Annotated in this window: 119 protein-coding genes, 1 tRNA gene, 1 other RNA gene and 1 pseudogene (2 of these 122 running past the window's edge); 65 read left to right on the forward strand and 57 right to left on the reverse strand. The window is 64.3% G+C overall.

Annotated elements, in window-relative coordinates; all coding sequences use genetic code 11:
• The 5 genes from MLB1_RS14750 to MLB1_RS14770 all read left to right on the forward strand — a co-directional run.
• Window positions 1-455, forward strand: partial view of an anthranilate synthase family protein gene (locus tag MLB1_RS14750; protein ID WP_180750582.1) — the end only. Its footprint begins 1402 nt before the window's first position; 455 of the gene's 1857 nt are visible here — the last part of the coding sequence; its start codon lies beyond the left edge, outside the window; the stop codon is at window positions 453-455.
• A gap of 5 nt (window positions 456-460) precedes the next feature.
• Window positions 461-1408 carry an amidohydrolase family protein gene (locus tag MLB1_RS14755; RefSeq protein ID WP_180750838.1) on the forward strand — a complete coding sequence of 316 codons (948 nt, stop codon included), beginning with the start codon at window positions 461-463 and terminating at the stop codon, window positions 1406-1408.
• A 54-nt stretch (window positions 1409-1462) separates the two neighbouring features.
• Complete coding sequence (locus MLB1_RS14760; RefSeq protein WP_180750583.1) at window positions 1463-2788, forward strand: HNH endonuclease signature motif containing protein; 1326 nt, start codon at window positions 1463-1465, stop codon at window positions 2786-2788.
• 7 nt (window positions 2789-2795) lie between these two features.
• An RNA gene (gene ffs, locus MLB1_RS14765) (signal recognition particle sRNA small type) lies at window positions 2796-2890 on the forward strand.
• Between the two features lie 48 nt (window positions 2891-2938).
• Entirely contained in the window at window positions 2939-4222 is a 1284-nt protein-coding gene (locus MLB1_RS14770) for an aminotransferase class I/II-fold pyridoxal phosphate-dependent enzyme (RefSeq protein WP_180750584.1), read from the forward strand.
• Here MLB1_RS14770 and MLB1_RS24085 read toward each other — a convergent pair.
• Window positions 4221-4874, reverse strand: a pseudogene (locus MLB1_RS24085) (hypothetical protein); the annotation flags it as partial. The gene MLB1_RS14770 and the pseudogene MLB1_RS24085 overlap by 2 nt on opposite strands.
• Before the next feature lie 42 nt (window positions 4875-4916).
• Window positions 4917-5642, reverse strand: coding sequence for a hypothetical protein (locus tag MLB1_RS14780; RefSeq protein WP_180750586.1), 726 nt, complete (start codon window positions 5640-5642; stop codon window positions 4917-4919).
• A gap of 108 nt (window positions 5643-5750) precedes the next feature.
• On the opposite strand from MLB1_RS14780, the gene MLB1_RS14785 reads away from it, so the two are divergent.
• A complete protein-coding gene (locus tag MLB1_RS14785) occupies window positions 5751-7769 on the forward strand; it encodes a DNA polymerase III subunits gamma/tau (protein WP_180750587.1) in 2019 nt (672 codons plus the stop codon).
• Here MLB1_RS14785 and MLB1_RS14790 read toward each other — a convergent pair.
• From MLB1_RS14790 to MLB1_RS14810, 5 genes are all read right to left on the reverse strand, one after another.
• A complete protein-coding gene (locus tag MLB1_RS14790; RefSeq protein WP_180750588.1) occupies window positions 7766-9079 on the reverse strand; it encodes a class I SAM-dependent methyltransferase in 1314 nt (437 codons plus the stop codon). The genes MLB1_RS14785 and MLB1_RS14790 overlap by 4 nt on opposite strands.
• Window positions 9076-10455, reverse strand: a complete 1380-nt coding sequence (locus tag MLB1_RS14795) for an FAD-binding oxidoreductase (protein WP_180750589.1) — start codon at window positions 10453-10455, stop codon at window positions 9076-9078. The genes MLB1_RS14790 and MLB1_RS14795 overlap by 4 nt, the downstream gene beginning before the upstream one ends.
• A 77-nt stretch (window positions 10456-10532) precedes the next feature.
• Window positions 10533-11807, reverse strand: a complete 1275-nt coding sequence (locus MLB1_RS14800) for a phosphopyruvate hydratase (protein WP_180750590.1) — start codon at window positions 11805-11807, stop codon at window positions 10533-10535.
• Window positions 11804-12787 (reverse strand): phosphotransferase, encoded by a 984-nt coding sequence (locus tag MLB1_RS14805; RefSeq protein ID WP_180750591.1) that lies wholly within the window; start codon window positions 12785-12787, stop codon window positions 11804-11806. The genes MLB1_RS14800 and MLB1_RS14805 overlap by 4 nt, the downstream gene beginning before the upstream one ends.
• Window positions 12774-13445: a TetR/AcrR family transcriptional regulator gene (locus tag MLB1_RS14810; RefSeq protein WP_180750592.1), complete on the reverse strand. Its 672-nt coding sequence runs from the start codon at window positions 13443-13445 to the stop codon at window positions 12774-12776. The genes MLB1_RS14805 and MLB1_RS14810 overlap by 14 nt, the downstream gene beginning before the upstream one ends.
• Window positions 13446-13535: 90 nt before the next feature.
• On the opposite strand from MLB1_RS14810, the gene MLB1_RS14815 reads away from it, so the two are divergent.
• From MLB1_RS14815 to MLB1_RS14825, 3 genes are all read left to right on the forward strand, one after another.
• Window positions 13536-14720: an acyl-CoA dehydrogenase family protein gene (locus MLB1_RS14815; RefSeq protein WP_180750593.1), complete on the forward strand. Its 1185-nt coding sequence runs from the start codon at window positions 13536-13538 to the stop codon at window positions 14718-14720.
• Window positions 14720-15541, forward strand: a complete 822-nt coding sequence (locus MLB1_RS14820) for an enoyl-CoA hydratase/isomerase family protein (protein ID WP_180750594.1) — start codon at window positions 14720-14722, stop codon at window positions 15539-15541. Before MLB1_RS14815 ends, MLB1_RS14820 begins: the two co-directional genes overlap by 1 nt.
• A gap of 63 nt (window positions 15542-15604) precedes the next feature.
• Window positions 15605-16045, forward strand: a complete 441-nt coding sequence (locus MLB1_RS14825) for an SRPBCC family protein (protein ID WP_180750595.1) — start codon at window positions 15605-15607, stop codon at window positions 16043-16045.
• A 15-nt stretch (window positions 16046-16060) separates the two neighbouring features.
• On the opposite strand, the gene MLB1_RS14830 is transcribed toward MLB1_RS14825, so the two are convergent.
• Window positions 16061-16804: an Rv3717 family N-acetylmuramoyl-L-alanine amidase gene (locus MLB1_RS14830; protein ID WP_180750839.1), complete on the reverse strand. Its 744-nt coding sequence runs from the start codon at window positions 16802-16804 to the stop codon at window positions 16061-16063.
• A 165-nt stretch (window positions 16805-16969) separates the two neighbouring features.
• Between MLB1_RS14830 and MLB1_RS14835 the strand changes: the two genes are divergently transcribed.
• Together MLB1_RS14835 and recR are read left to right on the forward strand one after the other, a co-directional pair.
• On the forward strand, window positions 16970-17314 hold the full coding sequence (locus MLB1_RS14835; RefSeq protein ID WP_180750596.1) for a YbaB/EbfC family nucleoid-associated protein: 345 nt from the start codon (window positions 16970-16972) through the stop codon (window positions 17312-17314).
• Window positions 17307-17915: a recombination mediator RecR gene (gene recR / locus MLB1_RS14840; RefSeq protein WP_180750597.1), complete on the forward strand. Its 609-nt coding sequence runs from the start codon at window positions 17307-17309 to the stop codon at window positions 17913-17915. Before MLB1_RS14835 ends, recR begins: the two co-directional genes overlap by 8 nt.
• 69 nt (window positions 17916-17984) lie before the next feature.
• Here recR and MLB1_RS14845 read toward each other — a convergent pair whose 3' ends face one another.
• From MLB1_RS14845 to MLB1_RS14865, 5 genes are all read right to left on the reverse strand, one after another.
• A complete protein-coding gene (locus tag MLB1_RS14845) occupies window positions 17985-18686 on the reverse strand; it encodes a hypothetical protein (protein ID WP_180750598.1) in 702 nt (233 codons plus the stop codon).
• Between the two features lie 18 nt (window positions 18687-18704).
• Window positions 18705-19379, reverse strand: a complete 675-nt coding sequence (locus MLB1_RS24090) for a hypothetical protein (protein WP_371750629.1) — start codon at window positions 19377-19379, stop codon at window positions 18705-18707.
• 196 nt (window positions 19380-19575) lie between these two features.
• A complete protein-coding gene (locus MLB1_RS14855) occupies window positions 19576-20289 on the reverse strand; it encodes a type 1 glutamine amidotransferase (RefSeq protein WP_180750599.1) in 714 nt (237 codons plus the stop codon).
• On the reverse strand, window positions 20286-21566 hold the full coding sequence (locus MLB1_RS14860) for a Mur ligase family protein (protein WP_180750600.1): 1281 nt from the start codon (window positions 21564-21566) through the stop codon (window positions 20286-20288). Before MLB1_RS14860 ends, MLB1_RS14855 begins: the two co-directional genes overlap by 4 nt.
• A 112-nt stretch (window positions 21567-21678) precedes the next feature.
• A complete protein-coding gene (locus tag MLB1_RS14865) occupies window positions 21679-22254 on the reverse strand; it encodes a hypothetical protein (RefSeq protein ID WP_180750601.1) in 576 nt (191 codons plus the stop codon).
• Between the two features lie 288 nt (window positions 22255-22542).
• Here MLB1_RS14865 and MLB1_RS14870 point away from each other — a divergent pair, with 288 nt between their 5' ends.
• From MLB1_RS14870 to MLB1_RS14890, 5 genes are read left to right on the forward strand one after another with little or no spacing between them, the layout of a single operon-like run.
• Window positions 22543-22989 (forward strand): MarR family transcriptional regulator, encoded by a 447-nt coding sequence (locus MLB1_RS14870; RefSeq protein WP_180750841.1) that lies wholly within the window; start codon window positions 22543-22545, stop codon window positions 22987-22989.
• A 50-nt stretch (window positions 22990-23039) separates the two neighbouring features.
• Entirely contained in the window at window positions 23040-24080 is a 1041-nt protein-coding gene (locus MLB1_RS14875; RefSeq protein ID WP_371750630.1) for a phosphotransferase family protein, read from the forward strand.
• A complete protein-coding gene (locus MLB1_RS14880; RefSeq protein ID WP_180750603.1) occupies window positions 24077-25258 on the forward strand; it encodes an acyl-CoA dehydrogenase family protein in 1182 nt (393 codons plus the stop codon). Before MLB1_RS14875 ends, MLB1_RS14880 begins: the two co-directional genes overlap by 4 nt.
• 34 nt (window positions 25259-25292) lie before the next feature.
• The gene (locus tag MLB1_RS14885) at window positions 25293-26276 is read left to right on the forward strand and encodes a DEDDh family exonuclease (protein WP_180750604.1); all 984 of its coding nucleotides are present in this window, start codon (window positions 25293-25295) and stop codon (window positions 26274-26276) included.
• Entirely contained in the window at window positions 26276-27427 is a 1152-nt protein-coding gene (locus MLB1_RS14890; RefSeq protein ID WP_180750605.1) for a serine hydrolase domain-containing protein, read from the forward strand. Before MLB1_RS14885 ends, MLB1_RS14890 begins: the two co-directional genes overlap by 1 nt.
• A 15-nt stretch (window positions 27428-27442) precedes the next feature.
• Here MLB1_RS14890 and rpsR read toward each other — a convergent pair whose 3' ends face one another.
• Genes rpsR through rpmB form a run of 4 tightly spaced genes read right to left on the reverse strand, consistent with a single transcriptional unit; the run spans window position 27443 to window position 28398 of the window.
• Window positions 27443-27691 carry a 30S ribosomal protein S18 gene (gene rpsR / locus MLB1_RS14895; protein WP_180750606.1) on the reverse strand — a complete coding sequence of 83 codons (249 nt, stop codon included), beginning with the start codon at window positions 27689-27691 and terminating at the stop codon, window positions 27443-27445.
• Window positions 27691-27996, reverse strand: a complete 306-nt coding sequence (gene rpsN, locus MLB1_RS14900; RefSeq protein WP_180750607.1) for a 30S ribosomal protein S14 — start codon at window positions 27994-27996, stop codon at window positions 27691-27693. The genes rpsR and rpsN overlap by 1 nt, the downstream gene beginning before the upstream one ends.
• 1 nt (window position 27997) lies before the next feature.
• The gene (rpmG, locus tag MLB1_RS14905; RefSeq protein ID WP_155941137.1) at window positions 27998-28162 is read right to left on the reverse strand and encodes a 50S ribosomal protein L33; all 165 of its coding nucleotides are present in this window, start codon (window positions 28160-28162) and stop codon (window positions 27998-28000) included.
• On the reverse strand, window positions 28162-28398 hold the full coding sequence (rpmB, locus tag MLB1_RS14910) for a 50S ribosomal protein L28 (protein ID WP_180750842.1): 237 nt from the start codon (window positions 28396-28398) through the stop codon (window positions 28162-28164). The genes rpmG and rpmB overlap by 1 nt, the downstream gene beginning before the upstream one ends.
• A gap of 123 nt (window positions 28399-28521) precedes the next feature.
• Here rpmB and mrf point away from each other — a divergent pair, with 123 nt between their 5' ends.
• Window positions 28522-29748 carry a ribosome hibernation factor-recruiting GTPase MRF gene (gene mrf / locus MLB1_RS14915; RefSeq protein WP_180750608.1) on the forward strand — a complete coding sequence of 409 codons (1227 nt, stop codon included), beginning with the start codon at window positions 28522-28524 and terminating at the stop codon, window positions 29746-29748.
• Window positions 29749-29757: 9 nt separating this feature from the next.
• On the forward strand, window positions 29758-30000 hold the full coding sequence (locus MLB1_RS14920; RefSeq protein WP_180750609.1) for a type B 50S ribosomal protein L31: 243 nt from the start codon (window positions 29758-29760) through the stop codon (window positions 29998-30000).
• On the opposite strand, the gene leuA is transcribed toward MLB1_RS14920, so the two are convergent.
• Entirely contained in the window at window positions 29997-31871 is a 1875-nt protein-coding gene (gene leuA / locus MLB1_RS14925; protein WP_255485956.1) for a 2-isopropylmalate synthase, read from the reverse strand. The two genes, MLB1_RS14920 and leuA, sit on opposite strands and share 4 nt — an antisense overlap.
• A 168-nt stretch (window positions 31872-32039) precedes the next feature.
• On the opposite strand from leuA, the gene MLB1_RS14930 reads away from it, so the two are divergent.
• The 3 genes from MLB1_RS14930 to MLB1_RS14940 all read left to right on the forward strand — a co-directional run bounded on the left by MLB1_RS14930 (window position 32040) and on the right by MLB1_RS14940 (window position 34784).
• A complete protein-coding gene (locus MLB1_RS14930) occupies window positions 32040-33098 on the forward strand; it encodes a hypothetical protein (RefSeq protein WP_180750610.1) in 1059 nt (352 codons plus the stop codon).
• Between the two features lie 152 nt (window positions 33099-33250).
• Window positions 33251-34132, forward strand: a complete 882-nt coding sequence (locus MLB1_RS14935) for a hypothetical protein (protein ID WP_180750844.1) — start codon at window positions 33251-33253, stop codon at window positions 34130-34132.
• 25 nt (window positions 34133-34157) lie between these two features.
• Window positions 34158-34784, forward strand: coding sequence for a maleylpyruvate isomerase family mycothiol-dependent enzyme (locus MLB1_RS14940; protein ID WP_358146877.1), 627 nt, complete (start codon window positions 34158-34160; stop codon window positions 34782-34784).
• Here the strand turns inward: MLB1_RS14940 and MLB1_RS14945 are convergent.
• Window positions 34781-35383, reverse strand: a complete 603-nt coding sequence (locus MLB1_RS14945; RefSeq protein WP_180750611.1) for a nitroreductase family protein — start codon at window positions 35381-35383, stop codon at window positions 34781-34783. The two genes, MLB1_RS14940 and MLB1_RS14945, sit on opposite strands and share 4 nt — an antisense overlap.
• Before the next feature lie 85 nt (window positions 35384-35468).
• Here MLB1_RS14945 and MLB1_RS14950 point away from each other — a divergent pair, with 85 nt between their 5' ends.
• From MLB1_RS14950 to MLB1_RS14980, 7 genes are all read left to right on the forward strand, one after another.
• A complete protein-coding gene (locus MLB1_RS14950; protein ID WP_180750612.1) occupies window positions 35469-36734 on the forward strand; it encodes an aspartate kinase in 1266 nt (421 codons plus the stop codon).
• Entirely contained in the window at window positions 36731-37768 is a 1038-nt protein-coding gene (locus MLB1_RS14955; protein ID WP_180750613.1) for an aspartate-semialdehyde dehydrogenase, read from the forward strand. The genes MLB1_RS14950 and MLB1_RS14955 overlap by 4 nt, the downstream gene beginning before the upstream one ends.
• 94 nt (window positions 37769-37862) lie before the next feature.
• The gene (locus MLB1_RS14960) at window positions 37863-38258 is read left to right on the forward strand and encodes a hypothetical protein (RefSeq protein ID WP_180750614.1); all 396 of its coding nucleotides are present in this window, start codon (window positions 37863-37865) and stop codon (window positions 38256-38258) included.
• Window positions 38259-38479: 221 nt separating this feature from the next.
• On the forward strand, window positions 38480-39493 hold the full coding sequence (locus MLB1_RS14965; protein WP_180750846.1) for a DUF4185 domain-containing protein: 1014 nt from the start codon (window positions 38480-38482) through the stop codon (window positions 39491-39493).
• A gap of 63 nt (window positions 39494-39556) precedes the next feature.
• Window positions 39557-40057: a tetratricopeptide repeat protein gene (locus tag MLB1_RS14970; protein ID WP_180750615.1), complete on the forward strand. Its 501-nt coding sequence runs from the start codon at window positions 39557-39559 to the stop codon at window positions 40055-40057.
• Between the two features lie 27 nt (window positions 40058-40084).
• The gene (locus tag MLB1_RS14975) at window positions 40085-41299 is read left to right on the forward strand and encodes an ATP-binding protein (RefSeq protein WP_180750616.1); all 1215 of its coding nucleotides are present in this window, start codon (window positions 40085-40087) and stop codon (window positions 41297-41299) included.
• A complete protein-coding gene (locus tag MLB1_RS14980) occupies window positions 41296-42351 on the forward strand; it encodes a tetratricopeptide repeat protein (protein WP_180750617.1) in 1056 nt (351 codons plus the stop codon). The genes MLB1_RS14975 and MLB1_RS14980 overlap by 4 nt, the downstream gene beginning before the upstream one ends.
• Here MLB1_RS14980 and MLB1_RS14985 read toward each other — a convergent pair.
• Window positions 42348-43181, reverse strand: coding sequence for an alpha/beta fold hydrolase (locus MLB1_RS14985; RefSeq protein ID WP_180750618.1), 834 nt, complete (start codon window positions 43179-43181; stop codon window positions 42348-42350). The two genes, MLB1_RS14980 and MLB1_RS14985, sit on opposite strands and share 4 nt — an antisense overlap.
• 56 nt (window positions 43182-43237) lie before the next feature.
• On the opposite strand from MLB1_RS14985, the gene MLB1_RS14990 reads away from it, so the two are divergent.
• The 3 genes from MLB1_RS14990 to MLB1_RS15000 are packed head-to-tail and all read left to right on the forward strand — an operon-like array spanning window position 43238 to window position 44705.
• Window positions 43238-43588, forward strand: coding sequence for a DMT family protein (locus tag MLB1_RS14990; RefSeq protein WP_180750619.1), 351 nt, complete (start codon window positions 43238-43240; stop codon window positions 43586-43588).
• Window positions 43589-43629: 41 nt separating this feature from the next.
• Window positions 43630-44058, forward strand: coding sequence for an organic hydroperoxide resistance protein (locus MLB1_RS14995; protein WP_180750620.1), 429 nt, complete (start codon window positions 43630-43632; stop codon window positions 44056-44058).
• Entirely contained in the window at window positions 44058-44705 is a 648-nt protein-coding gene (locus MLB1_RS15000) for a sensor domain-containing protein (protein ID WP_180750621.1), read from the forward strand. The genes MLB1_RS14995 and MLB1_RS15000 overlap by 1 nt, the downstream gene beginning before the upstream one ends.
• Window positions 44706-44729: 24 nt before the next feature.
• Here the strand turns inward: MLB1_RS15000 and MLB1_RS15005 are convergent, their stop codons facing one another.
• The gene (locus tag MLB1_RS15005) at window positions 44730-45860 is read right to left on the reverse strand and encodes a nitronate monooxygenase family protein (RefSeq protein WP_180750622.1); all 1131 of its coding nucleotides are present in this window, start codon (window positions 45858-45860) and stop codon (window positions 44730-44732) included.
• 171 nt (window positions 45861-46031) lie between these two features.
• Here MLB1_RS15005 and MLB1_RS15010 point away from each other — a divergent pair, with 171 nt between their 5' ends.
• Window positions 46032-47357: an ammonium transporter gene (locus MLB1_RS15010; protein ID WP_180750623.1), complete on the forward strand. Its 1326-nt coding sequence runs from the start codon at window positions 46032-46034 to the stop codon at window positions 47355-47357.
• On the opposite strand, the gene MLB1_RS15015 is transcribed toward MLB1_RS15010, so the two are convergent.
• Entirely contained in the window at window positions 47341-47955 is a 615-nt protein-coding gene (locus tag MLB1_RS15015; RefSeq protein ID WP_180750624.1) for an isoprenylcysteine carboxylmethyltransferase family protein, read from the reverse strand. The genes MLB1_RS15010 and MLB1_RS15015 overlap by 17 nt on opposite strands.
• A gap of 177 nt (window positions 47956-48132) precedes the next feature.
• Between MLB1_RS15015 and MLB1_RS15020 the strand changes: the two genes are divergently transcribed.
• Both MLB1_RS15020 and MLB1_RS15025 read left to right on the forward strand, forming a co-directional pair.
• Window positions 48133-49059, forward strand: a complete 927-nt coding sequence (locus MLB1_RS15020; RefSeq protein ID WP_180750625.1) for a carbohydrate kinase — start codon at window positions 48133-48135, stop codon at window positions 49057-49059.
• 40 nt (window positions 49060-49099) lie between these two features.
• The gene (locus MLB1_RS15025; RefSeq protein ID WP_180750626.1) at window positions 49100-49774 is read left to right on the forward strand and encodes a sensor domain-containing protein; all 675 of its coding nucleotides are present in this window, start codon (window positions 49100-49102) and stop codon (window positions 49772-49774) included.
• A 4-nt stretch (window positions 49775-49778) separates the two neighbouring features.
• Here MLB1_RS15025 and nagA read toward each other — a convergent pair whose 3' ends face one another.
• From nagA to MLB1_RS15045, 4 genes are read right to left on the reverse strand one after another with little or no spacing between them, the layout of a single operon-like run.
• Window positions 49779-50651 carry an N-acetylglucosamine-6-phosphate deacetylase gene (gene nagA / locus MLB1_RS15030; RefSeq protein WP_180750627.1) on the reverse strand — a complete coding sequence of 291 codons (873 nt, stop codon included), beginning with the start codon at window positions 50649-50651 and terminating at the stop codon, window positions 49779-49781.
• A 9-nt stretch (window positions 50652-50660) separates the two neighbouring features.
• Entirely contained in the window at window positions 50661-51674 is a 1014-nt protein-coding gene (locus tag MLB1_RS15035; RefSeq protein WP_180750847.1) for an SIS domain-containing protein, read from the reverse strand.
• A 14-nt stretch (window positions 51675-51688) separates the two neighbouring features.
• Window positions 51689-52603: a BadF/BadG/BcrA/BcrD ATPase family protein gene (locus MLB1_RS15040; RefSeq protein WP_180750628.1), complete on the reverse strand. Its 915-nt coding sequence runs from the start codon at window positions 52601-52603 to the stop codon at window positions 51689-51691.
• Window positions 52588-53982, reverse strand: a complete 1395-nt coding sequence (locus tag MLB1_RS15045) for a sugar porter family MFS transporter (protein WP_180750629.1) — start codon at window positions 53980-53982, stop codon at window positions 52588-52590. The genes MLB1_RS15040 and MLB1_RS15045 overlap by 16 nt, the downstream gene beginning before the upstream one ends.
• An 82-nt stretch (window positions 53983-54064) precedes the next feature.
• On the opposite strand from MLB1_RS15045, the gene MLB1_RS15050 reads away from it, so the two are divergent.
• Window positions 54065-54952: an LLM class F420-dependent oxidoreductase gene (locus MLB1_RS15050; protein WP_180750848.1), complete on the forward strand. Its 888-nt coding sequence runs from the start codon at window positions 54065-54067 to the stop codon at window positions 54950-54952.
• Here MLB1_RS15050 and MLB1_RS15055 read toward each other — a convergent pair.
• Window positions 54921-55361: a nuclear transport factor 2 family protein gene (locus MLB1_RS15055; protein WP_180750630.1), complete on the reverse strand. Its 441-nt coding sequence runs from the start codon at window positions 55359-55361 to the stop codon at window positions 54921-54923. The genes MLB1_RS15050 and MLB1_RS15055 overlap by 32 nt on opposite strands.
• A gap of 59 nt (window positions 55362-55420) precedes the next feature.
• Here MLB1_RS15055 and MLB1_RS15060 point away from each other — a divergent pair, with 59 nt between their 5' ends.
• From MLB1_RS15060 to egtE, 6 genes are all read left to right on the forward strand, one after another.
• Window positions 55421-56200: an SDR family NAD(P)-dependent oxidoreductase gene (locus MLB1_RS15060; protein WP_180750631.1), complete on the forward strand. Its 780-nt coding sequence runs from the start codon at window positions 55421-55423 to the stop codon at window positions 56198-56200.
• 177 nt (window positions 56201-56377) lie between these two features.
• Window positions 56378-57655 carry an ergothioneine biosynthesis glutamate--cysteine ligase EgtA gene (gene egtA, locus MLB1_RS15065; RefSeq protein WP_180750632.1) on the forward strand — a complete coding sequence of 426 codons (1278 nt, stop codon included), beginning with the start codon at window positions 56378-56380 and terminating at the stop codon, window positions 57653-57655.
• Entirely contained in the window at window positions 57652-58935 is a 1284-nt protein-coding gene (gene egtB, locus MLB1_RS15070; RefSeq protein ID WP_180750633.1) for an ergothioneine biosynthesis protein EgtB, read from the forward strand. The genes egtA and egtB overlap by 4 nt, the downstream gene beginning before the upstream one ends.
• A gap of 1 nt (window position 58936) precedes the next feature.
• The gene (egtC, locus tag MLB1_RS15075) at window positions 58937-59617 is read left to right on the forward strand and encodes an ergothioneine biosynthesis protein EgtC (RefSeq protein ID WP_180750634.1); all 681 of its coding nucleotides are present in this window, start codon (window positions 58937-58939) and stop codon (window positions 59615-59617) included.
• A gap of 13 nt (window positions 59618-59630) precedes the next feature.
• Entirely contained in the window at window positions 59631-60581 is a 951-nt protein-coding gene (gene egtD, locus MLB1_RS15080; RefSeq protein WP_180750849.1) for an L-histidine N(alpha)-methyltransferase, read from the forward strand.
• Entirely contained in the window at window positions 60578-61648 is a 1071-nt protein-coding gene (egtE, locus tag MLB1_RS15085) for an ergothioneine biosynthesis PLP-dependent enzyme EgtE (RefSeq protein WP_180750635.1), read from the forward strand. The genes egtD and egtE overlap by 4 nt, the downstream gene beginning before the upstream one ends.
• 155 nt (window positions 61649-61803) lie before the next feature.
• Here the strand turns inward: egtE and MLB1_RS15090 are convergent, their stop codons facing one another.
• Entirely contained in the window at window positions 61804-63282 is a 1479-nt protein-coding gene (locus MLB1_RS15090) for a glutamate-cysteine ligase family protein (protein ID WP_180750636.1), read from the reverse strand.
• A gap of 262 nt (window positions 63283-63544) precedes the next feature.
• Here MLB1_RS15090 and MLB1_RS15095 point away from each other — a divergent pair, with 262 nt between their 5' ends.
• The 6 genes from MLB1_RS15095 (at window position 63545) to MLB1_RS15120 (ending at window position 68823) form a co-directional block, all read left to right on the forward strand.
• Window positions 63545-63844, forward strand: coding sequence for a hypothetical protein (locus MLB1_RS15095; protein WP_180750637.1), 300 nt, complete (start codon window positions 63545-63547; stop codon window positions 63842-63844).
• The gene (locus tag MLB1_RS15100; RefSeq protein ID WP_180750638.1) at window positions 63841-64998 is read left to right on the forward strand and encodes a hypothetical protein; all 1158 of its coding nucleotides are present in this window, start codon (window positions 63841-63843) and stop codon (window positions 64996-64998) included. The genes MLB1_RS15095 and MLB1_RS15100 overlap by 4 nt, the downstream gene beginning before the upstream one ends.
• A 38-nt stretch (window positions 64999-65036) precedes the next feature.
• Entirely contained in the window at window positions 65037-65666 is a 630-nt protein-coding gene (locus MLB1_RS15105; RefSeq protein WP_180750639.1) for a TetR/AcrR family transcriptional regulator, read from the forward strand.
• A gap of 176 nt (window positions 65667-65842) precedes the next feature.
• Window positions 65843-67060, forward strand: coding sequence for a lipid-transfer protein (locus MLB1_RS15110; protein WP_180750640.1), 1218 nt, complete (start codon window positions 65843-65845; stop codon window positions 67058-67060).
• A 16-nt stretch (window positions 67061-67076) separates the two neighbouring features.
• Window positions 67077-67928, forward strand: coding sequence for a MaoC/PaaZ C-terminal domain-containing protein (locus MLB1_RS15115; protein ID WP_180750641.1), 852 nt, complete (start codon window positions 67077-67079; stop codon window positions 67926-67928).
• Window positions 67929-67944: 16 nt separating this feature from the next.
• Window positions 67945-68823 (forward strand): SDR family oxidoreductase, encoded by an 879-nt coding sequence (locus MLB1_RS15120; RefSeq protein ID WP_180750642.1) that lies wholly within the window; start codon window positions 67945-67947, stop codon window positions 68821-68823.
• Window positions 68824-68849: 26 nt separating this feature from the next.
• Here the strand turns inward: MLB1_RS15120 and MLB1_RS15125 are convergent, their stop codons facing one another.
• The 3 genes from MLB1_RS15125 to MLB1_RS15135 all read right to left on the reverse strand — a co-directional run bounded on the left by MLB1_RS15125 (window position 68850) and on the right by MLB1_RS15135 (window position 72212).
• The gene (locus MLB1_RS15125) at window positions 68850-69740 is read right to left on the reverse strand and encodes an aldo/keto reductase (protein WP_180750643.1); all 891 of its coding nucleotides are present in this window, start codon (window positions 69738-69740) and stop codon (window positions 68850-68852) included.
• Between the two features lie 211 nt (window positions 69741-69951).
• Entirely contained in the window at window positions 69952-71448 is a 1497-nt protein-coding gene (gene glpK / locus MLB1_RS15130) for a glycerol kinase GlpK (protein ID WP_180750644.1), read from the reverse strand.
• A complete protein-coding gene (locus tag MLB1_RS15135; protein ID WP_180750645.1) occupies window positions 71445-72212 on the reverse strand; it encodes an IclR family transcriptional regulator in 768 nt (255 codons plus the stop codon). Before MLB1_RS15135 ends, glpK (MLB1_RS15130) begins: the two co-directional genes overlap by 4 nt.
• 103 nt (window positions 72213-72315) lie before the next feature.
• Here MLB1_RS15135 and MLB1_RS15140 point away from each other — a divergent pair, with 103 nt between their 5' ends.
• From MLB1_RS15140 to MLB1_RS15150, 3 genes are read left to right on the forward strand one after another with little or no spacing between them, the layout of a single operon-like run.
• Window positions 72316-73122, forward strand: coding sequence for an MIP/aquaporin family protein (locus MLB1_RS15140; protein WP_180750850.1), 807 nt, complete (start codon window positions 72316-72318; stop codon window positions 73120-73122).
• The gene (gene glpK, locus MLB1_RS15145; RefSeq protein ID WP_180750646.1) at window positions 73115-74632 is read left to right on the forward strand and encodes a glycerol kinase GlpK; all 1518 of its coding nucleotides are present in this window, start codon (window positions 73115-73117) and stop codon (window positions 74630-74632) included. The genes MLB1_RS15140 and glpK (MLB1_RS15145) overlap by 8 nt, the downstream gene beginning before the upstream one ends.
• Window positions 74629-76356, forward strand: a complete 1728-nt coding sequence (locus tag MLB1_RS15150) for a glycerol-3-phosphate dehydrogenase/oxidase (RefSeq protein WP_180750647.1) — start codon at window positions 74629-74631, stop codon at window positions 76354-76356. Before glpK (MLB1_RS15145) ends, MLB1_RS15150 begins: the two co-directional genes overlap by 4 nt.
• 7 nt (window positions 76357-76363) lie before the next feature.
• On the opposite strand, the gene MLB1_RS15155 is transcribed toward MLB1_RS15150, so the two are convergent.
• Entirely contained in the window at window positions 76364-77104 is a 741-nt protein-coding gene (locus MLB1_RS15155; protein WP_180750648.1) for a PadR family transcriptional regulator, read from the reverse strand.
• A 147-nt stretch (window positions 77105-77251) separates the two neighbouring features.
• On the opposite strand from MLB1_RS15155, the gene MLB1_RS15160 reads away from it, so the two are divergent.
• Window positions 77252-77626, forward strand: coding sequence for a hypothetical protein (locus MLB1_RS15160; RefSeq protein ID WP_180750649.1), 375 nt, complete (start codon window positions 77252-77254; stop codon window positions 77624-77626).
• A 4-nt stretch (window positions 77627-77630) separates the two neighbouring features.
• Entirely contained in the window at window positions 77631-78884 is a 1254-nt protein-coding gene (locus MLB1_RS15165) for a cation:proton antiporter (protein WP_180750650.1), read from the forward strand.
• Here the strand turns inward: MLB1_RS15165 and MLB1_RS15170 are convergent.
• Window positions 78770-79624: an RDD family protein gene (locus MLB1_RS15170; protein WP_180750651.1), complete on the reverse strand. Its 855-nt coding sequence runs from the start codon at window positions 79622-79624 to the stop codon at window positions 78770-78772. The genes MLB1_RS15165 and MLB1_RS15170 overlap by 115 nt on opposite strands.
• A gap of 58 nt (window positions 79625-79682) precedes the next feature.
• On the opposite strand from MLB1_RS15170, the gene MLB1_RS15175 reads away from it, so the two are divergent.
• Window positions 79683-80675, forward strand: coding sequence for a stage II sporulation protein M (locus MLB1_RS15175; RefSeq protein WP_180750652.1), 993 nt, complete (start codon window positions 79683-79685; stop codon window positions 80673-80675).
• A 20-nt stretch (window positions 80676-80695) separates the two neighbouring features.
• Here the strand turns inward: MLB1_RS15175 and MLB1_RS15180 are convergent, their stop codons facing one another.
• The 5 genes from MLB1_RS15180 to MLB1_RS15200 are packed head-to-tail and all read right to left on the reverse strand — an operon-like array spanning window position 80696 to window position 85839.
• Window positions 80696-82045, reverse strand: coding sequence for a DUF58 domain-containing protein (locus MLB1_RS15180; protein ID WP_180750653.1), 1350 nt, complete (start codon window positions 82043-82045; stop codon window positions 80696-80698).
• On the reverse strand, window positions 82045-83019 hold the full coding sequence (locus MLB1_RS15185) for a MoxR family ATPase (protein ID WP_180750654.1): 975 nt from the start codon (window positions 83017-83019) through the stop codon (window positions 82045-82047). Before MLB1_RS15185 ends, MLB1_RS15180 begins: the two co-directional genes overlap by 1 nt.
• The gene (locus tag MLB1_RS15190; protein ID WP_180750655.1) at window positions 83016-84155 is read right to left on the reverse strand and encodes a DUF4350 domain-containing protein; all 1140 of its coding nucleotides are present in this window, start codon (window positions 84153-84155) and stop codon (window positions 83016-83018) included. Before MLB1_RS15190 ends, MLB1_RS15185 begins: the two co-directional genes overlap by 4 nt.
• Window positions 84152-84799: a DUF4129 domain-containing protein gene (locus MLB1_RS15195; RefSeq protein WP_180750656.1), complete on the reverse strand. Its 648-nt coding sequence runs from the start codon at window positions 84797-84799 to the stop codon at window positions 84152-84154. The genes MLB1_RS15190 and MLB1_RS15195 overlap by 4 nt, the downstream gene beginning before the upstream one ends.
• Complete coding sequence (locus MLB1_RS15200) at window positions 84799-85839, reverse strand: hypothetical protein (RefSeq protein WP_180750851.1); 1041 nt, start codon at window positions 85837-85839, stop codon at window positions 84799-84801. Before MLB1_RS15200 ends, MLB1_RS15195 begins: the two co-directional genes overlap by 1 nt.
• Window positions 85840-86102: 263 nt before the next feature.
• Between MLB1_RS15200 and MLB1_RS15205 the strand changes: the two genes are divergently transcribed.
• Entirely contained in the window at window positions 86103-86798 is a 696-nt protein-coding gene (locus MLB1_RS15205; RefSeq protein WP_180750657.1) for a class I SAM-dependent methyltransferase, read from the forward strand.
• Between the two features lie 14 nt (window positions 86799-86812).
• Here MLB1_RS15205 and MLB1_RS15210 read toward each other — a convergent pair whose 3' ends face one another.
• From MLB1_RS15210 to MLB1_RS15220, 3 genes are all read right to left on the reverse strand, one after another.
• Window positions 86813-88150, reverse strand: coding sequence for an HNH endonuclease signature motif containing protein (locus tag MLB1_RS15210; RefSeq protein ID WP_180750658.1), 1338 nt, complete (start codon window positions 88148-88150; stop codon window positions 86813-86815).
• Between the two features lie 92 nt (window positions 88151-88242).
• On the reverse strand, window positions 88243-89067 hold the full coding sequence (locus tag MLB1_RS15215; protein ID WP_180750659.1) for a 3-methyladenine DNA glycosylase: 825 nt from the start codon (window positions 89065-89067) through the stop codon (window positions 88243-88245).
• A 38-nt stretch (window positions 89068-89105) separates the two neighbouring features.
• The gene (locus MLB1_RS15220; protein ID WP_180750660.1) at window positions 89106-89693 is read right to left on the reverse strand and encodes a hypothetical protein; all 588 of its coding nucleotides are present in this window, start codon (window positions 89691-89693) and stop codon (window positions 89106-89108) included.
• Between the two features lie 271 nt (window positions 89694-89964).
• Here MLB1_RS15220 and MLB1_RS15225 point away from each other — a divergent pair, with 271 nt between their 5' ends.
• Window positions 89965-91191 carry an acyltransferase gene (locus tag MLB1_RS15225; RefSeq protein ID WP_180750661.1) on the forward strand — a complete coding sequence of 409 codons (1227 nt, stop codon included), beginning with the start codon at window positions 89965-89967 and terminating at the stop codon, window positions 91189-91191.
• Window positions 91192-91262: 71 nt separating this feature from the next.
• Window positions 91263-91955 carry a GDSL lipase gene (locus MLB1_RS15230; RefSeq protein ID WP_180750662.1) on the forward strand — a complete coding sequence of 231 codons (693 nt, stop codon included), beginning with the start codon at window positions 91263-91265 and terminating at the stop codon, window positions 91953-91955.
• On the opposite strand, the gene MLB1_RS15235 is transcribed toward MLB1_RS15230, so the two are convergent.
• From MLB1_RS15235 to ponA2, 10 genes are all read right to left on the reverse strand, one after another.
• Window positions 91952-92668 (reverse strand): GNAT family N-acetyltransferase, encoded by a 717-nt coding sequence (locus MLB1_RS15235; RefSeq protein WP_180750663.1) that lies wholly within the window; start codon window positions 92666-92668, stop codon window positions 91952-91954. The genes MLB1_RS15230 and MLB1_RS15235 overlap by 4 nt on opposite strands.
• A gap of 163 nt (window positions 92669-92831) precedes the next feature.
• Entirely contained in the window at window positions 92832-93416 is a 585-nt protein-coding gene (locus MLB1_RS15240) for a hypothetical protein (RefSeq protein WP_180750664.1), read from the reverse strand.
• A 69-nt stretch (window positions 93417-93485) separates the two neighbouring features.
• Window positions 93486-93629: a hypothetical protein gene (locus MLB1_RS15245; protein WP_180750665.1), complete on the reverse strand. Its 144-nt coding sequence runs from the start codon at window positions 93627-93629 to the stop codon at window positions 93486-93488.
• Between the two features lie 100 nt (window positions 93630-93729).
• A tRNA-Pro gene (locus MLB1_RS15250) sits at window positions 93730-93803 on the reverse strand.
• 85 nt (window positions 93804-93888) lie between these two features.
• The gene (locus tag MLB1_RS15255; protein ID WP_219603118.1) at window positions 93889-94152 is read right to left on the reverse strand and encodes an SHOCT domain-containing protein; all 264 of its coding nucleotides are present in this window, start codon (window positions 94150-94152) and stop codon (window positions 93889-93891) included.
• Between the two features lie 78 nt (window positions 94153-94230).
• Window positions 94231-94896, reverse strand: a complete 666-nt coding sequence (locus MLB1_RS15260) for a response regulator transcription factor (RefSeq protein ID WP_180750666.1) — start codon at window positions 94894-94896, stop codon at window positions 94231-94233.
• Entirely contained in the window at window positions 94893-96044 is a 1152-nt protein-coding gene (locus tag MLB1_RS15265) for a sensor histidine kinase (protein WP_180750667.1), read from the reverse strand. The genes MLB1_RS15260 and MLB1_RS15265 overlap by 4 nt, the downstream gene beginning before the upstream one ends.
• A 72-nt stretch (window positions 96045-96116) precedes the next feature.
• The gene (locus MLB1_RS15270) at window positions 96117-97187 is read right to left on the reverse strand and encodes a PLP-dependent cysteine synthase family protein (protein ID WP_180750668.1); all 1071 of its coding nucleotides are present in this window, start codon (window positions 97185-97187) and stop codon (window positions 96117-96119) included.
• Window position 97188: 1 nt separating this feature from the next.
• On the reverse strand, window positions 97189-98160 hold the full coding sequence (locus MLB1_RS15275; RefSeq protein ID WP_180750669.1) for a metallophosphoesterase: 972 nt from the start codon (window positions 98158-98160) through the stop codon (window positions 97189-97191).
• Window positions 98161-98255: 95 nt separating this feature from the next.
• On the reverse strand, window positions 98256-100682 hold the full coding sequence (gene ponA2, locus MLB1_RS15280; protein WP_180750670.1) for a transglycosylase/D,D-transpeptidase PonA2: 2427 nt from the start codon (window positions 100680-100682) through the stop codon (window positions 98256-98258).
• A gap of 237 nt (window positions 100683-100919) precedes the next feature.
• Here ponA2 and MLB1_RS15285 point away from each other — a divergent pair, with 237 nt between their 5' ends.
• Complete coding sequence (locus MLB1_RS15285) at window positions 100920-101267, forward strand: WhiB family transcriptional regulator (RefSeq protein WP_180750671.1); 348 nt, start codon at window positions 100920-100922, stop codon at window positions 101265-101267.
• Between the two features lie 74 nt (window positions 101268-101341).
• Here the strand turns inward: MLB1_RS15285 and MLB1_RS15290 are convergent, their stop codons facing one another.
• Complete coding sequence (locus tag MLB1_RS15290; protein ID WP_180750672.1) at window positions 101342-102463, reverse strand: ArsA family ATPase; 1122 nt, start codon at window positions 102461-102463, stop codon at window positions 101342-101344.
• Complete coding sequence (locus tag MLB1_RS15295) at window positions 102460-103491, reverse strand: ArsA family ATPase (protein ID WP_371750631.1); 1032 nt, start codon at window positions 103489-103491, stop codon at window positions 102460-102462. Before MLB1_RS15295 ends, MLB1_RS15290 begins: the two co-directional genes overlap by 4 nt.
• A 68-nt stretch (window positions 103492-103559) precedes the next feature.
• On the opposite strand from MLB1_RS15295, the gene MLB1_RS15300 reads away from it, so the two are divergent.
• Genes MLB1_RS15300 through MLB1_RS15315 form a run of 4 tightly spaced genes read left to right on the forward strand, consistent with a single transcriptional unit; the run spans window position 103560 to window position 105818 of the window.
• On the forward strand, window positions 103560-103721 hold the full coding sequence (locus MLB1_RS15300) for a DUF4177 domain-containing protein (RefSeq protein ID WP_180750673.1): 162 nt from the start codon (window positions 103560-103562) through the stop codon (window positions 103719-103721).
• Window positions 103718-104179, forward strand: coding sequence for a RidA family protein (locus MLB1_RS15305; protein ID WP_180750674.1), 462 nt, complete (start codon window positions 103718-103720; stop codon window positions 104177-104179). The genes MLB1_RS15300 and MLB1_RS15305 overlap by 4 nt, the downstream gene beginning before the upstream one ends.
• A 7-nt stretch (window positions 104180-104186) precedes the next feature.
• Entirely contained in the window at window positions 104187-104972 is a 786-nt protein-coding gene (locus tag MLB1_RS15310; RefSeq protein WP_180750675.1) for an MBL fold metallo-hydrolase, read from the forward strand.
• On the forward strand, window positions 104973-105818 hold the full coding sequence (locus tag MLB1_RS15315) for a DMT family transporter (RefSeq protein WP_180750676.1): 846 nt from the start codon (window positions 104973-104975) through the stop codon (window positions 105816-105818). It abuts the gene before it with no gap.
• A 31-nt stretch (window positions 105819-105849) separates the two neighbouring features.
• On the opposite strand, the gene crp is transcribed toward MLB1_RS15315, so the two are convergent.
• Window positions 105850-106524, reverse strand: a complete 675-nt coding sequence (gene crp / locus MLB1_RS15320) for a cAMP-activated global transcriptional regulator CRP (RefSeq protein ID WP_078311583.1) — start codon at window positions 106522-106524, stop codon at window positions 105850-105852.
• Between the two features lie 95 nt (window positions 106525-106619).
• Complete coding sequence (locus tag MLB1_RS15325; RefSeq protein WP_180750854.1) at window positions 106620-106958, reverse strand: hypothetical protein; 339 nt, start codon at window positions 106956-106958, stop codon at window positions 106620-106622.
• A gap of 134 nt (window positions 106959-107092) precedes the next feature.
• Between MLB1_RS15325 and nth the strand changes: the two genes are divergently transcribed.
• Genes nth through marP form a run of 4 tightly spaced genes read left to right on the forward strand, consistent with a single transcriptional unit; the run spans window position 107093 to window position 110590 of the window.
• On the forward strand, window positions 107093-107923 hold the full coding sequence (gene nth / locus MLB1_RS15330; RefSeq protein WP_180750677.1) for an endonuclease III: 831 nt from the start codon (window positions 107093-107095) through the stop codon (window positions 107921-107923).
• Between the two features lies 1 nt (window position 107924).
• Window positions 107925-108593: a TlpA disulfide reductase family protein gene (locus MLB1_RS15335; RefSeq protein WP_180750678.1), complete on the forward strand. Its 669-nt coding sequence runs from the start codon at window positions 107925-107927 to the stop codon at window positions 108591-108593.
• 45 nt (window positions 108594-108638) lie between these two features.
• A complete protein-coding gene (locus MLB1_RS15340) occupies window positions 108639-109328 on the forward strand; it encodes a CoA pyrophosphatase (protein WP_255485982.1) in 690 nt (229 codons plus the stop codon).
• Window positions 109325-110590, forward strand: a complete 1266-nt coding sequence (marP, locus tag MLB1_RS15345; protein ID WP_180750680.1) for an acid resistance serine protease MarP — start codon at window positions 109325-109327, stop codon at window positions 110588-110590. Before MLB1_RS15340 ends, marP begins: the two co-directional genes overlap by 4 nt.
• Here the strand turns inward: marP and MLB1_RS15350 are convergent.
• Together MLB1_RS15350 and MLB1_RS15355 are read right to left on the reverse strand one after the other, a co-directional pair.
• Window positions 110564-111535 carry an alpha/beta hydrolase gene (locus MLB1_RS15350; RefSeq protein WP_180750681.1) on the reverse strand — a complete coding sequence of 324 codons (972 nt, stop codon included), beginning with the start codon at window positions 111533-111535 and terminating at the stop codon, window positions 110564-110566. The two genes, marP and MLB1_RS15350, sit on opposite strands and share 27 nt — an antisense overlap.
• A gap of 31 nt (window positions 111536-111566) precedes the next feature.
• On the reverse strand, window positions 111567-111946 hold the 3' portion of the coding sequence (locus MLB1_RS15355; protein WP_180750682.1) for a phage holin family protein. Its footprint extends 142 nt past the window's final position; only the last 380 of its 522 coding nucleotides appear in the window; its start codon lies beyond the right edge, outside the window — the gene reads right to left on this strand; its stop codon occupies window positions 111567-111569.

A 111946-nucleotide genomic window follows, 5' to 3' on the forward strand; every position in this document is an offset into this window, starting at 1 on the left:
TGGTGCTCGGCCCCGGTCCGGGTGATCCGACGGCGATCGATGTTCCGAAGATTGCCACCCTGACCGCGTTGACGAAGACAGCTCTCATGCGGCGCATTCCGTTCCTGTCGATCTGCCTGAGCCATCAGGTGCTATGCCGTCAGCTCGGCCTGCCTGTTCAGCGCAGGCAGCAGCCGAATCAGGGAGTGCAGCGGCAGATCAACCTATTCGGAGTCGACCGGCATGTCGGGTTCTACAACACCTTTGCGGCGGTGACGGGCGGTGAGTGGACGGATACCCCGGCGGGCCGGGTGCAGATCAGCTCTGATCCGCTTACGGGTGAGGTTCATGCCTTGCGGGCCAAGCGTTTCGCATCCATTCAGTTCCACGCCGAGTCCATCCTCACTCGGGATGGTGTGGGGATCTTCAGTGAACTGCTGACTCCGTTGGCGACGGGGGTTCCGGTACTAGCATGACGAGTGTGCGCATCGACATTCACGCTCACCTGTGGTCGGACGATTACCTCTCGCTGCTCGACGGGTACGGGCGGTCCGGTACCGATGTCCATCGCGGTCTTGGGGCTGGGGCAGCGAGGGCTGACCTTGACGGCCGTTTCGCGTTGATGGATGAGGCAGGTGTCGACCTGCAGATCCTTTCCGCGACACCGGCATCACCGCACTTCGAGGACGAGTCCGTCGCTGTGGACAGCGCGCGGTTTGTCAACGACGAGTACGCGAAGCTCGCGAGTGAGTATCCGGGGCGGTTCAGGGCGTTTGCGTCGTTACCCCTGCCCCACGTTCCGGCCGCGGTGGAGGAGCTGGCCCGTGCGATCGACGATCTCGGCATGTACGGTGCGGCGATCACGACCTCGGTACTCGGGCGGTCCATCGCCGACCCGGTCTTTGATCCGTTGTATGAGGAGCTGAATCGCAGGGGAGCAATCCTTTTCGTGCATCCGGCGGGGTGCGGTGCGGGGTCCTCGCTGATCACCGACCACTCGCTCACCTGGTCCATCGGGGCGCCGATCGAGGACACCATTGCGATCATGCACCTAATCGTCGCGGGGATCCCATCGCGGTATCCGGATATGAAGATCGTGACGTGCCATTTGGGCGGGGCGTTACCCATGGTGTTGGAGCGTGCAAACCGACAGGTCACCGAGTGGGAGGCGACGCATTGTCCGGAAGCACCCAAGGACGCTGCCCGCCGGATCTGGTACGACACGGTGGGGCATGACCACACGCCCGCCTTGCAGGCGGCTGTTGCCTCACTGGGTGCGGACCGGTTGGTGTTCGGGTCAGACTTCCCGTACCAAGGCGGTGCCCGGTACGTCAGCTCCGCGACGTACATCCAGGAGGGCCTGTCGGCAGAGGATGCGTCGTTGATCCTGGATCGAAATGGGGCAGAGCTGTTGGGGCTGAACGGCTAACTGTTCGGGCCGGCGATGTGTTTGGTTGTCGGTGGGCGCCGTTACCATTCGAACATGAGTTCGATTGCAGTGTTGAAGGGGGCGGCCGCAGGGCTGGTCGCTGAGACCTTCGATGAGCTCAGCTGCGCCGATAAGCTGACGGCCTTGGCCGACCTGGAGATGATTCAACGTCAACTTCTGTCTGCCTCGCACATCCTGACCGCGGGAATCGTGACGTACGGCTCGCCGGTGGAATTGGGTGGTATGTCGTATTCGGAGGTGATTGCGCGACGGCTGCATATCGGCAGGGGTGCGGCCCGGCGCCGGATCGCCGACGCCCAACAGCTGGCCCCACGCCGCGCGCTGACCGGGGAGCGGCTGGAACCGGTGCTACCGAATGTGGCCGAGGCTTTCGGTCGGGGTGAGGTCGGCGAGGAACACGTCCGGATCGTGCGCGGCTTTTTTGATCGGCTGCCGGTGCTGGTCGACATGCCGACCCGCGAGGCCGCCGAGGTGCAGCTGGCCGTGTTGGCGGCCCGGTTCGGTCCCGAGCCGTTGCGGATCGCGACCGATCGCATGATGGCGTTGTTGAATCCCGACGGCGAGTTCTCCGATGTGGATCGCGCCCGGCGCCGCGGGGTGACGATCGGGCGACAGGGTTTCGATGGGATGTCGGCGATCTCGGGTCTGTTGGATCCGGAAACCCGCGCCTACCTCGATGCCGTGTTCTCCAAGCTCGCCGCACCCGGCATGTGCAACCCCACCGACCAATCACCCCTCGTGGACGGGGAGGTATCGCCCGAGGCTGCCGAACACGATCGGCGCACCAACGCCCAACGTGGCCACGACGCCCTGCGCGCGGTGCTGCGATCCACCCTCGCCTCCGGAGCACTCGGCTCCCACCACGGCTTACCGGTCACCGTCGTGGTGTCGACAACGCTGTCCGAGCTGGAGAACGCGTCAGGGGTGGCGATCACCGGTGGCGGCACCGTGCTGCCCATGCGGGACCTGATCCGCATGGCCGCTCACGCCCACCACTACCTGTCGATCGTCGACGACGACGGACGACCGTTGTATCTCGGACGCACCAAACGCATCGCATCGGCCGATCAGCGGATCGTGCTGCACGCCAAAGACCGCGGCTGCACCCACCCCGAATGCGCTGTCCCCGGATATCTGTGCCAGGTCCACCACATCAACGAATGGGCTGATGGTGGCCCCACCAACATCGACAACCTCACCTTCGCCTGCGCACCCCACCACCGACTCCTCAACAACGGCTGGACCACCCAAAAACAACGCGACGGCACCACCAAATGGACACCACCACCACACCTCCAATTCGGAGAGCCAACCACCAACACCCACCACCACCCAGGCTCACTGACGCCCGCCTACTAGACTGGTCGGCGGACCCCGCGCGGCGTCTATCCTGTGAACTCCCCCAGGGCTGGAAGGCAGCAAGGGTCAACGGGCTCTGTCGGGTGCGCGGGGTCCCCTAACGAATATCGCGCCCTCCAGATGCCCCGCAGGGGCGAATAGGGGAAAGCCGTGTCATTCCTGTCGCTCGGACCCGACGAACTCGCAGCTCAGCATCGGTTGCAGCAGGAGAACTACAGCCAGCTCAAGGCTAAGGGCCTGTCCTTGGACCTCACCCGCGGCAAGCCTGCGCCCGAGCAGCTCGACCTGTCCAACGGCCTCCTCGCCTTGCCCGGCGACGGCGACTATCGCGACGGCAATGGCACCGACACGCGCAACTACGGCGGCGGTAACGGACTGCCAGAACTGCGCGCCATTTTCGGTGAGCTGCTCGGCGTCCCGGCACCCAACCTGATCGCCGCCAACAACGCCAGCCTGTCGCTCATGCACGACGTCATCGTGTACTCACTGCTCCACGGAAACGTCGACTCACCCCGCCCTTGGACTGACGAGCCCTCACTGAAATTCCTGTGCCCGGCACCCGGATATGACCGGCATTTCGCGATCACCGAATCCTTCGGCATCGAGATGATTCCGGTACCGCTGCGCGAGGACGGACCCGACGTCGACCTCATCGAAGAACTCGTCGCCTCCGACCCGACCATCAAGGGCATGTGGAGTGTTCCCGTCTTCTCCAACCCGACCGGAACCGTCTACTCCTGGGAAGTCGTCCGTCGGCTGGCCCAGATGAACACGGCCGCACCGGATTTCCGCTTGTTCTGGGACAACGCCTACGCCGTACATACACTCACGCACGACTTCGTCCGGAACGTGGATCTGCTGGGGATCGCCGAAACCGCCGGGCACCCCAACCGTCCGTTGATCTTTGCCTCCACCTCGAAGATCACCTTCGCGGGCGCGGGTGTGAGCTTCATGGGCGGATCGCTCGCTAATATCGCGTGGTATCTCCAGCATGCCGGCAAGCGCAGCATCGGACCCGACAAGGTGAATCAGCTGCGGCACTTGCGGTTCTTCGGCGATGCCGAGGGTGTCAAGCTGCACATGCAGAAACATCAGCAGATCCTGGCGACCAAATTCCAACTGGCGCTTGAGATCCTGGATGAGCGTTTGGGCGAGAGTAAGATCGCCTCGTGGAGTGAGCCCAAGGGCGGATACTTCATCAGCCTCGACGTTCTCGACGGTACCGCCAAGCGCACGATCGCACTGGCGAAGGAGGCGGGGATCGCGCTCACTGAGGCGGGCGCGACGTTCCCGTACCGAAATGACCCGAACGACAAGAATATTCGACTGGCACCGTCGTTCCCGCCGCTGGAAACCATCGGCGCCGCCGTCGACGGCCTTGCGACGTGCGCGCTGCTGGCGGCAACCGAGAAGCTGTTGGAGCGTAACGACTAGGCGCCTTCTGTACCTTGGCGACCTGTTTGTTGAGCAGCGTCAGTGCCAGCGTGTCGTTCTCGGCAGTCCAGGGCTCCATGGCATGCAGGACCTTGACGGTCACCGTGGCCCCGTGAGGGTAAGCCGTCAGCGTTTTGATGGTGATTTCGACAGACTGCTCGCCGTCCATGCCGAGGTTGCCGGTGAAGACCGTCGCTGCCGCGTCGACGGTTGCACCAGTGACCTTCTCCATCTTGACGCTGCCGGTCCCGTCGATCCCGTCGAGATCCAGGGTGACGGACCCGCATCGCCCGGCCTTGTCTTCGATCGACTGGAAAGACTCGGTGATACCCAGGCCGACTACCACGTCCACCCTCAGCGGCCCGTCTTCGTACTGTGCGGACGCTTGGTTAAAGGGGACCGTGTCGTGGTTGACGAACCTGTTGCACTCGGTCGGGGACACCGTCGGACCGTCATCGTCCGGCTGCTCACGCTCCGTGAATGTGCCGGAATCCGGGAAATCTTCACGCGGCAGCAAGAGATTGGCGGGATCACCCTTGGGCGGTCGCGGCAAGCCGTCCGTTGTCGGTTCACCCGCGATGACATTGGTGCACGCCGTGGTGAGCAGTAACGAAAGCAATACTGTGCCGATCGACCGGCCGATCGACAGCATGCGAGCCATGGGACTTCCCCCATCCGTCATGTGCCGCCTCGCCTACGGTGCCTTCTGCACCTTGGCGATCTGCTTGTTGAGTAGATCCAGCACCAGGGCATCATCGCTGGCGGTCCATGGGTTCATAAACTGATCGACCTCAACCCGCACAGTGGTACCCCGCGGATGCGCGACGGCGAAGTGCGACACGACCGTAATCTGATCCCCCTCGGGTCCGAGCGTGCCGTCGATCTTCACCAACTTGGCCTCCACGGAGGCACCGGGAAGATCGGCGACGGTGACATTCGCCTTCATCTCCACCCCGTCACCCGCCATTTGAACCGAGGCGCATTCCTTGGCCCTCTTCTGAAGGTCGTCGAACGATTGCTTGACGCCGAGCCCGACGCTGCTCTCCGCCATCACGGTGTCCGAGTCGTACTTGGCTCGCGCCCTGTCGTAGTCGCCGTCGCTCTCAGATATGAACTCGTAGCATCCGGGCGGGATGACCGTCTGCGGCTTGGATTTCTCCGCCTTGTCCTTGTCGAGCTTGGCCTTGTCTGCGACGGAAAACGTCCCATTGCCGGCAGGGAAGTCTTCGCGCGTCAGCAACAGCCCAGTCGCCGGGCCTGCGGGCAACTTCTGGCTCGGCTCATCCGACTTTTGTGTACTCGCCTGAACAGCCTTCGGATCGTTCGGCGATTCCTTGGAACAAGCGGAGGTGAATGCGAGTGCGATGACACTCACGCCAACCGCCAACACAGTGCTCATATCAACGCGATGTGTCGTCATGAGCGGACTTTAGCGAACAAGATCACGTGATGTGGCCGTTGTGCGCAATGCGGCCCGATGAGACCGGCCGGGTAGGACCGTCCGGGGTCGCCGGTACCCTTGCTCTCCGTGGCCCTGTACCGCAAGTATCGCCCGGCGACCTTCGCGGAAGTTGTCGGCCAGGAGCATGTCACCGGACCGCTGAGTACCGCACTGGACGCCGGCCGGATCAACCACGCTTATCTGTTCTCGGGGCCCCGCGGCTGCGGCAAGACATCCTCCGCACGCATCCTGGCCCGCTCGCTGAACTGTGCGCAGGGACCCACCTCGACGCCCTGCGGAATCTGCGACTCATGTGTCGCGCTGGCCCCCAACGGTTCGGGGAACGTGGATGTCATCGAGCTGGACGCCGCCAGTCACGGCGGGGTCGACGACACCCGCGAGCTGCGTGACCGAGCCTTCTACGCACCCGCACAGTCGCGCTACCGCATCTTCATCATCGACGAAGCGCACATGGTCACCACAGCGGGGTTCAATGCGCTGCTCAAGATCGTCGAGGAGCCACCCGAGCACCTGATCTTCGTCTTCGCCACCACCGAACCGGAGAAGGTGCTGCCCACCATCCGGTCGCGCACCCATCACTATCCGTTCCGCTTGCTCGCGCCGAAGACGATGCGGACTCTCATCGAGGGCATCTGTGCGCAGGAGAGCGTCGCGGTGGACGACCCGGTGTATCCGCTCGTCATCCGCGCCGGCGCCGGTTCCCCTCGCGACTCGCTGTCGGTGCTCGATCAGCTGCTGGCCGGGGCCGACGAAGAACGAGTCACCTATCAGCGCGCCCTTTCGCTGCTGGGTGTCACCGATATCGCGTTGATCGATGATGCGGTTGACGCCCTTGCCGCCGGTGACGGCGCCGCCGTGTTCGGAGCGATTGAAGGCGTGATGGATGCGGGGCACGATCCGCGGCGGTTCGGCACCGATCTGCTGGAGCGCTTCCGCGATCTGATTGTCCTGCAAGCTGTTCCGGATGCTGCCGAGCGTGGCGTGGTCGATGCTCCGCAGGATGTGCTCGACCGGATGCGCGAACAAGCCGAACGGATCGGTCCAGCGACGTTGACCCGCTACGCCGAGGTGCTGCATGCCGGGCTGGGGGAGATGCGTGGGGCGACGGCCCCGCGATTACTGCTGGAGGTGGTGTGCGCCAGGTTGCTGCTGCCCTCGGCCACTGATGCCGAATCGGCTGTGCTGCAGCGGGTTGAGCGCATCGAGAAACGTCTCGACATGTCCGTGCCGGAGGCCGGCGGCGGTGACGCGGCGCGTTTTGTTCGCAAGTCGCAGGCACCCGCTGCTCCGGCCGAGGTGGCACCCGCCTCAGAGCCGGAGCCCCCAGCTCCAGCACCCACGCCGGAGCCCCCAGCTCCAGCCCCCATCCCAGCCCCCGCGCCGCCCGCACCAACGCCGGCCGCGGAACCCGAACCCGAACCTGAACCGATACCGGAACCGCAGCCCGAACCCGAACCGGAACCGACGCCCGAATCGGAACCCGAGACCTCCGCGGCACCGCCCGAACCTGAACCCGCGACCGAGCCTGAGCCTGAGCTCGCTGCGGCTCCGGCACCCGAGCCACGTCAGCCGGGCGCACTCGACACCACCGCCGTGCGCAATGCCTGGGTAGAGATTCGGTCCAAGGTCCGGGACCGCAGCCGTACCACCGAGGTGATGCTCTCCGGTGCCACCGTGCGAGCCATCGAGGGTAAGACCCTTGTGCTGTCCCATGATTCGCCGCCCTTGGCTAAGCGCATCACCGAGTCGCGGAACGCCGAGGTCATCCGGGATGCGCTGAAGGATGCGCTCGGAGTCGACTGGGAGATCCGCTGCGAGGTCGGCAGCGGAGAGGCTGCCGCATCCGCGCCCGCGGCGCGTGCGAACAAGCCCGCCCCGCGGGTAGTGACGCGGCCCAGTCGTCCGACACCCGACCCGGAGCCGGTTTCCGAGCCAGAGCCGGAACCGTCGAATCCGGTTGACGAGGAGGAGCAGATGCTCGCCGAGGCCGGGCAGGGCGAGGCGGGGCCGCGACGGGACCCCGAAGAGGTTGCGCTGGAACTACTTCAGAACGAGCTGGGTGCCCGCAAGATCGACCCGAGCTAGGCCTGCCACCACGGGCGCAGCGGTAGCGAGGACCCGCCGCGCTCATCCAACTTCGTGGCCAGTACCTGGTGTAGCTGAACGACATTGCGCTCGAAGCCCAGCCGGGAACCGGCCATGTACAGACCCCACACCTTCGCGGTGGCCTCGCCTACCTCGGCGACCGCCTCGTCCCAGTGCTCGACGAGGTTGGCGCACCACTCTTTCAGTGTCAGCGCGTAGTGGTGGCGCAGATTCTCCTCGTGTAGCACCTCAAGGCCGACGTTCTGCATTTCGGTGATGATCTTGCCCGACCCGGTCAGCTCGCCATCGGGAAACACGTAGCGGTCGATGAAATACCCTGCGACGGCTGAGGTTCGATTATCGGGCCGGGTGATGCAGTGGTTGAGCAGCAGACCGCCGGTCTTCAGCCTCGACTGTAGGAACCGGAAGTACGACGAATAGTTGGCAATGCCAATGTGCTCGGTGAGCCCGATCGACGACACCGCATCGAATTCTCTTTCCGCGGTGTCGCGGTAGTCGGCGTGGCGTACCTCGGCCAGGTCCGAGAGTCCCTCATCGGCAATGGCTTTCTGCGCCCAGGCGGCCTGCTCGGCCGACAACGTGACGCCGGTGGCCCGCACGCCGCGCCGTGCTGCATACCTGACCATCGACCCCCAGCCGCAGCCCACATCGAGCAGCCGGTCCCCGCGCTTGAGTGCCAGCTTCTCGAACACCAGCCGGTACTTGTTCTCCTGCGCTTCCTCCAGGGTGGCGTCGGCATTCGGATAGCAGGCGCACGTGTATGTCATGGACGGGCCAAGCACCCACTCGTAGAACGCATTCGATACGTCATAGTGATGGTGGATGGCCTCGGAGTCGCGCGTCTTGCTGTGCCGGAATCCCTCGACCACCCGACGCCAGCGGGGCAGCGCCTCTTGCGGCGGCGGCGCGATCGGCCGCAGATGCTCGAAGCCAATCGACCTGACGATATTGGCCAGCACCCGAGCGGGTGGGCGCTTGAAGTCCAGCCTGTCGGATAACGCCATCAGTAGGTCGTAGGGGTCACCCGGGTGCACCCCTTGCATTTCGATATCGCCGGAAACATACGCGCGTGCCAGCCCCAGGTCACCCGGTGCGGTCGCCAAATACGTTGTACCGCGGGGTGTCAGTAGATCGAGTCCTAGTTGGGCATTCTCGGGGCCGGCCTTACTGCCGTCGTACGCGCGAAAGCGTAGCGGCAGCTCGCCGGCCGCCACGATCTCCAGAATCTCGGCCAGTGAGAGCCTGCCGTTCTCGCTCCGTTCGGAATTCTTGGACTGGGTCGATGTCATTGTCGCCGCACCGCCTTCGTATAGAGATCCAGGAATCGGCCATCGGGGTCGTACGTCTTCTTCAAGGTCCGGTAGTGCTCCCCGCCGTACAGAGTCTCGAACTCTTCGCGCGGGTAGAAGGATTCGGAGTACAGCGATTTGTGCCCGCCCAGCTCGCTGACGGTGTGCTCGATGAGGCGGTTGGTGGCTCCTTCGGTCGCGCCGGCGGGCACCGAAGACCAGAAACCAATGTTGACGTAGGTCCGCCCGGGCCGGATCGGGTAGAGCGGCCATCCGCAGGCCTCCTCCGATTCGCGTAATCGCAACGGGCACAGCCATACCGGCTCAATCGGCACCTCGTCGAGGAACCACCGGAGGAATTCGGCGGTGTGATCGATCGGTACCTCGACATCCTGCACCACACGCTCGCGAGTGGGTCGGCCGTTGAAGCGTTCGATGCGATCGGCGATGTCGTAGCGTTGGTCGAGACCGATCATCTTCCAGTAAACGCTGCTGCGCCGGTACTTTCGGGGCCAAACCCTGCGGATGCGCGGATTCTGCGCGCCGAAGGCGCGGGAGCACCAGAACCAGTCGGTATCCCAACGCCATAGGTAATCGTGAATTGTGAGGCGGTCGTGGCTGGTTCCATCGGCATGCTGTATCGAGCGATAGTAGATCTGCTGGCCGGTGTAGTCGCTCACCGGGCCCGGAGAAGCCGTCTGGGTGCCCAGGCAAAGGTAGGACTCCTCGGCGCTGAACACCACCCCATCCAGATAGTCCACTCGTTCACCCTGGAAGGTCGCCGAGTCGACGATGGACTCCATGACGGTCACCAGCTCGTCGAGGCCGTGGAATCGGATGTGCCGCAGGGTAACGAATGGTTTGACGGGTTCGAGCTCGATGCGTAGCCGCACCGAATACCCCAACGTGCCGTACGAGTTGGGAAATCCCCGATACAGATCTACGTGCTGGTGCGGCGATGCGGTGATGACCTCGCCCGAGCCGGTGAGGATATCCATTTCGAGGACGGATTCATGGGGAAGCCCGTTGCGGAAGGATGCGGATTCGATCCCGAGTCCGGTTACCGCGCCACCCAGCGTGATCGTCTTGAGCTGCGGCACCACCAATGGTGATAGGCCATGTGGAAGTGTGGCTGCGACCAGGTCCTCGTAGGTGCACATGCCGGCCACATCGGCCGTTCTGTTCGTGGTGTCCACACCGATGACACCGGTGAGGCCCGAGGTGTCCAGGCCCGGTGCGGTCGACTTTGCCCTTGCGCGGAACAGATTTGACGTGGGCTTAGCCAAACGGACAGTCGCCGTCGTGGGTATGGCCCGGTAACTCTGCAGTAGCCGGTTCACTCCGTCGGCGTGCGCCGATCCCGATGTGATGGGCACAATGCCCACGCTAGTCCGGTTCCGGGTGAGGCGCGACCGGGATTAAGGGACGTGTTACTAACCGGGGCTATCGGAGACTAACCAAGGGTCAATCTTCCCAACCGAATCGGTGCTCCGCCCAGCTGTTCGTCGATGCGGAGCAGCTCATTCCATTTCGCGGTGCGTTCGGATCTGGTGATGGAACCGACCTTGAGTTGCTCGGCGCCCCAGCCGACTGCCAGGTGTGCGATGGTGACATCCTCGCTCTCACCGGATCGCGCGGACACGATGGTGTCCCATCCGCAGTCGTGAGCGGTGTTGTGCGCAGACCTGGCGGCACTGAGCGTTCCGGCCTGATTCGGCTTTACCAGCAAGCCGTTACACGCGCCGATCTCGGTTGCTCCGCGCACGCGGTCGGCATTGGTCACCGTGAAATCGTCTCCGACGACGAGCACGCGATGGCCAACCGCCTGGGTGAACGCGGTCAGACCCGCGGGATCGTCCTCGGCTAACGGATCCTCGATGGAGGCGATTGGATACTTATCGATCCAGCCGATCAGAACCTCCGACCACGCATCGGAGTCCAGCTCGGTGCCATCGAGTCCCAGACGGTAGCGACCACCGCTGCCGAACTCGCTCGACGCGATATCCAACGCGATCGTTACCTGCTGACCCGGCTGCAACCCGGCGCGCTCGATGGCGGTGACCAGCAGCTCCAACGCGTCCTCATTGGAATCCACCATCGGCCACCATCCGCCTTCATCGGCAACTCCGGCGAGCCGGCCGCGCTCGGAAAGTATTGTGCCGCAGGCACGGTGGATCTCGGCCACCCAGTTAAGTCCCTGTTCGATGCTGTCAGCGGCGGCGGGCACTACCATGAAATCCTGGACGTCGGTGCGCCGTGCGGCATGGGCGCCCCCGCCGATAACCTGAATCTCCGGCAGTGGCATTGCGGCCTTCGCATCACCGATCAGGTACCGCCACAATGGGATACCGTGTGAGGCGGCTGCGGCGTGTGCGGCAGCCATCGACATCGCTACCGCGGTATTTCCGCCGATGGCAGTGAACTGAGCCGAGCCGTCCGCCACCGCGAGCGCCGCGTCGACCGCGGTCTGGTCGGTGGCGTCGACTCCGACGAGGTGTTCCGCCAGCCCGTGGGCGGCCGCTATTGCCGCGGTCACGTCGTACCCGGCGAAAGATGCCCCACCGTCTCGCAAATCGGTCGCTTCACCGCTGCCGCGGGAGGCGCCGGCAGGGGCGATCGCCCGCCCGCTGCTGCCGTCGCGTAGTAGCAGCTCCGCCTCCACAGTCGGGCGTCCCCGCGAATCCCACACCCGCCGAGCGTGTACCCCGCTGATCTGTGTCCCGGTCATCTGACTGCGAGCTCCTCTATGTGATGTGTGATGGCCAACGGATCCGTGGCCGATTCGTCCAGGGCTTGCCCTGCCGACGTACGTAGTGAATCGCGTTGAGCAGCAGACAGATAGTCCACCGGTGACCGTCCGTCGATGCGGGCGAGCACCAGTGCGGGAAGGAGCCGCGCGGCGCGGGCTGCCACAGCATCAGGTGGTTCCCAGGAGACGCCTTGCAGGTACGTGGCGAGGAGGTTCGCACTCGTCTCCCGCAACAGATCGCGGTGCGTCGGCTTCCATATTCGTTTGAGTAGCAGGTGATTAAGGCAGAACGCCAGATCGAAGGCAGGGTCGCCATACCACGCGCATTCGGCGTCGGTCAGTACCGGTCCATCCTGGGTGACGATGACGTTCTTGGGGCTCACGTCGCCGTGTACCAGCGCGATATGCGTGGCCGCGAGATCGTCGGCCAGTTGCGACAGGACCGCCGCGTGTTCGGGGAGGCGCTGCGCGGTGTAGCGCAGGTATGGCTCTATTCGTAACGTCTCGAACAGGTCGTCGGATGCGAATTCGCTTGCTGCCGTGGCATCACCGGCTGTGCGGGCGTGAACTGTGGCGAGGCGTCCACCAAGTGCGGAACCGACAGACGGATCGATTCGTCCACTTGCCAGATCGTCCCGCCAGGACGGGAGCGGCCCCAGATCGGTCATCGCGAACGCGTGCAGATCCTCGTCGGCCACCACAACGCGTGGAGTGAAGGAGGGCACGATCCCCGCAGCGCGCGCGAGGTAGCGCGCCTCAAAGGTGTTGCGCTCGAGGGGGGCGACCCAATGCGCTTGTACGCGAAGCCGTTCGACGGCCCGCTTGACCACCACGGATTCCCCTGAACTCAGCCGCACGCGCCACACATCGGAGGACACCCCTCCGGTCAGCGGTTGCGCATCCAGCGGCATGAGCTCGGCGCGGGAAAGAAGCGCCACCACCCACTCAGGTGGTGCCATGCGCGCCTTCCGTCTTCCACCACAATGCGTTGAACCAGATACGGGATAACGTGTCGATGGCCTCCTCGTCGGTGACCGAGCTGCGTCCGGCCTCGCCCCCCTCGACCAACCAGACGTAACAGAAGTAGTCCAGCATTGCCCCGATCGCCGATGCGGTGATGTCGGGATCCATACCGGGGCAGTAGTCGTGTGCTTGTAGGCGCCGAATGTTGTTGGCGATCAACGTGCGCGCCGGGGCTCGCAGGTCGCGCCAGTAGTCGACGAATGCCGAGTCGATCTGTGCAGCCTGGAATACCCCTGAAAGAACCGGCGCGTGCTCGCGGTAAGTGGTCCAGTACACGGTGACGATGTCCCGGATCACTTCGTACGGTTCGCGATCGCCGGTCATGACGGTGTCACCGCGGGTATAGGCCTGGTCGCGGAACTCATCCACCATGGAGCGAAGGAGTTCGGCCTTGTCGGTGAAGTAGTTGTAGAAGACACCGACGGACTTGCCGGCCTCTGTGGTGATATCGACAACCCGTGCGTCGGCGTACCCAACTCTGGCGATGACCTCGCGTGCAGCATCCATCAAGGCGCGGCGGGTGCTGCGACCGCGTTGCGTCGAGGGTTGCTCGGCGGTCACGGGCCCGATCGCTGAATCGCTAGACATCGACACCTGCCAAGGTTACATTAAACCTGAATCCAGATTCAGGTTTAATCTGATCGCGTGTCATTCCCCAATGATTGCGCAGGTTGTGAGGTTTTGATGACAAGTTCGACAGCACTGCAGACCGATGCCGCTGCGCGCGCTCGTGCACTCGCGCCCGCCATCGCCGCACGGGCGCTGGAGGCAGAGCGGCTGCGCCGGATGCCTGACGAGACCATCGCCGAGCTGTCCCAGTCGGGTCTGTTCAGTCTGATGGCGCCGCGCCGTTACGGAGGCGACGAGGCCAGCCTGGAAACCTTGGTCGGCGCGGTCATCGAAGTGGGCAAGGTATGTGGATCCACCGCATGGACTCTGTGCATCTATGGAATTCACAACTGGCTAGCCGGATTGTTCCCCGAGAAGCTGCAGGATGAGATGTTCGGATCGGCATCTCCGCTGCTGTTCCCGGGCAGCTGGTCGCCATCGGGCGTCGCCACTCCGGTCGAGGGCGGCTACAAGATAAGTGGACGTTGGCAATTCGGCAGTGGCGTCTGGCATGCGTCGTGGGCCTCGGTGGCGGCGGTGGTTCAGCATGACGAGCCGCCGAAATACCCCGACCTACGCACCTTCATGATCCCCAGGGGCGATATCGAGGTCATCGACACCTGGTACACATCGGGCCTGCGGGGCACCGGAAGCATGGATATCGCGGTCAACGATGTCTTCGTTCCCGACCATCGGGTGCAGGAGTTCGGGCCCTTGGCGCGAGGACAGTCGCCGTCAGCGGACTTGCACGGGTCGTCGATCTACCGGATACCGCTGTTCTGCGCACTATCCAATGTCGCGGCCGCGCCTGCGGTGGGGATGGCACTGGGCACGGTCGAGCTCTTCACCGAAAAGATCAAGACCCGGGTGCTGCGTTATTCGATGGAGCAGCAGTCCAAGCTGGCCACTGCGCACCGTAGAATGGGACATGTTGCCGCGCAGACAGAGTCAGCTCGCACCCTGCTGTTAGCGACGGTGCGGGACGTGGAGGACAAGCTGCGTTCCAACGAGGGGCTGACGGTTGAAGACCGGGTGGCCGTTCGCCGCAACTGCGCCTACGTTGTCGAGCTGTGTAAACAAGCCATCAGCGAGGCAGTCGAGGCATGCGGGGCCTCCGCTCAATACGAGGATTCGCCGTTGCAACGCCATCTACGTGATGTCAATACGTTGTCCACACACGTTGTGTACGACACCGATTCGGCCTATGAGTTGTTCGGGCGGGTGCAACTCGGGCTGCCACCGGGATCCGTCGCGTTCTGATGGCCTGCCCCGATGTACCCGAGCTCACCGGGTTGCATTGTGAGCTCGACGATCGTGTGCTGACGGTCCGGATCGACCATGGGCCGCTCAATCTCCTTGACGGGCCACTCATGTCCAGTCTGTCCCGGCTGGCCCGTTGGCTCGCCGACCGTGAGGACGTGACGGTGGTGGTGTTCGGCAGCGCCAACCCCGACTTCTTCATCGCCCACCTGAACGTCGAAATCCTGCAAACGGAGTCGGCGCGTACGGCAGAGTCGGTCGAATCCTTCCAACGGCTGGTCGGGAGGTTTCGTGCGCTGCGTCAGGCCACCATCGCCCTCGTCGAGGGCCGCGTTGCCGGCGGGGGCAGCGAGTTTCTCCTCAATCTCGATATGCGTTTCGCGGTCCGCGGCAAGGCCACCTTCAATCAGGTGGAGACGGGTCTGGGCATCGTCCCGGCCGGGTCGGGCCCGCAACATCTGGTCCAAGGCATGGGTCGGGCGCGAGCACTCGAGGTGATTTTGGGTCATGACGATTTCGACGCCGACCTGGCGGAGCGATACGGCTGGGTGAACCGTGCCCTGGACCCCGCTGAGGGGTGGCGGTTCGTGGACCGGCTCGCCCGGCGTATCGCTGCCAATCCGCTGGCACTGATCGCCGGCGCCAAGAGCACCGTCGATGCGCTGGCCATCGATCTGGAGCCGGGATTGGCCGCGGAACGGGCGGCCATCGTTGCCGCATTCACCAACGAGCACAGTGTGTACAGGATCGCCGGATTCCTCGCACGCGGCGGCCAGACGGTGGATGGGGAGCGGCGCCTGGGGGATCTGGTGGGCGACTAGGGGCCCGATCGACGCGTCTAGACTTCGACTACACACAGTCGTAGACGTCCAGAAGGAGAACCGATGGGTCAGGTAAGCGCGTCCAGTTCGGTGTTGATCGATGCGGCGCCCGAGGCAGTGCTCGCCGCGGTTGCCGACTACCAGAACGTGCGCCCGAAGATCTTGTCCGGCCACTACCGCGATTACCAGGTACTCGAGGGCGGCCAAGGTGAGGGCACTGTCGCGTCCTGGAAGCTGCAGGCCACCGAGTCGCGTGTGCGGGACATCAAGTCCAGCGTCAGCGTGGCCGGGCACACCGTCATCGAGAAGGACGCCAACTCCACCCTGGTGACCAGCTGGACCGTCGCACCTGCCGGGGCCGGCTCGTCCGTCACCACCAAGACCGCATGGACGGGCGGCGGCGGTGTCAAGGGATTCTTCGAGAAGACCTTCGCACCGTTGGGGCTCAAGAAGATTCAGGCAGAGGTGTTGGCCAACCTGAAGAAGACGGTAGAGGCGCCGTAAAGAAGACCGAGCGGGCTAACCGCCGGGCGCCGGTGCCGCCGCGGGGTCTACCTCCGGCGCCGGCGCCGTACCGCTGAGATAGGCGACGATGCCCTGAACCACGGCCTGCGCGTACTTGGCGCGGCCCTCGGGGCTCGTCATCATCGCGGAGTCCTGCGGGTTCTTCATGTTGCCGAGTTCAACGAGCACCTTGGGGTGCTGAGCCAGGTTGAGGCCGGCAAGATCTGAGCGTCCGTACAGGCCGCCGGTGCCGATATAGGTCGCCGGTGTCAGTCCGGCCGCCTGCAGGCTGTCGCGCATGGTCTTGGCGAAGCGCAGCGTCGGCTCGCCCTGTACGGCGTTGACCGGAGGGCTTGAGTAGTTGACGTGGAAGCCGTGGCCGCCGGCGGGGCCACCATCGGCGTGGATGCTCACCACGGCGTCCGGGTTGAAGCCATTCTCGATTTCCGCGCGCTTGTCGATGCACGGTCCGAGCTTGTCGTCGTCCCCGCGGGTCATGGCCGTGCGCACGCCGAGCTGGGTCAACTGCTGACGAATGAGCAGCACGGTGTTCCACGCGAAGGTGTGTTCGGGGTACCCGCCATCGGTGACGGTGCCGCTGGTCTGGCAGCTCTTGGTGCCCCCGCGACCGTCGGGCACTTGATTGTTGATCGAGCCGTCGTTGGCTCCGTTATGTCCGGGATCCAGCACGACGATCCGTCCGGCGATACCGGGTGCTGCGCCGGCGGTGACGGGGGACGGCGTAACGATGGGCAGCACCGTGACCGATGCCGCCGTCAGTAGCGCCGTCCCGGCCAGACCCGCGGCGCGCCAGAAACTCACTCGCACCTGGCCACGGTAGCCCGGTCGACGGCTACCCTTGGTGGCGACCCGCCGAGGCCCGGCGAGCGTGACCAACTTGATACCGGCCCGTTAAGGAGACCCATGCAACCCGGAGGCGCCCCGGATATGTCAGCCCTGCTCGCGCAGGCACAGCAGATGCAGCAGCAGCTGATGGCTGCTCAGGCGCAGATCGCGGCCGCCGAGGTCACCGGGGAGTCCGGGGGCGGCCTGGTGCGGATCACCGCTAAGGGCAGCGGCGAAGTGACTGGTGTCCAGATCGACCCGAAGGTCGTCGACCCCGCGGATATCGAAACGCTGCAGGACCTGATCATCGGCGCGTTAGCCGACCTGACGTCGAAGACGCAGGAACTCGCAAGCCAGCGGCTGGGTCCGCTCGCGGGCGGTTTCGGCGATCTTGGTGGAGGGCTGGGATTGCCCGGTGTTTGAGGGCCCGGTCCAGGACCTCATCGACGAGCTGGGCAAGCTGCCCGGGGTAGGACCCAAGAGCGCACAGCGCATCGCCTTTCACCTACTGGGTGTCGAGGCCCCCGATATCGACCGACTGGCCGCCGCATTGGCGCGGGTGCGCGATGGTGTCCAGTTCTGCGAGGTCTGCGGGAACGTCTCCGATAAGGAACGCTGCCGTATCTGCTCGGACTCGCGACGCGATCTTTCCTTGGTATGCGTCGTCGAGGAACCCAAGGATGTACAGGCGGTCGAGCGCACGCGCGAGTTTCGCGGTCGCTATCACGTGCTCGGTGGAGCGCTGGACCCGCTCTCAGGCGTTGGACCCGATCAGCTGCGGATCCGGGAACTGTTGACGCGCATAGGAACTGACGAAGACGGGGTCTCCATCTCGGAGGTCATCATCGCCACCGATCCGAACACCGAGGGTGAGGCGACGGCCACCTATCTGGTGCGGATGCTGCGCGATTTTCCCGGGCTGTCCGTCACCCGGCTGGCCTCGGGTCTACCGATGGGCGGGGACCTGGAATTCGCCGACGAGCTGACTTTGGGCCGCGCCCTCTCCGGCCGTCGGCCCCTCTAACTTCCCCCGCGAGCATGCCCAAATGTACGGAATCTGGCTGCGAAACCGCACATTTGAGCATGCTTACGCTCAGGGGACGATGAGGAACTGCGCTTGACCAGGGTTGCCTTGCGCTCCCGACACCGTCACCGAAGTCCCCGGACCGCCAGGTGAGCCCGGATTAGGTTGAGGTCCTGGCCCGCTGCAGTCCGACGAGGACGAAAACACGCCGGTCGTCGCACCGTTAGCGCCCACCGATCCGCCAGGACCGCTACCGCCACCGATCCCGCCATTGCCACCAGTGCCCGCCGACACATCCATCGGATGAGTGCCTAGGGACAGGTCGTGTTGGCATTTGACGAGGATGACACCGCCATTGCCGCCGATGCCGGCGAAGTTTCCATCTCCGCCGCGACCCCCGGTGCCGCCATTGCCGCCGGTTCTACCGAATTCGCAGTCGTCTCCGTCGCCGCCTTTGCCTCCGGTGCCACCGGTTCCGCCGACTCCACCGTGCCCACCAGGCCCGCCGTGGCCGCCCTTGGCTTGAAGCGATACGCCGTCCATGAAGTTCTCTACCTCAAAGTCGATCACACCGCCGTGGCCACCGTGGCCACCTGGACCGCCAGCTCCACCGTTGCCGCCAGTCCCGCCGGTCCCGCCTCGGGTGGCGCAGTCGTCGTCGATCCAATTGCAGTTCGCCATGGTCCCTGTCGCGCCAGTGGGCCCTTGTGGACCCTGCGCCCCTGTCACTCCGGCATCGCCGTTTGGACCATTGCTGATGATGTTCGGCATGGTTACTACTCCTTCTGCTTATGCCAGGTTGCCGCGGACGGATGTCGCGCGGATCTTGATGTAGCTGGAGGTGACAACGAGTCGCCCCCCAGAATGAATGCGGATGTCGTTGGCCCACAGGCTCTTCGCCTTCGACCCCAATGTCAGCGTGGCGTTCTTGCCAATCTCGATGTCTTTCAACAGCACGACTACCAGCGGTATTCGGGTGACGTGTGCGGCGTACCGCTGGGCGAATGCATGGGTGATCTTCGCCTGCTGGCTGTCGGCCTCAAGAGGGACCCCGAGTGCGTCGCCAACTGCGCGTGACAGATGCGTATGCATTGCCGGGCGGATTTCCCGGTAGAGCTGACCGAGTCGTGCGGGGTAGCTCACTCTCCCGTCACTCTTGCTTGCACACGGTGTGCAGCACGAATCTTGGGTGTCAGCGTGTTCGGCGACAGTTTCGGCCATCCGGCGGGCGATCTCGCGTGCATCAATGTCGTCGGCCGCGATGGCTTGGCGTGCGACTTGCTCGTCCAAACGCTCCGGGACTAGGCGCAGCGCCTGAAGGTCGTCGAACCCGGCGATTTCCAGGCGATGAGTCACATCCGCCCATTCACGGTCGCCGGGATCGACGATCACCGACTTCTCGTCTGGCACAGTCAGACTGCGCCGCTCGGCCTTTAAGAACCGAGCAATAGATTCACTCGTCACAATCGCTCCTTGGGGTTTGGCATGGACCTTGAATTGCCCACGGAACGTATTGCGCGTACGGCCGGGCATACGTGAGTAATCGACTACTCGAATTCAAGCCCCGGCACGGGGCGCACTAGGAGGCCGAGCCGGCCGTAAAACCGCACATGCGAGTGTGCTCGCCGCTCAAGACCCGAGTCGTTCCTTGCACCCCGAACTACCGGGCGGACAAGCGCTCCCGGCGTAGCCGCTCAACCTCGTCCAGATCCAACGGAGTCAGCCCGTGCACATCCATGGCGCGAGCGAGCAAGAGGTCGGCCAGCTCGGGATTGCGCGCCAGGCATGGGCCGTGCATGTAGGTGGCGATCACGCTGCCCTGCACCACGCCATCGATGTTGTCTCCGGCGCGATTTCCCGCTCCGCGGGTCACCTTGGACAACGGTGCCGCTGCCGGCCCCAGAACCGTTCCGCCGCGGTGGTTCTCGAATCCGGTGAGGGTGGCCTCGAGCTCGGCCATGATGGGGACACCGGACAGTTCGCCGATGGTGCGTTTGGCCTGCGGGCTGGTGGTGACATCGAGCATTCCGACGCCCTCAACCCGTTCACCCGATGATGTTTCGTACCAATGCCCGAGAACCTGGATGGCCGCGCAGATCGCCAGCACCGGTGCGCCGCGTTCGGCCGCGCGTTGTAGTCCCGGGTGTGCGATGAGATGACGGGTGGCGAGCCGCTGCGCGTAGTCCTCGGCACCGCCGAGGGTGTACACGTCGAGGGAATCGGGGACAGGGTCGGCCAGGGTGATCTCGACGATTTCGGCGTCGATGCCGCGCATCCGCAGCCGTTGCCGCAACACCACGGCATTGCCGGAATCGCCGTAGGTGCCCATGACGTCGGGGAGTACCAGGCCTATACGGACGGTGGATTGGCTCATATCGCACCATCTTTGGCCAGAGCGCGGTTCAGGTTGAGGAACGCGGTGTAGTTGGCGATCACATCGACTTTGCCGGGCGGGCACGCTCGGATGGCCTGCACCGGGTCGTGATGCAGGGTGTGTGTGACGCTCGCGTAGGTCAGCCGGACCGCCAAGTCGGTGCCGCGTTCTCCGGAAGCGACGACAGGGGGCACGCTGGTAGGCGCGTCATTTGGACCGTTATCGCACGCGAAATGTTCGAAGTTGACATCCCACAGCCAGGACAGATCCTCCCCGTCGGGAACCTGCCCGTTGACCGCGATGACGAGCCCGTCCGCGTCGGTATCCACCATCGACAGCGCCTCTTGCCATCCGGCCGGATTCTTGGCCAGCAGTAGCCGCACCGTGTGGTCGCCGAGGTCAATGCTCCGGTATCGGCCGGCCACCTGATCGACGGCCGATACGGCGTCGACGGCGGGACCGGGGCGGGCGCCGAGCTCGACGGACGCCGCCACCGCTAGCGTGGCGTTCCCGCGGTTCGCGGTGCCGGGCAACGTCAGTGACATCGGCAGGCTGATTCCGCTGGGGCCGTAGATGCGGTCGTCGTCGAACCACCAGTTGGGATCGGGCCGCGAGAAGTCGGTTCCCGTGCTGTACCAATGGTTTCCGTCACGCATGATGAGTTCTCCGCTGCGCGGGCAGCTCACCGAATCTCCAGCCCAGCCGCCGCCGGCGGCTACCCAGACGACATTAGGATTGTCGTACGCGGCCGATGTCATGAGAACGTCATCGCAGTTCGCCACAATCACCGCATCGCGGTGCCGGGCCAGTCCCTTGCGCAGGGTGCGTTCGATGTTGTTGATCTCGCCGACGCGGTCCAGTTGATCGCGGCTGAGATTGAGTAGCACGATGACCGCGGGGCTGACCGCATCCGCGACATGCGGCACATGCATCTCGTCGACTTCGAGCACCGCGAGCTCGGCCTCGCGGGTGCCGGCCAGCGCCGCCACCAGACCCGCGTCCATGTTGGAGCCCTCGGTGTTGGTGGCAACCGGTCCCACGGTGGCGAGCGCGGCAGCGGTCATCCGGGTGGTGGTGGACTTGCCGTTGGTGCCGGTGATCACGACCGTGCGACGTCCGCGGCCCAACTGTGCCAGCACGGAGCTGTCCAACTTGAGCGCGATGAGCCCGCCGATCATGGAGCCCGCGCCGCGACCGCTGATCCGGGACGCCCAGCGTGCCGAACGTCCGGCGGCCAGCGCGATCCGGCCGCGCACCGAGAGGTGGTCGATGGGCATTCGCGCAGTTTATTGGAGGCGGTCGAGAGGGGACGATGTCACCGCCATCGAGCAAGCGTTCACTGCCCGTACGGCCGGAGGGGACAGCCGCACGGGCAGTGCTGAACTACTCCTAGGCGACAGCGCTCTGTAGCGATCGCTTGACGTCGTTGACCGTGGTCAGGAGGGTGGCGCCGGCCTCGGCCAGCTTCTCCTTCTGCTCGTCGGTGCCGGTCACGGCGATAACGCGCGCCAGGCCGGCGATCTCGGCCAGCCCCGAGCGGAGCTTGAGAACGTTGACGAGTTTCGGGAAGAGCTTGGCTCGCAGTGCCTGCGCGGTCTGGCTGGTGATGCCCCGCTTCGCGAGCAGCTTCAGGCCGAACTCGGTCAGGGTGGCCACGCCGTCATCGGTCTTAACGACGCCGCGGTGAGCTAGCCGTTCGAGAACTCGCGCGACCACAGGCTCGGGAAGGGTGATCTCACCCTCGGTGGTATCCGAGACACGCTGCACGATCTCTGCGGCACTAGCCGGCCCGTCAAGCAGCAATGAGGCGGTGACCGCGCGCTTGATTCGAAGACCGAAAGCACCGGGACCGAAAGCGCCGGGACCGAAACCCGGGCCGCCGAATCCGGGTCCGCCAAACCCGGGTCCGTCGAATCCGCCGAAACCGGAGCCGGGACCTTCGGAGCTCGTAAATGAATCAGACATCTAATTCTCCTTTTCTGATGATCAGGCAGCTGACCTGTCGTCGACTGAACCTGTATCAACCTCCTTGATACAGGCGTCGAATCAGACATGTCAATGTTCTTGATATGAGTCTCCTGAGAATTTTGCATAGGAGTGGTAATCCATTGCACTGCAATGGCTCGCCTGTTTGGCCGATGTTGAGCCCCCGCGTGAATCCGACAGCAGGCGCGAGTCGGTCGGTCCTATTGCCTGAGTTATGCCGAGCCAATGGGCATGAGTCTGCGTGCGTCCTGGAAGGTTCATGCCAGGATGCTTCCGATGAGTGAATCCGATGAGGTCGAGCCACTGGGTTACCTGATGTTTCGGGCCGGTGCCGTGATGCGTCCGCAGGTCCTTGCTGTGCTGCGGCCACTCGGGCTCGGGATGCCGGAGTTCATGTGCTTGCGGATGCTCAACGAAAACCCTGGGCGTACCAGTGCTGAGCTGGCGCGCGAGAACAATGTCTCGGCGCAGGCGATGAATCAGGTTCTTAATGGGTTGCAGAACGTCGCATTGGTGTCCCGGCCAACGGTGCCGGCCTCGGGGCGAGCGTTACCGGCCCGGGTCACCGTCAAGGGCAAGGCGTTACTCAATCGCGTGGAGTCGGCCATCTGGGCCGCAGAGGACGAGATGTTCGGCCGACTAGGTGCCGACGATCAACGTGAACTCAGGCGGATACTTGGACGGCTGATCGACGCTGCCAGCGAAAACGGGTGAGCGTCTCCCCAACCAACCAGCCGGTTGGGTGGGCGGCTAGGGTTACGCCTGTGTTCCGGGCCACAGCTGAGACCACGTCACAGGACTGGGCTGCGCTATCGGCATGGGTCACGAGACAGGGGCACGCCCTCGATGTCGAAGCGGTGCGACAGTTCTCCGGAGGCAAGGCCAATCTCAACTATCGGGTGTCTCTCGACGGCAAACCGGCCGTCTTCCGGCGTCCGCCGACAGGCCCGATTGCCGAGGGCGCCAACGATATGGCCCGCGAATGGCGGGTGCTCTCGCGGCTCAATGCAGGATTCCCACTGGCCCCGCAGGGCCTGCTGTACTGCGACGACCTCGATGTCCTGGGTACTCCCTTCCAGTTCGTCGAATACCGCGATGGGCTGGTGATCGGCGGCGAGCTGCCCGACTGCCTTCCCGGTGATGCCCCGACCCTTATCACCGCCACCCTGATCGAGGCCATGACTTCCCTGCACCGGGTGGCGCCCGAGGACGTGGGCCTCGGTGACCTCGGCAAGCCCGAGGGCTTCCTACAGCGTCAGCTCACCGGCTGGACACGCCGGGCCCACGCCGTCTGGCCCGACGGACTGCCGGGTGTCGTCACGAATCTGACCTCGCGGCTGGAACGGCAGATCCCCGAGCCCTCGGGAGTTTCGCTGCTGCACATGGATCTGAAGTTGGATAATATGCTCGTCGATCGGGAAACGTTGTCCCCCAACGCCATCATCGATTGGGATATGACCACCCGGGGCTGCCCCCTTTTCGACCTGGCGATTCTGGTGTCGTACTGGATGGAGCCCGGTGACCCGGAGTCGGTGCGTGCCGTCAATCAAATGCCCACCACCACAGCAGGTTTTGAAGGCCGGGCGGAGGTCATCGCCTCCTACTTCGCGGCGGCCGGAGCCGAAGCGCAGCCATTGCACTGGCATGCCGCCTGTGCACGGCTACGCCTGGCCGTTGCGTGGATGCAGTTGTATCGCAAATGGCAGGCCGGCGACCTCATCGGTACCGAGTACGCAGATTTCGAAAACATTGCCATGGCCGTACTTGATTGGGCGGCAACACAATTCACCGAGGGAGAAATATGATCGACTTCAGCGTTCCGGATGAGCTGACCGCGAAGGCGCAGCGGGTGCGCGAGTTCGTCACCGAGACCGTGATTCCGTACGAGCGCGACCCTCGGCTCACCGCGCACGGCCCCACCGACGACCTGCGTAACGAGCTTGTCGGTAAGGCCCGGGATGCCGGTCTGCTGACCGTACAGGCGCCGGAATCCTATGGTGGTTGGGGCCTCTCGCATATCGGCCAGGCGGTGATCTTCGAGGCTGCGGGCTGGTCAACCCTCGGCCCCATCGCCATGAACTGTGCCGCACCCGACGAGGGCAACATGTTCCTGCTCGGCAAGATCACCAATGAGGAACAGTCCGAGAAGTTCCTGCGCCCCGTCATCGAGGGACACCAGCGCTCGGCGTTCGCGATGACCGAACCCGACGGAGCCGGATCGGACCCGTCGCAGCTCAAGACCTCGGCCACCTTCGATGGCCAGAACTTCGTCATCAACGGGCGCAAGTGGCTCATCACCGGAGCGCGCGGCGCCAAGACGTGGATCATCATGGCCAACCTGGAGGCCAATGATCACCTGCCCGAGGGGCCCACGCTGTTCCTCTGTGACGGGGATACCGAAGGCATTGTGATCGAACGCATCATGAACACGATGGACCGCAACTACGCCGAGGGGCATGCGGTCGTGCGGTTCGACAATTTGACCCTGCCGCGTGAGGCGCTGCTCGGCGAGACCGGACAGGCCTTCCGGTACGCGCAGCTGCGTTTGGCTCCGGCCCGGCTGACGCACTGTATGCGGTGGCTCGGCGCTGCCGCCCGCGCTCAGGATATCGCGGTTGACTACGCGCGTACCCGGACCTCGTTCGGCAAGACCATCGGCGAGCACCAGGGGGTTTCCTTCATGCTCGCGGATAACGAGATCGCGCTGCACCAGTGTCGCCTCACCATCTGGCATGCCTGTTGGATGATGGACAACGGTGCCAAGGGCCGCCACGAGAGCTCGATGGCGAAGTCGTTTGTCTCCGAAGAGCTGTTCAAGGTCACCGACCGGTGCGTCCAGGTGCTCGGTGGAATCGGTATCAGCGATGAGACACCCGTGGAAATGATCTTCCGCGATATGCGCGCGTTCCGGCTGTACGACGGCCCCACCGAGGTGCACAAGTACGCCATCGGTCGGCAGGTGCTCAGGACCCCGCGCGCCTAGACCCGGTTGTCGGCACCCCATGCCATCCTGAGTCATGCCGATCTGGGGGCAGACGCCCGACCACAGCCCCAAGTGGGTCGTGGTCGATCTGGAGACTTCCGGCTTTCAGCCGGGTCGTGCGCGCGTCATCAGTCTCGCGGCGTTGGCGGTGGATGCTGACGGGACCATCACCGACAGTGTGGTGAGTCTGCTCAACCCGGGTGTTGATCCGGGCCCGACGCATGTTCATGGACTCACCCCGGAGATGCTGGAGGGACAGCCGGAGTTCGCCGATATCGTCCCCGATCTGCTCGCGCTGCTGCGGGGTCGGACGCTGGTTGCCCATAACGTCGGGTTCGACTACTCCTTCCTGACGGCTGAGGCGGAATTGGCCGGCGCCGAGCTGCCTACCGAGGCAGTGATGTGCACGGTCGAGCTGACCCGGCGCCTCGACCTGGACACACCGAACCTGCGCCTGGAAACTCTCGCTGCGCATTGGGGGGTCGAGCAGCTCAAGGCACATGACGCCTACGACGATGCCCGGGTGCTCGCCGAGGTGCTGCCGCAGGTGCTCGACAGGGCTCGGGAACGCGGTACCTGGCTGCCGATCCGCGAGACCGGCCGCAAGCGCTGGCCCAACGGTCGTGTCACGCACGACGAGCTGCGCCCACTTAAGACGCTGGCATCCCGTCAGCCGTGTGACTGGCTCAATCCCGGCCCGTACACGGCGGGGCAGCCGTTGGTGCAGGGCATGCGCGTTGCTCTGAGCGCCGAGGTTGCCCGCACGCATGAGGAGCTGATCGAACAGATCATGCATGCCGGCCTTGCGTATGCCGACGCGGTCGATGAGGACACTTCGATGGTGATTTGCAATCATCCAAACCCTGAGCAGGGTAAGGGGTTTCATGCTCGCTCGCTCGGTGTTCCGTTGCTGGACGACGCGACGTTCATGACGTTGGTCGGGCGTGTTGCCGGAGGCACCGATATCGAGCAGTTCACGGTTCGAAACCGCGCCGGAGCGCAGTACTCACTGTTCTGATGCGCCGAATCTTCTGTGTAGTTCTCGTCATTGCGATGTTCGTCGGCGGTTGTGGAACGCGTTCGGGCATCCGTACCGCAGATCTGGACGCCGCCACATCGGCCAAGCTCGACACCGCCATCAATGAGGTGCTGGCGAGCGCCGCGGTCCCGGGTGCGATCGTTGGTGTGTGGGGGCCCAAGGGCACGTACGTACGCACCTTCGGCGTCGCGAACACCACGACCCGCGAGCCGATGCGCCCCGACTTCTACCACCGAATCGGCAGTGTGACAAAGACATTCACTGTGACCGCGGTGTTGCAACTCGTCGACGAGGGCAAGCTCGGGCTCGATGAGCCGATTGCCAAATATGTGGCCGGGGTTCCGGGCGGAAACAAGATCACCCTGCGTGAGCTCGCCCGGATGCAGAGCGGCCTGTTCAACTATTCGATGTCTCTGGCGTTCAACCGCGACCTGGAGGCTGACCCTCGGCGCCACTACAGCCCCCAGCAGCTGCTCGACTACGCCTTCGCTCAGCCGTCCAATTTCCCGCCAGGGCAGGGCTATGAGTACAGCAATACCAATGCCGTGCTGCTGGGACAGGTCGTGGAGAAGGTCAGCGGAAAGACGCTGCCCGCATACGTACGCGAGCACATTGCCGTTCCACTCGGCTTGAGCCACACCAGCTTTCCGGAAACCAACACCATTCCCGATCCGCATGCACAGGGTTACACGCAGCTGACGCCGACCGGACCGCTCATCGACTCCACCGACTGGAGCCCGTCGTGGGCGTCGTGGGCGGGCGCGATGGTCTCCACGCTTGAAGATCTACGGATCTGGGTGCCTGCGTTGGCGACTGGGCAGCTTCTCAAGCCCGCTACCCAGGAGCAGCGGTTGCAGACCGCGGCTATGCCCCCGGTGCCCGACGATATCCGTTATGGCTTAGGGATTTTCGATGCTCGAGGGTGGATCGGTCACAATGGCAGCATCCCCGGTTACCAGACACTCGCCATCTACTCACCCGCCGAGCAGACCACGGTGGTGGCACTGCTCAATACCGATGTGGCCAAGCAACCCGCGCAGCCCAGCACCTTGTTCGGTACCGCGATCACCAAGGTGATCAGCCCCGACCACGTCTTCCTGTTGGAGAACGCGATTCCACAGCCGCGCTGACGCAGTGATGGGAGATTAGGCGTAGGGCAGCAGTGCCATCTCGCGTGCGTTCTTGATCGCAATGGCGACCTGGCGCTGCTGTTGCACCGTCAGACCCGTCACCCGCCGCGACCGGATCTTGCCGCGCTCGGACACGAACAGTCGCAGGGTGTTGGTGTCTTTGTAGTCGACCGCCGAAAGACCCAGCTTGGCAAAGAGATTCGGCTTGGCAGGCTTGGTGTCGTCGAGCTTGGCGCGACGATTGCGTGTGGTCTTGGCAGCCATCACCAGCTCGCTTTCCGGACGCCGGGTAGCGATCCATCGTGCACGAGCTCGCGAACTCGCACTCGGGACAGTCCAAACTTGCGCAGGTAGCCGCGTGGTCGGCCGTCCACCGCGTCGCGATTGCGCAGTCGTACCGCGCTGGCGTCGCGCGGCTGGCGGGCCAGCTCGGCCTGTGCGGCTACGCGTTGCTCCTGACTGCTCGACGGTTGGCGGATGATCTCCTTGAGTTCTGCGCGTCGCTCGGCATAGCGCTCGACGATGACGCGTCGCTGCTCGTTCTTGGCGATCTTGGACTTCTTGGCCATCTCAGCGCTCCTCTCGGAAATCCACGTGCTTGCGCACCACGGGGTCGTACTTGCGAAGCACCATCCGGTCCGGATCATTGCGCCGGTTCTTGCGGGTGACGTACGTGTATCCGGTGCCCGCGGTGGATCGCAGTTTCACGATGGGGCGGATCTCATTGCTCGCCATCAGAATTTCCGACCTTGTGCTCGTAGCCGTGCCACCACGGCCTCGATACCGTCGCGGTCGATCACCTTGATGCCCTTGGTGCTCACCCGGAGCTTGATGCGCCGGTCCTCCGAGGGCAGGTAATAGGTCTTGAGCTGGATATTGGGCGTCCAGCGGCGACGGGTGCGGCGGTGCGAATGCGATACCGCGTTACCGAAGCCCGGTGACCGTCCGGTCACCTCGCAATGCGCGGACAACGGACCTCCATTCGTACCCATATTGATAATGGGAATCGTTTTCGACAAGTGCTGTTTGGGACTGTACCGTGAACCTCGCAGTAATGAAAATCGTTTGCAATAAGGTCACAAAAGGGAGATGACATGCGGGACTTGCCGCTCTTCCCACACGTGCGTCATCGCACGCCGGTGGTACTCGTGGCAGGACAGGTCGATACCGATGCGGTCGTCAAGGTCTTGTCCGGCGACCCAGGGACGGTTGTCGTGACGCACCGGTTCGACGGGCACATCGTGAAGCGGTCCGTCACGGGTGGCGCAGGTGCTCGGGACCCACAAGTGACCGTTCTAGAGCTGGCCCATGGCTGTGTCTCGTGCACGGTCCGCGACGATCTACTTATTCTGCTGAGGAAGCTGCATCGGCGGGAGGACGTCGGGCGGATCGTTTTGCACCTGGAGCCATGGCTGGAAGCCGATCCGATCTGTTGGGCGATCAACAGCGTGCCCGTTCGGGTGGGGCCGGGATTTGTCGACGGGCCTGCGGCGCGCGATGTGGAGATCGCCGCATTGGTCTCGTGTATCGACACCGAGAACTGGCTGGAACAGGCGATCGGCGATGACGAGCTCGACGACGGCCGGACATTGGCGCAGGTGGTGATCGGCCAGGCCGAGTTCGCCGATGTCCTGGTGGCACGCAACCCAGAACCCGAGGTGCTCTCGGTGCTGCGACGTTTGGTGCCGCGGGCACGCATCACCGCGCGCATCGGTCGTGTCGAACAAGCCCTTGACCATCTGGAGAACGATGCGCGGCGCGGGCGGGCGGATGACCCACATGGCGCTCTGCTCGCGGGCCAGCCCTCTCTGGTGGTCGATGGTCGCGTCGGGCTGGTGGAATTCAACGCGCGCAGGCCCTTCCACCCGGAACGGTTGCATGCCGCGATCGACTTACTGCTCGACGGTGTGATCCGCACCCGGGGTCGGCTGTGGCTGGCAACCCAGGCCGAGCAAGCGATGTGGCTGGAATCGGCGGGTGGTGGGCTCAGAGTCTCGGCTGCCGGAAAATGGCTTGCGGCAATGGATTCAGTCGAGGTGGGGCAGGCCGATCCCGAACGACGGGCATTCGCCGACCTCATGTGGGACTACCGGTTCGGGGACCGGCATACCGCGATGACGGTGCTGGTATGCGGTGCCGACCGCGCCGAGGTGCTGGATGCGCTACGCGGCGCGCTGCTCACCAATGACGAAATGGCAAACCCCGCAAGGTGGGACGAGTTCTATGACCCATTTGGCGATTGGCATGAGGACCCGTGCGAGCACATGTCCGAGCTGAGCGTCGAGGCATTCCTCTACAACGGCGAATTCAACTGCGAATAGGAGTCAGCGATGAAAACAGGAATACACCCCGACTATCACCCCGTCGTCTTCCAGGACACCACCACCGGAAAGATGTTCCTGACCCGCTCGACGGCAACGAGCACCCGCACCGTCGAGTTCGAGGGTCAGGAGTATCCGCTGATCACCGCTGAGGTGACGGCGGACTCCCATCCGTTCTGGACGGGAGACCGCCGGATCGTCGACACCGCCGGTCAGGTCGAGAAGTTCCGCCGGAGGTACGGGACGCGCTAGCCGCGCGCGGCGCGGTTGACCGCCGACACCACTGCCCGCAAGGAGGCGGTGGTGATCGACGGCGCGATACCGACACCCCAAAATGTCTGTGCCTCACCGCCGTCGGGCCCAACTACCATGGCCTCCACATACGCGGCGGCCTGTGCGTCGTCGCCGGCGCTCATGGCGTGCTCGGAGTAGTCCAGCACGTTGACGGTGTAGCCCACAGCGGACAGTGCATCGACGAACGCGGCGAGTGGGCCGTTGCCGGCCCCGGTGATCTCGGTTTCCTTGCCGCTGATCTTCACCACGGCCGCAATGGAATCCGTACCACCGTCCTCTTCGGAGGCGGTTACCTTCTGGCGTATCCGCTCCAGCGGAGTGATCGGCGCCAGGTACTCCTCGGCGAAGACATCCCAGATGTCCTTGGGGTTCACCTCGCCGCCCTCGCCGTCGGTGATCTTCTGGATCGACTGCGCGAACTCGATCTGCAGACGGCGTGGCAGCACCAACCCGTGATCGGACTTCATGATGTAGGCGACGCCGCCCTTGCCGGATTGCGAGTTGACCCGGATCACGGCCTCGTAGTTGCGGCCGACGTCCTTGGGGTCGATCGGCAGGTACGGCACCTGCCACAGGATGTCGTCGACATCGGAGTCCGCGGCGTCCGCATCCACCTTCATCTGGTCCAGGCCCTTGTTGATGGCGTCCTGATGGCTGCCGGAGAACGCTGTGTAGACCAGATCGCCGCCATACGGATGCCGCTCGGGGACCTTCAGCTGGTTGCAGTATTCGACGGTGTGGCGGATCTCGTCGATATTCGAGAAGTCGATCTGCGGGTCGACGCCCCGGCTGAACAGGTTCAGGCCCAGGGTCACCAGGCATACGTTTCCGGTGCGTTCGCCGTTGCCAAACAGGCAGCCTTCGATGCGGTCGGCGCCGGCCTGGAAGCCCAATTCCGCTGCCGCGACAGCTGTTCCGCGGTCGTTATGCGGGTGCAGGCTCAGGATCACCGAGTCGCGACGCGCCAAGTTGCGGCTCATCCACTCGATGGAGTCGGCGTACACATTCGGGGTGGTCATCTCGACGGTGGCCGGCAGATTGAAGATGATCGGGTTCTCCGGAGTCGGTGCGATGATGTCGCCCACGGCGTTGCATACCTCCACCGCGTATGCCAGCTCTGTTCCGGTGTATGACTCGGGGGAGTACTGGAAACGCCAATGTGTGTCCGGGTATTTGGCCGCCTCCTCGACGGACTTGCGTGCACCGTCAGTGGCGATCTTCTTGATCGTCTCCCGGTCGCCCCGAAAAACCACGCGCCGCTGCAGGATTGACGTCGAGTTGTAGAAGTGCACGATCACCCGCGCCGCGCCTTCGCAGGCCAGGAACGTCCGCTCGATCAGCTCGGGACGGCACTGGGTCAGCACCTGGATGGTGACGTCCTCCGGGATTGCGTTCTCGGCGATCAGCTCGCGGACGAAGTCGAAATCGGTCTGGCTTGCCGAGGGGAACCCGACCTCGATTTCCTTGAAGCCCATGCGGATCTGTAGATCGAACATCCTCCGCTTGCGGGCGGGGCTCATCGGATCGATCAGCGCCTGGTTGCCGTCGCGCAGGTCGACGGCGCCCCACAGCGGCGCCCGGGTGATCACCTTGTCGGGCCAGGTGCGATCCGGCAGGTCGATCCTTTCCACCTCGTCGGTGAAGGAGCGGTACCGGTGCACCGGCATCGAACTGTTCTTCTGGGTGTTCCACACCGGCTGATCTGCCGGCGTGCGGCCATTGGGGGTGACGATGGTGCGAGGCGAGTAGGCGTACGCGTCTTTGGACAGATCAGAGAAGTTGGGCGACTCGCCCTCGTCGAAGGAGGGCGCTGCGGAAAAGCTGGTCATGGGATGGCTCCGGGAGTTTGAGGGATATCTCGACCGGCATACCAACAACCCGCGACAGGAGGCCGGTCTGGATCAGACCCTGTCGCGGCGTCGGAGGAGGAGCGTCCGCTGCATAGACGGGACTCTACCAGCCGCGGGAAGCCCGATCATCTGGCAAGCTCGCAGAGCATGTGGGTACGGCGGGGGGCGGCAGCGCTGGCGATTCTGCTGGTCTCCACCGGCTGCACGCGCACTGTCACCGGGCAGGCTCGGGGCGGTGAGCCGGCGCCCGGGGCGGACTCCCTCTTCGAGGGTGACCTGTCGGACTACGGCCAGAAAATCAATGAGCGCGAGAAGAGAACGCTGACCTATGCGCGGGCGCTGCGGCGCGTCGATCCGTGCGGATTCGTCGCCGGTCTCAAGGAGTTCGGTGACCCGGCTCAGCTCCTCGGAGACTTCCAGGCGTGTACGGCCACCATCAAGGTCGCAGGCGCACCGGGACTGACGGCAGTGGATTACCGATACTTCCTGCAGGACATGAGCGGATACGACGAGTCGTTCCGTGTCGGTGACATCCCCGTGTACGACCTCGAGGACGAGTGCGAGTACCAGCTGCCTCTGATGTTGGAACGCTTGCCCGGTGCGACCAAGGACCCCGAATTGCAGCCCATGCTTTCGGTGAGCCTGTACGACGAGACTTCGGAGAACGCACCCGACCCGGAATGTGGTCTTAGTAGGCAAGTCGTCACCGGAATCGCCAAGCGGCTCCCCTCGGGTCTGCAGCCCCGTTCGGCGTTGAGTGCCTATCCGATCAAGCTCGCCGAACGCGATCCGTGCGAGATCCTGCGCGAATATCCCGGGCAGGCGCACAAGGTCTCGGTGGACCTGCTGGGGGATCCGTTCGGCTGCGACTTCTCGCTCCATGACGCCGGTATCGATTACTCGCTGAACCTGCTGAGTAGCGGCGGCAACCTGCCTGAGGAGTATTACGAAGAGACCGAGCACAACGGTGTCAGGTACTTCCACAATGACGATCCGAACAGCGATGTGGGATGCCACGCGGTGGCGCTGATCGGAAATCCGTTGTACCCAAAGGATATCGGTGGTGGTGCGAGACAGGAAGACGAAGATCCGTACTATCCCGCGGTCACGGTCGGAGCCTTCAGCGGCGAGGAGCGGTCGGATTGTGGGCAGATGCGTGAGCTTCTGGACAAGGCGGTGCAGCTATTCGCGAACTCCGCTCGATAGCACTGTGTCTCGTTACCTTGCTGGCGATTGCGGGGTGCGCGCAAGTTGTTTCCGGCTCCGCGACAGGACGCCTGCCTGCGCCCACCGGCCAGGCGTTGTTCGCCGGTGATGTGCCCACGTACGGCCAAACCCTCACCGAGGGTGAGGTCACCATGCTGGCGTACATGCGGGCGCTACGGCGGATCGATCCGTGTGGACTTGTGCTGGCGTTGAAGGAGATTGGAGCACCGACATACATTTCGGGCGATGTGGGCGGTTGCTTTGGCTCCATCAAGGTAGCGGGCACGGCCAACCCCTCGAGCGTCGGATTGTCCTTGGTGTTGGGTGACTTGTCGTTGGAGAAGCCCGAATTCATGGTGGGGGAAACGCCGGTTTACCACACGCCGAACACGTGCGCGTTCGAGTTTCCGATCGCCTTGGCCAAGCTCCCGAATGCGCCGAAGTTGACGGGGCCGCGCGTGCCCGTGCTCCGCGTCGTGGTCGTCGACGGTGCGCGGAGTGCCTTGAGTAGGAACTGCAATATGGCGAAACCGGTTATCGACGTGCTGGTCAAGATGAACCCGGCTGACATGCCCATGCGAGACGCACTGGGTGCCTACCCGATCAAGATGGCCGAGCGTGATCCGTGCGAGATTCTCGATGAGTATCGGGGCCGGATGCGCGAGCTGAAGGCCCCGTTCTTGGGGGAGCCGTTCTCGTGCCGGTTTTCGTTGCAAGACAGCAAAACACAGTATGAGCTGACTTTCAGGGCGGGAGTCGACCCGCCATCGAGGCTGCGTGAAGATGTCCGTGACGGCATCGAGTACTTCCACGGCGAGGACCACAATGGCTCCATCACAGCGTGCACCAGCATGGTGCGTTTAGGTAAACCGCTGTACGCCCGGGACGTCCCCGGGGGAGCCGTGCAGGAGGACGGCACCCCGGAGCGGGTCTTCATCGAGGTGCTCGGCTTCGCGATGAAGGACCGCGACTGCGGACCTACCCGCGCGATGATCGACAAGGCGGTACAGATCTTCCGCGGTTCGTTCGATTGACTCTGAGCCGCGACACAATGACGAGGTGGACACCGACGAGATCTGGCAGGCCATCGACGACGAACGCGTGAACCTTGCCGATCAGTTGGCGGCGATGCCCGTGCAGGATTGGGACCGGCAATCGTTATGCGGCGAGTGGCGTGTCCGCGACGTGGTGGGACACCTGTTGTTCGCGAGCGAGTTCTCGCTGCCGCGCACACTCGTCGATGTGATCAGAGCGCGCGGCGACCTGAATCGCTTCATCGCCACGACCGGGGTACGAGCCGGATCGGCCTCGCCGACTGAACTGCTGGCATCGCTACGGGCCAGCGCGGGCTCCAGGCGAAAGCCCCCTGGGGTGCGGCCGGTCGACCGGCTCATGGATCACCTGGTGCACGGTCAGGACATCGCGATACCGCTTGGGTGGCAGCGGGATATTCCTGTTCCCGCGGCCCGGGCGGCGGCCGCCCGGGTGTGGGATCGAGACCAGCTGTTCGGAGCGAAAAAGCGGTTCGCGAAACACCGGCTTGTCGCGACCGATACCGATTGGGCCGAGGGATCCGGCGCTGTTGTCGAGGGACCGGTCTCGGCTCTGCTGCTCCTGATGTCAGGCCGCGGTGCAGTGGTCCGGGATCGGCTCACCGGTGAAGGTGTGTCCGCGCTCCCGAACTAGCCGACGAAGCTATTGCCCCAACGTTCGATGAAGGCGATATCGCTCAGCGCGGGGCGCTGCCGGGGAGCGTGATCGCGTTCGACGGTCGACTCGTCGGCATCGGCGTAATCATCGAGGACCGGGCCGATCGCGACGACGGCGATGGGCCGCACGCTCTCGGGGATATTGAACACGCCGGGTGCATCGTCCACACGGAAACCCGCCATCGGATGGGTATGCAGACCGTGGGAGCGCGCCTCCACACCCAGCTGGGCGATCGCCAGCCCGGCATCAACTGCCGCATACACAGCGGTGTTGTCGTCATCACCCAGGTCGGTGCTCACCAGGACGAGTGCTGCCGCAACTTTTGCGTAAGAGTTTCCTCGATTGAGCAGCTCAGTCAGCGCTTCGTAGGTGGCGTCACCGCGCAGACCCACGATGTATCTGACGGGGAAGCGCTTACCCCAACTAGCGGCCCAGCGACCCGCTTCGAGCAGGGCCGTCAGGATCTCGGGAGCCAGACTTGCACCGGGATCGAAATGCCGCGGACTCCAGCGCGAGGCGATCAGCGGCTGGATCGGAACCGAGGTGATGGCGGTACGTTCGATCGAGTTGCCCATACGGGCCAGGTTATCGAGTTGCCGTAACCCCTTATCCTGATGACTGGATCTCCCCGACCCTGGCCGAACAGCAGGAAGGTATGCCGTGGCGCTCGTCGTCCAAAAGTACGGCGGATCGTCGGTCGCAACGGCCGAACGCATCCGCAGGGTGGCCGAACGCATCGTCGAGACGAAAAAGAACGGCAACGACGTCGTCGTTGTCGTCTCGGCCATGGGTGACACCACCGACGAGCTGCTTGACCTGGCCCAACAGGTCTGCCCGGCACCTCCGCCACGTGAGCTGGACATGCTGCTCACCGCGGGTGAGCGGATGTCCAATGCCCTGGTCGCGATGGCCATTCACTCCCTCGGAGCATCGGCTCGCTCGTTCACCGGTTCCCAGGCCGGCGTTATTACCACCGGCAGGCACGGCAGCGCCAAGATCATCGATGTCACCCCGGGACGGGTGCGCGCAGCCCTCGACGAGGGCCAGGTGGTGTTGGTCGCCGGGTTCCAAGGTGTGAGCCAGGACAGCAAGGACGTCACCACCCTCGGCCGCGGCGGGTCCGACACCACGGCGGTGGCCCTGGCGGCCGCGCTCAAGGCGGATGTCTGCGAGATCTACACCGACGTGGACGGGGTTTTCACCGCCGACCCGCGGATCGTGCCAAATGCCGCCCGGCTGGACACGGTCAGTTTCGAGGAAATGCTGGAGATGGCGGCGGCCGGGGCGAAGGTGCTCATGCTGCGCTGCGTGGAGTACGCCCGGCGGTACAACGTCCCGGTTCACGTGCGCTCGTCGTACACCGACAAACCGGGCACGATCGTCAGCGGATCAATGGAGGACATTCCTGTGGAAGAAGCGATTCTCACCGGCGTCGCACACGACCGTGGTGAGGCGAAGGTCACCGTCGTCGGCATCCCCGACGTTCCGGGATACGCCGCCAAGGTTTTCCGTGCTGTCGCCGACGCCGAGATCAACATCGACATGGTGCTGCAGAACATCTCCAAGGTGGAGGACGGCAAGACCGACATAACCTTCACCTGCCCCAAGGAGAGCGGCCCCACCGCGGTGGAGAAGCTGGATTCCTTGAAGAACGAAATCGGGTTCTCGCAGGTGCTCTACGACGATCACATCGGCAAGGTGTCGTTGGTGGGTGCGGGTATGCGCAGCCACCCGGGGGTCACCGCCACCTTCTGTGAGGCGCTGGCCAAGGCCGGCGTGAATATCGAGCTCATCTCGACCTCGGAGATCCGGATTTCGGTGCTGGTCAAGGACACTGAACTCGATGTCGCAGTGCAGGCCATCCACGAGGCCTTCGAACTTGGAAGCGACGAAGCGGCGACTGTTTACGGGGGTACTGGCCGATGACGTCGATTGGTGTTGTCGGCGCCACCGGCCAGGTCGGTGCCGTCATGCGGAAGCTATTGGAAGAGCGCAACTTTCCCGCATCCTCGGTGCGATTCTTCGCCTCGGCCCGCTCCGAGGGTAAGAAGCTGACGTTCCGTGGCCAGGAGATCGAGGTCGAGAACACCGAGACCGCCGACCCGTCCGGGCTCGATATTGCACTGTTCTCCGCCGGCGCCACCATGTCTCGGGTGCAGGCTCCGCGTTTCGCCGCAGCGGGAGTTACCGTCATCGACAATTCCTCGGCCTGGCGCAAGGATCCGGATGTGCCGCTGGTGGTTTCGGAGGTCAACTTCGACCGCGAGGTCCGCGGGGTGAAACTCCCCAAAGGCATTATCGCCAACCCGAATTGCACCACCATGGCCGCGATGCCGGTGCTCAAGGTGCTTCATGACGATGCCGGGCTGCAGCGGCTGATCGTGTCGACCTATCAGGCGGTGTCGGGCAGCGGGCTGGCCGGCGTCGAAGAGTTGGCCACTCAGGTGCGTGCCGGTATCGGCGATGCCGAGCAGCTGGTGCACGACGGCTCCGCGGTCAAATTCCCAGATCCGGTCAAATACGTTGCACCCATTGCCTTCAACGTGATCCCGCTGGCCGGCTCGTTGGTCGACGACGGCTCCGGTGAGACCGATGAGGATCAGAAGCTACGCCACGAGAGTCGCAAGATCCTCGGCATCCCAGAGCTTTTGGTGAGCGGGACGTGTGTGCGGGTGCCGGTGTTCACCGGGCACTCGCTCTCGATCAACGCCGAATTCGAGCGTGAACTGACCGCGGCGCGGGCCAAGGAATTGCTCGCCGGGGCGGCTGGAGTCACGCTGGCAGACGTGCCGACGCCGTTGGCGGCCGCAGGTGCCAATGACTCGCTGGTGGGCCGGATCCGCCAGGACCCGGGCGTCCCGGGCAATCGCGGTCTGGCGCTGTTCATCTCCGGAGATAATCTTCGGAAGGGTGCCGCACTCAACACGATTCAGATCGCCGAACTGCTCGTCGCGGGCTAACGATGAGCGCTCGCGTGAAGAGCTGTGGGCAATGCACAGGAACTTCACGGGTTTTCCACGGGCGAAGCCAGGGTGATTCGGCCATGCTCGGGGCATGACAACTCCAGACAAACCCGATACACCCACTAGTCCGGTGTCTGTACCGCAGGCACCTGCGCCGCGTTCGGCGAGTAACACCCTGCTGGTGAAGATTGCCGCCGTTGTCGGCATCGTGGCGGGCGCATTCGTGATCCTCGGTGTGACCTTCGGCCTTGGGGTGCTCGCAGGATCTCAGTGCGGCCATCATGGTGGCCCGGGCGGGCCCGGCGAGCACGGTGGGCGGCACATGATGTTCGACCGCGGCGGGCAGTCGCCGATGTTTCCGCCCGGCGGGCCGGTCATCATCGAGCGCGGCCAGCCCTTCGGGCCGCCGGACTCCCCAGCGCGCCAGGATCGGCCCGGCCAGCCGCAACCGCCCGCACCATCAGCGACGACAGTGCCGCGGCCCTGATCTGAGTCCGTAGCGATCCAAGCCTCCGGCGCCACTGGCTACCCTGTGCAGGGATAGTCGGTGGCGCCGCGGCGTCGGATGGGAGAAGTGGCGTGCGGCGTGTCAGGGGCAGCACGGCCCGGCTGACTGCGATTGCGCTGGTGATCTTCGAATTGGCTTACACCCCGGTGGCATTGGCCGACCCATTGCGACCCGCTTCACCGCCGCTGGATCCCGGGGAGGTGGTGCGTGTGGGTCCCGTCGCGGGGACTGGCACCGCCACCTCCGAATACAACCTGGGCGCGACCGACCTGTGCGAGTTCATGGTCTTCACCGGCGGCATGCTGCAGGTCTGCGGTGACAGCTTCGCGGGCCAGGGGGTGGGATACGGCGGCTGGTACTCCCCGGTGGCGCTGCGCGTCGACACCGAAACGGTCGACGAAACATCCGGGGTGCGTCACACCGGTGTCCTGGGTACCGACCGTCCGCTGCTGGAAGACCCGACGCCGCCAGGATTCTCGCAACTGCCGGCCGGCGTCGTCGATATCAACGGGACCAACTGGCTGTTCGTCGCCGTCACCAAGAACCTGATCCCGCAGTCGACGCGGCTCGTGAAACCCGATGCCTTCCGTGCCGGATGGCCGACCGTGCCGGGATCGATACGCCCAGGCGATTATGTGGGTGGCCAGCAGACACAGATCAGCGGCTACTACGACCCACTGTGGACTCCCGATTCGCCAAAGGGCTGGGTCTACATCGTCAGCGATGCATTCGATCGCTCCCTGCCCGCGGTGCTGTACCGGGCCAAGCCAGACACCTTTACCGACCGCGCGACGTGGCAGGGATGGGGCGCGGATGCGAAGGGTAAGTGGGCTTGGGGTGGTGCCGTGACGCCGTTGTTCAACGACCATCTCGGCGAGATGAGCATGAAGATGGTCGACGGGCAGGCCGTGCTGTCCTACTTCAACCAGACCACGGGCAATGTCGAGGTGCGGGTTGCCGACAATCCGACTCGGCTCGGTGCGGTGCCCCCGACCACTGTGGTGGCTGCGGGGGCCTGGCCGTCGATCGCCGACGAGCTACCCGAGTCCTGGGATAACACGTTGGCGCAGCCATATGGCGGGTACATCGGACCGGACTCCACGCTGGATCGGCTCAGTATTTACGTCAGCCAGTGGAACACCGACTCGCGTGACCGCGCTCCCTATCGTGTGATCGAGTTCGCGGTGAATCCGTTGCGCGCCGATGTGGGCTAACTAACGTACCGTTGTTACCAGAGTTGTCGATGTGCGAGTGGCGGCTGGTTAGGATGGCCAACGATGATTGCTAGCGGAACCTTGATCGATATGGCTGCCGGTGAGTGGGTAGCCGGTGATGAGGTTTCGCGTACCTTCGTTTCTGTGGACGCTGAGGAGTTGGCAACCCGCGCGAGCGAGGCTTTAGCGTCCGGAGACGATAGCGAGGCATTACGTCTGGCAAACGATGCGTTGGAGCTGGAGCACAAAAGTTCGCTGTCCTGGCGAATCCTGGCGTACTGCCTAGGCAGCATGGGACGGCATTTCGATGCGATTGACTGTGCGCTCTCCGCGGTGCGATACGGCAGCCATGACGCGATCAATCACTACACCCACGCGTGGGCGCTGCGTGGCGCGCAGAAGCCCAACGAGGCGCTGACTGCCATCGATGAAGCGCTCGACATCAACCCGGACTTTCCCGACGCGCTGTCGATGCGCGCCGTCCTTCGCCGCGAGCTCGGAGATCATGAAGGGTCCATCGCGGACATGCGCAAGGCGAAAAGCTTCGACGGTCATCGCCACTAAGCGCCAATCATCACTGGGAGGGACCTCGTGGCTGACGATGCCGTGCTCGCCGAGATGCTTTCTGCCGTGGAGGCGAGTCCTGATGTTCTCGCGCTGCGGCTGAGGGTCATCGAGCTGTTGGTGCAGAGCCGACGCTTTGCCGAGGCGCTCAATCACTGCACCGTCGCGTTGCAGCAGGTACCGGGAGATGCCAAGGCACTGCGGCTACTCGTCGAGTGCTCGGCCGGCCTAAACACCCCGCCCGCCGAACCGGCTGCTCCCGCCGGGAACTTCGACTGGTCGGCCGCGGAGGAACAGGTGTCCGATATCGTCCGGCCTGCATTCGTGGAGGACGAGCCCGAGCCGCTGGGACCGGACGACGTGGGCGCACTGGAGAAGTCCGATACCCGTCTCGCCGACGTCGGCGGGATGGCTGATGTGAAACGGCAGCTGGATCTCTCTCTGTTTGGGCCGCTGCGTAACCCCGAGCTGGTCAAGGCATTCGGTATCTCGGCACGGGGCGGCCTGCTGCTCTACGGCCCGCCGGGGTGCGGTAAGACGTTCCTGGCGCGAGCCGTCGCCGGCGAGTTGGGTGCCAACTTCTATCCCATCGGTATCTCCGATGTGATGCATCCGCTGTTCGGGCAGAGTGAGCAGCGACTGCACGAGATCTTCGATACCGCACGGCGGAACACGCCATGCGTGCTGTTCTTCGACGAGCTCGACGCACTGGGGCATCGCCGTTCGCAGCTCTCGGGAGGCTCGGGCTTGCGGCCCTTGGTGAATCAGCTGCTGGCCGAGCTGGACCCGGCGACGGAGAGCAATGAGGGACTGTACGTCCTAGGCGCCACCAACCACCCCTGGGATGTGGACGCCGCGCTGCGCCGGCCGGGTCGTTTCGACCGAATGATCCTGGTGGCATTGCCTGACGAGGAGGCGCGTGTCGCCATCGTCAAGTATCACCTGCGGGATCGGCCGCTGGAGGGTATAAACCTCAATGCGATCGCCAAGCGCACGGACGGTCGCTCGGGGGCCGATCTCGCACATATCTGCCACACGGCAACACAATTCGCTATGGCCGACTCGATCAGCAGTGGTCAGGTGCGGCCGGTGCGGATGGCGGATGTGGACACAGCGATCGCACAAGTGGGCCCCAGTGCCGGGGGATGGTTCGATACCGCGCGCAATGTCGTCGAGTTTTCCAACTCGGACGGGGCCTACGATGAGCTGGCAAAGTATCTGCGTCGTAAGCGATCTCGATGACATCGGCCGGCGATACACCGCTGGCCCGCGCGTTGATGATCGAGGAGTTGATCGGGGTGCGCAAGTACGATTCCGCTCGCGCAAGTCTTGCGGAGGCCCTGGCGAGGTGGCCCGATGATTCCGATCTGTTGGCCACCGGCGCGTACCTGGATCTGAAGGCGGGTCACTACCCCGGGGCAATGTGGTATGCGGACAACGCATTACGTACCGATCCCGGTAACAGCCAGGCGCAGCGGATCCGCATTTCGGTGCTGATCCGCGGCTGGAACAAGACGCCCGCCATCGAGGCGGCCTGGCGCTTGGTGCAGACCCGCCCGAATCAAGCGTCCAGTCACTACATGCTGGCGGTCGCGCTGTACGCCGCGCGGCGCAAGAACGCGGCGCTGGGTGCCATTGACGAGGCACTGCGCATTGCTCCAGACGACTCTTCCTATCGTAATCTGCGCGGCCAAATTATCGGTATGCGAAGTTGGAAAGGTAAGGCATTAAAGGAATTCCGATTGGCGCTGCGTGCCGACCCAGATAACGCCCACGCGATGGAAAACGTGGGCATGGCGCAGTCGCGTCGGTGGCGGCTGTCGAGCGCGCTGCGGGCCTACCTGGATTTGGCCGGCATGGACATCCGGCGGGCCGAGGATGTGCGTGCCGGGGTTTCCGAGGTGTTCAACAGGCTTGTCAGCGTGATGAACCCGCTGAATTTTCTGGCGTTGGTGGTCCTCGGCGCGTCCGCCGCGGTCGCCACGCGGTACGGGAACCAGCAGCTGCCCATTCCCGCGCGGGTAATTGGGGGGCTGTTGGCGGCCGCAGTGATCGCGCTGCCGATATGGCTGGTGCTCACGGTCCCTCGACGCTCCGGTAGGGCGCTGTCGGCGAGCTTGGGGAGATCGAAGCTGATCAGTTTCTGTGTGGTGCTCAGCATGGCAAGCGCGTTGTGTTTGATGGTCGTCGTGCTGGTCGGATCCGTTGTGATCGCTGAATCGGCATTGTCGTTCGTCGCCCTGCCGGTGATGATCGTCTTCGCGCTCCGACTCGTCGCGAGCGCTTCCGGTTAGCCGTCCAGCGGGTGCCGTTTCAGGAACTCGTCGATCAGGGCATTCACCTCGTCGGGCCGCTCCAACCCGGCCAGATGTCCGGTGTTCTCCATGACCACGAACTCGGCGCCGGGAATCGCGTCCGCCATGAGCTGTGTCTCCGCGACGGGGAAGGTCGGATCCTCGCGGCCCGCGACAACCAGGATCGGTGCGGTGATGTGACCGAACAGCTCGCGTTGGTCGGGCCGCGCCGGAACCACGCTGTTGACCGCCCAATACACCGAATCGACGTTGAGTCGGCCTATCGCCTCCCGGATGGTGTGCTCAACCTCCGGACGTTCACGTGCGGTACTCGGCCCGATGAAGGCCTGGACGGCGCGGCTGGTGAGCGGTTCACGAAACCGTCCGAGGAGTCTGACGATTTCGGCCAGCAGCCGGAACTCGATCATCTGCCGCTTGCCCGCACGCGAGGCCGTGGCGTTCATCAGTACGGAGGCTCCCGCTCGGTGCGGATACAGCGCCGCGAAGGTTCCTCCGATCATTCCGCCCCAGGAATTGCCGACCACGTGTGCCCGCTCGATATCGAGGCAGTCGAGTATCTGCTCGACGCTGTGCGCGCAATCCTCGAAACGGAACATCCGGCTGAGTGCCTGGCTGTCACCGTGGCCGGGCGGGTCGACGAGGATCACGGTGTGGTGGGAGGCGAAGTACCGTGCCTGGTCGGCCCACATGGAACCCGACATCAGCAGGCTGGGCCAGAAGACGATGGGCGGCCCCTCACCGCCGATCTGCAGGTGCAGTCCACCGAGACAGCTTTGGATGTATCGGTCCTGCAGTGCGGCGCTGCCCATGCGCAGCAGGTTAGTGGTTGTGAGCGGTTGACAGGGAAGATCTACAGAATGTGGACATGATCACCGCCCGGGTGTTGCCGCCAGTGCTGCTCATCTGCTCGAACATCTTCATGACCTTCGCCTGGTATGGGCATCTCAAGTTCAAGGATCACCCGCTCTGGGTGGTGGTACTTGTCAGCTGGGGTATCGCGTTCTTCGAGTACTGCCTTGCGGTCCCGGCTAATCGCCTTGGCAGCGACGTGTACTCGGGGACCGAGCTCAAGGCGATGCAAGAGGTCATCACCTTGACGGTGTTCCTCGGTTTCGCGGTCTGGTACTTGGGCGAGAAGCTCACGCTCAACCACTTCGTCGGGTTCGCACTGATTGCCGTCGGCGCCTACTTCGTGATCAACGGGCCGCTGAGGTAAGAACCTCATTCGGGGACCAGCGCCTTCCGTATGCTCGTCCTATGTCGAATGAGGCCCTCTACACAGCAGAAGCGACGTCGACCGGTGGAGGCCGTGACGGGCACGTTCGATCGTCCGACGACCGTATCGATCTCGACACCCGAATCCCAAAGTCGATGGGTGGCAATGGGGAAGGCACCAATCCCGAGCAGTTGTTCGCGGCCGGATATTCAGCGTGCTTCCTGAGCGCGCTCAATCTTGTCGCCCGGATGGCGAAGGTAGCGCTGGACCCCGCGACATCGATCACCGCCAAGGTGAGCATCTCCAAGACACCGGAGGGTGGCTTCGATCTGTCTGCGGAGCTGGACGGGTACCTGCCGGGGTTGTCCCAGGAGGTGGCCGACGACTTGCTGGAGCAGGCCCACGAGGTGTGTCCATACTCGAACGCCACCCGCGGCAACATCGAGGTGGCGGTTAAGGCGCGCATCTGATGCGGGCGCTGATTCCCGTTTCGGCCGTATCGGCGGTGGTGCTGGGTCTCGCGCTCGCCCCCGCGGCGGACGCCCGTCCCTCCGATCCGGGTGTGGTGAACTACGCCGTCCTCGCGCGCGGGTCAGTCAGCAATATCATTGGCGCGCAGCTGGGTTCGCATAGTGAATTCACGGCCCCGTTCCAGGCATTCTCGGTGGATGTTCCGGAATGCAACAACTGGTCTGATATCGGGCTCGACGAGGTGTACGCCGATCCGGATCTGGCGGCCTTCCGGGGTGCGGCGACGCAAGATTCAGCCTCGGACACAACGCACTTGGTGAAGCAATCGATCGGTGTGTTCGCCAACAACGATGCGGCGGACCGCGCGTTCCACCGGGTGGTGGACCGTACGCAGGGATGTTCCGGGCAGACGGCGACGATGATCCTGAACGACGGACGACGCGAAGTGTGGACGTTCAACGGTGGTGCGATTGGCGCTGCTGACGCCGCATGGGTCAAGGAAGAAGCGGGTGTGGACCGTCGCTGCTTCAATCAGACGCGCAGGCGCGAGAACGTGCTGCTGCAGGCCAAGGTCTGCCAGCCCGGGAACGGGAGTCTCGCGGTGAACGTGTTGGCGAATACGATGCAAAACGGCCTGGGCCAGTAGGAGATTGGCCCAGGCCGCTAGCTGTTACACCGAGGCAGCCTCATTGAGCTCGTTGAGCGTATTGGTGGCCTCCAGGTACTCCTGCACCCAGCGCCCGATAACGGCGGACGACTTCTCGACCTTGGTGAACTGGCCGACAACCTGGCCGATCGGATTGAAGGCGACATCGATGCTCTGATCCGGGTACTTGTTAGTCGCCGCGACGGCCATCCCGGAAACCATGTACTGCAACGGCATTCCAAGCGGTTCCGGGTTGCCTTCGGTCTCCCACGCCACGGTCCAGTCGTTGCGCAGCATGCGTGCGGGTTTACCCGTGAACGAGCGGCTGCGTACGGTGTCGCGGCTGCCCGCCTTGGCGTAAGTCTCCTGCTGGACCGACGTGGTGTGCGCCTCCTCGACCATCAGCCACTGCGAACCGGTCCAGGCTCCCTGCGCGCCTAACGCGAGCGCCGCCGCGACCTGGGCGCCACTGCCGATTCCGCCTGCGGCCAGCACGGGTACAGGGGCGACGGCCTTGACGACCTCCGGCCACAGCACGATAGAGCCCACATCACCGCAGTGGCCGCCGGCCTCGCCGCCCTGGGCGATGATGATGTCCACTCCGGCGTCGGCATGCTTGCGGGCCTGCTTGGCCGAGCCGCACAATGCGGCGACCTTGCGACCTGCATCGTGGATCTGCTGGATCATGTCGGCCGGAGGCGTGCCGAGTGCATTGGCGATGAGCGTCATCTTGGGGTGCTTGAGCGCGATCTCCACCTGCGGGGTGGCGGTGGCCTCGGTCCAGCCCAGCAGCTGCAGGGCGTTGTCATTGCCCTCCTCCATCGGAACGCCGTGGTCGGCGAGGAGCTTGCGGCCGAAGTCCAGGTGCTCCTGCGGCACCATCGACTGGAGCATCCTGGTGAGCTCCTCGGCCGGCATGTTCGCGTCCATGCCCTCGTATTTGTTGGGGATGACGATGTCGACGCCATAGGAGTGGTCACCGATGTGCTCGTCGATCCAATTGAGCTCGATCTCGAGCTGCTCGGGGGTGAATCCGACGGCGCCCAGCACGCCGAAGCCACCGGCCTTGCTCACCGCGACGACGACGTCGCGACAGTGCGTGAAGGCGAAAATCGGGAACTCGATGCCGAGCTCGTCGCAGATGGGGGTATGCATGGCCATTCCTTGGGTGGGTGGTGGGAATCGATCGGTCGGGCGGGTATGAGAAGGAAATCGTACGCCAGAAAACTGGAACGTGTTCTAGTTTAGATCAGGTCTTGCGCGCGCGGGCGAGGGCTTCCCTACACTCACGCTGACCTAATCGCACGATCCGGGAGTAGCCAGCACATGTTTCCGCATATGGGAGTGCCCGACGCGGCCAATACCGCCTGGGTGCTGACGAGCGCCGCACTGGTGCTCCTGATGACCCCGGCATTGGCCTTCTTCTACGGCGGCATGGTGCGCGCCAAGAGCGTCCTCAACATGATGATGATGTGCTTCTCGGCCGTCGCCGTGGTGTGGGTGCTCTGGGTGGCCTTCGGGTACTCGATGGCGTTCGGTACCGACATCGGTGGCGGGTTGCTTGGCGATCCGTTCCAATTCGCCGGATTGCAGCACCTGTTCGAAGGCGATTACAAGGCGTCCTCGGTACCGCTGTGGGGGCCGACCAAGATCCCGGCATTGGTGTTCGTCATGTTCCAGGCCGGGTTCGCCATGGTGACGGTGGCCCTCATCGCGGGAGCGGTGGCCGACCGCATGCGCTTCCTTCCCTGGATCGCCTTCACGGCATTGTGGGCGACCCTGGTGTACTTCCCGGTCGCGCACTGGGTATTCGCGGTCGAGGGCACGACCGCCGATAAGAGCGGGTGGCTTGCAAACCTCGGCGTCATCGACTTCGCCGGCGGCACTGCCGTGGAGATCAATTCCGGTGCGGCCGGTTTAGCGCTGGCCGTAATCCTCGGCAAGCGGCACGGATGGCCGCGCGAGGCAATGCGACCACATAACCTGCCTGCCGTCATGCTGGGCGCCGGACTGCTGTGGTTCGGCTGGTTCGGTTTCAACGCCGGATCGGCATTGGCCGCGGACGGCACTGCCGCGATCGTCATCGCCAACACCCTCGGCGCGGGGGCAATGTCGATGGCGGCCTGGCTGGCGGTCGAGAAGATCCGGCATGGCAAGCCGACCTCCTTCGGTGCCGCCTCGGGTGTCGTCGCGGGGCTGGTGGCCATCACACCCTCCTGTTCGGCGGTGACCCCGATCGGCGCCCTGGTCATCGGTGCGGTGGCGGGCGCTTTCAGCTCGCTGGCCATCGAGCTGAAATACCGTTGGGGATATGACGACTCGCTCGACGTGGTGGGCGTGCACTTGGTTGGTGGCATCGTCGGCACATTGATGATTGGCATCGTCGGCAGTGCGGTGGCGCCTGCGGGTGTCAACGGGCTGCTGTACGGCGGTGGGCTGCATCAGTTCTGGCTGCAACTGGTGGCGGTCGTCGCGGTGCTGGCCTACTCGGTGACGGTGACCGGGCTTATCGGGCTGGGCCTGCGGCATTCGATGGGCATCCGGTCGCACGCGCAACACGAGTCCGATGGCCTGGACGATGCGGAGCATGCCGAGTCGGCCTACGAGCTGGCCACCACGCGCGGTGGTGGGTTGATCAATCCTGGGCGCTGAACCTGCCGACTCCGGGTAGGAAACGTCCGACTCGGAGTGCGTAGTGGCGGTACGTCTTACCGTGTGCCGCGAGTAGGTAGGGCTCCTCGACCACGCGTACCTGCAGCTCAATGGATGCGGCGAGTAGAGCGAAGCCGATGAGAGCCAATGGGTTCGGTGTCATGAGAGCAGCACCGGCCGCGAACATCAGCATTGCGGTGAAGATCGGATTGCGCACCCAGCCGAAGACGCCGGTGCTCACCAGCGTGGTGGTCTCCCGGGTGTCGACGCCCACGCGCCAGGATTCGCCCATGGTCTGTTGCGCCCCGATCGTCGCGAGGATGCCCAACACCGCGAGCGCGATCCCCGCGAGCTGAAGCGGCCGGTTATCCAGCGCTGCAAGGGGAGTGACGTTCTCGGTCAGCTGCAGTATGGGTGCGAGCAGCGCCACGGCTATCGCGGCAATGAATCCCACACCGGCTAGCCATTCGCGCGAACCGGGGCGTCCGTGGAATCCGCGGAACCCCGTGGACCCGGTCGCGCGCCACTGCCGGTAGCTCTTCCAACCGAGCCCGGCAGCGATAAACACCAGGTAGAGGACGAGCGCTGCCATGGCCATCAGGTTTCCTCCTATTAATGCATACATTCGCATAGAACAATATTTGACGACGAGAGTCAACCCCGCCCGGATGTTCGCAGTGATCTAGGCATCGAGGCCGACACGCCGCGTCGTGGCTGGTTCGTATCGCACATGTTCGCCATAAGAGGACGTGTCGGCGCCGCTAGCCTCATACGCATGCCCGACAAGGACGGCCTCGTAGTCTGCGGTGAGACGTTGGTCGACATGGTCCCGGCTGTCGATGGGCTGTGGCGATCAGTGCCCGGAGGTGCTCCGTACAACACGGCAATCACCGCTGCCAGGCTGGGCACGCGGACCGCGCTTCTCACGCATGTATCCCCCGATGCGCTCGGACGTCAGTGCGTCGAAAACCTCGTCCGTGCGGGTGTCGAGGAGTCGTTGGTGATGCGGCACGACGTTCCCACGACACTCGCCATCGCGGAAGTCGATGAACTCGGCGTCGCGCAGTACCGGTTCTATTGGCAGGGCACCACCAATGACGTTGCACCACTATCGCTTCCCGCTCCTACGTTTGCGCCACTGGCAATCTGGGCGGGCTCGATCGCCAGTGTGCTCTGGCCGGGACGCGAGGCGCTGCGCGCCTGGATCGTCGAGAATTATTCGGACACTCCGCTCACCTTCGACGTGAACGTGCGTCCGACGCTCATCGGCGACCGAGAGACCTATGCCGAGCGCATCGCGCCTTGGCTCTCCATCACCGACGTCGCGCGCGCCAGCACCGAGGATCTGGAATTTCTCTACCCGGGGGAGGCGCTCGAGTGCGTGGTCGGTCGCTGGTTCGATGAGTACCCACGCATCGAGATCGCCCTGGTCACCTGCGGGTCAGCGGGATCGATGGCCTTCCGGCGGGGCGAGTACGCGCCGCTGCGCACTCCGGCTCATCCGGTTACCGCCGTCGACACCGTTGGCGCCGGAGACACCTACACCGGCGCCTTTCTGGACGGGTTCTATCGGCAGCAGCTCGATCTGCCCGAGGCGTTGCGTCGAGCGGCGGTGGCATCGGCGCTCACCTGCACCCGACCGGGGGCGCAACCGCCCACCGCGAACGAGCTTGTCGAAGAACTGCGGCGCGTGGCGTCCTAGAGTTCAATACAGAACAATCAAGGGCGAAATGAGGGGACGCATGCGATCGTTGGCGGGGGCCTGGCTGATGGTGGCCGGGTTAGTGGCACTGGTCAGCCCGTGTCCCGTCGCGTCGGCGGAGCCGTCGTCCACCGTGCCTCCCTCGGCGATCGACAGCCTCATGCTCACGCAGCAGGAGGCCGAACGGGCGGTGGGCGTGGGTCTGCCCAATGTGTATCGGCAGAGCGCGACTTTCGCATTGGATACCGATCGTCCGGATTGCGGAAGCATCGTGTTGGCCTCCGTGTCGAGCTACGACCAGTCCTCGTACACGGCCGCGCATTCCCAGGCGCTGTGGGATCACTCCGGCTGGTTCACCCTGGTGGATCAAAGCGTGGCGGTCTTCAGCACTGCCGAGGAGGCCCGCAACTTCACGCATAGTGAGGCTGACCGCTGGCGCAAGTGCGAGCGTCAGACGATCAATGTCTCTGAGCTGGCGATCGACGGCACGACGCTTGAGTCCACCGTGGAGGTCCGCGGCGTTACGCAGGTCGACAGCGTGCTTGCCGTCGGATACAGCCGCAACGATTCCGCGTATGCGTCGTGCCAGCATGTGCTTCTCGGAGAGCGCAATGTTGCCATCGACATTCGAACGTGCTCGACGGTTTCCCAGAGCAATGGCGAGCGCGCTTTTGAATTGATGAAGATCGTAGGGCCGCGTATCTGGGAGGCCTAGCGGCTTAAATACCCACCGCGCGAAGGGGATTGATGGATGTCTGAAGTGTCGCAACCTCAGGCCCGGCGTGCGTGACCGCGAATCGGTACAGGTCCGCCATGCTCGCGGTACTCCCGGCGATCGTGCCGTCTGTCAGCCGTGCCTTACCGGAGATGACGGTAACGGGCAGCTGGCCCAATTGATAAGGACCGTCCGGCATTCCGGCCGCACACATCGCGTCGGTGACGAGCGCAATCCGGTCGGGACCCACTGCGGCCAGCACCATCCGGTAGATCGCGGGATGAACATGCACACCGTCCGCGATCAGTTCAATGGTCACCGTCGGATTCTCCAGGAGTGCGGGGATGGGGCCGGGCTCGCGATGGTGGATGGGCCGCATGGCGTTGAAAAGGTGTGTGGCGACGGTCGCACCGGCAGAGATCGCCTGCAGCGTCTGTTCATATGTGGCATCGGTGTGGCCCACGGCGGCCACCACGCCCCGTGCGACGAGCAGTTCGATCGCCGGTATTGCGCCCGGAAGTTCGGGCGCAATGGTGACCATCCGGATGTGTCCGCCTCCGGCGTCCAATAGCCGTTCCAGCTCGTCAAGGTCGGGCTCGCGTAGCAGTCGTGGATCATGTGCACCGGCATAGTGCGGTGAGAGCCACGGCCCCTCGAGGTGTATGCCGGCGATGCCCTCGGTACCCGGAGCCTCGGCGAGCACACTCACGGCGCGGAGCATGTCATCGGGTGCGAGAGTCACCAGACTGGCCAGCATGCCTTCGGTTCCGTGCGCCCGATGCCATTCGGCCGCAACGCGATTACCCTCGGGATCCTCTCCGAATGACGCGCCGCCACCGCCGTGCACGTGCATGTCAAAAAACCCGGCAGAAGTCACGTCATGACCTCACAAGGTCTCGGTCACCTTGGACAAACCTCGCGGCACATCGGGATTTTCGCCACGGCCAATCGCCAACTGCAGGGCCAGCATTTGTAGCGGAAGGATGGCCAACATGGGTGAGAGCTCCTCGGCGGTCGGCTCCAAGGTGACGCCCAGCCCGGTGGCGGCCACCGCGTCGGCCGACCCCACACAACACACATCCGCCCCGCGTCCGGCTAGTCGATGCAGCACATCATCCATGGCCCGGCCACCGACTCCGTCGGGCACGATCGCAATCACCGGTACCTGCGGATCTATCATCGCCAGTGGGCCGTGTAGCAGATCGGCACCGGAGAAAGCCTGTGCAGAAAGGTAACTCGTTTCCATCAGCTTGAGAGCGGCCTCGCGCGCGGTCGGGTAGGAGTAGCCGCGTCCCGTGGTGACCAGACGTGAGGCGAATCGGTACCGGGTGGCGAGCTGCTGCACTACGGCGCTGTGCAGTACTTCCTCGCCCCGTGTCGGGAGCAGATCCGCCGCAGAGTTGTCACGCCCCGCCACATCGGTGAGCAGTAGGTACAGCGCCAGTAACTGCGCCGTGTACGACTTGGTGGCGGCGACGGCGAGTTCGGGCCCTGCCAATATGTCGATATGGTGTTCGGCGGCGGCCGCCAGCGGCGACTGCGATGCGTTGGTCACCGCCACCGTCAGCGCACCCTGCTGGCGGGCCGTCGACAATGTCTGCACCAAGTCCGGGGAGCCGCCTGATTGGCTGACCCCGATCACCAGTACACCCGAAAGGTCAGGCCGCGCACCGTAGGTCGTCATGGTCGACGGTGAGGCCAGCCCGGCCGGAACCTGCCAGATGATCTCGGTGAGGTATTTGCCATAGAGCGCGGCGTGGTCGCTGGTACCGCGAGCGACGAAGAGAACGAAGCGAGGCTGGTACTCGATGATCTTCGCCGCCACCTCCGCGATGGCGGGACGGCCTTCGGTAAGCAGTCGTCCCCATACGGTGGGCTGCTGGCGGATCTCGTCAGCCATATGTGTCCCCGCGGTCATCGGTTCTCCAATCCCTCGACGTCAACCCCAGCCAGGGCCAAGGCTCCGAACACCGGTTCGCGTTGCAGCACATCAATACCCGAAACACCTGTGGCCCGGGTACGTTCGACGATATCGGCGACCAGGCCCGGCTGGTTGGCCAGTAACCCGCCGCCGAGCACCACCGGCAGGCCCGGCCCCAATCGTATGCACACACCCTCGATCAACGCCGCCAGGTCGATCGATGTTTGTTTGGTGATCACCTGAGCGGCCTTGTTTCCGGCCTCGGCCAGCTCGAACACGATGCCCGCCATCTTGGCCCAGTACCGCCTTTCGGGCTGGGCATAGAAGTGGTCGAGTAGCTGCGCGGGATCGGTGACACCGCATTCGGTGGCGAATCGTTGTGATAGCGCGTCGGGTGGTTCTCCGCGGTCGGACAGTGAGAGCGCGTGACGCACAGCTGATCTTGATACCCCGTAACCGCTTCCATCGTCCCCGAGGAGGTATCCCCAGCCGCCGACGCGAGCGGTCATGCCATCGGAGCGCTTGCCCCATGCCACCGAGCCTGTTCCGGATATCACCGCGATACCTGCCGACAGGCCACCGGCGGCGAGGATCAGCTGGGTGTCGTGCACGGCGGTGATGACGGCATCGGGTGCATGCGGACGCAACAACCGGATCAGTGCCTGCGCGCCTTGTTCGGTGTCCACCCCGGCCGATCCAGCGCTCACACGGGTGATGTTGTGCAGGTTGAGCTCGGAAAAGATATCCCCGAAAACGGTTTTCGCCTGCTCTTCGGTGACCGACTGCAGATTGGCGCTGCCGGCCAATGCCTCGCCGATGATCTGGCCATCCGCGACAGCCAGCGCGCGGGTCTTGGACCCGCCGATGTCGATCCCAACTAGCACGCTGGCTGCTACGTCTCGGGCCACTTGCCCCCGCTTTCCCAAAAGTGCCGGATCTCCTCAAGGTTGCGTCCCTTGGTTTCCGGTGCCAGTAGATAGACGAAGACGAGGGCTGCCAGCGAGAGGGCGCCAAAGACGCCAAAGGCGACGACTCCGCCGAGCGCCGTCAACAATGTCAGGAAATACATGGAGACAACAGCATTCGCCACCAGGTCGGACGTCAGCATCGCGCTGGCCCCATACGAACGTAGCCGCGCCGGGAAGCTTTCGCCCGCGTACACCCACACCAGCGAACCGAATCCGAACGTGAAGCCCACCGCGATGAGCACGATCCCCAGGAATCCGAGGACGGTGAGCACGCCACCGAACGACGATCCACCTATCGCGAAGACACCCACCAGCAGCGCGTCGGCGACGATCATGATGGAGATACCGATCATGAGGATCGGCCGCCTGCCTATCCGGTCGATCGTGGACATCGACACGAACACTGCGAACAGGGCCGCCACTTGAACGAGCGCGGGGAGCCCGAGCTTGGCGAAGTATCCCGACATGCCCATCGCCTCGAAGATGCGGGGGCCGTAGTAGACGATCGCGTTGATACCGGTGATCTGGATGAAAAAGCCAAGCCCGACAACGAAAAAGGTGGCTCTGTTGTAGGGCGGGGTAACCATTTCCCTCAGCCGTGCCAGCACCGAGCCACCGCCCTCGGAATGCAGCGCATCGGCGATCTCGTCGAGCTCGTGGTCGATATCGATATCGGGATCCAGCGTGCTGAGGATCTCCCGGGCACGTGCACGGTCACCACGCATCATGTACCAGCGAGCGGTATCGGGGAGCTTGCGGAGGGCGAGCAGTACCAACGCGGCAGGGATGGCGGCCAGTCCCAACATCAGCCGCCAGCTGCCGGTGGACGCGAGTGCCCAGGCGATCAGGTACCCGGCGATAATCCCCGTCACGCACGCCAGCTGGTAGAGCACCAGCATCGAGCCGCGGATCTTGGTGGGGGAGGACTCGGCGACGAACACTGGAACCACCACCACTGAGATCCCCACCGTCACCCCGAGCAGCGCCCGGGCCCCGACCAGTGTGTTCAAGTCGACGGCCAGTGCGGACAACAGCGAGAAAAATCCAAATGTTGCTGCCACCAATACCATTGACCGTTTTCGGCCAATTCGATTGGACAGTGGTCCACCGACGAGTGCACCAAAGATCTCACCGATCACCACTGCGGTGGCGGCCACCTGCTGGTCGTGGGTGGACAGGTGCAGATCCTGCGTGAGGAACAGGAGTGCCCCCGCGATATTGGAGGAGTCATAGCCGTAGATGACCCCTACCGCGGCGGCGGTTACAGCCACCATCAGACCCAGACGCGACGTCGAGCGGAGGTCGGTGATCAGGCTCATCCTCCGTATTAGACACTGATGGGGGCTTGCGCGAAGAAGATCGGACACTGATGAGGGCTTGCGCGCAGAGGATTGGATGGCTGTGAAGATCGGTGTTGTTGCTCCGGTGGAGCTCGGGATTACCGCGGAACCGGACAAGATCCTCGAATTCGCGCGCGCCGCAGAGCGGCTGGGATTCAGAGAGATCTCCGTGGTGGAGCATGCGGTCGTCATCGGAAGCACGCAGAGCATCTATCCGTATTCGCCGACCGGACAATCGCACCTACCCGATGACATCGATATCCCCGACCCGCTGGAGCTGCTGTCCTTCGTCGCGGGCGCGACCACGACACTCGGGCTGTCTACCGGCGTGTTGGTGCTACCCGATCATCACCCCGTCGTGCTGGCCAAACGCCTGGCCACCCTGGACCGGCTGAGTCGGGGGCGGCTGCGGATCTGTCTCGGCGTCGGATGGATGCGCGAGGAGATCGAGGCGTGCGGCGGCGACTTCGATCGCAGGGGCAGGGCCACGGATGAAAGCATCGAGGTGATGCGCGCGCTGTGGTCCGCGGACGGCCCGGCGGCATACCAGGGGGAGTTCTATCGATTCCAGAACGCCTACTCGTACCCCAAACCGGTGCAACCGCAGGGTGTTCCGCTGTACGTCGGTGGGCACAGCAAGGCCGCGGCACGTCGAGCAGGCCGATTGGGGAATGGGTTTCAGCCGCTGGGCCTGGTCGGCGAGGACCTGGCGGCCGCGGTGAACGTTATGCGCGCCGCCGCGGCGGACGCCGGGCGTGATCCCGCGGGTGTCGATCTGGTTCTTGGGTATGGCCTGCATCGTGTGGACCAGGCCGCGCTGGATCAGGCCGCACAGTCCGGTGCGGGGCGGATGCTGCTCTCGGCCTCGCGGCGCGCCACCACGCTTGAGGCCGTGCTCGACGAAATGGCCGAGTGCGCTACCCGACTCGGACTGGTCGGTCCTCGCTGAACACCACGACCGGCTCGCGGCGGGTGAAGACCCAATCTGCGGGTCCGCGCTCGTAGTCGTCGAGGTATCGGACCGCCATCACGTTGTCCCGGTATTCCTCCCCGCGGAGGTAGATGTGGTGCGCCATGCAGTAGACCTCGCCCGATGCGGTGCCGCCGGTGATATTCACCGTCTGCTGCCCGATGAGGTGATACGTCGCGTGCAGCGGTTTAAGTGCCGCCACAATTGAATCCGCAATGGCCTCACGGCCCGTGAGGGCTGCGTCCTCACCCTTGCGCAGCAGGGCAGCTGGGCGCACCAGTTCGGCGTTCTCGGAGAACAGGCTGACCAGTTCTTCTCGATCACGCCGGTCGGCCGCGACGGCATACCGGGCCACGAGATCCTGTAGCGCACGTCGGTCGTCAGTCATGGGTACAAAGACTATGGGGCCTCGATCACCCAACCAACTGATCGGTTAGGGTGCGGCTCATGGATATCAATGGTGTGTCTGCAATCGTCACGGGTGGTGCTTCGGGTCTGGGCGCCGCAACTGCTCGTCTGCTCTCTGAGCAGGGCGCCAAGGTCGTCATCGCCGACGTTCAGGACGAAAAGGGCGAGGCTCTGGCCAAGGAACTGGGTGGCGCCTTCGTGCACACCGATGTCACCAGCGAGGCCGACGGTATCGCCGCCGTCGACGCCGCCAAGGAGCTCGGCCCGGTACGCGTCCTCATCAACTGCGCCGGTGTGGGCTGGCCCGGCCGCACCATCGGCAAGGACGGCCAGTACGCCTCCGCGCACTCGCTCGACATCTTCTCGCGCGTCATCAATATCAACCTGATCGGCTCGTTCAACCTGATCCGTCTCGCGGCCACCGCGATCAGCCAGGAAGAGCCCGTCGACGAGTTCGGTGAGCGTGGCGCCATCGTCAACACCGCATCCGTCGCGGCATTCGACGGCCAGATCGGCCAGGCCGCTTACTCGGCGTCCAAGGGCGGCATCGTCGGCATGACCCTGCCGATCGCACGCGATCTGTCGGTCGTCGGCATCCGCGTCAACACCATCGCTCCCGGGCTGATCGACACCCCGATCTACGGTGAGGGCGATTCGGCTCAGCAGTTCAAGGACCGCCTGGCGCCGAACGTGCTGTACCCGCAGCGCCTCGGTAACTCATCGGAGTTCGCGTCGCTGGCGTTGGAGCTGGTGACCAACAGCTACATGAACGCCGAAACCATCCGCATCGACGGCGGAGCAAGGTTGCAGCCGAAGTAGTCGGGTTCGTGGCCCACTTGGGCTCGTACTGAACTTCCTGGATCGATTCCAGGTCTGAAGGTGGTCCGGCAGGGCTTTTCCACTAGCTGCCGGACCACCTTCTTGTCGTCAGGGGCTGTACGCAGGGGCTTTATCTGAATTAATGCCACTTGTCGGTGGTCTGTGGAAGATGGACACATGGCCACGGCATCAACGCCAGTTTCGGCCGCCACCCTCGCGGGGGCGGATGAGGCCGCCGCGTACATCGCGCGACAGGCGTTCTGCGATGACGAGGTGGGAGCTGTAGGGCTCGAACTTGAGTCCCACAGTGTCGACCTCGCTCACCCGGAGCGACGGGTGCAATGGCGGCGTTTGCAGGAGATTGCCGCTTCAATCGGACCACTGCCCGGCGCCAGCACCATCACCTTCGAGCCGGGCGGCGCGGTGGAACTTTCCGGACCACCGCATCCCGATGTGTCCGCGGCGATCACTGCGATGCGTGCGGATCGCCAGATCCTGGCCGCCGCATTCGGCGACGCGGGGGTGGCGCTGGCGGCGCTCGGCACCGACCCACTGCGTGCGCCGGAGCGGATTAATCCGAGTGCCAGGTACGGCGCGATGGCCAAGCATTTTGATGCAGCGGGGGTCGGCGGACCTGGTGCCCAGATGATGACGTCTACGGCATCGCTACAAGTCAATCTGCAGTCCGGACGTCGAAGCCAGTGGCGGGACCGGTTCGCACTTGCGCAACGCATCGGTCCGACATTGGTGGCGCTGTCGGCGTCCTCCCCGATGCTCGCCGGGCAACCCACGGGATGGCGTAATACCCGGCAACGGATTTGGGAGCTTTTGGACCCCCGTCGTTGCGGCGTCGTGCCGATCGGCGATGATCCGGCCGAGTCGTGGGCCCGGTATGCCCTGCGGGCGCCGGTGATGCTGGTGAGAGGCAACAGAGACTCCAAGGAAGGCTCCGGGGAACAAGTCACGGCTGAAGCGGTTGTCACCGATGTGCCGTTCTCCGCGTGGGTCGATGGACAGGTGATGGTGGGCGATCGCCGACCAACCACCGAGGATCTTGATTACCACCTCACTACGTTGTTTCCGCCGGTACGGCCGCGGGGTTGGTTCGAGCTGCGGTATTTGGATGCGGCACCCGATTTCTGGTGGCCGGCGTTGGCGTTTACCGCCACCGCGGTGCTCGACCACCCGGCGGCCGCGGATATCGCCGCGGAGGCGGTGGAGCCTGTCGACGAAGCCTGGGAGACCGCGGCGCGGGTCGGTCTGGACGATGGTGACCTGCGCACCGCTGCCTGCAGGCTGGTCGCGGCCGCGTGTGCGGTGGCACCCGATGAACTGCTGCCCGATTTACTCGATCTCCTGGGCCGCGCTGAGCAAGGTCGATGTCCGGCAGATGATTTCACCGAGAATGTCGCTGAATATGGTGTTGCGCAGGCTTTTTCGGGGTTTACTCGATGATCAGGGAAGCGCTGGCGCGCGATCTCGAAGCGGCCCGTATCCGCACGCTGACGATCACCGACCACGATGACGTCGAGCTACATCGCCAGTACGACCCGTTGATGAGCCCATTGGTGTGGGACCTCGCGCATATCGGGCAGCAGGAAGAGCTGTGGCTGCTGCGCGATGGCGATCCGCGAAAGCCTGGGATGCTGCCCGGAGACATCGAGTCTCTGTACGACGCGTTCCGCCACACCCGAGCAAGCAGGGTTCAGCTGCCGTTACTCTCCCCGGCAGAAGCGCGGTCCTTCTGCCATGAGGTGCGGGGCCGGGTCTTGGACCGGCTGGAGGCGCTGCCCTTCGACGGGTCCGCACGTTCGGACGAGTTTGTGTACGCGATGGTGCTCAGCCACGAACACCAACACAATGAAACCATGTTGCAGGCCTTGTCGATTCGTCGCGGGGCTGCGCTGCTGGAGCGCACTGTGCCACTGCCGCCGGGTCGCCCCGGTATGGCGGGAAGCTCGGTGCTGGTCTCGGAGGGGCCCTTCGTTCTGGGCGTCGCTGCGGTCGACGAGCCGTTCTCTCTGGACAACGAGCGCCCCGCGCATACCTTGCACCTCAAGAGCTTTCGGATCGGCAGGGTTCCGGTGACCAATGCCGAGTGGTCGGCGTTCATCGCCGACGGCGGATATCTGCGCGAGGAATTCTGGACCGAGATCGGGTGGGCACACCGGTGCGCGGAAGACCTGACAGCACCCCAGTTCTGGAATCAAGGTGGGACGCTCACACGGTTCGGACGCGAGTTGGAGATCGTGTCCGATGAGCCGGTGCAGCATGTCAGCTTCCACGAGGCGCAGGCCTACGCGGCGTGGGCGGGTGCGCGATTACCGACCGAGGCCGAATGGGAGAAGGCGTGCACGTGGGACCCGAAAGCCGTTGCACGACGCCGTTTTCCGTGGGGTATGGATGTTCCAAGTAGTGACCGTGCCAATCTCGGTGGAGGTGCGTTGGGACCCGCCCCCGTCGGGGCCTACCCGGCGTCGGCATCCGCCTACGGTGTCGAGCAGATGCTCGGCGACGTATGGGAATGGACGACGTCCCCGTTGCGTCCGTGGCCGGGTTTCATGCCGATGATCTACCAGCAGTACAGCGAGCCGTTTTTCGATGGTGACTATCGCGTGCTGCGCGGGGGGTCTTGGGCGGTGGCTCCTTCGATTATGCGGCCCAGCTTCCGGAACTGGGATCACCCGATCCGGCGGCAGATCTTCAGTGGCGTTCGTCTGGCGTGGGACGTTTAGCGTGTGCCGTCATCTGGGCTGGTTAGGTGAGCCGCGGAGCCTGTCGTCGCTGATCCTGGAACCGTCGCATGGCCTCCTGGTCCAGTCGTATGCCCCACGGCGCCAACAACACGGCTTGGTTAACGCCGACGGATGGGGTGCGGGCTTCTTCACTGATGGCGAGCCACACCGATGGCGTAGCGCACGGCCCCTCTGGGGCGATGCCTCCTTCGCGTCGGTGGCTCCGGTGCTGCGCAGCGGGTGTGTGGTGGCGGCAGTCCGGTCGGCCAGCGTAGGGATGCCCATCGACGAGTCCGCGGCCGCGCCGTTCACCGACGGAACCTGGTTGTTATCGCATAACGGGATCGTCGATCGCGGCACGGTAGGGCAAGTATCGGGTGCTGAGTCGGTGGTGGATAGTGCGGTTCTGGCGGCACGTGTATTCGATGCGGGCGTAGATAGTCTGGGGGAGACAGTTCGGCGGGTCGGGGCGGCAGATCCGCAGGCTCGACTGAACATCCTGGTGGCCAATGGAAATGAGTTGATCGCCACCACATGGGGTGACACCCTGTCGATTCTGCAGGCCGCCGACGGCGTGGTGGTGGCGAGTGAACCGTATGACGACGACCCATCCTGGGTCGATATCCCGGACCGGCGATTGGTGCGGGTACGCGATGGGAAGGTACAGGTAGAAGGACTATGACGCCGTTATGAGCCTGACGTTGGAAAATCACCTGGCCTCCGGCGCAGCGGCTCAGGCCCTGCGTCGCGACGTGCGACTGGGTTTGGCCTCGACGCCGAAATCGCTCCCCCCGAAATGGTTTTACGATGAGGTGGGCAGCGACCTGTTCGACGAGATCACTCGGCTTCCGGAGTACTATCCGACGCGTACCGAGGCTGGGCTGCTCCGCGTCCACGCGGCCGATATCGCGGCGGCCTCGGGTGCCGACACGCTGGTCGAGCTGGGCAGCGGCACGTCGGAGAAGACCCGGATGCTGCTAGATGCGTTGGGCCCTAATACGTTCATTCCCTTCGATGTGGATTCCGGGGTGCTGCGTGCGGCGGGCGACGCGCTCGTCGACGAGTATCCGGGGATGCGAGTGCGGGCGGTGTGTGGAGACTTCGAGAAGGACCTTAGACAGATTCCACGTGAAGGGCGCCGGCTGGTGGCCTTCCTCGGATCGACGATCGGAAACCTGACCGCCGAACCACGGGCGCGGTTCCTGGCCGATGTTGCGGCGACGCTGGAAAGCGGTGAAATGCTTTTACTGGGAACCGATTTGGTAAAAGAGACGGAGCGCCTGGTGCGGGCCTACGACGACAGTGCGGGGGTCACCGCTGCCTTCAACCGCAACGTCTTGGCGGTGATCAACCGTGAGCTCGATGCGGATTTCGATCTGGAGGCCTTCGAGCATGTCGCGCTGTGGAACGACGATGAGGAGCGCATGGAGATGTGGCTGCGTTCGGTACGCGACCAACGGGTGACGGTTGGAGCGCTGAACCTTTCCGTCGATTTCGGGGATGGGGAGATGATGCTGACCGAGGTGTCGTGCAAGTTCCGCCAGGAGGGTGTGGTGCGCGAGCTTGCTGCCGCTGGACTACGTCAGATTCATTGGTGGACTGATGATTCCAATGATTTCGGGCTGTCGTTGGCAGTGAAGGGATGAGCCTGGGCGAGCGGTGGCGGCAGGCGCGGCCACCGGTTCTCGGAGCGCACCTGGACTCGGCTGCCTGCTCACGGCAGAGCGTCGAGACCATACGTGCGGTAGCTCAGCACGCCGAACATGAGGCGCAGATCGGCGGGTACGTGGCGCAGGAGGCCGCGGCACCGGTCCTCGATGCCGGACGTACCGCGGTGCGTCAACTGACGGGTATGCCCGAGGCCGAGGTGCATTTCACCACTGGCGCGGCCGACGCGCTGCGTACGCTCCTGCAATCGTGGCCCGCCGATGCTGGCCGAGTGATTGCTTGTCTGCCAGGTGAATTCGGTCCGAACCTGATGATCATGAACCACTTCGGATTCACTCCGGTGTGGCTCCCGGTGGATGGGGCCGGTCGTGCCGATCTTGATGGGATCGAGGCTTTCCTGGGCCGCGAAAAGGTCGACCTGGTGCATTTCACCGCGGTTGGCAGCCACCGTGGCACCGTGCAGCCCGCCGCCGAGGTGGTCGCGCTGGCGCGAGCGGCGGCGGTCCCCGTTGTGGTCGATGCCGCCCAAGCTTTGGGGCATATCGATTGCACCTATGGCGCGGACGCCATGTACGCGCCGTCACGCAAGTGGTTGGCGGGGCCGCGCGGCGTGGGTGTCCTCACGGTCAATCCGTCTCTCGCGCATCTTGTTCCGCAGTGGGCGGGGCATGTCGAGGCACACGTCGCCGGTTGGGTGGGTCTGTCGGTCGCGGTGGGCCAGCATCTCGCCGCCGGTGCCGCGGACGTTCAGTCAGCATTGGCCGAACGTGGGCGGGCGGCCCGCAAGATCCTGGGAGACCTCAAGGATTGGCGCGTCGTGGAATCGGTCGAGGAGCCGAGTGCTATCACGACATTGGAACCCGTGGGCGATGCCGATGTAGTCGAGGTCCGGGCGCGCCTGATAGAGGAACATTCGATCGTGACGACAGCCGCCGAGATCGTGCGTGCACCGTTCGAGATGACCAAACCGGTGCTGCGGATCAGCGCGCACGTCGATGGCACCGACGAGGAGCTGGAACTGCTGGCAGAAGCATTGCGGGGTTGAGCCGGCTCCGCTACCACATCACGGCAGAATGTTGTCCACCGCTTTACGCTGTCGCATAGCGGTAGTGGGACGTTCTTGACTAACCCGGCCGAGCGCAGGATCGTCTCGGTGTGTCCGCCGTCGGCTTGGGCGGTGAGGTGACGCAGCGCGTTGCGTCAATCCGGCAACTTCCAGGTGTGCACCGGCTCGTTGGAATGCATGTGTTCGCAATACATCCGGAGCATTTCGGTGAGCGCCGCATCGCGATTCAACCCGCGGTCCTCCAGCGCGCCCACCGTGCGCCTCTGCCAGACCGCGCCGTTGATACCCGACTTCGCGCGCGCCTCGATGACGCCGAGATAGCGGTCGCGCACCTCGGTGGCCACCCCCCAGCGTCGCAACCCTTCGTGTGCCATCGGCAGCAGGTGGCGCAGCGTCAATTCGTCGGCGGTGATCTCTCCGACTCCCGGCCAGTACAACCTGGCCTCCGCACCATGCCGTGCACCTTCGAGGAAATTGTCATGTGCCGCAGCGAAAGTCATCTTGGTCCACACCGGCCGGTCATCCTCGGAGAGGGCGCGCAGCGCTCCGTAATAGAACGCGGCATTCGCCATCACGTCGATGACCGTCGGCCCGGCTGGCAATACTCGGTTCTCCACCCGCAGATGCGGGGTGCCATTGACGACGTCATAGATCGGCCGGTTCCAGCGGTAGACGGTTCCGTTGTGCAACCGCAGTTCCTGAAGTCTCGGCGCCCTTCCGGCTGCGAGCTCGGCCACGGGGTCCTCATCGGAAATCTCCGGTAGCAGCGACGGGAAGTAGAGGACATTCTCTTCGAACAGGTCGAAGATCGAGGTGATCCAGCGCTCGCCAAACCACACCCTGGGGCGCACGCCCTGCACCTTGAGCTCTTGCGGACGGGTGTCGGTGGACTGTGCGAAGAGCTCCACCCGCGTCTCCGCCCACAATGACTTGCCGAAGAAGAACGGTGAGTTGGCGGCCAGAGCCAGTTGCGGACCCGCCAGCACCTGGGCCGCGTTCCAGTTGGCGGCGAAATCGTCAGGTGCCACCTGTAGATGCAGCTGAATACTCGTACACGCCGATTCCGGGGCGATCGACGGCGACCTGACACTGAGCCGTTCCGCGCCGACGATATCGATCTGCATGTCCTCACCGCGCGCGGTGAACACGGCGTCGTTCAGTGCCCGATACCGGGAGGACGGGCTCATCCAGGCGCCGTCGAGATGCTTGGGCATCACCGTCGGCAGGATGCCAATCATCACGATGTGCGCACCCCGCTCGCCGGCACGCTCCTCCGCGGCGTTGAGGCTGGCGCGCACGTCGTTCTCGAGTTCGAGCGCCGCCGAGCCCGGAAGTGCTCGGGGCGGCACATTCAATTCGATGTTGTAGGCGCCCAGTTCGGTCTGAAACGCCGGATCGGCGATCGAGGCGAGTACCTCGGTGTTCGTCATCGCGGGCTGGTAGTCGCCGTCGACCAGGTTGAATTCGATCTCCATGCCGGTCAGCGGGCGCTCGAAGTCGAATCGGGACTCCGACAGCATGGTCTCGAACACGTCCAGACAGTTCTGCACCTTGGTGCGGTAGGCCCGGCGGTGCTCACCGGTGAACTGCGTCCGCGCGACTTCGTCGCCCATGCGACATATTGTTCCCCAACCAACGCCTTGGACCTGGCGATTTGCCTGCGCGGCGTGCTGGACGATTTCAGCAGGAAGAACCCTGAAAAAAGGCTGAAAAAGATGGAACCAAATCCGGACTAGTGCCGTCGTATCTGTTCAGAAGCGCATTCTGACGATGAACCGCGAGGTGAACAGGGTTGAGTGGTAACTGTGTTCTCCGGACCCCGCGGCTTGCATTACCGTCACGTGCGCGCAGGACTGGTTCCTTGGGGAGGTATCTATGAGCGACATCATGAAGGCCAATGGTGCCGAGATGTCACGTCTGGCGACTCGGGTGGCAGGGCGCGCAAAAGATGCGCTCCCCGACGTTGATTTCGAAGCAGCGGCCAACGCGGTCGCCGGCACCGAGTTCGCCGAGGTGCTGCGGGCGGTCAGTGCGGCGCTCAAGCGCGCCGGAGGCGGTGCATCGGAACGCATCGAGGTCATCTCGAACTTTGTTCAGCGCAGCTCGGGTTCGTTGACGGGTCAGGACGCTGTCAACGGCAAGCAGGTGTCCAGGGCCGGGGAGGTCAGGCTGTGAGGCCGACGATTTCGCAGCTACGTGGTTGGGATATGGGCAACCTCGACGCGGCCGCAAAGGCCATCGAAGACGCCAGCAAGAATCTGGACCTGTCCATCGATGGTGTGGTCCGCGATCTCGATTCGGCGGAGTCGTACTGGAAGGGCAGCTCGTTCAAATCCGCATACAACCAGGCATCGAGTGAGCAGTCCTCGACCAACCGGCTCTCGTTCGCGATCACCAGCGTTGCCGACGCGGTCCGTGGCGGGCACTCTTCTCTGACCTCGGCGCGTGACCGGGTGATGGCGTTGGCGGACGAGGCCACCTCCAAGGGCCTGCAGGTTGCCGACGACGGCACCGTCACCGCGCCGGAGGGCAACAAAGATCTACAAGCAGAGGCCAGGCGGCTGACCGACGCGATTCGTCAGGCGCTCAAGTCGCTCGAAGAGGCCGATCGCACCTCATCGAACGATCTGCGTAAGGCATCGGCGAATGTCGATGAGGAACACCAGGCTGCCAATACCCAGCCCGCGGCGTTCGTCCCGTCGAGTGCCGGCGCGGGCGCGGCGAGTGGCGCCATGAACGGCGGTTTTGGCGGTGGCAGCGGGGGCGGCAGTGGAGGCGGCCACGGGGGTGGTTTTGGCAGCAGCGGTGGCAGTGGTGGCGGCCACGGCTCCGGAGGCGGCACACCTGACGGCACCTACTCCAATACCGGTGCTCCGGCGCTGCGGCCCTCCGGACCGTCCGTATTCATGAACTTGGACGCCGGACAGATGGAAGTCGCCCGGAAGATCGTCGAGGAGGGCCTGCGTCGCGGGCTGTCTCCTGAAGCCATCCAGATCGCGCTGGCGACCGCGCTGACGGAGTCTGGCCTGCGGAGTCTGGCGAATTCCTCGGTGCCCGACTCGATGATGTTCCCCAATGACGGTGTGGGACAGGACCACGACTCGGTTGGGCCGTTCCAGCAACGCCAAAGCTGGGGTGCCACAGCTGATTTGATGGATCCGACGAGGTCGGCCGGTAAGTTCTACGACCAGTTGGTGAAGGTGTCCGGCTGGCAGGATATGAGCGTTGCTCAAGCCGCGCAGTCGGTTCAGCGTTCCGCGTTCCCGGACGCCTACGCGAAGTACGAGGCGCAGGCGTCGCAGATTTTCCATCAAGTCTCCGGCAGATAGCCGTATTTGCGTTCGACTGACTGTGGTGCAATGTGGGCATGCCCACGCCACGGCGCACCCAGGAGGAACGCTCGGCGGCAATGCGGGCTCGGCTGCTTGAGGCGACCATCGACTGCCTCATCGAGTTCGGCTACTCCGGCACCACCACGGCCCGCATCGCGAATCGTGCAGGTGTCACCCGCGGTGCGCTGATCCATCACTTCCCGTCCAAGTCGGAGCTGATGGCGGAATCGGTCCGCCACCTCGCGTTCAAGCGCACGCAGGCGGTGCTCGAAGAACTGATGGCAATGGACCAGTCCGCCGACCCGATCGACCGGTACCTCGATGTGCTGTGGCGGATCCACCAGGGGCCAATGTTCATCGCGGTGGTGGAACTGCTCATCGCAGCGCGGACCGAGCCCGATCTGCGAGTACACCTGGACCAGTTCGAGAAGATGGTGCTGCACAATCTGTCGGCGCTCAACGTGCTTGACGATGATCACCCGAGCTCACCCAAGGACCGCCGCGATTTCGGTCTGCTCGCCATGGACATCATCCGCGGCGTCCTCCTCAGCAGCTTGACCTCCTCCCAGGAAACCCGCGACCGTCGCTGGTCCCGGGCAAAGCAGATGCTGGAGCTGCGACTTCGTGCGCCCCTGCCCAATCCGCAGAAACAAACTGTGCTGTAGGTAAACGCCTCAACCGTTGGATGACGGTTTGACGCGCGTTCACCGTGGCTATTGCTGGTCTCTATATGCGGTGATTGCAACGGTTAGGTGCCCACTTTTCGCTCTTACATTCAGGATGGAACGTATGTTACGTTGGCGATGCCCCCATTGAAGTGTGTGCAAAAGGAGCTTGGAAGATGCCACCTAAGGCCCCCGAGAAGGTTTATGTCATCGGCGTCGGGATGACGAAGTTCGAGAAACCCGGACGACGTGAAGGTTGGGACTACCCGGTCATGGCCAAGGAGTCGGGCACCAACGCGCTGACCGACGCCGGTATCGACTACGACAAGGTGGAGGCGGCCTATGTCGGGTACTGCGCGGGTGAATCCACCTCGGGTCAGCGCGCCGTCTACGAGCTCGGTATGACCGGCATCCCGGTCACAAACGTCAACAACAACTGTTCGACGGGTTCGACCGCGTTGTTCAATGCGGCGCAGGCGATCCGCGGTGGGCTCGCCGATGTCACTCTGGCGCTTGGGTTCGAGAAGATGCAGCCAGGCTCACTGGGCGCGACCTTCACCGATCGCGAGCAGCCGATGCAGCGCCACATAGAGGCGCTCGCCGGGTTGTTTGATTTCGCCTTCCCACCTGCACCCTGGATGTTTGGTGCGGCCGGGCGCGAGCACATGCAGAAGTACGGCACCACCGCCGAGCACTTCGCCAAGATCGGTTACAAGAACCACAAGCACTCGGTGAACAACCCGTACGCGCAGTTCCAGGAGGAGTACACCCTGGAGGACATTCTGAACGCCAAGATGATCTATGAGCCGTTGACCAAGCTGCAGTGCTCGCCGACCTCGGACGGCTCGGGTGCCGCCATCCTGGCCTCGGAGAGGTTCGTCGAGGCGAACGGGCTCGGCGACCGGGCAGTGGAGATCGTCGGCCAGGCAATGACCACCGACACCCCGGGAACCCTGGAATCCAAGTCGGCGATCACCCTGGTGGGGTTCGATATGGCCAAGCTTGCGGCGCAGAAAGTCTATGAGCAGGCCGGCATTTCGCCCGACGACGTCGATGTCATCGAGCTGCACGACTGCTTCTCTGCCAACGAGCTGATCACCTACGAGGCACTCGGACTGTGTGCCGAGGGTGAGGGCGGCAAGCTGATCGACAACGGCGACACCACCTACCGTGGCCGCTGGGTCGTCAACCCGTCGGGAGGCCTGATCTCCAAGGGGCACCCGTTGGGGGCCACCGGTTTGGCGCAGTGCGCCGAGCTGACCTGGCAGCTGCGCGGCGATGCCGATAAGCGTCAGGTGGCGAGCGCGGCCGAGAAGACCGGTGTGGCGCTGCAGCACAACCTCGGCCTCGGTGGCGCCTGCGTCATCACCGCTTATAAGCCGGCAAACCGCTGAAAGGGGTTGGCAAATAATGGCTGACACCAAGTACCCGTTCAACAACGAGGGCCTCGACCAGTGGGGTGCCGAGGAGACCATCGAGGTCGACAAGGAAAAGTTGATCGCCTACGCCGAGGCCACCAACGACCCGATCGAGGAGCATCGGAAGGGTGAGGTGGCGCCCCCGGTTTTCGCGGTGGTGCCGATCTTCCAGGCATTGGTGGGCACGACGATGAGCGTCGTTCCCTACCAATTGATCCCGCGAGTGGTGCATGGCGAGCAGTTCTTTCGCTTCACACGGCCGATCAAACCCGGTGACATCCTCAAGGCGCGATCGAAGATGATCGGTTACGAGGGCATGGAGAACGGCACCCGTGGGACGGTCTTTGCCGAAACACGAGATGCTGCAGGCGATCTGGTGAACGAGCAGTGGGTGACGTTCTTCTTCAGGAAGTACGACGTCGGCGAGACCCGTGGAGAGTTGGGTCCAAGCGCCGTGCTGGACGAGGCGGTTAAGGCCAACGCGCCCGCCGCGACGCTCACGCAGCATGTCGACGACGATCAGACATTCCGGTACGCACCTGCGGCCGGTGACCCGATGCCGATCCACCTCGATAACGATGCCGCGGTGGCAGCTGGGCTACCCGGCATCATCGCGCATGGCTTGTGCACCATGGCCTTTACCTCATGGGCGGCCCTGACCGAGCTGGCCGATTCGCGCACCGAGCGGCTCAAGGAGCTGGCAGTTCGGTTCGCCAAGCCGGTGCTGCCCGGTCAGGACATCACCACGAATTTCTGGACCAACGGTGCCGCAGGCACCTTCTCGTACGAAACAAATGTCGGCGAGGACCTTGTCATCAAAAACGGCCACGCGGCCGTCTCCTAGCTCGAAGGGAAGAAACATGGGACAACTTGACGGACGGGTAGCGGTCATCACCGGTGCCGGACGTGGCATCGGTCGTGAGCACGCGCTGCTTTTCGCCAAGGAGGGCGCGTCGGTGGTCGTCAACGACCTCGGCGGTGCCAATGACGGCAGCGGGTCGGACGCGGGACCGGCGCAGGAAGTGGTTGACGAGATCACTGCGGCCGGCGGCAAAGCCGTTGCCAACACCGATAACATCTCGACTTGGGCGGGTGCGTCCAACCTAGTCAGCCAGGCCGTCGAGACGTTCGGCACGCTGGATGCCGTCGTGAACAACGCGGGGATTCTGCGCGATGGTTTTGTCGCCGGGCTCGAGGAAGACCAGTGGGATTCGGTCATCCAGGTGCACCTCAAGGGCCACTTCTCGGTGCTGCGCCACGCAGCAGCGTATTGGAAGGCCCAGGCGAAGGCGGGCGCCGATGTCAAGGCCACCGTCGTCAACACCGCATCGGATTCCGGTGTGACACTGCCGAACCCGGGGCAGGGCAACTACGGTGCCGCCAAGGCGGCAATCGCGGCGCTGTCCTGTGTCGCAGCCGCCGAGCTGGAGCGGTACGGGGTCAAGGTGAATGCTATTGCGCCCGTTGCCCGTACCCGGCTCACCCTCGCCACCCCCGGTATGGGTGCGATCTTCGCGGCCCCGGTCGATGAGGGACAGTTCGATATGTTCAGTCCCGCCAACATCTCTCCGCTTGTTGCGTATTTGAGCACCGAGAAGAACCCGTGGACCGGGCAGGTCTTCAAGGTGACGGGCGGCTCTATCCAACGTCTCAAGGGATGGTCGGTGACCGAGACCGCCGAGACCGACGGCCCGTGGAGCATTGATCTGGTGCGCGAGAGCGTCGAACCCTGGAAGTGATGACGCGCGCGGAGGCGGGTCGCCGATCAGGCGGCCCGCCGCACCGGCTTGTCCCGGTGCCACCTGCTCCGCGGAGAATGATGCGCCGAGAATCCTTCGTTGGGGTGCGTTCCTAATCGGCCTTCGGGGTTATCGAGCTGGGTGAAGACCTCGAAATCCTCTGGAGACAAACTGAAGTCGAATATCTGTAGATTCTCGGCCAGTCTGTGAGGAGAGCAGGTTTTGGGGATCACCACATGACCGAGCTCAATGTGCCATCGCAAGATCAGCTGCGCGGTCGTCTTATTGTGCTTGGCTGCTAGCGTGGTCAGCAGAGAGTCTCCCGCGGTCCCGATGCCCTGAGCCAGCGGACTCCATGCCTCGGTCACAATCTCGCGCTCGGTGTTGAACTGCCGTAATTCTCGCTGCTGGAAGTACGGGTGCAGCTCTACCTGGTTGACCACGGGTAGCACACCGGTCTCGTCGACGATGGCGTGCACATGCTCGGGTTCGAAGTTGGACACACCGATGGCACGGATCGCGCCGGAGAGATAAAGCTGCACGATCTGCCGCCAAGCGGCCACATATTGCCCGTTATCTGGTGCGGGCCAATGGATTAGAAATAGGTCAACGTAACCGGTGCCGAGGGCATCGAGGCTCCGGGCGAAAGCATCCGCGACATCGCGGAAATCGTCTACCCATAGCTTCGTGGTGATGAAAATGTCTTCCCTGGGTACGTCGGAACGGGAGATGCCGAGACCGACGCCGCGTTCATTGCCGTACTTGGTGGCGGTGTCGATATGTCGGTATCCGGCTTCAATAGCCTGTCGGACAACAGTTTCCGCCTCATCATCGGGAATGGCGGCGACGCCGAGGCCGAGTTGGGGAATGTCGACACCGTTGTGGAAGCGAACTTGCGGAACAGTGCATGGTGGCACGAGGGACTCCAATCGCTCTGCGATTCATGGAGCAGCGGAATTGCCGGTACGCCACAGCCTTGTGACAGTTGAAACAGTACAACTGTCAGTTGATAAGCGCAGCTGTCACCGTGCTGCGTAATTGCTGTGAAGTAGCTGAAATCGCTGAATGGTAAGGGTTTTCGGCGAACCGCCTCATCCGCGATTTACAAGATCCTTACGCCGCTTGTTCCTATGCGGTGTTCCAATTCAACGTGTTGGTAACGGCCAGGCGCCAGTTCGCGAGCTCTGCGGCGCGCTGATCTGTCGGCATTCGCGGCGTCCATTGCCCCGCACGATGTCCGTGGCGGCGCAGCTCTTCCTTGTCCTTCCAGAAACCGACCGAAAGCCCCGCGGCATAGGCGGCGCCGAGGGACACCGTCTCGGGGACGGTGGTCCGCAGGATAGGAACATCGACTGCGTCCGCAAGGGTTTGCATGAGCAGGTTGTTGGCCGTCATGCCGCCGTCGACCTGCAGGCTGGCCAGTGAGACCCCGGCATCGACCTGCATGACGTCGACGACATCGTGCACCTGCCACGCGGTCGCCTCCAGCACGGCGCGCGCGAGATGGCCCTTGGTGACGTACGCCGTCAGTCCGGCAATGACACCGCGGGCGGCCGGTTCCCAATACGGGGCGAACATGCCGTAGAACGCGGGCACGATGTAGCAGCCCCCATTGTCGGGAACGCTGAGCGCCAGCGTTTCCACCTCGGAGGGAACATTGATCAACCCGAGCCCGTCGCGGAGCCACTGCACCAGTGAGCCGGTGGTGGCGATGGATCCCTCCAGCGCGTAGACCGGAGGTTCATCGCGGATTTGATAGCCCACCGTGGTGACCATCCCATTGCCGGAATGAACCGGTGTCGCACCGGTATTGAGCAGCACGAAGCCGCCGGTGCCGAGGGTGCATTTGCCCTCCCCGGGAAGGAAGCACGTATGTCCGAACAAGGCCGCCTGTTGGTCGCCGATCATGGCGCCAATCCGAATGCCCGGCACCGCTGTGGTCGTGTGGCCAAAATCGCCGACGCAGGAACGTATTTCGGGCAAAAGGGACCGGGGAACGTCCATGATGGATAACAGTTCCTCGCTCCACTGCAGAGTGTGTAGATCCATCAGCATGGTGCGGCTGGCATTGGTGACATCGGTGGCGTGCAGGCCGCCATCGACTCCGCCGGTCAGGTTCCATAGGACCCAGGTATCCATGGTTCCGAACATCAATTCGCCGGCTCGCGCTCTGGCCCTGAGGCTGGGGTCGGAGTCCAAGAGCCACCGGATTTTCGGGCCGGCGAAGTATGTCTCGAAGGAGAGTCCCGACAGCTCACGAACCCGGTCGCCATGGTCGGCGGCGAGCTGCTGCACCAGGATGTCGGTGCGGGTGTCGGTCCAGACTATCGAGCGTGCCACGGGCTGTCCGGTGGTCCGATCCCACAGCACGGTGGATTCACGCTGATTGGTGATGCCCAACGCGGCGATATCCGCAGGTGTGGCATCCGCTGCGAAGATTGCCTCCTCTGCAACGCGTTTGGTGGTCCGCCAGATCTCCATCGCGTCGTGCTCGACCCAGCCGGGGCGAGGATGGTGCTGGCGATGCTCGTATTGCGAGACCGAAACCAGCTGTCCGTCATGGTCGAACAGGATGCACCGGGTCGAGGTGGTGCCCTGGTCGATCGCCGCTACGTAGCGCGTCATCGGGGCAGCCGATATCCGAAATTGGCCGAGATCACCCGAGCCACACGGCTCACCTCATTCACCAAGCGGGGCCGCGGTACGAGCCGGGTATCGCATAGCCGGTCGGTGGGGCCGCTGACGCCGATCGCCGCGATGACCAGGCCGCCGCGAGCGCGGATCGGTGCCGCAATACCCGCATTGTCGATCCACAGCTCACCGACATCGCACGCCCACCCGGAGGTTCGCACCGCCGCCAGCTGACGTCTCAACTGTGGTGGGGTGCGGACGGTGCGATGGGTCATGGGCTCCAGTGGCTCGGCGAACACCGCATCGGCTGCGGCGGGGCGAAAGGCCAAGAGCACCTTGCCGAGTGCGCATGCATATGCGGGCCACCGGGCGCCAACGTCCACGGTATCGCGGGATGCGTTGGGCCCGAAGACATGATGAGCGATGACAGCTTCGGCGCCGTCCAGCACGGCGACGTGCACGGTTTCGGAGGAACGAGCCGCGAGAGAGTCCGCATAGTTGAGCGATTGCGCACGTATCGAATTGGCGCTGTGGGCCACGGGAGGCGCGGCGATCACGCCGGACTGGAAGTACCGGCTGGTGTTCGGATCTTGGCCGACGAACCCGACCTCGTACAGCGTGCGGATCAGTCCATGGGCGGTGGGCTTGGGCAGACCCAGCGCGCGCGCCACCTGACCGACCCCCAGCGGCTCGGGGCTGTCGGCCAGGACTCGCAGGATCGCAGCCGCTCGTTCGACCGCCTGCACAGAACCGGGCATCGGAACCCAGGCTAGCCAGTAACGATCAAGATCGTTCGACAATGCCGAATACCATCTCTTGTGACCCGCGACACCCACCCCTAGATTTGGTGAGATGAGGCACATGGGCCAGCTGGCTGCGGAGTTCGTCGGCACGCTGATCCTGATCCTGTTCGGCGTGGGTGTCGTCGCGCAGGTGGTCACGGCGGGGGACCAGGACTATGGCAACCACAACTCCATCGTCTGGGCCTGGGGCATCGGCGTCACATTGGGCATCTTCGCCGCGGCTCGTGTTTCTGGTGCGCATCTCAACCCGGCGGTCACCGTGGCGTTGGCGGCCTTCCGCGGGTTCCCATGGAAGCAGGTTCTCCCGTTCATCGCCGCCCAGACCACCGGGGCGTTCGTGGCGGCACTGCTGGTTCGGTGGAACTACGGCAGCGTGCTGGCGGCCGTGGATCCCGGACATACCGTTGCGACACAGGGTGTCTTCTCCACGCTTCCGGGTAACGGTGCGCTCGATGTCAGCCTGTGGGGCGGCCTGCGCGACCAGATCATCGGCACGGCCATCTTGCTGTTCCTGATCTTCGCCATCACGGACCGGCGCAATATCCGCATGTCCGAGAGCGCCACGCCGTTCGCGATTGGCGCGGTTGTCGTCGGATTGGGTATGGCGTGGGGGTCGATCGCCGGGTATGCCATCAACCCGGCACGCGATTTCGGTCCCCGGCTCGCGTCGTATCTCACCGGCTTCGATACGGCGTTCCTGGACCAGCACGGCGCACAGTACTGGTGGGTGCCGATCGTCGGTCCACTTATCGGTGGCCTTCTGGGCGCCGCGCTATACCGGTACCTGGTGGAACCTTTCCTGCCTGTAGACGACGATTTCGTAACCCAACCCCCTTCGCACACCGAGGAGTTCGCCAATGGCTGATTTCGTGGCATCGATCGATCAGGGCACGACGAGCACGCGTGCCATGATCTTCAACCACGCCGGAGAGGTGATGGGCCGCCATCAACTCGAACATCAGCAGATCCTGCCGCGGGCAGGCTGGGTGGAACACAACCCGGTGGAGATCTGGGAGCGCACCGCGTCCGTGTTGACTACCGCACTGAACTCCACGGGGCTCGGTGCCATCGACCTTGCGGCACTGGGTATTACCAACCAGCGCGAGACAACGCTGGTGTGGAACAAGCGCACCGGCCGCCCGTACTACAACGCCATCGTGTGGCAGGACACCCGTACCGACCGCATCGCCTCCGCATTGGACCGGGACGGCCGGGGAGATGTGATTCGACGCAAGGCGGGGTTGCCGCCGGCCACCTACTTCTCCGGCGGCAAGATCCAATGGATCCTCGAGAACATCGACGGGGTGCGCCGTGACGCGGAGAACGGCGAGGCGATCTTTGGAACCACCGACAGCTGGCTGTTGTGGAATTTGACCGGGGGAGTCGATGGCGGGGTGCATGTCACGGACGTCACCAACGCCAGCCGCACCATGTTGATGAATCTGGAGACCCTCGACTGGGATGAGGAACTTCTTGGTTTCTTCGGTGTGCCGCGGCAGATGCTGCCCGATATCCGGCCTTCATCATCACCGGAACCGTATGGCTTGACCCAGCTTTCGGGCCCCGCGCGGGGTGAGGTGCCGCTCACCGGCGATCTCGGGGACCAGCAGGCGGCCATGGTCGGTCAGGTATGTCTGGAGGCCGGCGAGGCGAAAAACACCTATGGCACCGGCAATTTCCTGCTGCTCAACACCGGCGAAGACCTGGTGCGTTCCAAGAATGGGCTGCTGACCACAGTCTGCTACCAGTTCGCCAACAACAAACCCGTATACGCACTGGAGGGTTCGATCGCGGTGACCGGATCAGCCGTGCAATGGCTGCGAGATCAGCTGGGAATCATCAGCGGCGCCGCCGAGAGCGAGGATTTGGCCCGGCAGGTACCGGACAGTGGCGGTATGTACTTCGTGCCCGCATTCTCGGGTCTGTTTGCACCGTATTGGCGTTCGGATGCACGCGGAGCCATTGTGGGGATGTCGCGGTTCAACACCAACGCGCATCTGGCGCGCGCGACGCTTGAGGCGATCTGCTATCAGAGCCGTGAGGTTGTCGAGGCGATGGAGGCCGACTCGGGTGTGCACCTTGAGGTGCTCAAGGTGGACGGCGGTATCACCGCCAACGAACTCTGTATGCAAATCCAGGCCGACACGCTCGGCGTCGACGTCGTCAAACCCGTTGTTGCCGAGACAACCGCGCTGGGTGCGGCATATGCGGCAGGGCTGGCCGTCGGTTTTTGGAAGGACGCCGACGACCTGCGACAGAACTGGCAGGAAGATAAGCGATGGAGCTCATCGATCACGGAACAGCAGCGTGCCGAGGGGTTCACGGGCTGGAAAAAGGCTGTACAGCGCACACTGGATTGGGTTGACGTCTCATGAGTTCGAAAACGGAACCGTTGAGCCCGACGGGTCGAGCGGCAGCATTGGCCCGGTTGGAGGCCGACGAGCTGGATATTCTCGTCATCGGCGGCGGAGTCACTGGTTCAGGAATTGCACTTGACGCGGTAACACGCGGATTGACAACCGGTTTGGTAGAAGCACGGGACTATGCGGCCGGTACCTCGAGCCGCTCCTCGAAGCTGTTCCACGGTGGACTGCGGTATCTCGAACAGTTCAACTTCTCGCTGGTGTTCGAGGCGCTGCGCGAGCGCCAGCTGGTGCTCAAGACGCTGGCACCGCATTTGGCCCGGCCGGTTCCGTTCCTGTATCCGCTCTCGGCGCCGGTGATCGACAGGGTGTATGCCGGGTTGGGCATTGGGGTGTACGACATCATGGGTGCCGGCCGCGGCGTGCCGTCACACATGCGGCACCTGGGGCGGCACAAGACGATTGAGGCATTTCCGTCGGTCAACCGCACGAATGTCCGGGGTGCGATCAAGTTTTACGAGGGACAGGTGGACGATGCACGTCACACTATGACGCTGGCGCGGACAGCTGCCCGATACGGGGCGCTGTGTGCGACGAGTACCCGCGTGATCGGATTTCTGCGCGAGCGCGATGAGGTTGTCGGTGTTCGGGTACGCGACCTGGAGAGCGGTCGTGAGTTCGAGGTCCGTGCCCGGCAGACCATCAACGCGGCCGGCGTATGGACCGACGAGATTCAGCAAATGGTCGGTGGTCGAGGGCAATTCAATGTGCGTGCCTCCAAAGGTGTGCACATCCTGGTGCCCAGGGCGCGGATCAACTCCTCGGCGGGCATCATCACCCGTACCGAGAAGAGTCTGCTGTTCGTCATCCCGTGGGGCAGTCACTGGATCATCGGAACCACCGACACCGACTGGGATCTGGACCTGGCACACCCGGCGGCCAGTCAGTCCGATATCGACTATCTACTGGAGCAGGCGAATGCGCTGTTGGCCGATCCGCTGGATCGCGATGACGTAGTAGGTGTGTATGCCGGTCTGCGGCCACTACTTTCGGGTGAGTCGGACTCCACAAGCAAGCTCTCGCGGGAACACGCGGTGGCCAGCCCGGTGAAGGGACTCACCATGATCGCGGGTGGTAAGTACACCACCTACCGTGTCATGGCCAAGGATGCGGTCGACCATGCCGTGCATGGTCTGGAGCGGTTGGTGCCGGCGTCCATCACCGAACGGGTGCCATTGGTGGGGGCTGAAGGTTATGGCGCGCTGTGGAATGCGCGTGAGCGGGTGGCCGCCCGTACCGGTCTGCGGGTGAACACCGTCGAGCATCTGCTCGGCCGATACGGGTCGATGATCGACGAGGTGCTGGGACTTATCGACGATGACCCGAAGCTGGGCATGCCGATGGATGGCGCGCCGTCATACCTGAAGGCGGAAATCGTCTACGCCGCCAGCCATGAGGGTGCTCTGCATCTCGACGATCTACTCGCCCGGCGGACACGGATCGCGATCGAGACCTGGGATCGTGGCGATGCTGCGGCCCGGGAAGCCGCCGAATTGGTGGCTCCGGTGCTCGGCTGGGACGCTGCCGATATCGATCGCGAGGTCGAGCATTATCAGAAACGCGTTGCCGCCGAGCGTGAATCGCAACGCGCGCCCGATGATAGAACGGCCGACGCAGCCCGCCTCGGCGCACCCGATGTACGGGGTGCCGTGACGGGCCGCGTGGTGGGACCTTAGGAAGGTCTCACTCGGTTTCGCCGAGGATGCCGTAGATCTGCTTGCGGGCAGAGTTCACGATCTCGATGATCCGCTGCTGTTGTTCGGGTGAGGCGGCGTGTGCCGATTGCGCGACTGCGCCCATCAGCTGGCCGAGTGCCGAACGCAGGTCGAGTACCGACGGGTCGGCGTCTTCGTTGATCTTGTCCCAGGGCGGGGTATCGACCTTCTCGGCGGTCGATTTACCTTCCTCGGTGAGCTCGAACTGCTTGCGGCTGCCGCTGCCCTCGGTCTCGGTGATGAGGCCCTCGTCGACGAGCAGTTGCAATGTCGGATAGACCGAACCAGGGCTCGGACGCCAGATGTTGTTACTGCGCTCCGCGATCTCACGGATCATCTCGTAGCCGTGCATCGGACGCTCGATTAGCAGCGCCAGGATGGCGGCCCGGACGTCGCCGCGCTGGCCACGTCCTCGTCCGCGTCCCCGCGGCTGGTCACCGAAGCCAAACCCGGGACCGAATCCGGGACCGAGGCCCCGACCGAAGGGCCCGAAACCGGGACCGAATCCGCCGCGCATGAACGCGCCCGGTCCGCTGTGGCCGGCCCAGGCCCGCTCGTGGGATTCGCCGTGCGGATCGCATTCATGTTGACGGCCACCGTGGCGACGGCCTCGTGAGCCTGGTCCGCGACGTGTGGGGTCGAATCCGAATCCAAATCCAAATGGTGTGTCGGGCCGGAACTGTTCGGCCCTTTCCTCGTGGGAAGTCATGCGTATCTCCTTGTGCTTGGGGGAGGCGGTAGCGCCTCTCGATAGATAACGATATATCGGAACCGATCGAGATGCAACGAAAACTTTCGGTGACGATTCGGAGCCATTGAGAGGAACCGTCCAGGCAGGCGCCGTAGGGTGGCCGCCATGACGGTGAAGTGGCTGGATGAACCCGAGGACCATGACTACGCAGCGGCGGCTGACTACCTGACGCTCGTCGGTGAGACCGATGTGGTGAAGCGGACCGTGAAGGCGCTGCGCAATGCGACGCTGGAGTGCCGCAAGGCCAAGGACATCCTGCGGGCGGCTCACTTGGACATGCTGCCCAAGACCAATGCCCATGTGGCCCGCGACCTTGCGAAGATCGCCAAGGACAAGGCGCTGTCCCCGATCTTGCTGGTGCGTGGGGACGCGCGTTCCGGGGCGCGGCTGGAAATCGCGGACGGTTACCACCGGGTCTGCGCTAGCTATATATCCGACGAAAACACCGATATTCCCTGCCATCTGGTCTCTTGGCAGTAACTCCATGAGTGGCTTCGGTTTCCCGACCCTGGCAATCATCGTCCTGGTCGGACTGGTCGGACCGCTGCTGGCGCTCAATACGCGGCTGCGGATTCCCGTGGTCATCGGCGAATTGATCGCCGGAATCGTCATTGGCCGCACCGGATTCGGCTGGATCGACGCCTTCGATCCGACATTCAAGATGTTCGCCGACGTCGGGTTCGCTCTGGTCATGTTCGTCGCAGGCACGCATGTACCGGTACGCGATAAGACGATGGTGGCCGCGCTGCCCAGGGCGGCGCTGCGCGCCATCGCGGTCGGTGTGGTTGCCGCGGTGCTGGGTGTGCTGCTGGCCAACGCCTTCCACACCGGGCATGCCCCGCTATACGCGGTGCTCATCGCTTCCTCGTCGGCGGCGTTGGTGCTGCCGGTCATCGACTCGCTGGGTCTCGAAGGCCCCAAGGTGCTGAGTGCCACCGCTCAGGTGGCCATCGCCGATACCGCGTCGATTGTCTTGCTACCCCTGGTTATCGACCTCAAGCACGCACCCCGCGCGGCGGTGGGTGCGATCGCCGTGGCGGCATGCGCGGGCATTCTCTTCGTGATCCTGCGGGCACTCGATCAGGCCGGACAACTCGACCGGTTCCACCGTTATTCGAAACAGCGCCGCGTGGCAATGGAGTTACGGATCAGCCTGGCCATCGTCTTCGGGCTCGCAGCGCTGGCCGTGGAGACCCACGTGTCGATCATGCTGGCCGGGTTCGCATTGGGGCTTGTCGTCGCAGGTGTCGGGGAGCCGCGTCGGCTGGCCAAGCAGCTTTTCGGATTTACCGAGGGGTTCTTTTCCCCACTGTTCTTCGTGTGGTTGGGGGCGTCGCTGCATGTGCGCGAGCTCGGTGAGAACCCCAAGCTCATCCTGCTCGGTGTGGGCCTGGGTGCCGCGGCCGTCCTCGCTCATATGGTCAGTCGCTTCTTCGGTCAACCGCTGTCGCTCGGTGCGCTGGCAGCGGCTCAGCTCGGGGTGCCCATCGCGGCGGCGGCGATCGGCGAGCAGCAGCAGTCACTCATCCACGGCGAGGCCTCGGCACTTATCCTCGGCGCCCTGGTCACCATCGTCGCGGCGACCATAGGTGGTTCGCTCTATGCGAAGAAATCCGCTGGGGGTCAGCCAGGTGTAGCGAAACCCGAAGTATCCCGGGGAGACTCAGGAGGTTCAGGGACGGTCGGCGGTGCCGGCGCCCAACCGGGCGAGGGTGCGGGGAACGGCGTCGGCGGATAAGCCGGCCGCATCTGCTCCAATGCGCGGCGGTGGCGTTCCGCCAGCACCGCGGCGAGCATGAACTGCGGGGGAGTGCCCGGCGGTGGTGGCGGCGCGATGCTGGCGAGTACATCGGTGGAGATCTGATAGAGCATCTGATCGCGGGTGTGTGGTGACAACTGCTGTGCACGATTGAGGAACTGGCGAGCCAGATTGGCCTGATCGGTGGTGAGCCCGGACAGTTGCAGTGTCTGTGCCCAGGAGGCCAGCTGCGGTGGCATCACCGGTGGCGGAGGGAGTTTGGGACCCCGCTCGCTGATCACCATGGTGCCCGCGAAGATGTCGCCGAGGCGTTTTCCCTTGGCTGACACCAGACTGCTGATCACGGCGGGCGCCCCCATGAACATGTAGATCTCCACGACTGCCGACAGCGCGCGGATGATGGCCTGCCGCAGGCGTTCTGGGCCACCATCCTCGGATACCACGCGCAATCCCATGGCCATCTTGCCGAGGGATCTTCCCCGGGTGGACATCTCGAAAATGACGGGATAGCCAACCAATGCCAGTACCCCGTAGGCGATGCTTAGCGCCGCCGCCAGTGCCTCGTCAAACTGCGACAGTGAGAGTGCCACAACGAAGATGCCCGCGTACAGCACGATCATCTGGACGAAGATGTCGATGAACGCGGACACGACCCGTACCGGCAGCTGAGCCACCTTGACGTCCAGGACGACCGCGTCACCTGTCACCAACTCCGACATGGCTCGAACCCTACCTTCGGTCTTCGCGCAAGCGGCTCATCCATCTAGTATTTGCCAGATGGACGTGGACGCATTCGTCGCCACCCACCGGGGGACGTGGGACCGGCTGGACGAGCTGCTCAAGCGCAGGCGGCGCCTGAACGGGTCAGAGATCGATGAGCTGGTCGAGCTGTATCAGAAGGTGTCGACACATCTGTCCACCGTGCGATCGGCGTCGGGGGATCCGGCTCTGGTTGGGCGGCTGTCGACCGTGGTTGCCCGGGCGCGATCCGCGGTGACTGGTGAGAGTGCCCCGCTGTGGCGCCACTTCATCCGTTTCTGGACGGTGTCCTTTCCGGTGGTCGCTTACCGCAGCTGGCGTTGGTGGCTCGGCGCGGCGGTCGGGTCGATGGTGGTGGCGGTAGCCGTCGGTATCTGGGTGGTGCATTCACCCGAGCTGCAGTCGGTCATCGGGACTCCTGACGAGATCAAGCAGCTCGTCAACGAGGACTTCGAGAATTACTACAGCGAGCACCCGGCGGCCTCGTTTGCGCTGCAGGTGTGGCTCAACAACTCATGGGTGGCGGCGCAATGCGTCATCTTCGCGGTGCTGCTGGGCATCCCGATCCCGTACGTATTGTTCATGAACGCGGCGAATGTGGGCCTGGCCGGTGGGTTGATGGTGGCCGCGGGCCGCGGAGACGTGTTCTTCGGCCTGATCCTGCCGCACGGCCTGCTGGAACTCACCGCCGTCTTCCTTGCTGCGGCGGCCGGAATGCGCTTGGGGTGGAAGGTGATTGATCCCGGCGACCGGCCACGCGGACAGGTGCTTGCCGAACAGGGTCGTGCCGTCATGTCCGTGGCGGGAGGGCTGGTCGCGGTGCTACTGGTGAGCGGTCTCATCGAGGCGTTGGTCACCCCGTCGTCGTTACCGACGTTCGCGCGCATCGGAATCGGCGTAACCACGGAGGCACTGTTCTTGGCGTATATCGTGATCCTCGGGCGACGGGGAGTGGCCGCCAACGAAACCGGCGATATCGAGAACGCTCCGGACTACGCGCCGGCTTCCTAGTGCCACAGGCCTCCTGAGCCCTACAGGCGGCCGGACGCTTTCAATGCCAGATACCGGTCGGCAAGCGCCGGGGCGATCTCGTCGGGCGGAGCATCGACAACCTCGACCCCCTGGCGGCGTAACAGCGTGACGATACGGCGGCGTTCCCCTCGGGTTCGTTCCGCGGCTGCAGCGTCGTAAACCTGCTCGACGTCGAATGACCGTATTTCCCCCGGTCCCGTGCTGCTCCCGGGTCTCACCATGTCCTCGACGCGGGGATCGCTGACGGCGGCCACCAGCAGATGGTGATGACTGGTCAGCTGAGGAAGCAGCGGCAGGAGGCCCTCCTCCAGTGCCGTCGGGTTCAGATCGGTGAGGAGCACGATTAGGGAACGATGACGGGACCTGCGGCGGATGGTCGCCACGAGATCGCGTGCATCGGACTCGATGAGTGAGGGCTCCAGGGGCGCCATCGCATTGACCACTAGCTGAAGTAGCTCGTTGCGCGATGCGCCCGATACCTGGGAGCGCACGGTGCGGTCGTGGGCCAGGAAGTCCACGCGGTCACCGGCGCGAGATGCCAATGCCACCAACAGCAATGCGGCGTCCATCGACCAGTCCAGCCGCGGCCAGCCGGACGGATCGCCCGATGTGGGATCGACCCCGATACGCCCCGCCGACGTGCGGCCGGTGTCCAGGACGACGAGAATCCGGCGGTCACGTTCGGGGCGCCAGGTGCGAACCACCACATCGTTGCGCCGCGCCGACGCGCGCCAGTCGATGGACCGAACATCGTCGCCGACGACATATTCACGCAGAGAGTCGAATTCGGTACCTTGGCCGCGGATCAGAACCGGGATGGCGCCCTCGAGCTCGCGCAGCTTGGCCAGTCTGGATGGCAGATGCTTGCGGCTCAGGAAGGGGGGCAGCACCCGTAGCTGCCATGACACGTCATGGCGTCCCTGTCGTCCGGCCATCCCCAGTGGTCCGACCGTGCGTACCGTGACCGTCGCGGGTCTGTGGTCGCCACGTCGTAGCGGACGCAGCGCGGTGACGACCCGGGCACGTTCGCCGGTACGCAGATTCAACGGGTGTGCGCGCGGCGTGGCACGCATGCTCGGTGCCCAACTGTCGCGGACCCAACCGCGGACCCGGCGGCCAGGATTCTGGATCTTCAGCGCGATATCCGCGGATTCGCCGAGCCGGATGGAGTCAGGCCCCGACCGAGTGAAGGTGAGCCGGCGTGGACTGGCAGCGGCGAGGATATCGATGACAACCAACGCCACCAGCGCCAGCAGTAAGAACCAGAACAATCGAACCGGCCACGGCGACACCAGAATCAGCAGCGCACCCAGCAGCGCCACCAATCCCGAGCGTCCGGTGAGAATCACTACCGCGGCACCGGAACCGTGACGAGGATGCCGTCTAGAACACGGTCGGCGGTAGCGCCTTCCAGCTCTGCCTCCGGGCGCAATCCGATGCGATGCCGCAGGGTCGGTCGGGCCATTGCCTTGACGTCGTCAGGGGTGACGTAGTTGCGGCCGGAAAGCCACGCCCATGCGCGTGACGTCGCCAGCAGTGCCGTCGCCGCGCGGGGCGATGCACCGAGCTGCAACGACGGCGACTGGCGGGTGGCACGGATGACGTCGACCACATAGGCGAGTACCTCGGGGGCTATCAGCACTTGGCCCACCGCGGCACGGCCCGCCTCCAGATCTGCGGCCGAGGCCACCGGCCTCACATGCGACAGGTTCCGTGGATCGAAGCCTTGTGCGTGCCGCTCCAGGATGGCGATCTCTTGATCCCTTTCCGGCAGGGACACATTGAGCTTCATCAGGAATCGGTCGAGCTGCGCCTCGGGCAGCTGGTAGGTGCCCTCATACTCGATAGGGTTCTGGGTCGCGGCCACGATGAACGGATCCGGCAGTGGGCGCGCAGTGCCGTCGACGGTCACCTGACGTTCCTCCATGGCCTCCAGCAGTGCCGCCTGGGTTTTCGGCGGCGTGCGGTTGATCTCATCGGCCAGAAGCAGATTCGTGAACACGGGACCGGCGCGGAACTCGAATGCCGCGGTGCGCGCGTCGTAGACCAGCGACCCAGTCACATCGCCGGGCATGAGGTCGGGGGTGAACTGCACACGTTTGAAATCGAGGGACAGCGCTGCCGAGAGTGTGCGAACCAAAAGGGTTTTCGCAACACCGGGCACGCCTTCCAGGAGCACGTGTCCGCGGCACAACAGCGCGACGACTAGACCGCTGACCACCGAGTCCTGTCCGACGACCACGGTGGCGATTTGCTGACGCAATGCGGCGAGGGCGTTGCGTGCGGTGTCCTCGGAATCTCCGGTGGAAGTTGCGTGTGTCACGAGTCGCGGACCTGCCTTTCGATAATGTCGAGCTGCTGGACGAGTGCGGTGAGCTGTTGGTCGTCCGACGGGACGGGACCGAACAGCACATGGTGAATCTCCGTGGGATTGCGGCCGATTCGTTGCGAAATGGTGTTGGTGACGACCTGCGGTGACTCGTCGACCGGGAGACCTAGGCAGTGCACGACTCGGTACCGCGCCGCTTCGCGCAGGGATTCGGAGGCGAGGTCTCGAGCGCGGCGCGACCGGTACAGTCGTCCGCGCCCCTCCGTGGTTTCGGACGCCCGCACGACCACCGGAAGCTTCTCGGCGACAACGGGACCCAGACGACGGCCTCGCCATATGGCCAGCAGCAACACGACGATGCACAACTGCCAGACAGCCATACTGACTTGGTCGGGAATCAGGTCCCCCATGGATTTCGGTTGGGCGCTGCTTCCCACCTTGGGTTTTTCGGGCACATACCAGACCAGGTGGGTGGATCGCCCTGCCAGATTCATGGCCAGAGCCGCATTCCCCTGTTTGGCCAGTTGCAGGTTGGTCAGCGGGGTCTCATCGCTCAGCACAGTGATGGTCCGGTTGCCATCTTGATATCGCACCAGCGTGCCCCCGTAGCAGCTGGTTTGGCCCGGGCCGGGGTTGGTGAAGGTGTATGTGGGGCCGATGAATGTCTGAATCGCACCGGCTTGCCGGGCTTCCCGTAGATCACAGTTCGGTTCGACGATCTCGTCGCCTTGATACGAGGTGATGCGTACCTGCGAGGCCAGCCGCTCTCGGGTGTCGGAATAGGGCGTCAGCAGCAGGCGATCTCCCGGAAGCTCGGCGAGGGCATCCAGTATCTCGTCGGAGATGTTCCCGTTGTCCAGCACCATAAGTTGGCTGGCGGGGCGCGTGGCCGCGCGGACCTCGTCAATGGTGGTGGCGCGTGTGACGGTGACTCCGCGGTCGTGAAGCAGTTGGGCAAGCGCGTGCCCGCCGCGCTGTGTGACGGCCTCCGGGTCGAGATAACCCTCGGGCCGAGGCGATTTGGTGACGAGTAGGGCGGTGACGACGATGCCGGCCAACGCGGCCAATATCCACGCCCAGGTCCGCCAGCGGTCTCGGAGGCGCGGTGATGTCGCGGTGCTGGTGGTCACCGCACCGTCTCCCAACCTGTCGTCCTCACGCCGGGTTCCGCGGATGTCTCGAGGATCGGAGCGTCGCGGATGCGGTCGTCCAGGTCGGCGATCTTGCGGTACGACTGCTCGGTACCCGGTCGATCGCCGTAGCTCACGTCGTTGAAGACTTCCGCACTCGACCGGAATTCCTGTGTAAGCGAAGGTAGTTCACGCCCCGCAGCGGCGGCGAGCTCATTGGCGGTCCGCCCCGGCACCGGAGTAAGAATCGTGCATTCTTCGAGCTGACGTGCCACGGCACGCAACCGGTGCCGAATGGCTGAGGACCAATCACCCTGGGATGCAGCAAGTTCCGCGGCTGCGCGGTGCTCTGCCGCGGTGAGCTCGCCAGATTCGAAGAGGCCGAAATCGGCACCCTTGGTCCGGACCGACCTGCGGGCGATGCGGACCAGCAGCACCACGGCGGCGATCACGATGAGTGTGGTCATCAGGATGGTGAACCAGCCGCCGGGAAGCTCGCTGGCCCGGAACTCCAAGTAGTCCAGGTGCTCAATGATCCAATTGATCAGACGGTCGGGCGGCGAGAGATGTTCGTAGATCGGTTTGGCGAGTTCACGTTGGGCCGCCTCGGCCGCCGCTTCACGGTCGATGTCGACGGCCGCCATTACACCTGGACCGGGGGATATGCGGGCAGCCACAAGGCATCGGGATCGATGCCCGGCTGTCCGAGGCGTTCCCGTGTTCTGGTCTCGGTCTGCAGGACCAGATCGAATGCCTCGGTGCGCATCCGCTGATCGGTATAGAGCAGCACGTTCACTGCGGCGTTGAACGGGAGCGTGATGATCTGAGCGATGATGACGCCGACAGTTGTTAGCGCCAGGCCCATGATCATCGTCGTACTGCTGGTGTGCGAGGTGCCCATGCCCATGGCGACCTGTCCGGCAATGCTGAAGGGCATTCCCAGGATGCCTGCCACGATGCCGACGATGATTGATGTGAGCAACAGGATGCCCAGTAGGCGCCAGTAGCCCTTACGCACCAACGACATCGACCGGATCAGTGCGCCGAAGACGTTCTGGCGCTCCAGGATCAGCACCGGTGAGGCGAGGGCGAACACGGGGATCAGATAGAAGTACAGCGCCAGGACGCCGAACCCGAGTGCGAGGCCGGCCGGTACCGCCCCTAGTGGGCCGACGGTGAGTGCAAGCCCGACGACGCCGGCGATGCCGACCGCGAGGGGCAGGGCCAGTAGTAGGCCCGAGACGAATGCCAGCCCGATGAGGGCCCATATGCGTGGTTTGGCACGCTGCCATGCTGCCGCGGGGGTGGTGTGTTCGCCGAAAACCGAGCGCCCGACGGTGACCGTCAGCATGCCGCTGAGCACGATGGTGACCAGCATGGTGATCACGTAGCCGATGAATGCCCCGCCGAAGTATCCGATCCCGAATGCGGCGGCAAATGCGTCGTCACGGTTCGCGTCGAAGCCGGCGGCACCGCCGAGCAGCCCGACGATGGGGCCTGCCTGCAACGCGAAGGTCAACAGCTGGCTGAGGACGACGACGAATGCTGTGAGGCCGATGGTTGCCTTGGGGTTGGCCCGGATGGCGGCGACCGCTCCATTGTACAGGGCGGACAGGTCCAGGGGCCGCAACGGGATGACACCCGGCTTCAACGCGGGGGGTTCGGGCCGCACCCAGTAAGGCACGGGGGCCGGACTCGGGTAACCGGGAGGCGGGGATGGGTAGCCACCTCCCGGCGATGGGTAGCCGTACGCCGGTGGAGAGGGATAGCCATAGCCGGGGGGAGGGTAGGCCGGCGGGGGTCCCGGGGGTAGCGGAAACGGGCTGACGCCCCCCTCGTCGTTGCTCATTTCTCCATTTTGGCGGTTGGGGAGGTTTCTGGCAATTGCCTTCCGATTTACATGTCAGTGTCCTTGACATATGTCAAGCGGATTGACATTCTGAAGGTATGACTGAGAACATCGCTACAGAGGAATTCGATCTCGCGTTTGAGGCCGCGTATCGCGGCGAGCGTCCCGACGGGTTGGGTGTCCGGCCGCCGTGGAGCATCGGTGAACCGCAGCCCGAGATCGCGACGCTGATTGCGGAGGGCAAGGTGCGCGGTGAGGTGCTCGACGCCGGTTGTGGCGAGGCGGCGACCTCGCTGTATCTCGCGGAGGTGGGGCACACCACCGTCGGGCTCGACTCCGCACCCAAGGCCATCGAGTTGGCGAAAGGCTATGCGGCCGAACGCGGCCTGACGAATGCCAGTTTCGCGGTTGCCGATATCTCGGCGTTCACCGGGTATGACGGGCGCTTTGACACCATTATCGATTCAACGCTGTTCCACTCGATGCCCGCCGAACTGCGCGAGGGCTACCAGCGTTCGATCGTCCGGGCCGCCGCGCCAGGGGCGCGGTACTACGTCCTGGTCTTCGATCGCGCCGCGTTCCCGGCGGAATCGCCCGTCAACGCCGTGACCGAAAACGAACTGCGGGACGTGGTTTCGAAATACTGGGCCATTGATGAGATCCGCCCGGCGAAGATCTACGGGAACTTCCGCGGATTCGAACCGGGCGTGGCGCAGGGCTTCGCCAAGCATCAGGTCGAGCCCGACGGCCGGTCATCGGTTGCGGCGTGGTTGCTTTCGGCGCACCTGGGGTAGACCTTGGGCGCTCGTCACCACCCCCTGTCCCGGACGAACCGCTCGGGGTGGTGATAGTCATTGGTGCGGGACTGGCCCGTGTCCAGGTGCGGCGGCGGAATCCACTCGGTGAATCCATTGCTGCGACGTTTTCGGGTGATCCAGCCCTGTTGAAGCAGCCGATGGTGCGGGCCGCACGCGAAGGTGAGGTTGTCGATGTCGGTGGGTCCGTCGCCGCACCATTCGTCGACGTGATGCACCTGGCAGAGATACCCGGGCACCGTGCAGCCCGGCGCCGAGCAACCGCGATCCTTGGCGTGCAAGACGATTCGCTGATCGGGGGTGGCGATCCGTTTGGAACGTCCCAGGTACAGCGGGCGTGCGCCAGCGTCATCGAACACCGCGAGATAGTGGTGCGCATGTGCAGCCATGCGGATTAGGTCGGGGATGGGCAGCAGGTTGCCGCCACCCAATACCGCACGGCCGGAGGCGCTCTGCAGTTCCTTCAACGTCGTCGAGACCACCACGGTGACAGGCAGTCCATGGTGGGAGCCCAGTCCACCCGAAGCCAGGGTGCTACGCAGGCAGGCTCGCAGTGCATCGTGGTTGCGCTGGGGAGTGGTTCGGGTGTCGCGCTCCGCAGCAGCCGGGTCGGGCGCATCCCCTGTGCCGGGAGATTCGTCGGCGGGGTTACACATGCCCGGTGCCGCCAACTTGCTGAGTACCGCATCGAGGTAGGCCCGGGTTTCCGGATCCAGCAGGCCGCTGACGGGGCTCATGCCGTCGGCTCCTTGGCGTCCGATCGATATCCCGCGCCTGCGGGCACGGTCCACGTCGGAGAATCGGCCATCGGGATTGATCAGAGCCGCGATCCGATCGGCGCCGCCCCGGAGTTGTTCGGGGCCAAACTCGGTTCCCATCGATGCCAGGCGCTCCTCCGCGACTGCGCGGGTATCGGCGTCGACAGCGTCGGGCAACACGTCGAAGAACCTGCGGATGATCCGCACGTGCTCGTCGCCGAGACGGCCTTCTCGCAAGGCGAGCGCGGTGTGCGGAAGTTGGGGCTCCAGCGGCTCGCCGGTGATTGCGCGCCGCGGGCCGAGATGCGCGGCGTCGGCCAGGCGGCGGCGGGCGGCAGCGGTGCTAATCGACAGGCGCCGCGCCACTACGTCGGCGAATGATGTGCCGCCCAGCTCGACCGGCGACCCGCGTGCGACGAGCCGGGCCAGCAGAGTATGCGAGGCGGCAGTGGCCCGGCGCTCCGCAATCTCTAATTGTGCCAGGGCCGAGAGCAAGTCGGGACTGTTGAGCTCGTCAAACGACGACTCGGCCACCGCTGCGGCGGCCGACGTCAGGTCGTCGATCAAACTCATGCCTGAAGGCTATTGACGACAACTGACAATCAGAAGGGGTTATCCACAACCCCGTGGCCATCCACAATCTCGACGAAGCCGCTTGTCAGACGTTAGAAGTCGCGGTAGTCGCGTACCGGCATCCGGGACCCGCGCCGCACTGGTTTCGGGGCCACGAGTTCGATGAGCCGAATGACGCGATAGCGTTGCCCGGCATAGGGTTCCAGAAGTTCCAGCATCCCGGCATCGTCGACCTTCTGGCCCGTCAACGCGAGCCCCACGTGGCCGGCAATGTGGTAGTCGCCAACGGGGACGGCATCAGGATCGCCGAGGGCGCGTATTCGCACCTCCGCCTCGGTCCACGGTCCGATGCCAGGGATTGCGGTCAGGTGCTCTGGTTTGGTTTCTATGTCGGCATGGGCAGCGGTGCGGATGGTGCGCATGCGGACGGGTTCGGCGCCGGATTTGTGCCACTCCCAGGAAGGGATGTCGAGCCATTCCCGTTGGGCCGGTGGAATCTTGGTCTCGTTGAGGTCGGTGCCGAAATGGTTGAGGAGATACCGCCAGGCGCGCCAGGCCTCGGCGCCGGGCACCTTTTGTTCCAGCACGGCCGGGACGAGGGCTTCCCAGACTCGATCGGTGGCGCCCAGTCGTACGCCTGAGGCGCCTTGGATAAGTCTCGTGACGGCATCGTGTTTAGGGGCGAGTGCTTCGGGTTCGTCGTCGGCGCCGAGCAGGCGCGGAAGGTGATCGAGCAGCCATTCGGCGCCATCGTCCCAGGCCTTGGCCTGAACGGTCTTGTTGATGCGTGAAATCGTCAGCACCCCAGGGCCATCCGGGGTATGCGAGCCGCGGGTAATGGCTCCGCCCGGGGACACCCGGTAGGCAGGATCACTCGATCCGCGGCGGTGGATGCCGAGGGTTCGCCGAATATCCAACGGCCACGGTGGAATCCACTCGCGGATAAGTGGTGCTGCTACGCCCCCGGGCAGAACTTCCAGCCGCCGGTCTCCTTCTTGAATTCGATGTCGTGTTTGCCCTTGGCATCGGTGATGTGAATGACGGCGGTATCGCCGTCGATATCGAGGCCGGTGATTTTCGAGGGGCCGTTATCCGACTTGGTCAACGAGCTGAGGTCGGGTGCCTTGCCGCTGCCGGCGATGTCTTTGAACGCTTCGCGGTACTTGGCGCAGAAGAAGGTGAGCAACTTCTTGAAGTCATTGGCCTTGGAGGCTTCCGCCATACCGGCGATGGTCTGCTTGATTGCCTTGATGTCCTGCTCGTTGCCGCCGCCGGAGGAGCGTGGTGCATCGATGATCTTGTCGGCGGCCGCCGTTGTCCGCTCGGCGCTGGAGTTGGTCGTCACGAGGCCGAGGACCAGCAGTGCAACCAGGAAGAGGCCGATCGACCCGCCGACGAGTGCCAGCGCCTTCTGCTGCGGAGACATGGGGGGCCGGGGTGGTTTCGGCGTGTAGCCGGGTGGTGGGCCGTACTGGCCGGGCTGTGGGTATCCGGGGAACTGCTGGGGCTGGTATTGGCCCTGGGGGTACTGCGGTTGCGTCATCTGTGTGTCTGTCCTAGCGCGGCTGCGGTCATGGCGTTCTATGCCAGTGTGCCGGATGGAGAGGCGAGAGTGGGGCCATGCTGCCCGGGCGTTTACCGAGGGGTGGATATGTCCGCACACGCGGCATGGCGGCAGTTCCGAGATTCAGGCTTTGGCAGGTTGCGCTGTTAGTCTCCGAAGAACGCCGGAATTGGGCCGCGGGGAGGCGTGCTCGACCGGTTGATCGCAAGGAAGCGCGAAAGAGCTGGTAGCGAGCCTGACGGAGAGAGTTGTGCGCGGCGGAGAGATCAAGGCCTTAACGGGACTTCGCATCATCGCCGCGCTCTGGGTTGTGCTCTTTCACTTCCGCCCGCTGCTGGAGGAATCCGTCCCAGGATTCCGGTCCGCGCTGGCACCCGTCCTCAATTGTGGTGCTCAGGGCGTCGACCTCTTCTTCATTCTCAGCGGCTTCGTGCTCACCTGGAACTATCTCGACCGAATGGGCGACCGCTGGTCCACCCGCGAAACACTGCACTTCCTGTGGCTGCGCCTGGCCCGGGTGTGGCCGGTCTACCTGGTCACCCTGCATCTGGCCGCCCTGTGGCTGATCTTCACCATGCATGTCGGGCACATCCCGCCGGAGCCCGCTGTCACCAGCGGCTTCAACGCGGTCAGCTATGTGCGCCAACTCTTCCTGGTGCAGCTGTGGTTCCAGCCATTCTTCGACGGCTCCAGCTGGGACGGTCCGGCATGGTCGATCAGCGCGGAATGGCTGGCGTACCTACTTTTCGGCGCCCTGATCCTGGTCGTCTTCCGGATGGCCCACGCCACACGTGCCCGCAGCCTCATGATCTTGGCCGTGGTCGCCTCGATGCCGCCGGTGATCATGCTGCTGCTGACGGGCCAGTTCTACACACCGTGGAGCTGGCTCCCGCGCATCGTCATGCAGTTCACCGCGGGCGCACTCGCTTGCGCTGCGGTGAGCCGACTGCGGCTGACTCACCGCGCGCGCCAGGCGGCCGGTTACCTCGCGCTGCTGATGATCATCGTGATCGTCGGCGCTCTCTATTACCTGGACGCCAACCCGATCTCGCATGTCACCGATAGCAGCGGGTTGGTCGACATTCTGTTCGTGCCGCTGGTCATGGCGTTGGCGGTGGGAGTCGGCTCGTTGCCGGTCCTGCTCTCGACACGTGTCATGGTCTACGGCGGGCAGATCTCCTTCGGGCTGTACATGGTGCATGAACTCGTACACACCGCGTGGATCTGGGCCGCCAAGCAATTCGAGCTCGCGCTCCGGGACCCGGGTGGCGGCTGGATCATGCTGGGTCTGCTGGCGCTGGCCGTCGTGCTCGCCATGGCGCTCTACCACTGGGTGGAGGAACCGGGGCGCCGCTGGATGCGCAGCATGATCGGCGTTACCAAGCCCGCGGTCACCGACCACTCCTCTCACAATGGTCACCAACACCTCGCGAGCGCCGACCACGAGCCGGTATCGACCGCCGTAACGCGCCGTTAGTTTCAAACGAATAACGCTGTGCCACAGCCGGGTTTGAGCCCGTAAAATGCTGGGGACAGTGGGAGGTAGCAGTGGTCCGTCTGGCCGCGTTCGTCATCGCATTCGCGTTTCTCTTTGGTGTGGCTGCCCAGCAGCCCGCGCCCGAGCGCCCCTACCGCCTGCTCAACTCCGGTTCAGGTCTGAACCATGTCGCCGTCGTCAGCGATTCGTATACGACCGGCACCAAGGAAGGCGGCCTGGGCGCAAAGTCATGGACGTCATTGGTATGGCGGACGCTGAGCCGTGAAGGGGTCCGCGTCAGCGCCGACGTCGCCGCCGAGGGCCGGGCCGGATACGGCGTGCGTGGCGACCACGGCAGTGTCTTCTCCGATCTCACCGGCCGGGTGGTACACCCCGAGGATGAGCTGGTGGTGTTCTTCGGATCGCGCAATGACCAAGGCGTCGACCCGGACGTGTACGCCGCGGTCACCCGAAGCACGCTGGAGTCGGCGCGCCGCATGGCACCGGCGGCCAAGCTGCTCGTCATCGGCCCGCCGTGGCCGACGGCAGATGTCCCCGATGTCGTGATCCAGCTGCGGGACATCCTGTATGCCGAGGCCCATGCGATCGGCGCAGCCTGGGTGGATCCGCTGGCCGAACGATGGTTCGTCGGGCGACCCGAGCTGATCGGCTACGACGGTGTACATCCCAACGATGCCGGACACGCCTACCTGGCCGACAAGATCGCCCCGCTCATCGCTACCCGGTTGACCCGTCGGCTCTAGTCAGCGATCACATCCAGGGTGCCGAACAGGGTGAGTCCGGCGGCGGGAGCCAGTGCGCTGGACGCCGCGTTGGTCACCTGGCACCGATACTGCGGCTCGTAACCCTGTGCGCACGCGTATCGGAATGCGGCACGCACCAGTCCTCGTGCGTGCCCCTTGCCGCGGAAGATCGGCAGCGTCAGCACCCCGAGATCCATGATCGCCGCGTCCTCCCATTGATAGATGCTGGAGACCGCGACCAGACGGCCATTGTCGAAGGAGCCGAACACCGCCCAGTGGTCCAGTTCCACCTGGGCATTATCCAAATCCTGTGCTGACGCAGCCGATCCGAAGGCCGTGAAGATGGCCTTGTCATCTGCCGTCAGCCGACGGATGTCTCCGGTGGAGGCCTCGGTGACCAAGGCTTTCCGCGCGGAATCGGTGAAATAAAACAGGTTGTCCGCACCGTGCATCGCGATACCGGCCTTATCGAGACCGGTCCAGAAATCGGATTCCGAAATATCCTGGGCACCATTGATTCCGGCGCGTTCGGCAAGCTCAGGGACAAGGGTGACGCTGGTCTTCCCATCGGCCGTCTGAAGCACCATCAGCTGACGGTCCTCGTCGAGGGCGGGGTAGACGGCCAGTTGGAAGGTGTCACCGCGGTGTAGGACGGTGCCCCGACCGATGTAGCTGCGCCAGAAATCGGTGATGATCGGGGAGAAGTCAGACATCGGCTCTATCTTGTTTAAGGTAATCGGTTATGGCACAAACGAATCCAGCCTAGAGATCGGGCCGGAGTAGCGCTACCGAATATTGCGGCGAGCCATCACAGATCAGGCCGCCTACGTCCCTGGGGACGCGGGCGGCCTGATCTAGTTCTGAAGTTTTAGAGCGTCAGTGCAGCAACCCTGTCAGTAGCGGATTGCCCGAGGTCTCGGCCCGCTTCTCCGGGTCGGTGCAGTCCTTCCACTTCCCGCTTTCCTGAACGAACTCGCGCTGCTGGTTGGCGGTGACGTCATGACCCTGCGCGGTGACCGCCGCAGTCGCCGTCGGCGCGGTGACATTGATATCCGAGACGTTGTAGGTGACGCCGGACAGCACCTCGCGAGCCGCATTGCGGAACGAGGACCGGTAGGCCTTGTCGTCGTTGTTCTGGATCGCGGTGGTCAGTGCCTGGGTGGTCGGACCGGAGACTCCCGCAGCTGACGCGACGGCACTGATCATCCCCGGGCCATAGCCGGAGATTTCAGACATCGGGGGGATCTGGTCGTCAGCGCTCTTGGAGGCAATGGTTCCGCGGAACTTGTCGCAGAAGAAGGTGGACAGCTTGGCGTTGTCGAGTGACTTAATCGCCGTTGCCTCACCGGCGATTATGTCCCTGATCTGCTGGTCGTCTGCGGGTGCCGCGGCAGCCAAGGCGGGTCCGCTGAGTGCGGCGGCCAGCGCGATTGCACAGGCACTCACAAGGCGTTTCTTCATCTGGAGACTCCCATCGTCGGGTTTTGACAAACCTTACCGAATGAAATGTCGCGTGCTCCTGCTTAGCTGTTACCGGTACATGGCGACCAGGAGCACCAGCGCTGCCAGTACACCGATCAGCATCACGGCCTTGCGTAGCTTCCACACGAGAAGCAGAGCGACCGCGATCGCCGCAAGGGCGACAGGATGTGATGCGAGTGCAGAGAGAGTCACGCCGTCCACCATGACATGGCCCCGGTGCAACGCACTGATCCGCCATGCCCATGAAAAAGACCCCGACCGGGGATCTTTGGTCAGGGCCTTACTTCAAGCGTCGGGGTGGCGGGATTCGAACCCACGACCTCTTCGTCCCGAACGAAGCGCGCTACCAAGCTGCGCCACACCCCGCTTTGAAGCCCCGCAAGGGTATCGCATCCAGGCCATAGGTCGCGAATGCGTTGATCCGCGGGCTCCAAGCGGATGTGACGTGCCGTTATCGGCGGGTGCCGCGCAGCACCGTCAGGCGGTCCCGATACTCAGCCTCGGTGATCTCGCCTCGCGCGTACACGTCACGCAAGGTGCCTTCGCCTTGGCGTCCGGCCCAACGGCGTCGGGCAGAGACGATCGCGACGATCACCAGGGTCCAGAAGAGGATCGGGAACACCAGGAACCAGGGATGCCAGGGATGGTCGCCCCAACGGTCGGCCTGGTCGGCCAGGAATTGTGTTGCAGTGGGAGCTATTTCGTTGATGTCCATGACGTCAAGGCTGCGCTCACGTAGAGCGCTAGACATCGGCCCTGAGGCGGCACATGCACTACGCGTCGCGGCGTAGCTTCAGTCCTGCCAGCGCGGGCGCACCAGCCCCGACTCGTAGGCGATCACCACCAGCTGGGTGCGATCACGGGCACTCAGCTTGGTGAGGATGCGGCTCACATGAGTGCGAGCCGTCGCCGGGCTCATGAACAGGCGCGCCCCGATCTCGGCATTGGTCAGGCCCTCCGCGACCAGCGTCATCACCTCACGCTCGCGGTCGGTGAGCTCCTCGAGCCCGGACTCGTTGGGTTGCTTGGCGTGGGTGGAGAACTCCGCCAGCAGCCGTCGGGTCACCGAAGGCGACAGCAGCGCGTCTCCCTCCGCGACCACGCGCACCGCCCTGACCAGTTCCGATGGCTCGGAATGTTTCACGAGGAACCCGCTGGCTCCGGCACGCATCGCCTCGAAGACGTACTCGTCGAGCTCGAAGGTCGTCAGCACCACCACCCGAACATCGGCCAGATCCGGGTCCGCGGCGATCTGTCGCGTCGCGGCCAACCCATCCAGCTCTGGCATGCGGATGTCCATCAGCACCACATCGGGACGATGCTCCTGTGCCGCCGCCAGCGCCTGGACGCCGTTGGCGGCCTCGGCAACCACCTCGATACCGTCCTGCGCGTCGAGCAGCGCGACGAATCCCGCCCGCACCAGGGCCTGGTCGTCGGCGACGATCACCCGAATGCTCACGATTGCGCTCCTATCGGCAGCCGTGCCCGCACCACGAAACCTCCGTCCGGCAGGGGTTGTGCCGTTAACGAACCGCTCAGTGCCCGAGCCCGTTCTCGCATCCCCGCGATCCCGGTGCCCCCCGACGTTGTCGCGCCTAGCCGGGCAGGTCCGGGATCTTCCACGGCGACATCGATCTCAGCGGCTTGATACGTGATCGCCACGACGGCCTCGGTTGCCGACGAATGCCGCACCACGTTGGTCAGGGCCTCCTGCACGATCCGGCCTGCGGCCACATCGATCACCGCGGGCAGCGGACACGCACCCGTGACGTGGGTGGTCACCACGAGTCCGGCGGCGCGCGCGGTGGACACCAGGGCGTCCAGATCCGTCACCCCCGATGTTGGCGCAACGGGAACACCCGCCTCCGTCCGCAGCGCCGCCACCAAGGAATGCACATCCGAAATCGCCTGTCGGCTGGCATCTTTGATCGCCCCGAGCGCGGACCCCGCGCGCTCGGGCTGCTCGTCGATGAGCTCTAACGCCACCGAGGACTGCACGTTGATCATCGACAGGCTGTGCGCCAGCACGTCATGCAGCTCGCGCGCCAACGCCAATCGCGCGTCGGTCTCCCGACGTTCCCGGTCGGTCTGCGCCTCGCGCGCGATCGAGGCCCGGCGCTGACGGCGAGCCTCCACGGCCACCCGCCGCTGGCGGATCGCTTCGGCGACACCGACGAGCACCAACAGCCAGGCCGCGGTCGCCGTCAGCGCGATCGATGGCGGCGGATTGTCGCCGCGGATCCACGGCACACCCCACATCACGGCCGCCCAGCCCAGGAACGGGACGGGGTAGGTCAGCCAGCGCGGGCCTTGTGTCGCCGCCGCGAGAAACGCCACCACCAAGGAAATGAAGATGGGCCCGAAACCGAATCCCGCTAGCGGGTACGCGACTGTCACCGCGATGACGATGAGCAGTACGGCGTACGGATACCGCCGGCGTGCCAGTAGCGCGATCGGGCCGGACACCAGCAGCAGGTAGGCGAACCAATCCAGCTCCCGCCACCCCATATCCGGATGTTGATGCCGAGAGCCGGCGCTGCCGACCACCTGGATCGCGGCGACGACGAGCGGCACCAGCCAGGTACGCGGCCGGTGCATCGCATCCATATACCGAACGTAGCCGTGCGGAGCCGCGACCGGCGTCCGCTTCCTGACGTAGCGACAATTACGTCCCGGGGACTATCCCCAGCGGCCGGTGCGCTCGAACTCTCGCAGCCGCTCCGACGGTTCCGACAGGTCGAATCCTTGCTCGGCGACCCAGGCGTTGTCGAAGTAGGTGTCGGCATACCGGTCGCCGGTATCGGCCAGCAGCGTCACCACCGACCCGCCGGTACCCGTAGCGGACATCTCGGAAATGAGCCGGAACGCGCCGCAGAGGTTGGTCCCCGTCGACGCCCCCACCCGACGCCCCAGCACCGCGCTGGCATGTTGTGTCGCCGCGACCGACTCCGCATCGGGTATCTGCTCCATGCGGTCCACCACCGTCGGTAGGAACGACTGCTCCACGCGGGGACGTCCGATGCCCTCGATGCGCGATGAAACCCCAGTCACCACATCATGTCCCGCGACGTATGAGGGATAGAAGGCTGAGTTGTCGGGATCCACAACACAGAGCTGGGTGGGGTAGCGCCGATACCGGATGTAGCGGCCGATGGTCGCGCTGGTACCGCCGGTACCCGCGCCGACCACGATCCACGTTGGCAGCGGGTGCTTTTCATAATGCATCTGCGTGAAGATCGATTCGGCGATGTTGTTGTTACCGCGCCAGTCGGTCGCCCGCTCGGCATTGGTGAACTGGTCCAGGTAGTGCCCGCCGGCCTCGTCGGCAAGCCGCTGCGCCTCGGCATACACCTGTTGCGCCTCGTCGACGAAATGGCAACGGCCACCCTGTGATTCGATCAAGGCGATCTTGCTGTGACTGGTCGAAGTCGTCATCACCGCTATGAACGGCAGCCCCAGCAGCTGTGCGAAGTAGGCCTCGGAGACCGCGGTCGAACCGGAGGACGCCTCCACGACCGTGGTGTTCTCCTCGATGAACCCGTTGCACAGTGCGTACAGGAAAAGGGAACGCGCCAAACGATGTTTGAGGCTGCCGGTGATGTGGGTGGACTCGTCCTTGAGGTACAGCTGGACATCCACGGTGCCGGCCCAGGCCGCGGGCAGGGGATACCGCAGGAGATGAGTGTCCGCACTACGACGGGCATCGGCCTCAATCAACCGGACCGCGTTATCGGCCCATTCGCGGTTCATGTCAGCGCGCGGTCGCGCTGGGCCGCCGATCCCCGGACTCGGCGTCGGCCCCTTGACCGCTGATGCGCGCCGGAACCAGGGTCAGCAGGGTTGCCTCCGGACGGCAGAAGAACCGCATCGGTGCGAACGGTGACGTTCCGATCCCCGCGGATACGTGCAGCTGCATATGCGAACCCCACCGTGACGGGCCCTTCACCCGGGAACGGTCCAGCTCGCAGTTGGTGACGATGGCCCCGTAGAACGGCAGGCACAACTGCCCGCCGTGGGTGTGACCGGCCATCACCAGCTGGTAGCCATCCTCGGCGAAGCGATCCAACACCCGAGGCTCGGGTGAATGAGTGAGCCCCAGCCGCAGTGTCGCGAGCGGATTCGGCATCCCGGCGATGGTGTCGTACCGATCCCGGTGCAGATGCGGGTCGTCCACTCCGGCGGCGGCGATCCGCACCCCGGCGACCTCCAGCTCGTGACGGGTGTGGGTCATGTCCTGCCAGCCACGCTCGGTGAATGCGGCGCGTAGGTCCTGCCACGGCAGCGGCTCACCGTGGGTGCGCTCATCGCTCTTGTACAGGTACTTGGCGGGGTTCTTCAGCCGCGGACCGAAGTAGTCGTTGCTTCCGAAGACGAAAAGCCCTGGTACCGAAAGTAAATCGCCGAGCGCCTGCACCACCGAGGACACTGCCTTGGGGTGTGCCAGGTTGTCGCCGGTGTTGATCACCAGGTCCGGCTGCCATTGCGCCAGCTCACGTAGCCAGGCCTGTTTGAGATGTTGGCCCGGCCGCATGTGGATATCGCTGATGTGCAGCACTCGCAGTGGCGAAGCGCCGGGATCGAGAACATCCATCGTCGTCTCGCGGACCGTGAACGCGTTGCGTTCGATGATCGACGCGTACCCGATGCCAAGCGCCGCCGACCCCGCCGAATACGCGGCAGCTCGTTTGATAACCGTGTTCAGTGCGGCGGAAGACGTGCCCATCACCCGAGAGTAGCGCCGAAAGCTGCGTGACCCCTGATCACCTGGGCAAAACGTGGCGAATTTCTCGTCCCCGATAACGGCCCGGCGCGATCGATCTACGGGGGCGGTGCCAGCACCGGCACGGTGATCGGCGGTAGGCCTGGGATATTCACGATCGTGGTGGTCATCTCGCCACCGCCAGGCATACCCGGGATGCCCGGGATAACCAGAGGTGGCGGCGCGGGCGGAATCCCATTGCTCATCAGGATGGTGATGACGGATCCGGGGATGGTGGTTCCGCTAGGACTGGTGCCCACCACCTCGTTGAACGGTGCGGTGCTGTTCACGGTGCTGGCCTGGTCGGCGACCCTGAACCCGGCCTTCTTGATGGCCTCACGCGCCTCGGGCTCGCGGAGCCCGTTGATGCTGGGCACCTTGGAACCGGGGCCTCCCTCGACATACCGCGGCTCGGTCGGCGGCAGGGCGGTAGGACCGTAACTTTCGGCGATGGGTTTCATCGCCTCAAACCAGGCGCGAGCGGGCTCGTTGCCGCCGTACAGGTTTCCGTCACCACACTTACGGAGCGGGAACGAACACAGATCGCCCGGAGTCGTCGAATCGTCAAAGATGTAGCTCGAGCCGGCCAGGTTGTTGGTAAATCCCAGGAAGGCCGAGGACCGGTGCGCTTCAGTGGTTCCGGTCTTGCTGGACAGCGGCAGGTTCCAGCCGACCGATCCTGCCGAACCCGCAGCGGTGCCGCCGGGCTGATCGTCCTTGCTCAGCGCGTTGGCGAGAGTGTTCGCCAGCCCCGTGGGTACCACCTGCTCGCAGGACTCGATGGTCGTCGGCACCTCCTTGCCGTGGCGGTCGAAGACCTTGTCGATCGGGTTTGGCGGGCACCATTTGCCGCCCGAGGCCAAAGTGGCTGCCACATTGGACAATTCGAGAGCGTTCACCTGGATGGGGCCCAGCGTGAACGAGCCTAGGTTGTACTTCTTGATGTAGTCGGCCAGGCTCTCGTCGCCCTCGGGGTCATATGGCTTGGCGGTGCCCGCCTCCGCGTAGGAGCGCATGCCCAACTTGACGGCCATATCCACCGCCTTGGACACGCCAATCGACTGAATCAGCTTGGCGAACGCGGTGTTCGGCGAGGTCGCTAGGGCGTCGGTGACGCTCATCGGGGAACGGTAATTGCCGACGTTCTTGACGCACCAGTTGTCCTTGGGGCAACCCTTGGAGCCGTCGCTACTGCCCAGGCCCTTGGCCGCGAACGTCGGTGGCACGTCGAGCACGGTGTTGATACCCATACCCATATCCATGGCCGCCGCGACCGTGAAGATTTTGAAGATCGATCCGGCGCCGTCGCCGACGAGAGAGAAGGGCTGCGGCTGCATGGTCTCGCCGGTGGCGCCATTCAATCCGTAGGTTCGGCTGGAGGCCATCGCCAGAATGGGGTGGCTGGTTTGCCCGGGTTTGATGACGCTCATGACGTCGGCGACGCCGTTGATACCCGGATCGGCGACGTGGGAGACCGCCTGTTTCACCGAGTTCTGAACCTCTGGGTCCAGGGTGGTGCGGATGAGGTACCCACCCTTCATCACCTGGTCCTTGGAGATACCGGACTTGGCCAGGTAGTCGAGCACGTAATCGCAGAAGAATGCACGGTCTCCCGCGGCAATACACCCGCGCGGCAGTTCGTTGGGCTGGGGCAGCACCCCGAGCGGCTGCGCCTTGGCCGCCACCAGTTCGGCCCGCTTCTCCGGGGCGTTCGTGATCATCGTGTCGAGCACCAGGTTCCGCCGCGCCAGCGCGCGTTCGGGGTTCACGTACGGGTTCAGGCCACTGGTGGACTGCACCATGCCCGCCAGCAGTGCGGACTGCTGCCAGTTCAGGTCCTTCGCGTCGACACCGAAGTAGGTCTGTGCGGCGTCCTGCACGCCGAAGGAGTTGTTACCGAATGACACCAGGTTCAGGTACCTGGTCAGGATGTCCTGTTTGGTGAAGGTGCGGTCCAGTCGCAGGGCCATCCGGATTTCCCGCAGCTTGCGGGCGGGAGTGGTCTCGATGGCGGCCTTGCGCTCGGCGTCGGTCTTGGCCACCACCAGCAGTTGATAGTTCTTCACATACTGCTGCTCGATCGTTGAGCCACCGCGGGTGTCCTCGTCGCCGGAGGCGTATCCGGCCAGACCACCCAGCGTGCCCTTCCAGTCGACACCGTTGTGCGAGGTGAAGCGCTTGTCCTCGATGGACAGGAGCGCCAGCTTCATGCCGTCGGCGATCTGGTCGGAGGGCACCTCGAAACGTCGCTGCGTGTAGAGGTAGGCGATCTTGTTGCCCTTCGCGTCTTCCACCGTGGTGACCGCGGGCACTTCGCCCTCAAGAAGCTGCGTGGAGCCGTTGGCCACTACATCGGATGCGCGATTGGATGCCAGCCCGAATCCACCTGCGAAGGGGAACATCAGTCCGGCCAAGATCACCGCAGCGACAAGCCCGCAGCCCGCGAGCTTCGCGAGGGTCTCGGCCTCAGGCGGACGTTCTGGCATTGACACAGGATATCTGTCGTCCCCGGACGCGTCTGCGGGCTGGCTGATTGGTAACGCCGGGCCCTCGGAGGGCGATGAAAAGACGTTGTCGGCACAACCGTCCCAAAAAATTCGGGTCAGGTGTTGCGTTGGAGATCCCTGACCACTAGCTTGATCTCACGGTGTGATTCAAGTTACACACCACGCGGACTGTGGCCCACGCCTCTCGAGGGCCACTAGTGACAGAAGGGATCGCCAGTGTCAGCTACACGGCCAGCCACCCGGAATACGAGTGCATTGAATGTGGCGGTATCGATTGACGTTGGAGAAGCGCGCATTGCATGGGTGGCCCAGGCCAGATGCAGACAAGCCGACCCCGACGAATTGTTCGTCCGCGGAGCGGCACAGCGTAAGGCCGCAGTCATCTGCAGGCACTGCCCGGTGATGATGGAATGCGGCGCCGATGCGCTGGATAACCGGGTGGAATTCGGCGTGTGGGGCGGACTGACCGAACGGCAGCGTCGCGCGATGCTCAAGGCTCATCCCGATGTGGATTCCTGGGCCGACTTCTTCGCCGCGCAGCGTAAGCACAAGAGCGCGGTCTAAGACGTAGCGTCGAGCGCGCACTCAGGTGTCGGGTTCTGATAGACCCGAATACCTGGATGCGCGCTCGTTGCGTTTTAGGGAGCGACCCCGGTGATCTGATCGGCGATGGCGCGCAGCGCCTCCAGATCGGAGACATCGAACGGCAGTGAGGGCACCCCGACGATCGGTACCGTCGGATTTGCGCTAGTGAACCGCGACAGCAGCCGGATCTCACGCTTGGCGGTCGCCGCGCGCTCGGCGTGAATCTGTAGCACGGCCCCCGGGAGGCTGTATTCGCCCGATTCTTCGAGGTTTTCGGCGACGTCGACGGCGCGCTCGACGGTCAGGCTGGACAGCGTGGGATGGGTGCGGTTGAGGATGAGGCCGGCCAGCGGCATGCCCTCCTGTGTCAGCCGCTCGACGAAGAATGTCGCCTCGCGCAGTGCGTCGGGCTCGGCGGCCGACACCACGATGAACTGGGTGCTGCGTCGGCGCAGCAGTTCATAGGTGCGGTCCGCCTTTTCGCGGAATCCGCCGAACGTCGAGTCCAGTGATTGCACGAACATCGAAGCATCGGAAAGCAATTGCGATCCGAGCACCGTGGACAACGCCTTCATCGCCAGTCCGACGGCACCGGTGACGATGCGACCCAGGCCTCGGCTGGAGCCCAGCAGCATCTTCCAGAGGCGTCCATCCATGAAGCTGCCCAACCGCTTTGGCGCATCCAGGAAGTCCAGCGCATTGCGGGACGGCGGAGTGTCAACCACGATCAGGTCCCATTTGTCTTCATGGAGAAGCTGTCCGAGCTTCTCCATGGCCATGTATTCCTGTGTGCCCGACATGGAGGTGGCGACTGTCTGATAAAACTTGTTGTCCAGAATCGCTTGTGCGCGGCCGGATCCCGCGTGCTGGACCACCAACTCGTCGAAGGTGCGTCGCATGTCCAGCATCATTGCGAACAGCTCGCCCTTGAGTCCGTCGATCTGCACCTGTTGCGGGGTGTTGCCCAGCTCCTCGATACCGAGTGACTGCGCCAGCCGGCGCGCCGGGTCGATGGTCAGCACCACCACGGTGCGGCCGTACTCCGCGGCGCGCACTGCAACCGACGCGGCGGTCGTGGTCTTGCCGACACCGCCTGCACCGCAGCAGACTAAGACGCGGTTCTTGCGGTCTTCGAGGATGGCCGCCATGTCCAAGACGGCAGGTGTGTTGCTCATCGGACTCCCTGTTCGGCCAGGCTCTCGGCCAGTTCGTAGAGGCTGCCCAGATCGACACCGTCGGCCAAGGTAGGCAATTCCAGTCGCGGTATCTGCAGCTCGCCGAGCAGCTCCTCGCTCTCGGCGCGCGCCCGCATCCGTGTCGCATGCTCGATGGTCTCGGTGAGTAGACCTGCGAAGTCTGCATCGGAAAGGGTGGCGTTGTTGTCGCTCAACGCTTTACGCACAGCGTCGGCGTCGATGACGCCCTCGGCCGCCTTGTCGAGGTCCGTGGGGGACAAGTGCGGTACCACCGTTCGGTTGACGATCACGCTGCCCACCGGCATGTCCATCGCGGTGAGTTCGGCGATGGCCTCGGCAGTCTCTTGCATGGGCAGCGCTTCCAGCAGCGTCACCAGGTGGATGGCCGTCTGATCCGAGTGCAGCAGCTTGCGCACACCCTCGGACTGCGAGTGGATCGGGCCGCCCTTGGCGATATCGGACAACGCCGACGTCACATCGAGGAAGCGCGCGATCCGGCCGGTGGGCGGGGCATCGACCACGACGGCGTCGTACACATGCCGTCCGGATTTGTCGACGCGGACGATGCACTCCTTGATCTTTCCGGTGAGGATGACATCACGTAGACCGGGCGCGATGGTGGTGGCGAACTCGATGGCGCCGATGCGCTTCATCGCGCGTCCGGCCAACCCGAGGTTGTAGAACATCTCGAGGTACTCCATGAACGCCGTCTCGATCTCGATGGCGAGCGCGTTCACTGCTCCGCCGCCCTCGGCGGTGGCGATCTTGAGTTCCTTCGGTGCTAGCGGAGGTACGTCGAAAAGCTGGGCGATGCCCTGGCGATTTTCGACCTCGATCAGCAGCACTTTTCGGCCGCCCGCGGCCAGCGCAAGGGCCAGGGCCGCGGCGATGGTGGACTTTCCGGTCCCACCCTTGCCTGTCACAAAGTGCAGTCGCGCATTTGCGACCCGTGCGGGCCAGGCATTGGTTGGAGTCCCTGCATCGTTGTCAGAGGAAGTGTTCACCACGCACGCATGCTAGCCGTCCGCAGTCGAGCCGATGTCGGAACGTCTGTGCTTGTCCTAGGGTTGCCTGTATGACCGAACGCACCGTATGGGAGTACGCCACCGTCCCGCTGCTCACTCACGCCACCAAGCAGATACTGGACCAGTGGGGAAGCGACGGCTGGGAGCTGGTGAGCGTGCTGCCCGGGCCCACCGGTGAACAGCACGTCGCCTACCTGAAGCGGGCGAAATGAGTACGCATAGTGCTCGGTTGGCCGAGCTCGGTATCGAACTGCCCGCCGTCGCGGCGCCCTTGGCGGCGTATCAGCCCGCGGTGCGCAGCGGCAACCACGTCTACACCTCCGGGCAGCTGCCCATCGTGGACGGCAGCCTGATTACCGCGGGCAAGGTCGGCGCCGAGGTGACCCCCGAGGACGCCAAGGCATTGGCCCGCACCTGCGCCCTCAATGCGCTGGCCGCCGTGGACTCCCTGGTTGGGATCGACAAGGTCGTGAAGGTGGTCAAGGTCGTCGGATTCGTCGCATCGGCACCGGGATTCACCGGCCAGCCCGGTGTCGTCAACGGGGCATCAGAGCTCCTAGGCGAGGTGTTCGGCGAGGCAGGCGTGCATGCCCGCTCAGCCGTGGGCGTTGCGGAGCTGCCGATCAACGCACCCGTCGAGGTGGAGCTGATCGTCGAGGTCCAGGAGTGAACACGGCGTGACCCACCCCGCGTATGGCCAGCTGCGGCCGGTGACCGAGACCGCCTCGGTGCTGCTGGCCAACAATCCGGGGATGATGACGTTGGAAGGCACCAACACCTGGGTGCTGCACGCACCCGGCAGCGACGAGATCGTCATCGTCGACCCCGGCCCGGCCGTTGCGGCTGGTGACCCGGACGTGCACGTCGAGGCGCTCGCGAAAATCGGCAAGGTGGCCTTGATCCTGGTCAGCCATCGCCATTTCGACCACACCGGCGGCGTCGACCGTCTCGTCGAGCTGACCGGTGCTCCGGTGCGCGCCGCCGACCCGGCATGGTTGCGTGGGGATTCGGTGGCGCTGGCCGATGGCGAGCGCATCGATGTCGCGGGGTTGTCGATCTCGGTGCTGGCCACCCCAGGGCATAGCGATGACTCGGTGTCCTTCGTTCTCGATGACGCGGTACTGACCGCCGACACCATCCTCGGCCGGGGAACCACGGTCATCGCGCAGGACGGCGGTGGTCTCGGCGACTACCTGGAGTCACTGAAACGATTGCAGGGTCTGGGCAAGCGGACGGTGCTGCCCGGCCATGGTCCGGAGCTGGGTGACCTGTCGGTGGTATCGGCCGAATACCTGGCCCACCGCGAGCAGCGTCTCGACCAGGTGCGTGGAGCGTTGGCCGCACTGGGTGAGGACGCCTCGGCGCGACAGGTGGTCGAACACGTCTACACCGATGTGGACCCGTCACTGTGGGGTGCCGCTGAGTGGTCGGTGCAGGCACAGCTGGACTACCTGCGCCCGTAAGTGAACTCGATTCCCCTTGCCCTCGCGGGCTCGTTCAGCTGGGGTATCAGCGACTTCATCGGCGGGCACGCCAGCAAGCGGCGGTCGACGCTCGCGGTGCTGGCGCTGAGCCGACCCGTAGGGCTGGCGGTGGTGGGACTCGTCGCACTGGTCACCTCTTCGTCGCATTTCGATGGCCGCACACTGCTGGGAATGCTTTCCGGGCCAGCAGCTTTCACGGCGCTTTACGCGTTGTATCGCGCGCTTGCCATTGGGCCTATGGGGGTGGTGTCCCCGATCGCCGCGGTGGGGGCGGTGGTACCGGTCATCTGGGGCGCGATGATCGGGCAGTCGCTCTCGGGGCTGACCTACCTGGGGTTGGCCGGCACCCTTGTCGGCGTCGTGTTGGCCTCGGCTTCGGAGGGACTGGACGGGCAGCGTCCGGGGCGGCAGGTGCTCGTGTGGTCGTTCTTCTGCATGGTGATGTTCGGCGTCTGCATGATCCTGCTGGCCGAGGCCGGCAGATATCACCCCGTTGAGGCGGTGGTGATCTCCCGCGCTACCGAGGTGATGCTGATCCTCGTGCTCGGCGCGTTCAGCTGGAAGAGCCTGCGGGCGAACATGCACCCGCCATACGGAGTGGTGCCTTTCGCGGGTGTACTCGACACCTCGGCGATCCTGTTGTTCACCTACGCCTCAGCGCATGGAAGCCTCGGTGTGGCCGCGGTGCTGTCCTCGCTGTACCCGGTGGTGACGGTCCTCATCGCCCGCGTGGTGCTGCACGAGCGGCTCAGCCGGATTCAACAAGCCGGTGCCGTAGTGACACTCGTGTGCGTGGCGCTGGTGGCCATCAGCGCATCACCCTGAGAAGGCACCTTCCGTGGGTGGCGCGTGGGAGCTATCGCGCTCGGCGGGCCAGGCGTTCGGAGTCAGAGATCAAGACGCTCTTGCCCTCCAGCCGGATCCAGCCACGGTGCGCGAAATCGGCCAGTGCCTTGTTCACGGTCTCGCGGGACGCGCCCACCAGCTGAGCGATCTCTTCCTGCGTCAGGTCGTGCGTCACGCGCAGTGAGCCGCCCTCCTGGGTGCCGAACCGCTGAGCCAGCTGCAGCAGCTGCTTGGCGACACGACCGGGCACATCGGTGAAGATCAAGTCAGCGAGATTGTTGTTGGTGCGGCGCAGGCGGCGGGCCAACACGCGCAGCAGCTGCTCGGCGATTTCCGGGCGGTCGCCGATCCAGGCGCGCAGCGCGTCCCGGTCCATCGATACGGCGCGCACCTCGGTGATGGTGGTGGCGCTCGAGGTCCGGGGCCCGGGGTCGAAGATCGACAGCTCACCGAACATGTCCGACGGGCCCATGATCGTCAGCAAGTTCTCACGGCCGTCGGGAGACCGGCGCCCGATCTTCACCTTGCCCGTGATGATGATGTACAGACGGTCGCCAGGCTCGCCCTCGGCGAACACCGTATGCCCGCGCGGAAAGTCAACTGGCTGCAGCTGCTTCGTCAGCGCCGAGATGGCACTCGGTTCGACACCCTGGAAGATTCCGGCCCTTGCCAGGATCTCGTCCACGTTTGCCCCTTACCCAAATTCGTTGGTCATGCTTGCGCTGGCCTGCTACCTCGACATGAGTCTAGAGGCCAGGTCGCTGAAGAACGTGATCCAAGCTACACCGCTGCGCCACCGGCACGCAGTGAATCGACCACTGAATGCCGGGAGCGCAAGGTAGGTACACCCTCTTCACGCAGGCGATTCATGGACAAACCGTTGACTCGTGGCTGGTTGTGGCCGTTTGCAGTGGCCTCGTAGATCGCCTCCAACGAGGGCTCGATGCGTTGCAATTGACGACGGTGCAAATCCTCGATGGCCGACGGCATGCCATCGCGCGCGAGCCGATTCATATCTGATGGACTGGCTTGGTCCAGAAAATCGGCGACCTCGCTCGGTTGCAAGGTATGCCGCATCAACCCGGCTTCCAGCTTCCCCAGCCCAAGGCTGGCAAGCATGAGAAGTCCGGGTACCAACAACCCGAATAGGCCCGACACGGGTTGAAGTAAACACGTCCAAGATCTCGGCGAGGTCACGAAAAACAACCGGTTTGCCCTGCGCAGCGGGCGAAATGGTGTGGGTGCTTGTCTGGATGGACCGCTACCCTGGCCTTGTGGCAGCGACCGGATCAGCCTCCAAGCCCAGGGCGAAGTCGGCGGTGAAGGCGGTTCCGGAGTCGGGAACGCCGACGCGAACCTGGAAAACCGAGACGCACACGGGACTGGTCCGCCGTGCGCGACGGATGAATCGCACTCTGGCGCAGGCATTTCCACATGTCTACTGCGAGCTCGATTTCACCACGCCGCTGGAGTTGGCTGTTGCCACCATCTTGTCGGCACAATGCACCGACGTTCGCGTCAACATGGTGACGCCCGCGTTGTTCGCCAAATACCGCACCGCGGAGGACTACGCCGGCGCCAACCGGGCCGAGCTCGAAGAGATGGTCCGCACCACCGGCTTCTACCGGAACAAGACGAACTCGATCATCGGCCTGGGTACTCAGCTGGTGGAGCGATACGGCGGTGAGGTGCCGCCACGGCTGAAGGACTTGGTCACCCTGCCCGGCATCGGCCGCAAGACTGCAAACGTGGTCCTGGGAAACGCCTTTGACATCCCCGGCATCACCGTCGACACGCATTTCGGGCGGCTGGTACGTCGCTGGCGGTGGACCGAGGAAGAAGATCCGGTCAAGGTCGAGCACATCGTCGGGGAGCTCATCGAACGCAAGGAATGGACCCTGCTTAGTCACCGGGTGATCTTCCACGGTCGACGGGTGTGCCATGCCCGCAAGCCCGCTTGCGGTATCTGCGTGCTGGCCAAGGACTGCCCGTCTTACGGGCTGGGTCCGACAGATCCGGAGCTTGCTGCGCCATTGGTGAAGGGCCCGGAAACCGAGCATCTGCTGGCTCTGGCCGGGTTGTGACGTGGTTCGGCTCACGACCGGGGCCCGGTGGACGATCGTCGGGGTGGTGCTGGTCGCGGCGCTGATCGCGGTCATGCTGCTGCAACAGCGGGAGCAACTCCGGCGACCTGGGGCAGACCCCAACGATCAGGGGCTCGTCGCCGCCCGGGAACGCCGAGACGCCGACACCCCAGAAGCTCTCGCGGAGCTACGTCGTCAAGCGCAACTTCCACCCTGTCCGCAATCAGGCAGCACGCCTGGTCCATCGGCGCTGGCCACGATTTCGCTCGAATGCGCCGCGGATGGATCGACGGTGCAGGTGGGACTCGCGCTTGCGGGCCGAAATGTCGTGCTGAACCTGTGGGCCTACTGGTGTGGCCCCTGCGCCGATGAGTTACCTGCAATGGCCGAGTTGCAGCGCCGTGCGGGCGACAAACTCACCGTTGTCACCGTGCACCAGGACGAGAACGAGGCCGCCGGGATTGCCAGACTGGCCGAGCTTCACGTCAGGCTGCCGATGCTGCAGGACGGAGCCCGACGGATCGCCGCGGCCCTGAGGACGCCGAATGTCGTGCCCACGACCATTTTGATCCGCGCGGACGGTAGCGTTGCCCGAGTGCTACCGCGTTCGTTCACTTCGGCGGATGAGATCGGTGCCGAGGTCGAACAGGCATTGGGAGTGAGGTTCTAGACAGTGACCATCGCTCCTTTGGCGCCCGGCGCGGCGCCCGACTGGATGCGTCCGCTGGTGGACAACGCCGGCAGCGTCAAGGACATCTATGGCCGCGGTGTGCACCCCGCGATCAAAGCGGTGCTGCGAGCGCGCACGCGGCCCTCCTCCGGCCGACCGGCGGCCGTACTGGTGCTGGTGTCCGCCGACGGCACCGTGACCGACCCAACCGAGGCCGATCTGCTGCTGACGGTGCGCGCATCGACCTTGCGTCAGCACAGCGGCCAGGTGTCGTTCCCCGGCGGTGCCACCGATCCGGGCGACGGGGGACCGGTGGGAACGGCATTGCGCGAAGCCCAGGAGGAGACGGGGCTGGACCCCGATCGCGTGCAACCGCTGACGGTGATGGACTCGCTGTTCATCCCGCCATCGGGCTTCCACGTCTCCCCGGTGCTGGCGTACTCACCCGATCCAGGGCCGGTTCTCGCCGTGGACCCGGGCGAAACCGCCGAGGTATCACGTGTGAAGATCGGTGACCTCGTTGACCCGGCCAATCGGATCATGGTGACCAAGAAGACGTTTGGTATCCGCTACAGCGGACCGGCCTTCCTCTTGCCGGGGATGCTGGTGTGGGGCTTCACCGGGCAGATCATCTCGGCGATGCTGGAGGTGTCCGGTTGGGCGCGGCCATGGGACACTCGTAACCTTCGTGATCTTGATGAACTGCTGGCCGAGCACCTGGGAGGAGCGGTATGAATCTGAATCCGTCGCAGTGGCTCGATATCGGCGTCGTCGCCGTCGCGTTCATTGCTGCCGTATCCGGATGGCGTTCCGGCGCACTGGGTTCCCTCATGTCCTTCGTCGGTGTAATCCTGGGCGCAGTGGCGGGAATCATGCTGGCCCCGCATGTGGTGAGCAACCTTGAAGGGGCTCGTACCAAGCTGTTCGCCTCTCTCATCCTCATCCTCGTGCTGGTGGTCATCGGCGAGGTGGCGGGCGTGGTGCTGGGCCGGGCTATGCGTGGCGCCATCAAAAATCGGGTGGTCCGTACCGGGGATTCGGTGGTGGGGGTCGCGTTGCAGGTGGCCGCCGTGCTGGTCGCCGCGTGGCTGCTGTCCATCCCGATGCAGAGCTCCAACCAGCCGAATATCTCTGCGGCAGCACGCGAATCAAAGGTGCTCAGCCAGGTCGACAAGTACGCCCCCGACGAACTCCGTAAGGTCCCCAACGACCTGTCGAAGTTGCTGGATACTTCCGGGCTGCCCAGTGTGTTGCAGCCGTTCGGCAAGACCCCCATTGCGGCCGTCGACGCTCCCGACCCGGCGCTGGCCGACGGGCTGGTGGTGCGCGGAGCGCAGCCGAGCGTCGTCAAGATCAAGGGCATCGCCCGTAGCTGCCAAAAGTCGCTTGAGGGAACTGGATTCGTGATCGCCCCGCACCGGGTGATGTCGAACGCCCATGTGGTGGCCGGGACGAACAGCATCACCGTCGAGTCGGAGGGGCAGAACTTCGACGCCACCGTGGTGTCCTACGACCCGAATGCGGACATCTCGATCCTCGCGGTTCCCGAGATGCCCGCGGCGCCCCTAGTTTTCGCGCCGAAGGCCGCCAAGACAGGTGACGACGCGATCGTGCTGGGTTACCCGGGCGGTGGAGACTATCGGGCGACACCGGCGCGGGTCCGGGAGATCATCGAACTGAACGGCCCGGATATTTACCGGTCCACCACGGTCACCCGCGAGGTGTACACCGTCCGGGGTTCGGTGCTGCAGGGCAATTCCGGTGGTCCGTTGATCGACACGGAAGGCCGCGTGCTCGGCGTGGTCTTCGGGGCCGCGATCGACGATGACGACACCGGCTTCGCGCTCACCGCCAAACAGGTCCAGGATCAGCTCACCAAGGCCGGGCTTGCCGAGCCCGTCGGCACCGGCAGTTGCATTTCCGCTCCAGAGGCCAACAAGTCGCCGGAGCAGTCCGTCAACGGGCCGCAATCACCGGCGCCCCATAAAGTTCCGTAACTGTTCGGTGACAGTGGCGGGGTCTTCCTCGTGGCCGTAGTGGCCGACGTCGCGTAGCGATACGAACTGCCCGTTGGGTGCGAACGGTAATGACCGGTGCACCGAGTCTGCGAGCACGTAAGGGTCGGCGTCACCGCGCATGTGGAGCACGGGGACGGTCAGCTCGCGATTCATCGATCGCATGAACCGCCAACCCTCACTGCGTAATTGGCTGCGTACTGCCCATCGCTGGTACTCCAGCGCACAATGGGCCACACCCGGGATGGCGATCGCGGTGCGCAGCTGTTTGATGGTCTCGGCGAAATCGTCGGTGGTGGTCCACTGCGACCCCGCCCGCGAGCGCACCAGGCGTTCCAGTTCGGCACCGCGATGACGCGTCAGGGTGCGTTCGGGGAGGATCGGCACCTGATAGCGCAACAGGGATGGGAGGAGTGCGCCACCCTGTCCGGTTCCACGGAATGTGGAGGTGCGCAAGGCGGTCGGATGCGGCGAGCTCACCACGGCGATGGCGTCGACGAGGCGTGGATGCAGGTTGGCGGTGGCCCAGCACACCAACCCACCCTCGGCATGCCCGACGAGCGTGGCGGAGGTGTGGCCCAGTGCGCGGATCAGGCCGGCGGTATCTCCGGCCAGCGTCCATCCGTCGTATCCGCGCGGGGGCTTGTCACTGCCCCCGTAGCCGCGGAGATCGACGGCCACCACGCGGGCATCCGTCAGCTCACGGAGTTGATGACGCCACGACCACCAGAAGGAACCAAATCCGTGCAGCAGCAACACGAGTGGTCTGCTGGTGACGGCTACGGTTGATGGACGGGCATCTCTACTGTTTTCGGCCTCCACCGCATGAAACCGAATTCCGTTGGCGTGCACATCAAAATGTCGCCATGGCCCGACAATGCGGACCACGGAGGGGTCGGGGTGACGGGCCGTCTGGTCGAACAGCATGGGTGTGTCGGTATCGAGCCGACGGAAGCAGCTACCAGCCCGACGGGTCTGAGGGTTTGGCCGACTTGGTCAGCGCGGGCGTCTCGTCGTCTCGTGTGAAGACGGTTCGTGCTTCCTTGACCGTCGCGATGGTGTCGCGTGGGCCCCGGATTCGCCTGACCTGGAGATAGCCAATCAGCACCGCGAGGATCGCGACGAACACCATGGCGGCGAAGATGATCAGGTAGGCAGCCCAAGCCGGCAGCCAGACCTTGAGTACCTCGGCGGCGAAAAAGAAGAAGAAGAACGTCGAGTAGAACAGGACGACGAGAGCCGCGATGAAGAAGATGCTGCCCGCCAGGCCCTTCTTGACATCACGCACGACCTCGGCGCGGGCCAGTTCCACCTCGGCACGCACCAGGGCGGAAACCT

Origin of the sequence: Mycobacteroides sp. LB1, from assembly GCF_013449725.1 — a bacterium.
GTDB lineage: Bacteria > Actinomycetota > Actinomycetes > Mycobacteriales > Mycobacteriaceae > Mycobacterium.

Excerpts from the sequence above, each read along its gene's own strand:
- MLB1_RS14760 (WP_180750583.1), top strand. The coding sequence starts at position 1,463 with ATGAGTTCGATTGCAGTGTTGAAGGGGGCGGCCGCAGGGCTGGTCGCT.
- MLB1_RS14780 (WP_180750586.1), bottom strand. The coding sequence starts at position 5,642 with ATGACGACACATCGCGTTGATATGAGCACTGTGTTGGCGGTTGGCGTG.
- MLB1_RS14790 (WP_180750588.1), bottom strand. The coding sequence starts at position 9,079 with ATGACATCGACCCAGTCCAAGAATTCCGAACGGAGCGAGAACGGCAGG.
- MLB1_RS14800 (WP_180750590.1), bottom strand. The coding sequence starts at position 11,807 with ATGACCGGGACACAGATCAGCGGGGTACACGCTCGGCGGGTGTGGGAT.
- MLB1_RS14805 (WP_180750591.1), bottom strand. The coding sequence starts at position 12,787 with ATGGCACCACCTGAGTGGGTGGTGGCGCTTCTTTCCCGCGCCGAGCTC.
- MLB1_RS14815 (WP_180750593.1), top strand. The coding sequence starts at position 13,536 with ATGACAAGTTCGACAGCACTGCAGACCGATGCCGCTGCGCGCGCTCGT.
- MLB1_RS14820 (WP_180750594.1), top strand. The coding sequence starts at position 14,720 with ATGGCCTGCCCCGATGTACCCGAGCTCACCGGGTTGCATTGTGAGCTC.
- MLB1_RS14825 (WP_180750595.1), top strand. The coding sequence starts at position 15,605 with ATGGGTCAGGTAAGCGCGTCCAGTTCGGTGTTGATCGATGCGGCGCCC.
- MLB1_RS14835 (WP_180750596.1), top strand. The coding sequence starts at position 16,970 with ATGCAACCCGGAGGCGCCCCGGATATGTCAGCCCTGCTCGCGCAGGCA.
- MLB1_RS14845 (WP_180750598.1), bottom strand. The coding sequence starts at position 18,686 with ATGCCGAACATCATCAGCAATGGTCCAAACGGCGATGCCGGAGTGACA.
- MLB1_RS14855 (WP_180750599.1), bottom strand. The coding sequence starts at position 20,289 with ATGAGCCAATCCACCGTCCGTATAGGCCTGGTACTCCCCGACGTCATG.
- MLB1_RS14860 (WP_180750600.1), bottom strand. The coding sequence starts at position 21,566 with ATGCCCATCGACCACCTCTCGGTGCGCGGCCGGATCGCGCTGGCCGCC.
- MLB1_RS14865 (WP_180750601.1), bottom strand. The coding sequence starts at position 22,254 with ATGTCTGATTCATTTACGAGCTCCGAAGGTCCCGGCTCCGGTTTCGGC.
- MLB1_RS14870 (WP_180750841.1), top strand. The coding sequence starts at position 22,543 with ATGCTTCCGATGAGTGAATCCGATGAGGTCGAGCCACTGGGTTACCTG.
- MLB1_RS14880 (WP_180750603.1), top strand. The coding sequence starts at position 24,077 with ATGATCGACTTCAGCGTTCCGGATGAGCTGACCGCGAAGGCGCAGCGG.
- MLB1_RS14885 (WP_180750604.1), top strand. The coding sequence starts at position 25,293 with ATGCCGATCTGGGGGCAGACGCCCGACCACAGCCCCAAGTGGGTCGTG.
- MLB1_RS14890 (WP_180750605.1), top strand. The coding sequence starts at position 26,276 with ATGCGCCGAATCTTCTGTGTAGTTCTCGTCATTGCGATGTTCGTCGGC.
- rpsR (WP_180750606.1), bottom strand. The coding sequence starts at position 27,691 with ATGGCTGCCAAGACCACACGCAATCGTCGCGCCAAGCTCGACGACACC.
- rpsN (WP_180750607.1), bottom strand. The coding sequence starts at position 27,996 with ATGGCCAAGAAGTCCAAGATCGCCAAGAACGAGCAGCGACGCGTCATC.
- rpmG (WP_155941137.1), bottom strand. The coding sequence starts at position 28,162 with ATGGCGAGCAATGAGATCCGCCCCATCGTGAAACTGCGATCCACCGCG.
- mrf (WP_180750608.1), top strand. The coding sequence starts at position 28,522 with ATGCGGGACTTGCCGCTCTTCCCACACGTGCGTCATCGCACGCCGGTG.
- MLB1_RS14920 (WP_180750609.1), top strand. The coding sequence starts at position 29,758 with ATGAAAACAGGAATACACCCCGACTATCACCCCGTCGTCTTCCAGGAC.
- leuA (WP_255485956.1), bottom strand. The coding sequence starts at position 31,871 with ATGACCAGCTTTTCCGCAGCGCCCTCCTTCGACGAGGGCGAGTCGCCC.
- MLB1_RS14930 (WP_180750610.1), top strand. The coding sequence starts at position 32,040 with ATGTGGGTACGGCGGGGGGCGGCAGCGCTGGCGATTCTGCTGGTCTCC.
- MLB1_RS14935 (WP_180750844.1), top strand. The coding sequence starts at position 33,251 with ATGCTGGCGTACATGCGGGCGCTACGGCGGATCGATCCGTGTGGACTT.
- MLB1_RS14945 (WP_180750611.1), bottom strand. The coding sequence starts at position 35,383 with ATGGGCAACTCGATCGAACGTACCGCCATCACCTCGGTTCCGATCCAG.
- MLB1_RS14955 (WP_180750613.1), top strand. The coding sequence starts at position 36,731 with ATGACGTCGATTGGTGTTGTCGGCGCCACCGGCCAGGTCGGTGCCGTC.
- MLB1_RS14960 (WP_180750614.1), top strand. The coding sequence starts at position 37,863 with ATGACAACTCCAGACAAACCCGATACACCCACTAGTCCGGTGTCTGTA.
- MLB1_RS14970 (WP_180750615.1), top strand. The coding sequence starts at position 39,557 with ATGATTGCTAGCGGAACCTTGATCGATATGGCTGCCGGTGAGTGGGTA.
- MLB1_RS14980 (WP_180750617.1), top strand. The coding sequence starts at position 41,296 with ATGACATCGGCCGGCGATACACCGCTGGCCCGCGCGTTGATGATCGAG.
- MLB1_RS14985 (WP_180750618.1), bottom strand. The coding sequence starts at position 43,181 with ATGGGCAGCGCCGCACTGCAGGACCGATACATCCAAAGCTGTCTCGGT.
- MLB1_RS14990 (WP_180750619.1), top strand. The coding sequence starts at position 43,238 with ATGATCACCGCCCGGGTGTTGCCGCCAGTGCTGCTCATCTGCTCGAAC.
- MLB1_RS14995 (WP_180750620.1), top strand. The coding sequence starts at position 43,630 with ATGTCGAATGAGGCCCTCTACACAGCAGAAGCGACGTCGACCGGTGGA.
- MLB1_RS15000 (WP_180750621.1), top strand. The coding sequence starts at position 44,058 with ATGCGGGCGCTGATTCCCGTTTCGGCCGTATCGGCGGTGGTGCTGGGT.
- MLB1_RS15005 (WP_180750622.1), bottom strand. The coding sequence starts at position 45,860 with ATGCATACCCCCATCTGCGACGAGCTCGGCATCGAGTTCCCGATTTTC.
- MLB1_RS15010 (WP_180750623.1), top strand. The coding sequence starts at position 46,032 with ATGTTTCCGCATATGGGAGTGCCCGACGCGGCCAATACCGCCTGGGTG.
- MLB1_RS15015 (WP_180750624.1), bottom strand. The coding sequence starts at position 47,955 with ATGGCCATGGCAGCGCTCGTCCTCTACCTGGTGTTTATCGCTGCCGGG.
- MLB1_RS15020 (WP_180750625.1), top strand. The coding sequence starts at position 48,133 with ATGCCCGACAAGGACGGCCTCGTAGTCTGCGGTGAGACGTTGGTCGAC.
- MLB1_RS15025 (WP_180750626.1), top strand. The coding sequence starts at position 49,100 with ATGCGATCGTTGGCGGGGGCCTGGCTGATGGTGGCCGGGTTAGTGGCA.
- MLB1_RS15035 (WP_180750847.1), bottom strand. The coding sequence starts at position 51,674 with ATGGCTGACGAGATCCGCCAGCAGCCCACCGTATGGGGACGACTGCTT.
- MLB1_RS15045 (WP_180750629.1), bottom strand. The coding sequence starts at position 53,982 with ATGAGCCTGATCACCGACCTCCGCTCGACGTCGCGTCTGGGTCTGATG.
- MLB1_RS15055 (WP_180750630.1), bottom strand. The coding sequence starts at position 55,361 with ATGACTGACGACCGACGTGCGCTACAGGATCTCGTGGCCCGGTATGCC.
- MLB1_RS15060 (WP_180750631.1), top strand. The coding sequence starts at position 55,421 with ATGGATATCAATGGTGTGTCTGCAATCGTCACGGGTGGTGCTTCGGGT.
- egtA (WP_180750632.1), top strand. The coding sequence starts at position 56,378 with ATGGCCACGGCATCAACGCCAGTTTCGGCCGCCACCCTCGCGGGGGCG.
- egtB (WP_180750633.1), top strand. The coding sequence starts at position 57,652 with ATGATCAGGGAAGCGCTGGCGCGCGATCTCGAAGCGGCCCGTATCCGC.
- egtE (WP_180750635.1), top strand. The coding sequence starts at position 60,578 with ATGAGCCTGGGCGAGCGGTGGCGGCAGGCGCGGCCACCGGTTCTCGGA.
- MLB1_RS15090 (WP_180750636.1), bottom strand. The coding sequence starts at position 63,282 with ATGGGCGACGAAGTCGCGCGGACGCAGTTCACCGGTGAGCACCGCCGG.
- MLB1_RS15095 (WP_180750637.1), top strand. The coding sequence starts at position 63,545 with ATGAGCGACATCATGAAGGCCAATGGTGCCGAGATGTCACGTCTGGCG.
- MLB1_RS15105 (WP_180750639.1), top strand. The coding sequence starts at position 65,037 with ATGCCCACGCCACGGCGCACCCAGGAGGAACGCTCGGCGGCAATGCGG.
- MLB1_RS15110 (WP_180750640.1), top strand. The coding sequence starts at position 65,843 with ATGCCACCTAAGGCCCCCGAGAAGGTTTATGTCATCGGCGTCGGGATG.
- MLB1_RS15115 (WP_180750641.1), top strand. The coding sequence starts at position 67,077 with ATGGCTGACACCAAGTACCCGTTCAACAACGAGGGCCTCGACCAGTGG.
- MLB1_RS15120 (WP_180750642.1), top strand. The coding sequence starts at position 67,945 with ATGGGACAACTTGACGGACGGGTAGCGGTCATCACCGGTGCCGGACGT.
- glpK (WP_180750644.1), bottom strand. The coding sequence starts at position 71,448 with ATGACGCGCTACGTAGCGGCGATCGACCAGGGCACCACCTCGACCCGG.
- MLB1_RS15135 (WP_180750645.1), bottom strand. The coding sequence starts at position 72,212 with ATGCCCGGTTCTGTGCAGGCGGTCGAACGAGCGGCTGCGATCCTGCGA.
- MLB1_RS15140 (WP_180750850.1), top strand. The coding sequence starts at position 72,316 with ATGGGCCAGCTGGCTGCGGAGTTCGTCGGCACGCTGATCCTGATCCTG.
- glpK (WP_180750646.1), top strand. The coding sequence starts at position 73,115 with ATGGCTGATTTCGTGGCATCGATCGATCAGGGCACGACGAGCACGCGT.
- MLB1_RS15150 (WP_180750647.1), top strand. The coding sequence starts at position 74,629 with ATGAGTTCGAAAACGGAACCGTTGAGCCCGACGGGTCGAGCGGCAGCA.
- MLB1_RS15155 (WP_180750648.1), bottom strand. The coding sequence starts at position 77,104 with ATGACTTCCCACGAGGAAAGGGCCGAACAGTTCCGGCCCGACACACCA.
- MLB1_RS15160 (WP_180750649.1), top strand. The coding sequence starts at position 77,252 with ATGACGGTGAAGTGGCTGGATGAACCCGAGGACCATGACTACGCAGCG.
- MLB1_RS15165 (WP_180750650.1), top strand. The coding sequence starts at position 77,631 with ATGAGTGGCTTCGGTTTCCCGACCCTGGCAATCATCGTCCTGGTCGGA.
- MLB1_RS15170 (WP_180750651.1), bottom strand. The coding sequence starts at position 79,624 with ATGTCGGAGTTGGTGACAGGTGACGCGGTCGTCCTGGACGTCAAGGTG.
- MLB1_RS15175 (WP_180750652.1), top strand. The coding sequence starts at position 79,683 with ATGGACGTGGACGCATTCGTCGCCACCCACCGGGGGACGTGGGACCGG.
- MLB1_RS15195 (WP_180750656.1), bottom strand. The coding sequence starts at position 84,799 with ATGGCGGCCGTCGACATCGACCGTGAAGCGGCGGCCGAGGCGGCCCAA.
- MLB1_RS15205 (WP_180750657.1), top strand. The coding sequence starts at position 86,103 with ATGACTGAGAACATCGCTACAGAGGAATTCGATCTCGCGTTTGAGGCC.
- MLB1_RS15210 (WP_180750658.1), bottom strand. The coding sequence starts at position 88,150 with ATGAGTTTGATCGACGACCTGACGTCGGCCGCCGCAGCGGTGGCCGAG.
- MLB1_RS15220 (WP_180750660.1), bottom strand. The coding sequence starts at position 89,693 with ATGACGCAACCGCAGTACCCCCAGGGCCAATACCAGCCCCAGCAGTTC.
- MLB1_RS15235 (WP_180750663.1), bottom strand. The coding sequence starts at position 92,668 with ATGTCTGACTTCTCCCCGATCATCACCGATTTCTGGCGCAGCTACATC.
- MLB1_RS15240 (WP_180750664.1), bottom strand. The coding sequence starts at position 93,416 with ATGAAGAAACGCCTTGTGAGTGCCTGTGCAATCGCGCTGGCCGCCGCA.
- MLB1_RS15255 (WP_219603118.1), bottom strand. The coding sequence starts at position 94,152 with ATGGACATCAACGAAATAGCTCCCACTGCAACACAATTCCTGGCCGAC.
- MLB1_RS15265 (WP_180750667.1), bottom strand. The coding sequence starts at position 96,044 with ATGGATGCGATGCACCGGCCGCGTACCTGGCTGGTGCCGCTCGTCGTC.
- MLB1_RS15270 (WP_180750668.1), bottom strand. The coding sequence starts at position 97,187 with ATGAACCGCGAATGGGCCGATAACGCGGTCCGGTTGATTGAGGCCGAT.
- MLB1_RS15275 (WP_180750669.1), bottom strand. The coding sequence starts at position 98,160 with ATGGGCACGTCTTCCGCCGCACTGAACACGGTTATCAAACGAGCTGCC.
- ponA2 (WP_180750670.1), bottom strand. The coding sequence starts at position 100,682 with ATGCCAGAACGTCCGCCTGAGGCCGAGACCCTCGCGAAGCTCGCGGGC.
- MLB1_RS15290 (WP_180750672.1), bottom strand. The coding sequence starts at position 102,463 with ATGAGCAACACACCTGCCGTCTTGGACATGGCGGCCATCCTCGAAGAC.
- MLB1_RS15300 (WP_180750673.1), top strand. The coding sequence starts at position 103,560 with ATGACCGAACGCACCGTATGGGAGTACGCCACCGTCCCGCTGCTCACT.
- MLB1_RS15305 (WP_180750674.1), top strand. The coding sequence starts at position 103,718 with ATGAGTACGCATAGTGCTCGGTTGGCCGAGCTCGGTATCGAACTGCCC.
- MLB1_RS15325 (WP_180750854.1), bottom strand. The coding sequence starts at position 106,958 with ATGCTTGCCAGCCTTGGGCTGGGGAAGCTGGAAGCCGGGTTGATGCGG.
- nth (WP_180750677.1), top strand. The coding sequence starts at position 107,093 with ATGGACCGCTACCCTGGCCTTGTGGCAGCGACCGGATCAGCCTCCAAG.
- MLB1_RS15340 (WP_255485982.1), top strand. The coding sequence starts at position 108,639 with ATGCGTCCGCTGGTGGACAACGCCGGCAGCGTCAAGGACATCTATGGC.
- marP (WP_180750680.1), top strand. The coding sequence starts at position 109,325 with ATGAATCTGAATCCGTCGCAGTGGCTCGATATCGGCGTCGTCGCCGTC.
- MLB1_RS15350 (WP_180750681.1), bottom strand. The coding sequence starts at position 111,535 with ATGCTGTTCGACCAGACGGCCCGTCACCCCGACCCCTCCGTGGTCCGC.